The 104,972-nt window shown below is 32.6% G+C and carries 110 protein-coding genes, 1 tRNA gene, 2 pseudogenes and 1 riboswitch (1 of these 114 only partly in view); of the genes and pseudogenes, 74 read left to right on the forward strand and 39 right to left on the reverse strand.

Going from position 1 to position 104,972, the window contains the following annotated elements; all coding sequences use genetic code 11:
* The 13 genes from ACJDUG_RS03055 to ACJDUG_RS03115 all read left to right on the forward strand — a co-directional run.
* Positions 1-378 carry the 3' portion of a site-2 protease family protein gene (locus ACJDUG_RS03055; protein ID WP_406768408.1) on the forward strand. Its footprint begins 261 nt before the window's first position, so only the last 378 of its 639 coding nucleotides appear in the window; its start codon lies off the left edge, out of view; its stop codon occupies positions 376-378.
* A 466-nt stretch (positions 379-844) separates the two neighbouring features.
* Positions 845-1,489 carry a sensor histidine kinase gene (locus ACJDUG_RS03060; protein ID WP_406768409.1) on the forward strand — a complete coding sequence of 215 codons (645 nt, stop codon included), beginning with the start codon at positions 845-847 and terminating at the stop codon, positions 1,487-1,489.
* Positions 1,490-1,513: 24 nt separating this feature from the next.
* Complete coding sequence (locus ACJDUG_RS03065; protein ID WP_406768410.1) at positions 1,514-2,131, forward strand: response regulator; 618 nt, start codon at positions 1,514-1,516, stop codon at positions 2,129-2,131.
* 124 nt (positions 2,132-2,255) lie between these two features.
* Complete coding sequence (locus ACJDUG_RS03070; protein WP_406768411.1) at positions 2,256-3,191, forward strand: ABC transporter ATP-binding protein; 936 nt, start codon at positions 2,256-2,258, stop codon at positions 3,189-3,191.
* Between the two features lie 3 nt (positions 3,192-3,194).
* Positions 3,195-4,325 (forward strand): ABC transporter permease, encoded by a 1,131-nt coding sequence (locus ACJDUG_RS03075; protein ID WP_406768412.1) that lies wholly within the window; start codon positions 3,195-3,197, stop codon positions 4,323-4,325.
* Positions 4,322-5,467, forward strand: coding sequence for an ABC transporter permease (locus tag ACJDUG_RS03080; protein ID WP_406768413.1), 1,146 nt, complete (start codon positions 4,322-4,324; stop codon positions 5,465-5,467). Before ACJDUG_RS03075 ends, ACJDUG_RS03080 begins: the two co-directional genes overlap by 4 nt.
* Before the next feature lie 130 nt (positions 5,468-5,597).
* Positions 5,598-6,233 (forward strand): tRNA (guanosine(46)-N7)-methyltransferase TrmB, encoded by a 636-nt coding sequence (trmB, locus tag ACJDUG_RS03085; RefSeq protein WP_406768414.1) that lies wholly within the window; start codon positions 5,598-5,600, stop codon positions 6,231-6,233.
* A gap of 192 nt (positions 6,234-6,425) precedes the next feature.
* Entirely contained in the window at positions 6,426-7,358 is a 933-nt protein-coding gene (locus tag ACJDUG_RS03090) for an ABC transporter ATP-binding protein (RefSeq protein WP_406768415.1), read from the forward strand.
* A gap of 10 nt (positions 7,359-7,368) precedes the next feature.
* Complete coding sequence (locus ACJDUG_RS03095) at positions 7,369-8,526, forward strand: ABC transporter permease (RefSeq protein WP_406768416.1); 1,158 nt, start codon at positions 7,369-7,371, stop codon at positions 8,524-8,526.
* Between the two features lie 155 nt (positions 8,527-8,681).
* The gene (locus ACJDUG_RS03100; protein ID WP_406768417.1) at positions 8,682-9,788 is read left to right on the forward strand and encodes an ABC transporter permease; all 1,107 of its coding nucleotides are present in this window, start codon (positions 8,682-8,684) and stop codon (positions 9,786-9,788) included.
* A 74-nt stretch (positions 9,789-9,862) separates the two neighbouring features.
* Complete coding sequence (locus tag ACJDUG_RS03105; protein WP_406768418.1) at positions 9,863-10,945, forward strand: sensor histidine kinase; 1,083 nt, start codon at positions 9,863-9,865, stop codon at positions 10,943-10,945.
* On the forward strand, positions 10,942-11,565 hold the full coding sequence (locus tag ACJDUG_RS03110; RefSeq protein ID WP_406768419.1) for a response regulator: 624 nt from the start codon (positions 10,942-10,944) through the stop codon (positions 11,563-11,565). Before ACJDUG_RS03105 ends, ACJDUG_RS03110 begins: the two co-directional genes overlap by 4 nt.
* A 168-nt stretch (positions 11,566-11,733) precedes the next feature.
* Positions 11,734-12,846 (forward strand): TolB family protein, encoded by a 1,113-nt coding sequence (locus ACJDUG_RS03115; protein ID WP_406768420.1) that lies wholly within the window; start codon positions 11,734-11,736, stop codon positions 12,844-12,846.
* Between the two features lie 106 nt (positions 12,847-12,952).
* On the opposite strand, the gene ACJDUG_RS03120 is transcribed toward ACJDUG_RS03115, so the two are convergent.
* Positions 12,953-13,837 carry a DUF2156 domain-containing protein gene (locus ACJDUG_RS03120; protein WP_406768421.1) on the reverse strand — a complete coding sequence of 295 codons (885 nt, stop codon included), beginning with the start codon at positions 13,835-13,837 and terminating at the stop codon, positions 12,953-12,955.
* A 431-nt stretch (positions 13,838-14,268) separates the two neighbouring features.
* Here ACJDUG_RS03120 and ACJDUG_RS03125 point away from each other — a divergent pair, with 431 nt between their 5' ends.
* From ACJDUG_RS03125 to ymfI, 5 genes are all read left to right on the forward strand, one after another.
* A complete protein-coding gene (locus ACJDUG_RS03125) occupies positions 14,269-14,556 on the forward strand; it encodes a putative quinol monooxygenase (protein WP_406768422.1) in 288 nt (95 codons plus the stop codon).
* 53 nt (positions 14,557-14,609) lie between these two features.
* Positions 14,610-15,200 (forward strand): alpha-ribazole phosphatase, encoded by a 591-nt coding sequence (gene cobC / locus ACJDUG_RS03130; RefSeq protein ID WP_406768423.1) that lies wholly within the window; start codon positions 14,610-14,612, stop codon positions 15,198-15,200.
* A 43-nt stretch (positions 15,201-15,243) separates the two neighbouring features.
* The gene (gene cobS / locus ACJDUG_RS03135) at positions 15,244-15,978 is read left to right on the forward strand and encodes an adenosylcobinamide-GDP ribazoletransferase (RefSeq protein WP_406768688.1); all 735 of its coding nucleotides are present in this window, start codon (positions 15,244-15,246) and stop codon (positions 15,976-15,978) included.
* A gap of 64 nt (positions 15,979-16,042) precedes the next feature.
* Entirely contained in the window at positions 16,043-16,780 is a 738-nt protein-coding gene (locus ACJDUG_RS03140) for an AIR synthase related protein (RefSeq protein WP_406768424.1), read from the forward strand.
* A complete protein-coding gene (gene ymfI, locus ACJDUG_RS03145; protein WP_406768425.1) occupies positions 16,781-17,518 on the forward strand; it encodes an elongation factor P 5-aminopentanone reductase in 738 nt (245 codons plus the stop codon).
* Positions 17,519-17,585: 67 nt separating this feature from the next.
* On the opposite strand, the gene ACJDUG_RS03150 is transcribed toward ymfI, so the two are convergent.
* The gene (locus ACJDUG_RS03150) at positions 17,586-19,157 is read right to left on the reverse strand and encodes a serine/threonine-protein kinase (protein WP_406768426.1); all 1,572 of its coding nucleotides are present in this window, start codon (positions 19,155-19,157) and stop codon (positions 17,586-17,588) included.
* 185 nt (positions 19,158-19,342) lie between these two features.
* Between ACJDUG_RS03150 and ACJDUG_RS03155 the strand changes: the two genes are divergently transcribed.
* On the forward strand, positions 19,343-20,002 hold the full coding sequence (locus ACJDUG_RS03155; protein ID WP_406768427.1) for an RsiV family protein: 660 nt from the start codon (positions 19,343-19,345) through the stop codon (positions 20,000-20,002).
* Between the two features lie 18 nt (positions 20,003-20,020).
* Here ACJDUG_RS03155 and ACJDUG_RS03160 read toward each other — a convergent pair whose 3' ends face one another.
* Positions 20,021-21,715, reverse strand: coding sequence for a M3 family oligoendopeptidase (locus ACJDUG_RS03160; RefSeq protein WP_406768428.1), 1,695 nt, complete (start codon positions 21,713-21,715; stop codon positions 20,021-20,023).
* 141 nt (positions 21,716-21,856) lie between these two features.
* Here ACJDUG_RS03160 and ACJDUG_RS03165 point away from each other — a divergent pair, with 141 nt between their 5' ends.
* Complete coding sequence (locus ACJDUG_RS03165) at positions 21,857-22,354, forward strand: TspO/MBR family protein (RefSeq protein WP_406768429.1); 498 nt, start codon at positions 21,857-21,859, stop codon at positions 22,352-22,354.
* A gap of 51 nt (positions 22,355-22,405) precedes the next feature.
* Here the strand turns inward: ACJDUG_RS03165 and ACJDUG_RS03170 are convergent, their stop codons facing one another.
* Together ACJDUG_RS03170 and ACJDUG_RS03175 are read right to left on the reverse strand one after the other, a co-directional pair.
* Positions 22,406-22,678 (reverse strand): spore coat protein, encoded by a 273-nt coding sequence (locus tag ACJDUG_RS03170; RefSeq protein WP_406768430.1) that lies wholly within the window; start codon positions 22,676-22,678, stop codon positions 22,406-22,408.
* 74 nt (positions 22,679-22,752) lie between these two features.
* The gene (locus ACJDUG_RS03175) at positions 22,753-22,977 is read right to left on the reverse strand and encodes a hypothetical protein (RefSeq protein WP_406768431.1); all 225 of its coding nucleotides are present in this window, start codon (positions 22,975-22,977) and stop codon (positions 22,753-22,755) included.
* Between the two features lie 329 nt (positions 22,978-23,306).
* Between ACJDUG_RS03175 and ACJDUG_RS03180 the strand changes: the two genes are divergently transcribed.
* Complete coding sequence (locus ACJDUG_RS03180; protein WP_406768432.1) at positions 23,307-23,582, forward strand: hypothetical protein; 276 nt, start codon at positions 23,307-23,309, stop codon at positions 23,580-23,582.
* A gap of 54 nt (positions 23,583-23,636) precedes the next feature.
* Here the strand turns inward: ACJDUG_RS03180 and ACJDUG_RS03185 are convergent, their stop codons facing one another.
* The 3 genes from ACJDUG_RS03185 to sigI form a co-directional block, all read right to left on the reverse strand.
* Positions 23,637-24,050: a bacteriohemerythrin gene (locus tag ACJDUG_RS03185; protein ID WP_406768433.1), complete on the reverse strand. Its 414-nt coding sequence runs from the start codon at positions 24,048-24,050 to the stop codon at positions 23,637-23,639.
* A gap of 200 nt (positions 24,051-24,250) precedes the next feature.
* A complete protein-coding gene (locus ACJDUG_RS03190) occupies positions 24,251-25,081 on the reverse strand; it encodes an anti-sigma factor domain-containing protein (protein WP_406768434.1) in 831 nt (276 codons plus the stop codon).
* Positions 25,074-25,757 (reverse strand): RNA polymerase sigma-I factor, encoded by a 684-nt coding sequence (gene sigI / locus ACJDUG_RS03195; protein ID WP_406768435.1) that lies wholly within the window; start codon positions 25,755-25,757, stop codon positions 25,074-25,076. The genes ACJDUG_RS03190 and sigI overlap by 8 nt, the downstream gene beginning before the upstream one ends.
* Before the next feature lie 576 nt (positions 25,758-26,333).
* Between sigI and ACJDUG_RS03200 the strand changes: the two genes are divergently transcribed.
* The 3 genes from ACJDUG_RS03200 (at position 26,334) to ACJDUG_RS03210 (ending at position 28,549) form a co-directional block, all read left to right on the forward strand.
* Positions 26,334-26,876 carry a nucleoside-triphosphatase gene (locus ACJDUG_RS03200; protein WP_406768436.1) on the forward strand — a complete coding sequence of 181 codons (543 nt, stop codon included), beginning with the start codon at positions 26,334-26,336 and terminating at the stop codon, positions 26,874-26,876.
* Positions 26,877-26,905: 29 nt separating this feature from the next.
* The gene (locus tag ACJDUG_RS03205; RefSeq protein WP_406768437.1) at positions 26,906-28,186 is read left to right on the forward strand and encodes a D-serine ammonia-lyase; all 1,281 of its coding nucleotides are present in this window, start codon (positions 26,906-26,908) and stop codon (positions 28,184-28,186) included.
* 84 nt (positions 28,187-28,270) lie between these two features.
* Positions 28,271-28,549: a late competence development ComFB family protein gene (locus ACJDUG_RS03210; protein WP_406768438.1), complete on the forward strand. Its 279-nt coding sequence runs from the start codon at positions 28,271-28,273 to the stop codon at positions 28,547-28,549.
* Positions 28,550-28,687: 138 nt separating this feature from the next.
* Here ACJDUG_RS03210 and ACJDUG_RS03215 read toward each other — a convergent pair whose 3' ends face one another.
* The gene (locus ACJDUG_RS03215) at positions 28,688-29,227 is read right to left on the reverse strand and encodes an amidase domain-containing protein (RefSeq protein WP_406768439.1); all 540 of its coding nucleotides are present in this window, start codon (positions 29,225-29,227) and stop codon (positions 28,688-28,690) included.
* Positions 29,228-29,443: 216 nt separating this feature from the next.
* Between ACJDUG_RS03215 and hcp the strand changes: the two genes are divergently transcribed.
* The 4 genes from hcp (at position 29,444) to ACJDUG_RS03235 (ending at position 33,790) form a co-directional block, all read left to right on the forward strand.
* Positions 29,444-31,093, forward strand: coding sequence for a hydroxylamine reductase (gene hcp / locus ACJDUG_RS03220; protein WP_406768440.1), 1,650 nt, complete (start codon positions 29,444-29,446; stop codon positions 31,091-31,093).
* Between the two features lie 226 nt (positions 31,094-31,319).
* On the forward strand, positions 31,320-31,781 hold the full coding sequence (locus tag ACJDUG_RS03225; RefSeq protein ID WP_406768441.1) for a DUF2680 domain-containing protein: 462 nt from the start codon (positions 31,320-31,322) through the stop codon (positions 31,779-31,781).
* A 353-nt stretch (positions 31,782-32,134) separates the two neighbouring features.
* A tRNA-Glu gene (locus ACJDUG_RS03230) sits at positions 32,135-32,209 on the forward strand.
* A gap of 231 nt (positions 32,210-32,440) precedes the next feature.
* On the forward strand, positions 32,441-33,790 hold the full coding sequence (locus tag ACJDUG_RS03235; RefSeq protein ID WP_406768442.1) for an APC family permease: 1,350 nt from the start codon (positions 32,441-32,443) through the stop codon (positions 33,788-33,790).
* Positions 33,791-33,852: 62 nt separating this feature from the next.
* Here the strand turns inward: ACJDUG_RS03235 and ACJDUG_RS03240 are convergent, their stop codons facing one another.
* The 5 genes and pseudogenes from ACJDUG_RS03240 to ACJDUG_RS03260 all read right to left on the reverse strand — a co-directional run bounded on the left by ACJDUG_RS03240 (position 33,853) and on the right by ACJDUG_RS03260 (position 37,345).
* Positions 33,853-35,445 carry an ABC-F family ATP-binding cassette domain-containing protein gene (locus ACJDUG_RS03240; RefSeq protein ID WP_406768443.1) on the reverse strand — a complete coding sequence of 531 codons (1,593 nt, stop codon included), beginning with the start codon at positions 35,443-35,445 and terminating at the stop codon, positions 33,853-33,855.
* A 303-nt stretch (positions 35,446-35,748) separates the two neighbouring features.
* Positions 35,749-36,153 (reverse strand): annotated as a pseudogene (locus tag ACJDUG_RS03245) (manganese catalase family protein); the annotation flags it as partial.
* A gap of 91 nt (positions 36,154-36,244) precedes the next feature.
* Positions 36,245-36,481, reverse strand: coding sequence for a hypothetical protein (locus ACJDUG_RS03250; protein WP_406768444.1), 237 nt, complete (start codon positions 36,479-36,481; stop codon positions 36,245-36,247).
* Between the two features lie 148 nt (positions 36,482-36,629).
* The gene (locus ACJDUG_RS03255) at positions 36,630-36,890 is read right to left on the reverse strand and encodes a hypothetical protein (protein ID WP_406768445.1); all 261 of its coding nucleotides are present in this window, start codon (positions 36,888-36,890) and stop codon (positions 36,630-36,632) included.
* An 83-nt stretch (positions 36,891-36,973) separates the two neighbouring features.
* On the reverse strand, positions 36,974-37,345 hold the full coding sequence (locus tag ACJDUG_RS03260; RefSeq protein WP_406768446.1) for a hypothetical protein: 372 nt from the start codon (positions 37,343-37,345) through the stop codon (positions 36,974-36,976).
* 210 nt (positions 37,346-37,555) lie between these two features.
* On the opposite strand from ACJDUG_RS03260, the gene ACJDUG_RS03265 reads away from it, so the two are divergent.
* A complete protein-coding gene (locus ACJDUG_RS03265; RefSeq protein WP_406768447.1) occupies positions 37,556-38,584 on the forward strand; it encodes a DNA methyltransferase in 1,029 nt (342 codons plus the stop codon).
* Between the two features lie 111 nt (positions 38,585-38,695).
* Entirely contained in the window at positions 38,696-39,061 is a 366-nt protein-coding gene (locus tag ACJDUG_RS03270) for a hypothetical protein (protein ID WP_406768448.1), read from the forward strand.
* Between the two features lie 345 nt (positions 39,062-39,406).
* Here ACJDUG_RS03270 and ACJDUG_RS03275 read toward each other — a convergent pair whose 3' ends face one another.
* The 6 genes from ACJDUG_RS03275 to ACJDUG_RS03300 all read right to left on the reverse strand — a co-directional run bounded on the left by ACJDUG_RS03275 (position 39,407) and on the right by ACJDUG_RS03300 (position 49,197).
* Positions 39,407-39,790, reverse strand: coding sequence for a hypothetical protein (locus ACJDUG_RS03275; RefSeq protein WP_406768449.1), 384 nt, complete (start codon positions 39,788-39,790; stop codon positions 39,407-39,409).
* Positions 39,791-39,976: 186 nt separating this feature from the next.
* Positions 39,977-40,423, reverse strand: coding sequence for a helix-turn-helix domain-containing protein (locus ACJDUG_RS03280; protein WP_406768450.1), 447 nt, complete (start codon positions 40,421-40,423; stop codon positions 39,977-39,979).
* 1,212 nt (positions 40,424-41,635) lie between these two features.
* Positions 41,636-44,296, reverse strand: a complete 2,661-nt coding sequence (locus tag ACJDUG_RS03285; protein WP_406768451.1) for a TnsA endonuclease N-terminal domain-containing protein — start codon at positions 44,294-44,296, stop codon at positions 41,636-41,638.
* The gene (locus ACJDUG_RS03290) at positions 44,296-46,029 is read right to left on the reverse strand and encodes a site-specific DNA-methyltransferase (protein ID WP_406768452.1); all 1,734 of its coding nucleotides are present in this window, start codon (positions 46,027-46,029) and stop codon (positions 44,296-44,298) included. Before ACJDUG_RS03290 ends, ACJDUG_RS03285 begins: the two co-directional genes overlap by 1 nt.
* Before the next feature lie 24 nt (positions 46,030-46,053).
* Positions 46,054-48,918, reverse strand: coding sequence for an ATP-dependent DNA helicase (locus ACJDUG_RS03295; protein ID WP_406768453.1), 2,865 nt, complete (start codon positions 48,916-48,918; stop codon positions 46,054-46,056).
* A 75-nt stretch (positions 48,919-48,993) separates the two neighbouring features.
* A complete protein-coding gene (locus tag ACJDUG_RS03300) occupies positions 48,994-49,197 on the reverse strand; it encodes a helix-turn-helix domain-containing protein (protein ID WP_406768454.1) in 204 nt (67 codons plus the stop codon).
* 525 nt (positions 49,198-49,722) lie between these two features.
* On the opposite strand from ACJDUG_RS03300, the gene ACJDUG_RS03305 reads away from it, so the two are divergent.
* The 3 genes from ACJDUG_RS03305 (at position 49,723) to ACJDUG_RS03315 (ending at position 52,650) form a co-directional block, all read left to right on the forward strand.
* Positions 49,723-50,391: a recombinase family protein gene (locus tag ACJDUG_RS03305; RefSeq protein WP_406768455.1), complete on the forward strand. Its 669-nt coding sequence runs from the start codon at positions 49,723-49,725 to the stop codon at positions 50,389-50,391.
* Complete coding sequence (locus ACJDUG_RS03310; RefSeq protein ID WP_406768456.1) at positions 50,388-50,876, forward strand: hypothetical protein; 489 nt, start codon at positions 50,388-50,390, stop codon at positions 50,874-50,876. The genes ACJDUG_RS03305 and ACJDUG_RS03310 overlap by 4 nt, the downstream gene beginning before the upstream one ends.
* A 154-nt stretch (positions 50,877-51,030) precedes the next feature.
* The gene (locus tag ACJDUG_RS03315; protein WP_406768457.1) at positions 51,031-52,650 is read left to right on the forward strand and encodes a recombinase family protein; all 1,620 of its coding nucleotides are present in this window, start codon (positions 51,031-51,033) and stop codon (positions 52,648-52,650) included.
* 37 nt (positions 52,651-52,687) lie between these two features.
* On the opposite strand, the pseudogene ACJDUG_RS03320 reads toward ACJDUG_RS03315, so the two are convergent.
* From ACJDUG_RS03320 to ACJDUG_RS03335, 4 genes and pseudogenes are all read right to left on the reverse strand, one after another.
* Positions 52,688-52,894 (reverse strand): annotated as a pseudogene (locus ACJDUG_RS03320) (manganese catalase family protein); the annotation flags it as partial.
* A 15-nt stretch (positions 52,895-52,909) separates the two neighbouring features.
* Positions 52,910-53,176, reverse strand: coding sequence for a spore coat protein CotJB (locus ACJDUG_RS03325; protein ID WP_406768458.1), 267 nt, complete (start codon positions 53,174-53,176; stop codon positions 52,910-52,912).
* A gap of 13 nt (positions 53,177-53,189) precedes the next feature.
* Complete coding sequence (locus ACJDUG_RS03330; RefSeq protein WP_406768459.1) at positions 53,190-53,441, reverse strand: spore coat associated protein CotJA; 252 nt, start codon at positions 53,439-53,441, stop codon at positions 53,190-53,192.
* Between the two features lie 145 nt (positions 53,442-53,586).
* Positions 53,587-53,991: a hypothetical protein gene (locus ACJDUG_RS03335; RefSeq protein WP_406768460.1), complete on the reverse strand. Its 405-nt coding sequence runs from the start codon at positions 53,989-53,991 to the stop codon at positions 53,587-53,589.
* 227 nt (positions 53,992-54,218) lie between these two features.
* Positions 54,219-54,302, forward strand: a riboswitch (cyclic di-GMP riboswitch).
* A gap of 71 nt (positions 54,303-54,373) precedes the next feature.
* Between ACJDUG_RS03335 and ACJDUG_RS03340 the strand changes: the two genes are divergently transcribed.
* From ACJDUG_RS03340 to ACJDUG_RS03350, 3 genes are read left to right on the forward strand one after another with little or no spacing between them, the layout of a single operon-like run.
* Entirely contained in the window at positions 54,374-54,748 is a 375-nt protein-coding gene (locus ACJDUG_RS03340) for a response regulator (RefSeq protein WP_406768461.1), read from the forward strand.
* Positions 54,738-55,373, forward strand: coding sequence for a chemotaxis protein CheC (locus ACJDUG_RS03345; RefSeq protein WP_406768462.1), 636 nt, complete (start codon positions 54,738-54,740; stop codon positions 55,371-55,373). The genes ACJDUG_RS03340 and ACJDUG_RS03345 overlap by 11 nt, the downstream gene beginning before the upstream one ends.
* Positions 55,366-56,295, forward strand: a complete 930-nt coding sequence (locus ACJDUG_RS03350; RefSeq protein WP_406768463.1) for a diguanylate cyclase domain-containing protein — start codon at positions 55,366-55,368, stop codon at positions 56,293-56,295. Before ACJDUG_RS03345 ends, ACJDUG_RS03350 begins: the two co-directional genes overlap by 8 nt.
* Before the next feature lie 92 nt (positions 56,296-56,387).
* On the opposite strand, the gene ACJDUG_RS03355 is transcribed toward ACJDUG_RS03350, so the two are convergent.
* Complete coding sequence (locus ACJDUG_RS03355; protein WP_406768464.1) at positions 56,388-57,572, reverse strand: DEAD/DEAH box helicase; 1,185 nt, start codon at positions 57,570-57,572, stop codon at positions 56,388-56,390.
* Positions 57,573-57,770: 198 nt separating this feature from the next.
* Between ACJDUG_RS03355 and ACJDUG_RS03360 the strand changes: the two genes are divergently transcribed.
* The 3 genes from ACJDUG_RS03360 (at position 57,771) to ACJDUG_RS03370 (ending at position 59,764) form a co-directional block, all read left to right on the forward strand.
* Positions 57,771-58,076, forward strand: a complete 306-nt coding sequence (locus ACJDUG_RS03360) for a hypothetical protein (RefSeq protein WP_406768465.1) — start codon at positions 57,771-57,773, stop codon at positions 58,074-58,076.
* Positions 58,077-58,177: 101 nt separating this feature from the next.
* A complete protein-coding gene (locus tag ACJDUG_RS03365) occupies positions 58,178-58,951 on the forward strand; it encodes a hypothetical protein (RefSeq protein WP_406768466.1) in 774 nt (257 codons plus the stop codon).
* A gap of 243 nt (positions 58,952-59,194) precedes the next feature.
* Complete coding sequence (locus tag ACJDUG_RS03370) at positions 59,195-59,764, forward strand: hypothetical protein (RefSeq protein WP_406768467.1); 570 nt, start codon at positions 59,195-59,197, stop codon at positions 59,762-59,764.
* Positions 59,765-59,836: 72 nt separating this feature from the next.
* On the opposite strand, the gene ACJDUG_RS03375 is transcribed toward ACJDUG_RS03370, so the two are convergent.
* The 3 genes from ACJDUG_RS03375 to ACJDUG_RS03385 form a co-directional block, all read right to left on the reverse strand.
* Positions 59,837-60,493: a DUF3298 and DUF4163 domain-containing protein gene (locus ACJDUG_RS03375; protein ID WP_406768468.1), complete on the reverse strand. Its 657-nt coding sequence runs from the start codon at positions 60,491-60,493 to the stop codon at positions 59,837-59,839.
* A 135-nt stretch (positions 60,494-60,628) separates the two neighbouring features.
* Positions 60,629-61,144, reverse strand: a complete 516-nt coding sequence (locus ACJDUG_RS03380) for a DnaA N-terminal domain-containing protein (protein ID WP_406768469.1) — start codon at positions 61,142-61,144, stop codon at positions 60,629-60,631.
* Between the two features lie 330 nt (positions 61,145-61,474).
* The gene (locus ACJDUG_RS03385; protein WP_406768470.1) at positions 61,475-62,083 is read right to left on the reverse strand and encodes an NUDIX hydrolase; all 609 of its coding nucleotides are present in this window, start codon (positions 62,081-62,083) and stop codon (positions 61,475-61,477) included.
* A 710-nt stretch (positions 62,084-62,793) separates the two neighbouring features.
* Between ACJDUG_RS03385 and ACJDUG_RS03390 the strand changes: the two genes are divergently transcribed.
* The 18 genes from ACJDUG_RS03390 to ACJDUG_RS03475 all read left to right on the forward strand — a co-directional run bounded on the left by ACJDUG_RS03390 (position 62,794) and on the right by ACJDUG_RS03475 (position 79,039).
* Positions 62,794-63,150: an NADH-quinone oxidoreductase subunit A gene (locus ACJDUG_RS03390; RefSeq protein WP_406768471.1), complete on the forward strand. Its 357-nt coding sequence runs from the start codon at positions 62,794-62,796 to the stop codon at positions 63,148-63,150.
* An 89-nt stretch (positions 63,151-63,239) separates the two neighbouring features.
* Positions 63,240-63,713, forward strand: a complete 474-nt coding sequence (locus tag ACJDUG_RS03395) for an NADH-quinone oxidoreductase subunit B (protein ID WP_406768689.1) — start codon at positions 63,240-63,242, stop codon at positions 63,711-63,713.
* Positions 63,706-64,149, forward strand: coding sequence for an NADH-quinone oxidoreductase subunit C (locus ACJDUG_RS03400; protein ID WP_406768472.1), 444 nt, complete (start codon positions 63,706-63,708; stop codon positions 64,147-64,149). Before ACJDUG_RS03395 ends, ACJDUG_RS03400 begins: the two co-directional genes overlap by 8 nt.
* Positions 64,150-64,216: 67 nt before the next feature.
* Positions 64,217-65,332: an NADH-quinone oxidoreductase subunit D gene (locus ACJDUG_RS03405; protein ID WP_406768473.1), complete on the forward strand. Its 1,116-nt coding sequence runs from the start codon at positions 64,217-64,219 to the stop codon at positions 65,330-65,332.
* 38 nt (positions 65,333-65,370) lie between these two features.
* Positions 65,371-66,414 carry an NADH-quinone oxidoreductase subunit NuoH gene (gene nuoH, locus ACJDUG_RS03410; RefSeq protein ID WP_406768474.1) on the forward strand — a complete coding sequence of 348 codons (1,044 nt, stop codon included), beginning with the start codon at positions 65,371-65,373 and terminating at the stop codon, positions 66,412-66,414.
* Positions 66,415-66,431: 17 nt separating this feature from the next.
* Positions 66,432-66,881, forward strand: coding sequence for a 4Fe-4S binding protein (locus tag ACJDUG_RS03415; protein WP_406768475.1), 450 nt, complete (start codon positions 66,432-66,434; stop codon positions 66,879-66,881).
* Positions 66,882-66,883: 2 nt separating this feature from the next.
* On the forward strand, positions 66,884-67,384 hold the full coding sequence (locus ACJDUG_RS03420; protein WP_406768476.1) for an NADH-quinone oxidoreductase subunit J family protein: 501 nt from the start codon (positions 66,884-66,886) through the stop codon (positions 67,382-67,384).
* Positions 67,381-67,689 carry an NADH-quinone oxidoreductase subunit NuoK gene (gene nuoK / locus ACJDUG_RS03425; RefSeq protein ID WP_406763943.1) on the forward strand — a complete coding sequence of 103 codons (309 nt, stop codon included), beginning with the start codon at positions 67,381-67,383 and terminating at the stop codon, positions 67,687-67,689. Before ACJDUG_RS03420 ends, nuoK begins: the two co-directional genes overlap by 4 nt.
* A 25-nt stretch (positions 67,690-67,714) precedes the next feature.
* Complete coding sequence (gene nuoL, locus ACJDUG_RS03430; RefSeq protein WP_406768477.1) at positions 67,715-69,601, forward strand: NADH-quinone oxidoreductase subunit L; 1,887 nt, start codon at positions 67,715-67,717, stop codon at positions 69,599-69,601.
* Positions 69,601-71,097: a complex I subunit 4 family protein gene (locus tag ACJDUG_RS03435; RefSeq protein WP_406768478.1), complete on the forward strand. Its 1,497-nt coding sequence runs from the start codon at positions 69,601-69,603 to the stop codon at positions 71,095-71,097. Before nuoL ends, ACJDUG_RS03435 begins: the two co-directional genes overlap by 1 nt.
* Positions 71,097-72,524, forward strand: coding sequence for an NADH-quinone oxidoreductase subunit N (locus ACJDUG_RS03440; protein ID WP_406768479.1), 1,428 nt, complete (start codon positions 71,097-71,099; stop codon positions 72,522-72,524). The genes ACJDUG_RS03435 and ACJDUG_RS03440 overlap by 1 nt, the downstream gene beginning before the upstream one ends.
* A gap of 208 nt (positions 72,525-72,732) precedes the next feature.
* Complete coding sequence (locus ACJDUG_RS03445; RefSeq protein ID WP_406768480.1) at positions 72,733-72,900, forward strand: hypothetical protein; 168 nt, start codon at positions 72,733-72,735, stop codon at positions 72,898-72,900.
* Positions 72,901-73,168: 268 nt separating this feature from the next.
* Positions 73,169-74,443: a beta-N-acetylhexosaminidase gene (gene nagZ / locus ACJDUG_RS03450; RefSeq protein WP_406768481.1), complete on the forward strand. Its 1,275-nt coding sequence runs from the start codon at positions 73,169-73,171 to the stop codon at positions 74,441-74,443.
* A 117-nt stretch (positions 74,444-74,560) separates the two neighbouring features.
* Positions 74,561-74,920 carry a VOC family protein gene (locus ACJDUG_RS03455; RefSeq protein ID WP_406768482.1) on the forward strand — a complete coding sequence of 120 codons (360 nt, stop codon included), beginning with the start codon at positions 74,561-74,563 and terminating at the stop codon, positions 74,918-74,920.
* Between the two features lie 140 nt (positions 74,921-75,060).
* Entirely contained in the window at positions 75,061-76,239 is a 1,179-nt protein-coding gene (locus ACJDUG_RS03460; protein WP_406768483.1) for an MFS transporter, read from the forward strand.
* 402 nt (positions 76,240-76,641) lie between these two features.
* Positions 76,642-77,124, forward strand: a complete 483-nt coding sequence (locus ACJDUG_RS03465) for a DUF2975 domain-containing protein (RefSeq protein ID WP_406768484.1) — start codon at positions 76,642-76,644, stop codon at positions 77,122-77,124.
* Between the two features lie 130 nt (positions 77,125-77,254).
* On the forward strand, positions 77,255-77,458 hold the full coding sequence (locus ACJDUG_RS03470) for a helix-turn-helix domain-containing protein (RefSeq protein WP_406768485.1): 204 nt from the start codon (positions 77,255-77,257) through the stop codon (positions 77,456-77,458).
* Between the two features lie 93 nt (positions 77,459-77,551).
* Positions 77,552-79,039 (forward strand): DUF4153 domain-containing protein, encoded by a 1,488-nt coding sequence (locus ACJDUG_RS03475; protein WP_406768486.1) that lies wholly within the window; start codon positions 77,552-77,554, stop codon positions 79,037-79,039.
* 28 nt (positions 79,040-79,067) lie between these two features.
* Here ACJDUG_RS03475 and ACJDUG_RS03480 read toward each other — a convergent pair whose 3' ends face one another.
* The 8 genes from ACJDUG_RS03480 to ACJDUG_RS03515 all read right to left on the reverse strand — a co-directional run bounded on the left by ACJDUG_RS03480 (position 79,068) and on the right by ACJDUG_RS03515 (position 88,808).
* Complete coding sequence (locus ACJDUG_RS03480) at positions 79,068-80,162, reverse strand: ABC transporter permease subunit (RefSeq protein ID WP_406768487.1); 1,095 nt, start codon at positions 80,160-80,162, stop codon at positions 79,068-79,070.
* Between the two features lie 4 nt (positions 80,163-80,166).
* Positions 80,167-81,201, reverse strand: a complete 1,035-nt coding sequence (locus ACJDUG_RS03485) for an ABC transporter permease subunit (protein ID WP_406768488.1) — start codon at positions 81,199-81,201, stop codon at positions 80,167-80,169.
* Positions 81,198-82,820: a sugar ABC transporter ATP-binding protein gene (locus ACJDUG_RS03490; RefSeq protein WP_406768489.1), complete on the reverse strand. Its 1,623-nt coding sequence runs from the start codon at positions 82,818-82,820 to the stop codon at positions 81,198-81,200. Before ACJDUG_RS03490 ends, ACJDUG_RS03485 begins: the two co-directional genes overlap by 4 nt.
* An 83-nt stretch (positions 82,821-82,903) precedes the next feature.
* Positions 82,904-84,118, reverse strand: coding sequence for a DUF3798 domain-containing protein (locus ACJDUG_RS03495; protein WP_406768490.1), 1,215 nt, complete (start codon positions 84,116-84,118; stop codon positions 82,904-82,906).
* 394 nt (positions 84,119-84,512) lie between these two features.
* Positions 84,513-85,163, reverse strand: a complete 651-nt coding sequence (locus ACJDUG_RS03500; protein ID WP_406768491.1) for a response regulator — start codon at positions 85,161-85,163, stop codon at positions 84,513-84,515.
* A 26-nt stretch (positions 85,164-85,189) separates the two neighbouring features.
* Entirely contained in the window at positions 85,190-86,554 is a 1,365-nt protein-coding gene (locus ACJDUG_RS03505; RefSeq protein WP_406768492.1) for a sensor histidine kinase, read from the reverse strand.
* Positions 86,555-86,588: 34 nt separating this feature from the next.
* Complete coding sequence (locus tag ACJDUG_RS03510; RefSeq protein WP_406768493.1) at positions 86,589-87,188, reverse strand: DUF6305 family protein; 600 nt, start codon at positions 87,186-87,188, stop codon at positions 86,589-86,591.
* Positions 87,189-87,206: 18 nt separating this feature from the next.
* Positions 87,207-88,808, reverse strand: a complete 1,602-nt coding sequence (locus ACJDUG_RS03515) for an ABC transporter substrate-binding protein (RefSeq protein ID WP_406768494.1) — start codon at positions 88,806-88,808, stop codon at positions 87,207-87,209.
* Positions 88,809-89,049: 241 nt separating this feature from the next.
* Here ACJDUG_RS03515 and ACJDUG_RS03520 point away from each other — a divergent pair, with 241 nt between their 5' ends.
* From ACJDUG_RS03520 to ACJDUG_RS03545, 6 genes are all read left to right on the forward strand, one after another.
* A complete protein-coding gene (locus ACJDUG_RS03520) occupies positions 89,050-90,021 on the forward strand; it encodes a 2-hydroxyacid dehydrogenase (protein WP_406768495.1) in 972 nt (323 codons plus the stop codon).
* Positions 90,022-90,048: 27 nt separating this feature from the next.
* Positions 90,049-90,843 carry an EFR1 family ferrodoxin gene (locus tag ACJDUG_RS03525; RefSeq protein ID WP_406768496.1) on the forward strand — a complete coding sequence of 265 codons (795 nt, stop codon included), beginning with the start codon at positions 90,049-90,051 and terminating at the stop codon, positions 90,841-90,843.
* Between the two features lie 31 nt (positions 90,844-90,874).
* A complete protein-coding gene (locus tag ACJDUG_RS03530) occupies positions 90,875-91,564 on the forward strand; it encodes a FadR/GntR family transcriptional regulator (RefSeq protein WP_406768497.1) in 690 nt (229 codons plus the stop codon).
* 348 nt (positions 91,565-91,912) lie between these two features.
* A complete protein-coding gene (locus ACJDUG_RS03535) occupies positions 91,913-92,701 on the forward strand; it encodes an electron transfer flavoprotein subunit beta/FixA family protein (protein ID WP_406768498.1) in 789 nt (262 codons plus the stop codon).
* Positions 92,702-92,746: 45 nt separating this feature from the next.
* Entirely contained in the window at positions 92,747-93,946 is a 1,200-nt protein-coding gene (locus ACJDUG_RS03540) for an FAD-binding protein (protein WP_406768499.1), read from the forward strand.
* A gap of 84 nt (positions 93,947-94,030) precedes the next feature.
* Positions 94,031-95,431: an FAD-binding oxidoreductase gene (locus tag ACJDUG_RS03545; RefSeq protein ID WP_406768500.1), complete on the forward strand. Its 1,401-nt coding sequence runs from the start codon at positions 94,031-94,033 to the stop codon at positions 95,429-95,431.
* A gap of 92 nt (positions 95,432-95,523) precedes the next feature.
* Here the strand turns inward: ACJDUG_RS03545 and ACJDUG_RS03550 are convergent, their stop codons facing one another.
* The 3 genes from ACJDUG_RS03550 to ACJDUG_RS03560 form a co-directional block, all read right to left on the reverse strand.
* The gene (locus ACJDUG_RS03550; protein ID WP_406768501.1) at positions 95,524-95,940 is read right to left on the reverse strand and encodes a hypothetical protein; all 417 of its coding nucleotides are present in this window, start codon (positions 95,938-95,940) and stop codon (positions 95,524-95,526) included.
* A gap of 219 nt (positions 95,941-96,159) precedes the next feature.
* Complete coding sequence (locus tag ACJDUG_RS03555) at positions 96,160-96,300, reverse strand: hypothetical protein (protein ID WP_406768502.1); 141 nt, start codon at positions 96,298-96,300, stop codon at positions 96,160-96,162.
* A gap of 206 nt (positions 96,301-96,506) precedes the next feature.
* Positions 96,507-96,824, reverse strand: a complete 318-nt coding sequence (locus ACJDUG_RS03560) for a hypothetical protein (protein ID WP_406768503.1) — start codon at positions 96,822-96,824, stop codon at positions 96,507-96,509.
* 242 nt (positions 96,825-97,066) lie between these two features.
* Between ACJDUG_RS03560 and ACJDUG_RS03565 the strand changes: the two genes are divergently transcribed.
* The 11 genes from ACJDUG_RS03565 to ACJDUG_RS03615 all read left to right on the forward strand — a co-directional run bounded on the left by ACJDUG_RS03565 (position 97,067) and on the right by ACJDUG_RS03615 (position 104,600).
* Entirely contained in the window at positions 97,067-97,603 is a 537-nt protein-coding gene (locus ACJDUG_RS03565) for a DUF1697 domain-containing protein (protein ID WP_406768504.1), read from the forward strand.
* A 15-nt stretch (positions 97,604-97,618) separates the two neighbouring features.
* Positions 97,619-98,083, forward strand: coding sequence for a peptide-methionine (R)-S-oxide reductase MsrB (gene msrB, locus ACJDUG_RS03570; RefSeq protein ID WP_406768505.1), 465 nt, complete (start codon positions 97,619-97,621; stop codon positions 98,081-98,083).
* A gap of 134 nt (positions 98,084-98,217) precedes the next feature.
* Positions 98,218-98,538, forward strand: a complete 321-nt coding sequence (locus ACJDUG_RS03575) for a hypothetical protein (RefSeq protein WP_406768506.1) — start codon at positions 98,218-98,220, stop codon at positions 98,536-98,538.
* A 144-nt stretch (positions 98,539-98,682) separates the two neighbouring features.
* Positions 98,683-99,243: a nitroreductase family protein gene (locus ACJDUG_RS03580; RefSeq protein WP_406768507.1), complete on the forward strand. Its 561-nt coding sequence runs from the start codon at positions 98,683-98,685 to the stop codon at positions 99,241-99,243.
* Positions 99,244-99,445: 202 nt separating this feature from the next.
* Entirely contained in the window at positions 99,446-100,087 is a 642-nt protein-coding gene (locus tag ACJDUG_RS03585) for a uracil-DNA glycosylase (protein ID WP_406768508.1), read from the forward strand.
* 57 nt (positions 100,088-100,144) lie between these two features.
* On the forward strand, positions 100,145-100,987 hold the full coding sequence (gene nudC, locus ACJDUG_RS03590; protein WP_406768509.1) for an NAD(+) diphosphatase: 843 nt from the start codon (positions 100,145-100,147) through the stop codon (positions 100,985-100,987).
* A 298-nt stretch (positions 100,988-101,285) separates the two neighbouring features.
* Positions 101,286-101,978, forward strand: coding sequence for a GNAT family N-acetyltransferase (locus ACJDUG_RS03595; protein WP_406768510.1), 693 nt, complete (start codon positions 101,286-101,288; stop codon positions 101,976-101,978).
* A 22-nt stretch (positions 101,979-102,000) separates the two neighbouring features.
* Positions 102,001-102,321, forward strand: coding sequence for a hypothetical protein (locus ACJDUG_RS03600; RefSeq protein ID WP_406768511.1), 321 nt, complete (start codon positions 102,001-102,003; stop codon positions 102,319-102,321).
* 23 nt (positions 102,322-102,344) lie between these two features.
* Positions 102,345-103,148 carry a DUF92 domain-containing protein gene (locus ACJDUG_RS03605; protein ID WP_406768512.1) on the forward strand — a complete coding sequence of 268 codons (804 nt, stop codon included), beginning with the start codon at positions 102,345-102,347 and terminating at the stop codon, positions 103,146-103,148.
* A gap of 264 nt (positions 103,149-103,412) precedes the next feature.
* Positions 103,413-103,553 (forward strand): hypothetical protein, encoded by a 141-nt coding sequence (locus tag ACJDUG_RS03610; protein WP_406768513.1) that lies wholly within the window; start codon positions 103,413-103,415, stop codon positions 103,551-103,553.
* 246 nt (positions 103,554-103,799) lie between these two features.
* Complete coding sequence (locus ACJDUG_RS03615; protein ID WP_406768514.1) at positions 103,800-104,600, forward strand: GNAT family N-acetyltransferase; 801 nt, start codon at positions 103,800-103,802, stop codon at positions 104,598-104,600.
* Positions 104,601-104,972 lie beyond the last annotated feature (372 nt).

Below are 104,972 nucleotides of genomic sequence, written 5' to 3' on the forward strand. Positions count from 1 at the left end.
GTTTCTATAGCTGGACCATTAGCAAATTTGGTAATAGCTTTTCTATCGGCCTTAGTTTTAGCCCTTTATGTTAAATTTCTGAGTGGTATAAATTTAAATTCAAATTTAGATACAATAATCTACTATATATTATCTTTATCTGTAGAAATGAACTGTATGCTGTTTGTATTGAATTTAATACCAATTCCTGGTTTTGATGGTTTCCATATATTAAGAGACCTATTTCCAAAGTTATTCTATAATATATCAGATAGAATATATCAATACCAGTTTATTATAATGATAGTTTTCCTTGTAAGCCCATTATCCTATTACATTATTCATTTACCAGCAGAGTTTATTGATACTTTAATAATTAATATTGTAAGCAGGATTTAACATGGAAACTTGGATTATTTTAAGCAAGTTATTTATAATAATATATATTTTATTAAAGACCGTTTTAATGGCGAATGCTATCAATTCATCCTTTATACTATTATTCTTATGTTATATCTGTATAACCATGTTTATGTATATCATTAAAAATAGGCCATTAAAGATTTTATTGGCCTTTTGTTCATTAATATTATTATTTATAAGTTTTAAATTTATAAACAATTTATTTATTTTGCTAATGCCTTTAGGACTTTATGAAGTTTTCTCTTTATATTATGAGAACTTTATGATTATTGCACACATATTAAGTATTACTCAGATTTTTTTCCTAAAGGAAAATTTCATACCAGAATATATTTTAATATTACTGTTAAGCTGCCTTATTAATTTACTTTCTAATAAAAGCTATAAAAAAATAAATGATCTATTAAAGACGGGAAATGAACTTAGGGAAAAGAATTATAATTTGAAAAATAATTTAAGTAAAAATTTAGATTATAAGAATCAGATAAAATATATGTCTCAGTTAGAAGAAAGAAATAAAATTGCCCAGGAAATACATGATAAAATAGGGCACACTATTGCTGGAAGTTTGATGCAATTGGAGGCAGCCAAAGTTTTACTTCAAAGGGATAAATACGAAGCAGAACATATGCTGCAAAATTCTATAGACACCTTAAGGGCTGGAATGGATAATATAAGGGTTACCTTAAGAAATGTTAAGCCTCCTAAAGAGCAGCTTGGAATAAATAAAATCAAGCTTATTTTAGATGAATTTATGCTTTCTAGTAATATTATAGGATTACTATATCTTAAAGGGGAATTAGAGATAGTTACAAACCTGCAGTGGAAGATTCTGCAGGAGAATATAATAGAAGCTTTAACAAATATAATAAAGCATTCTAATGCTACTAAGGTAAGTGTAAGTATAGAAGTATTAAATAAATATATTAAGTGTGAAGTTAAAGACAATGGAATAGGTGCAAATAAGCTTATTAAGGGTATTGGAATAATTGGCTTTGAAGAAAGGACAGAAGGTGCTGGCGGTAAAGTTATTATAGATGGATCAGCTGGATTTTCTGTTATTTTTTTATTACCAGTTAAAATTTAAATCCTATTGAAAGGTGTGATTATTTTGGCCATAAGACTTCTAATTGCCGATGATGATTCGCTCATAAGAGAAAGTTTAAAAATTATTCTTAGCATGGATGAAGCCTTTGAGGTGGCAGCTTGTGTAGAAAACGGTCAAAAGGCAGTGGAATACTGCTTAAAAGATAATATAGATATAGCCTTGTTAGATGTACGAATGCCTATTATGAATGGAGTACAAGCAGTAAAAGAGATATCCTTAAAAACTAAGACAAAAACAATAATATTAACAACTTTTGACGATGATGAATTCATTTTTCAAGCAGTAAAAAACGGAGCAAAGGGGTATCTTCTTAAAAATAATTCTCCCGATAGAATAAGAGAAGCAATAAATATGGTTTATGCAGGAAATTCTGTAATACAAGATATTGCCTTAGAAAAACTTAAAGAAGGATTAAATGTAAAGAAGAGAAAATTTGATGAAAGCTTATTTTCAGAAAGAGAACTGCAAATAATGAAACTAATTTCAAAGGGCTTTTCTAATAAGGAAATATCAAAGAGTCTCTTTATTTCTGAAGGGACAGTTAAAAACTATATAACTTCCATTCTAGATAAAACAGGACTTTCCCATAGAACACAAATTGCTATTTACTATATGGGATAATGGCATCCATATGACACATTACTTATATGACTTTTGTCATAGCTAATAGTGACTTCCTACACTTACTAGGAGGTCTTTTTTTATATATTATAATATTATAGTTTATTTAATGAGGTGGTTTGTGGTGAAGATTTTACAAATAGAAGGCTTAGTTAAAATGTTTGGGGATGTAGCTGCAGTTGATAAGGTAAATTTAAGTATTGAAGAAGGTGAAATATTTGGACTTCTAGGACCTAACGGTGCAGGTAAAAGCACAATTATTAATATTATAGCTGGACTTCTAAATATGAATTCTGGAAGTATTGAAGTCTTGGGTCAACACATTAGTAAGCATGGTATTGATATTAAAAGAAATTTGGGGGTAGTACCTCAGGATATAGCAATTTACGAAGATCTTTCGGCCTTTGAGAATGTGAAGTTTTTTGCAAGTCTTTATGGCCTTAAAGGTAAGGAATTAAGGGAAAGAGCTGAGGAGGCACTGGACTTTGTAGGGTTAAAGGACAAATTAAAGAGCCTGCCTAACGAGTTCTCTGGTGGTATGAAACGAAGACTAAATATAGCTTGTGCCATCGCCCATAGACCAAAGCTCATAATTATGGATGAACCTACAGTGGGAATAGATCCTCAGTCAAGGAATCATATTCTGCAGTCAGTTAAAAGGCTGAACGAGATGGGCTGTACAATAATATATACATCACACTATATGGAGGAAGTTGAAGAAATCTGCACTATGGTAGCTATAATGGACCATGGTAAGGTAATAGCAGAAGGAACGAAGGAAGAATTAAAGTCAATAATTACAGATTCTAATACAGTTGCAATTACTGTAAGTGATGCTTCTAGAGTAAGAGAGGAAAAGCTTAAAGAAATACAAGGAGTAAAAACAGTAGAAATAGAGGAGAATACAATTAAAATAAACAGTGAAAAAGAATTAAATAATCTAGATAAACTTATATTATATTTCACTTCAAATAAGATTAACATTAAAAATATCGAAAGTAAGGTTCCAGATCTTGAAACGGTATTTCTAACCTTAACTGGCAGAAAGTTGAGGGATTAGGCTATGAATATAATAAAAATAATAATAAAAGATATAAAACACAACTTAAGAAATAGAGGAGCTATGATACTGATGGTGCTGTTCCCTATTGTATTAATGAGTATTTTAGGCTTAGCTCTTTCTGGAGTTTTTGAAGGAGAAAAAATTAATTTCAATACAAAAGTAATATATTCTAGTACGGGAATTGGAAATCTAGAAAAGGCTTTTGAAGGTTTTGAAAGTAGTCTAAAGAATATGGGTGTGCAATTTTTGAAAATAAATAATGAAGAAGATGGAATTAAAAGTGTTAAAGATGCTGCTTATAATGCATATATAAAAATCGATGAAAAGGAAAATAAGCTAACTCTTTACAAAAATAATAGATTTGACTTTTCAGCCGGACTTATAGAAAGCTCTTTAAGTTCCTTTGTAGATAGATATAATTTATATTATGAAATCTCAAAGGTGAATCCAGCAGCCTTAAATGAGATAGTAAGCAGCAAAACAAATTCAGAACTTGTAAAAACAGTTGGCTTAGAAAAGAATAGAGCACCTAGAGCAAAAGATTATTACGCAGTTACTATGTTAACTCTTATAATATTATACAGCTCCATGACAGCTTCCTATGGGATTATAAAGGAAAGAGTAAGAAAAACTTATAACAGGGTGCTTATTAGCCCAATAAAAAGATATGAGTTTTTTATTGGAAAATTATTTGGAAGCGTTATTTTAACAATATTCCAAATGATTGTCGTAGTTTTATTCAGTAAATATGTTTTAAATGCATATTTAGGGGAGAACATGCTAATATTCGGATTAATTATATTATCCGAGATAATTATGGCTGTTAGCTTAGGACAAGGGATTGCCTTTTTAGTGAAAAATGAAACTGCAGCAAACGGGCTTTTAAACGCCATAATCCCTATTATTGTGCTGCTTGGCGGAGGTTATTTTCCTCTTGAACAGTTTGGCAGCAATATACTAACAACTATTGCACAAATTTCGCCTTTGAAATGGATTAATGACGCTCTATTCAATGTAATATATAGTAATGACTATAGTAAAGTACTACTAGCCATACTTATTAATTTAATGGTAGCAGTAGTTTTCCTAATGGCGGCTTCAATAAAATATAGAGAGGAGAAAGTGTCTTGAGAAATTCAATATTAGTAGCTTTAAATACCTTAAAGATGATATTTAGAAAAAAAAGCAACCTAATAGTCATTTTAATAATACCTATAGCTAGTGTCATGATTTCCTTAGCACTTTACTCTAATGCAGGATCGGGCAATATTAGATTAGGAATAAGTGACGAAGAAAATTCAGTATTATCTAAAGATTTAATAAAATCGCTAAAAGGGAACGATAAATACAGAATTACAAATATAAGTAGCAGCAATATTAATAGTTCAGTGTCAGATGGAAAGGTGGATTGTGTTTTAGTAATTCCTAGAGATTTCAGCAAAAGTATTTATAACAAAAGTTTTAAGGAAATTCAACTGATCACTTTAAAGGGAGAAGATACTACTGTCTGGATAAAAAATAGCCTGGAAGTATATATTCAAAACCTTCTTGATATTAGTACGGCTTCAAAAGGTAATATTGAAACCTTTAATAAAATTTACAACCAATATAAAGATAATGGCATAGTTATAGAAAAAACGGCGGTTAAGGACCAGTTTCGTAGTAAGGCAGTTACCTTACAGAGTTTAGGATTTTTAGTGATGTTTATGATGCTTGGTGCAACCACAACTTCTAATTTAATTTTAAAGGAAAAAAGAAATAGAACCTATTATAGAATACTTTCCTCTCCAGTTAATTCTAAAAACTATTTAATTGGGAATATGCTTGCTAATTTATTGATTATGGCAATACAGGCTTCAGTGGTTGTATTATTTACAATTAAAATATTTAGGGTGGAGACCTATGTACCTTCTTTAGAGCTTATTTTAATTTTACTATGTTTTGGACTGGTAGCTATTGGTCTTGGAATTTTAATTGTCGCCTTTACTGAAGATACTTCTCAAGCAGGTGGACTGTCCACACTAATAATCACACCAACCTGCATGCTAGGAGGATGTTTCTGGGATACTAATTTGATGCCCACAGCAGTTCAAAAGGTTTCCAGCTTTATGCCTCAAAAATGGGCTCTTTCAGCAATAACTAAGCTTCAAGCTGGAAATAGTTTCAGTGATGTATTGATTAATATAGTGATTTTACTAGCCTTTGCCTGTACCTTTCTCTTAATTGGAATTTACAAATTAAGAATTAATAAAGAAATAAAAACTTTTATTTAGAGTAAGCTTAAAGGAAGGATAGAATCCTTCCTTATTTTTTTAAAATAAATAGCTTTAATGCTAAATATTATATATAATAAATATGAAAAAACTTAAAATGTTGAAATAACCTAAATAAATTGGAGGATCTATGAGACTAAGGAAAAAATGGTGGGCAAGGCCTGAACTTGAAAGCAGCGAGTATTTTATAACAAAGCCAATGGAATACTGCGGCTCTTGGAAGCATGTTTTTGGAAACAATAATGAAATACATTTAGAATTAGGTTGTGGAATGGGAAGCTTTATAAGCCAAAAGGCAAAACATAATCCAGGTATCAATTATGTAGCTATAGATTTAAAGGATGAGGTACTAATAAATACATTAAAAAAAGTATTAGATGCTGAGGTCACTAATGTAAGAATTATTCCTCTAAATATTCAGCTAATAGAAGGAGTATTTTCAAAGGACGAGATTTCAAAAATATATATTAATTTTTGCAACCCATGGCCTAAGGATAGGCATAAGAAGCGAAGATTAACCCATACAAGATTTCTTACGGAATATAAGAAATTTCTAAAGCCGAACTCCGAAATATGGTTTAAAACAGATGATACAGAGCTTTTTGAAGAATCTATAGAATACTTTAAGGAATGCGGCTTTGACATTAAATATTTAACCTATGACCTTCATAACAGTGATTTTACTGAAAATATAGTAACAGAATACGAAGAAAAGTTTAGTTCAAAGGGTATGAAGACTATGTTTTTAATTGGAAAACTACTGTAACCTCTTAAAACTCTATTGAAAATGTAAATATGTTTTGAAAAGAAATATCCACATTAGAACCAGATATTAGGTTTTAGCGTGGATATTTTCACATAATGACAAATGTCATGTTAAAAAGTAATTTATATCACTATTTTTATATACCAAATTTAAGTATTATAAATACAGAAAAAGATTTGGAGGTAAAAAGTAATGATAGTTGAAATAAAAAATCTTATTAAAAGATATAAGGACTTTATAGCAGTGGATAATTTAAATTTATCAATAAAGGAAGGGGAAATATTTGGTCTTCTTGGGCCAAACGGAGCAGGAAAGACCACAACTATAAATACAATTCTTGGACTTAGTAAAAAAGACAGCGGGGAAGTGAAAATCTTTGGTAAAAGCATGGACAAGGATGAGGAGGAAATCAAGAGAAATGTGGGAATAGTACCTCAGAATATTGCTGTTTTCAATGATCTCACTGCCTATGAGAATGTGGAGTTTTTCGGAAGGCTTTACGGTTTAAGAGGAAGCCTTCTAAAAGAAAGAATAGATGAGGCTCTGGAATTTACAGGCCTTCCTGATAGAAAGAAAGATTACCCTGGAAAATACTCTGGTGGCATGCAGAGAAGATTAAATATAGCCTGTGCTATTGTTCATAAGCCTAAGCTTATAATAATGGATGAACCTACTGTAGGAATAGATCCACAGTCTAGAGATCACATACTGAACTCAGTAAGAAAGCTTAATAAAGACGGTTCTACTGTGATTTATACCTCGCACTACATGGAGGAAATAGAAGAACTCTGTACTGATATTACAATAATGGATCATGGGAAAGTAATAGCAAAGGGATCAAAGGAAGATTTAAAATCCTTGGTAGCTTTGGAGGAGAAGTTAACATTTACACTATCAAATATTAACTATACCATGGTTGATCAAATTAAGAAGATATCAGGCGTTGAAGATTGCATAGTTGAAGATAGAAATCTTACAGTAATATCAAAAAAACATTGTAGAAATCTAAGCAGAATCATAGATTCAATAAATAGTTCAAACAGTGAAATATTAGGAATAGATGTTGAGAAGCCAAGTCTTGAAGGAGTATTCCTTGCTCTAACAGGAAGAAAGCTAAGGGATTAGGGGGAAGATAATGAATATTTTGTATATAGCCTTAAGCACTATTAAACGGAACTTCAGAGACAAAAGATCGATGTTTAGATCAATTTTGATGCCGATCCTGATGATTATGGTCCTTGGAACAGCGCTTAACAGTGCCTTTGAGGGACAAAAGCTAGATAAATTTGATGTTTGCTATCTTAATCAGGACAGCGGAAGTCTGGGCAAGGAGTTTAGCAGGTTTCTTAATTATGATGATATAAAAAGTATATTAAACATAAGAGAAGTAGCAACAGTTGAGGAAGGCCAAAAGTTAATTGAGAATAGGAAGGCTGTCTCTTTAATAGTGGTACCAAAGGGTTATTCAGACAAGTTAATGTTAGGAGAAAATGCATCAATTAAAATTTATAATACAAAGTATACGGATTTTAAAAATGAAATTGTCCAAAATATTGTGGACGCATACAATTCAGCTGGAAATGCAATGTTGGCAGCAGCAAAGCTTAGTCCAAAGGAATTAAGTTATACTCGTTACAGTACAGTTAATGAAATTATTATTTCAATAGAAGGAAAGGCTCCAAGAGCTATAGATTACTATGGAGTTGCAATGCTTGTTTTAGCTATAATGAGCTCAGCTGCATTTGCTGCTGATATGGTTTCAGAGGACTACTTTGAAGATGTAGGAGTAAGAATCAAGGCAGCTCCTGTAAAGCCTTTTGAGAGATTAATAGGAAAAATTATAGGTTGTGTAGTTGACATATTCATTAAAGGCACAATAATCATAGCCTTCAGTAAGCTTGTATATCACGTATACTGGGGAAGCAACTACGGAATGATAGCTTTAATCTTAATAAGTGCAGCTTTATTTGCCACTATATTTGGAATGTTTATAACTATGGCCGTTGGAAGCGGAAACAGAGCAGCTGGTATTTTAAATTTAGTAAATAATATTTTCACCTTTGTAGCCGGTGGATACGCTTTAATTGTTACAACTGATGTTCAGGAGTCTGCAATGATGCATCTTTCACCAAACTTTTATCCTATGACTGCACTACTAAATGTAATATACTCCAATAACTATAAAGTTAATGTACATTTTTTTAATACTTCTGGTTATATATCAATGCTTTGGGTACTTTCAGCACTGATGTGCATGGGCTTCATCGCTCTTGAAAGGAGGTTAAAGTCCTAAATGGACTTTAACGGGCAGTTTACGAGTGGGAACGAGTAAGTTCAAACTGCCCAGTGGGCGAAGCCAAAGTCCTAAATGGACTTTAACGGGCAGTTTACGAGTAGAATGAGTAAGCTTAAACTGCCCAGTGTTTCGTATGAAAGGAGAAAGGTAAAGTGACAATTTTTGCTTCTAATTTAAAAAGGATATTCAAGAAAAAAGTAAATAGACTAATCATATTCCTTGCACCAATATTATTTATTATTTTAGCCTTTAATTTAATCACTCCTGGCAAGATAAATATAGCAGTAGTAGATAAGGATAATACTGAGTTTTCTAATGCTTTCATAAAAGGATTAAAGGAAAAAGGTAATGTAGGAGTCATACCAGAGGCTGACATTAAAACAGGCATAATCAATAAAACTATTGATTATGGGATTATCATAGACAAAGGCTTTACAGACAGCATAATAAAGGGTGAGGATGTTAAAATTGAAACCTTGAGGGCGGAAGGTGCAAATGTCACTTCTGTTGTAAAACTATATGTGGAAAACTATATTAATGCAGCTAAGAATATTTCTAAAAATGCTAAGGGAGATAAAAATGAGTTCTATTCTTCTCTTAAGGACTATGAAAAGGGAGCTTTTAAAAGCGAGAATATTATTTTTGGAAGTGCATTAGGAGATGGGAAGAAAGAAAGGTCAGCATTAGGAATGCTAGGTTATATGATGCTTCTAATTGCAACTTTTTCAACAAATATGATCCTTGAGGATAAGAAAAATAACACCTATACTCGCATGTTTGCTTCTCCTCTTAAAAATTGGAGCTACATGCTTCAAAATATATTAAGTATACTGCTTGTAGTGTTAATACAGGTATATATAGCCTTTAAATTTATGACAGCGGTATTTAAAGCACAGCTTGGAGCCTCAGAATTAAATATGTTCCTTATATTTACAATATATGCCGTTAGCTGTGTAGCTCTAAGCCTTGCAATAGTTAGTATATCTAAAAATATTAAGCAGGCTTCAGTTTTAGGACTTTTAATAAATACTCTAGTAGGAATGCTGGGAGGTTTCTTTTGGCCAAAGGAGTATATGCCAAATACCATGATTACTATAGGAAAGTTTACTCCGTCATATTGGCTTACAGACGGCGTAGATAAGCTTCTGACTTCACCTTCTATTGCTTCTGCCGCCCAGGACATAGGAATAATATTATTATTTACAATAGCATTTTTTATGGCATCTTCTTGGAAAAAGGTATATATTGAAAATATTTAATGAAAATGTATGTGAGGGCCTGTATAATTATGTTATACAGGTTATTTTTTAATTTGGTTAAAAGGGTGCGGCATATGGGATATTTAATTAGAATGTTAATTTTCATGGTTATTATAGGAAAGTATGTAATTCAAGGCAATATTTCTACAGTTGAGGTTGCTGTTCTTCTCATAATAGCCTCTCTAAATATATTTAAGCATAAGTCAAAAGTTACATGGATAGGGTTAATAATAGAGGGACTGCTTGCAGTCTTTGGATGCAGCTACAGCAATAACTTTTCATTAATCTATGCCATCATTGCATACGATGCAGGCAGTAAAAATATGAAACCACTTGTAATTCCTGCTGCTGTGCTGGGAATGTACTTTTCAGGTTTAAATAATGTTATGGAGGTCTTAGCCTTAATTGCTACAGCCTTCATGTTCGGAATTTTTAACTTCAGGTTTAACGTAAAATTGAGTTCCTTTAAGGAAACTTATGATAATGAAAGAAGATATAGATATGAACTTGAAGATACTAAGCAGAGACTTTTGAATTCAGCTAAGGAGACAGCTTATATTGCAGAGGTAAGGGAAAGAAACAGAATTGCCAGGGAAATTCATGATACAGTAGGGCACAGCCTAGCAGGTATTTTAATTCAGCTTCAGGCAGCACAAAAGCTAAAACACAGGGATGAAGAAAAGTCTGATAAGCTATTAGTGAATTCAATTGAAAGGCTGTCGGAAACTTTAAACGTGATGAGAAACACAGTACATAATATAAAACCAGGCAATACTCTGGGTCTTGAATATATAAAAAGTATTATTAATAACTTCAATTATTGTCCTGTGGATTTCAAATATTCAGGGAACTTTAACAATCTTCCTGCAAATGTACTTGAAACTATAAGTTCAGACATAAAAGAGACGCTTACAAATGCGTATAAGTATTCTAAGGCAACAGCCATAGAAGTAAAAATTGATATAAACGATAGCCTTGTTAGAGTTTATGTTAAAGATAATGGAGAGGGTTGCAAAAACTTTAGGGAGGGCTTTGGGCTCCTTGGAATAAGAGAGAGAATAAAAAATTTAGGGGGAACAGTTTCCTTCAGTGGTGAAAATGGTTTTGTTATAGTTTATGTAATTCCACTAGGAAAAGAGAGGATGAGTATTAATTGAAAATAGTAATAGTGGATGATGACGGCCTTATTAGAGACAGTTTAAAGCTTATTTTAAGCTTGGAAGACGACATAGAGGTAATTGGTACAGCGAAAAATGGAATGGAGGCCTTTGAGCTTTGCAAGGCAGATAAACCTCACATTGTACTCATGGATATAAGAATGCCCATTATGGATGGTGTACTTGGTACTAAACTTATAAAAGAAAACTTTCAGGATGTTAAAGTTGTGCTTTTAACTACCTTTAAGGATGATGAATATATACGAGAAGCTGTAATGAATGGAGCTGAAGGCTATATTTTGAAAAATCAGTCCTCCGACAGTATTATTGAATGCCTGAAAACAGTGTATAAAGGCAATACAGTCTTTGAAAAGGATGTAGTTAACGTAATTACAGGCATGATTAAAGAAGAAAAAAGAAAAAGACCTTCTGATTTTAATTTAACCGAAAGAGAGTTTGAAATTCTGGCATTAATAGCTGAAGGACTGTCCAATAAGGAAATGGCAGAAAGGTTGTTTTTAGGTGAGGGAACTGTAAGAAACTATATTACTAATGTTCTGGAGAAATTGGAGCTTAGAGATAGAACTCAATTGGCTATTTTTTATTTAAAAAATTTTTAATAAAACATAAAATAAATCTTTAAATTCAAAACTCTAGCACTATTTTTAAATACTTCAGATATATGGTTAAATATAGTAACTTATTGTATATTATGTACGTATTAAAATGTACTTATGAGTTAAAAAAATTTTCTTTAATGTTAAAATGTTTTAAAAGAGGGGATTAGATTGAAAGGAAATGCAATTTTTATAGCTGCTATCTTTATGTTTATACTTGGAGGCTGCGGCAAGAGTCAATTAAGTCCAACAACCAGCAGTAGTAAAGGTGAGCTATCAAAGGATGTTTACTATACTACTAGTGGATATTCAGCTGAACTAAGTGATAACTATCTGGTAGTGCAGGAAAAAGGTCTTAGAATAATAGACTTAAACACTAAAAAAATTATAAAAGAAATTGAAATACCGAATAATTATGTGTTAGGTTATGACATAGACGGCACAAAGGTTGTATGGTCTGCTTTTAATAACAAATCAGAAATTGGAAAAGATCCCTATTATGATGAAACTGCTAATTCCAATATATTTTTATATGACATAAGTACGGGAAGCACAAGGCAAATAACAACAAATGCTTCAGGACAGATTATGCCTAAGGTATGGGGTGATTATATAGTTTGGCAGGATAATAGAAATGATAGTGTTAAAGATATGAATCCTGAATGGGATATATATTTATACACCATATCCTCTAGAGAAGAAAAATTAATATCGACAACACCTGGAATACACACTAATCCAAGTATAAATGATAATAAAGTTGTGTGGGAAGACGGAAGAAACTTTAAGGGTAAGAAAGAACTGAGATGGGGGGGGAATGTACCTGAAAATAATACGGATATTTATATGTATGATATAAAAACAGGTAAAGAAGAAGCTATAGCCACAGGAGCCCTTCAGGAATGTAATCCCACAATATATGGGAATTATATCGCCTGGGAAGATAGAAACACAAATGGCTTTGCAGCAGAAATATACCTCTATGACTTAAATAAAAAAGAGAAAATTAGAGTTACCAAGGATAAATTTAACCAGTCACAGCCTAAGCTCTTTGATAAGTATCTGGTTTGGACAGATGAAAGAAACGGAACTTCTACTAATGATGTTTATGTAAACGGCAAGGAACCTAATTCAGATATATTCCTATATGACATTGAAGCAAGAAAAGAATATCTGATGACGGGAAAAGAACCGCAGATAATGCCTGCAATATCCGAGAACTATTTAGCCTATATAACATCTAGGCAGGTTAATGCTGAAGTACAAGTAATAAAATACAGATGATCTTTTTACAACATAAATTATATTTTATAATCTAAAACAAAGGGTATGCCAAAATGTAGATGCATACCCTTTGTTTTAGATATAAATTTATTTAATCATTATTATATTAATTTACAATATACTTAGGTTCTAATTTAATAGGTTGATAAGATAGCTTTGCCTTTCTTAAACCTTCCTTGCCTAAGTCTTGCTCTCTATTTATAAAGGGAACCTCAGAAAAGTAATTTTCAATAAAGGTTTTATTTATATATGTATATAATCCATTGATTTCAGCATCAGCCTTTTCTATATGAATAATGGCCATATTCTCATTTATTTTTTCGCCTATAGTAAAAGCAGAAAGCTCATCAGCCACATAAACAGCCATACCGATAAAATCAAGCTTATTTCTATTTATTAAAAATTCCTTAATAGCATTGAGTTCAAATTTCAAATAACCCTTACAATCATTTAATTTACACCACTTACAGGCTGCATTAATACAATCTTCGATGTTGTTTCCATTTATTTCTTCAGCGCGGAAGCTATTGTTTTTAATAAAATTATTATAGTGATTTTTTTTGCCATGCAGCTTTTTACCGGAAAGAGAAATTAACTTTGAGCTTTCATATATATAATCAAAGTTAGCTCTGTCCTCTTCAATTGTAAACTTATCACCATATATTTCCTTAAGGTCTTCTATAAAGGGAGCTTCAGCATCTCTAAATAAATATTTTAAATTTAAACATGTCTTTTCATTTTCTAATGTATCAACAATATCCCTTAAATTCTCTTTTGTATACCCAATTGGCTGCATAAAGTGATAGTCACAATAGAAATCTTTCTTTTTAATAATTAGTGTATCCTTATAAGTAGCATATTGAATATCTAAACCATCTCTCCAAATAAATAAATTTGTAAAGGAATATTCGCAGGTTAAAAAGTTATATGGCTTTAAATATTTATCAAAAATTTCTTTGTCCTCAAGAGTTAGAGGCTTAAAATCTAGCATATTAATCCTCCTTGCCAGGCTAATTCTACACGTAACAATTATTAATTGTTACGATGCTTATTATGCTTGTTCTATACACAGCAAAATTAATTATTAATTAAATTGCATGCATCATTACTATAAATAATAATTATGTATTCATATTAATTATAAAATATATTAAAAAAGTTTACAAATTTTATATATGGATAATTTATTAACAATTATATTATTATCTATTACTATATAAGTTATTATTTATTATTGGATTAAGACTTAAATAAAAACTGTGTACTGTTGACAACACAATTAAGATATAATAAGTTTAAATTAATAATAATTTTACAGATATATTTTACTGTTAGTTATTTATTACTAGAGGAAGAATGGGCTGCAAAGTATCTACCATTCCTCATTGATAATTTATTATTAAAGACAAGGAGCAAAAAAATATGATAAAGGTAGTAGCAAGAAAATTAGTTAATGAAGGTAAAATCGAAGAGGTTAAAGCCTTATATGAGCAATTAGTAGAGGCATCCAGAAAAGAGGAAGGCTGCATAAAATATGAGTTATATCAAGACGAAAGTGATCCTAGGGTGCTAGCTGTAATAGAAGAATGGGAAAGTAAGGATGCCTTAAATAAGCATAAGAAGTCAGAGCATTATACAACATTAGTTCCTATGATAGGTAAACTTACAGCAAATAAACCAGATATGAATATATATAATAAAATCATCTAGAAGCTAGTGTTAGCAACGCAAAAAACAATTTTATAAATAATTTAGGAGCAAAAATGAATATCTATCTTTTAAGACATGGAGAAACTGAGGAAAATAAAAATAGATTTTATTATGGGAAATTAGACGTTAGCTTAAATGAGAAGGGAAGAACGCAAGCTCTTAAAGCTAGGGAATTTTTAGAAGAGGTAAATTTTGATAAGGTATATACAAGTGAAAGATTAAGAACAAAAGAGACTGCAAGCATAGCTTTCCGTGAAGGCTTAAATAATTTTATTGCTGATAAAAGAATAAATGAAATGGATTTTGGTGAGTTTGAGGGGAAAGACTATAAAGAAATTCAAGAACTTTATCCTAAGGAATATGAAAACTGGAGCAGTGACTGGAAGAAATTTTCTCCTCCAGGAGGAGAGAGCTATTTAGAGGTTTATAATAGGGTAAAGGAATTCATGGAGGAGCTTTTAAGGGTGCAATGTGAAAATGTTTTAGTAGTAACTCATGGAGGAATAATTAGAACAATTTTATGTTTTGTACTTGGAGAAAGCTTGGATAACTTTTGGAAATTCAGCTCCAAGAATTGCGATATAAGTTTAATAAAGTATGAGTATGGAAATATTTTCATAGACAGTATTACCCATATTAAGTAAGGGGTTGGAGATTTTGGTTAAGTATTTTAATAATTTTTTGCTAATGCTTCAGTTTTTAACAAGAATTCCTATAAATATAATTTTAGAGTGTAAACAAGATAATTTTAAGAAGGCAGCCTTTTATCTGCCTATAATTGGATTAATAGTCGGTGGTATTGAATGGGCAGCCTATTACATATTAAATATTTTTCTGCCAGCAAATATAAATGCAGTATTAGTTTTTATTATGTCTGTGCTGATTACAGGTGCTCTTCACATAGATGGACTAGGTGATACCTGCGATGGCTTTTATGCCTTTAAGGGCAAGGACAGGATAATTGAAATAATGAAAGACAGCAGGATAGGAAGCTATGCTTGTATTGCTATAGTTGTGGATATATTATTAAAAGTATCCTCACTAACTTATATAATTGAAAATAAGTTAGGATTTATTATTATTTTAGCTCCTGTAATTGGGAGGCTTTCTATAGTTTTTATTTCTCTAATAGGAAAGCCTGCTAAAAGTACTGGCTCTGGTAATTTATTTATTGGCAATATGAGTAGAACAATTGTAATCTTTGCTGCTTTACTTTCTTTTGCAATTAGTATAATACTTATTGGTGTTGCTAATTCTGCAATCATTTTTTTAATTTCTTTGATAGTCACTATTTTAATAAATAAGTATAGCGAAAGTAAAATTAATGGTATTACTGGAGATCTTCTAGGTGCCAACAATGAATTAGTAGAAATCTTTGTACTTATTACATATATAGCTTTAAATGTATTAAGCAATAGATAATATAATGTTATATTATTAATATAACCGACTTAAATTTTATAATTACTTAACTGGAGAATAACAAATGAAACTAAGAAGAGTTCGAGACTTAAGTTTAGTTGATTTAGATAATAAAACAACCTTGGTAATTGCCTGTGACAGCAGTGGAGGCATTGGCATGAAGGAAGGAGATGCTTTAAAGGTTCCACCTTTATTCGTTGGAAAATTTGCAGCAAGAGTACCTCTACTAGAAGTTTTAAGTACAGGAGCTGAGGTTATAGTTATTACTAACAATGTATGCAATGAGATGGAACCTACAGGTAAAGAAATGATAAAGGGTATTAGTGAAGAACTAGCTGAAGCTGGTATTAATGATACCGTACTTACTGGAAGTACAGAGGAAAATTTTAAAACTATTTCTACTGCAGTGGGTGTTACAGTAATGGGAGTAGTGCCTAATAATCTAATAAGGGTAAATACAGCTGCGGCGGGTTACGTTATAAGCATAGGGCTTCCTAAAGTAGGAGATGAAATTAATTACCTTAAGGATGATGAAATTATTACATATTTACACTTAAAAACCCTGCTTAGTTTAAATTATGTATATGAAATTATCCCAGTTGGTTCAAAAGGAATTGCTTATGAATGTGAGCAAATGGCTTTATATAACAATCTTAAATTTAATTTTGAAAAAAATCTTAATGTAAATATACAAAAATCCAGCGGACCTGCAACATGCGTAATAGCAGCTGTGAAGGCAGATTCTATTGGTGAAATTAATAAAATTGTACCAAATGTAAATATTATAGGAAGGCTGATGTAAATGCTTAAGAGTAAGGTAGCTCTCATAACAGGTGGCTCAAGAGGTATTGGAAGGAGCATAGCTATAGAACTAGTTAAAGCTGGTGCTGCTGTAGTTATAAGCTATAGCAAGAACGAAGCAGAAGCTGAGGAAACTTTAAAACTAATAAAAGAAATTGGAGGCTTTGGAAAGAGTGTTAAAGGAGATGTAAGTATATATAAGGATGCAGCTTATATGATTGATTTTACCATTAAGAGTTTTGGGAGTATTGATATACTGGTAAATAACGCAGGAATTTCTCATGTAGGTTTATTTATGGATATGCAGGAAAGTGAGTGGAATAAGCTTTTTGATGTGGATTTAAAAGGAGTTATAAATTGCTCTCATTATGCACTGCAGCACATGGTAAGACAAGAAAGGGGAAATATAATTAACATTTCTTCAATATGGGGTAGTTCTGGTGCCTCCTGCGAAGCAATATATTCTGCAGCTAAAGGTGCCGTTAATAGCTTCACTAAGGCACTAGCAAAGGAAATGGCTCCTTCTAAAATCAGGGTGAATGCCATTGCACCAGGGGTAATAAATACTGAAATGAATAATTGGCTTACAACAGAAGAAAAAAAAGACTTAACACGTGAAATTCCTATGCAGCGCTTTGGAAGTCCGGAGGATATTGGAAAACTGGCAGTATTTTTAGCAAGTGATGACGCCAATTACATAACTGGCCAAATTATCACTGTAGATGGCGGTTTTATATAATAATTGATTTTAAAACGAAGAAAATTTAATCCACAGCAATATAATTATACATTGCTGTGGATTTTGTTTATTTTACATCTATAAACAAACTCACCTCTTCATCAGTGCCATAATTTATGGAGGTTTTAAAGCAATAGCTGCTGCCTTCAAAATCGAAATCATTAAAATAAAGTTTTATATTCTGGCTGATATTTTGTGAAACTAATATGTTTCCTGTATCATTTATTGATGGATAAAAGGCTATATTATTTCCATTTTGTAAAGATGCATTACTTAAATTCATGCTAATATCTTCACTTGTTTTATTGCTTATACTAATATCCAATATAGAAGTACTGTTTAGTAACTCTATGCTGTTTAAAGTAATATTTACTTTAGAATTATCAATGGAAGCCTTGGGATATAAGGTAAAAAGTAGGTGAAAGTTCTCAATATTAGGTTTAGACTTATCCTTATTTTTACCTTTACCTTTTTCATTACCATTATTGCCTTCGTTATTATCATTATTATTATTACTTTTAATATCATTCAGAGTAGTCGGACTATTTTTGTATAGAATTCCTCTGGTTATAATATCTTTATTTTCTTCTGATTTAGTATTTTTTGTTCCATTATTAGATTTATCCATGTTGAGTGCATTAGCAGCATTATCTAGTGACGAGTTTTTAGAATTCCGGCTATTTAATAAAAAATAGGAGGTACTTAAAGCTATAATTAAAAGTAAAATTCCAGCAAAGAGTATGGGGAACTTCTTACTATACTTAGGCTTAATTAATTTAGTTTCTAAAAGGGTTTTGTCTTTTAAATTGGTATGTGAAATATATTTAGTTTTTATGTAATCTTCCTTTAAAAGCATTTTCTTAAACTCAGCCATGCACTTAAAGCGATTTTCAGGTATTGCAGCAGTAGACATATCTATAAGCTGTATTAGCATTTCATCATTGATTTCAGCCTTCTTATAAAGAACCTTAACATCTTCAGAAGACTCAAAGGTCTTTCCTGTAGCTAAGTAATAAAGGGTAGCTCCCAAGGAAAAAATATCGGTTTGAATATTTGACTGGACGTTATATAACTGTTCTGGGGCCATGTAGCCCTTAGAACCTAACAGTAATGTATCCTTATCTTTATTCTCTTTGTAAGTTCTAGCAATTCCAAAGTCAACAAGTATAACCTTACCATCCTTTTTAAGCATTATGTTTGATGGCTTCAAATCTCTATAAATTATAGGAGGAGTAAAGCTGTGAAGATACTCTAAAATATCACATAGCTGCAGTGCAATGGATTTAATAGTTTCTGATGTTAATAAACCTTTTTCTTCAACTAAAGCCATTAGATTCTTTCCGTCTATATAGTCTTCAACCATGTATAAATTATCATTTTCATAGAATATGTCAATTATTCTTGGAATTCCAGGATGATTCAAGTTTTTTAAAAGGTTAGGCTCTGCTAAAAAGTCTATTTTATCCTTCCATTCATTTAGAACTTCCTTTATAGCCCATAGATTACCTAAACGATTATTTTTGCAAAGATATACTATGCTCATACCTCCTTTTCCTAGAATATCTATAATTTCATATTTTCCATCCAGGATATAACCTGCATTTAGCATTGTAGTCACCTCAATTAATACATTGTTCACATAAAAGTGTATAGATAAAAAGAAATTTTATCTACAGGAAATTTATAGTATAAAAAGTTACAACTTATTCCACATTTGAATAATATAAATAATAAGGACTGGAATATAAATTTATATAGGGAATATTTTATTGTAGATGAAAATATAGAAATATTATAACATATTAAGAAAGGAGTTGGACTGTATTGGGACAAAGAAGAAAACCTGCGGTGATTTCAGATGTAAAAGTAGATAGCCCTGGTCTAAATCTCACATATCCTAAAGTAAGTGAATTAAAGCATAAAAGTGCTGAAGCCGGAATTAATAGATATATAAAGAAGGAAGTTCATAGGATTCTAAAGGAAAATGGCTATGGAAGTGATGAAAATAAAAAATTTACTGGAGGATATTTAGTTAAACTTAATAAAAGAGGAACCTTATGTATTATTATGGAGATATTTATTCATATAAAAGGTGAATCAAGGGGTACAACTATTAGAAGACCTATTAATGTAAGTCTTAAGGATTCTAGAGTATATCATATAGATGATTTGTTTTCTAGAAGAATTAAGAAATATAAATATATAGGGATAATCAATGAATTCATTAAACAGCATATCAAAATGAAAAATTTAAGTCTTACGAAAGAATTTGATGGAATAAAATCAGATCAAGACTACTATTTAACTGAGGATTCACTTGTAATATTCTTTCAAATGGGTGAATATACAGGGCTTGAACTTGGATTTCCAGAATTTACTATTGAATTCTCCACTATATTAGACATTGCAAATAATAAAGGGCCTATTGGAAGATTGTTAAGGGATAATGATGATAGTATAAACGAAGAAACAGCAGACGAATAGTTGTCTGCTGTTTGAAATTTAAAGCCTTGCATCATCAATATTATTTAGAAACGCTTCTATATTACCAATAACTGAAGAAACACACCCATTATCAAAAGGAGAAACTAAATTAGCAAGTTTAACCAGCTCCAAAAATGAAGCACTACCACCAGCTTTACATAGCCTTAAATAATCAGACCAAGCCTTTTCTCTATTTTCAGTGGCTTTATTAAAAAATTGGAAAGCGCAAATTTGAGCTAAGGTATAATCTATATAGTAAAAGGGTGCTTCGAAAATATGTCCCTGCTGATGCCACCATCCGCCTTTTTCTAGGTACTCATTTGTTTCATAATCTCTATAAGGTAAATATTTCTTTTCAATGTTTCTCCAGGCTTCTTTTCTTTCCATAGGAGAAGCATCAGGGTTTTCATAAATAAAATGCTGGAATTCGTCTACGGTAACACCATAGGGTATAAATAACAGAGCTTCAGATAGATGAAAATATTTATACTTATCTACCTCTTCCTTAAAGAATAAATTCATCCACGGATAGGTGAAAAATTCCATACTCATAGAATGAATTTCACAGGCTTCATAGGTAGGGAAGTTATATTCTGGAGTTTCATAATTTCTGCTGCTGTAAACTTGGAAGGCGTGACCAGCCTCATGAGTTAAAACATCCACATCACCAGAGGTTCCATTAAAGTTTGAAAAAATAAAGGGAGCCTTGTATTTGCTTATATAGGTGCAGTAGCCGCCTCCAGCCTTACCTCTTTTACTTATGAGGTCCATTAAATTATTTTCTACCATGAAATCAAAGAATTCCTTTGTTTCAGGTGAAAGCTCACTATACATTTCCTTACCTGAGTTTAATATGAATTCAGGATTACCATGAGGCTTAGCATTTCCACTATTAAAGGAGAATTTTTCATCATAATATTTTAAAGAATCGAGGTTAAGTCTTAATTTTTGTCTTTCTCTAAGCTTAGTAGCTGCAGGAACTATATAATCTTTAACCTGTTTTCTAAAGTTAGAAACCATTTCAGCATTATAATCTGCTCGAAGCATTCGGGCATAGCCAAGCTCAATAAAATTCTTAAAGCCAAGCTTCTTAGCTATTTTATGTCTAACCTTTACAAGCTTATCATATATGTTATCAAATTTTTCTTCATTTTCCTTCATGAAGCTGTATTTAGCTTCATTAGCCTTTTTTCTCATATCCCTATCTGTGGACTGCATAAATGGAGTTAATTGAGAAAGGTTCCTCTCCTCGCCTTCAAACATAATTTTTGCAGAGGCTATAAGCTTTGTATATTCGCTGGAAAGCTTATTTTCAATTTGTAAATCTTCTATTATTTCAGGAGAAAATGTTTTTAGTGTCAACTCAGCAATTGTAAACAGCTGTTTTCCCCATTTGTTTTCAAGCTCTTTTCTATATTTAGAATTAATAAGAGCTCTATAAAAATCTGTTGTTAGACCTTGATAAATTGGCATGGTTTCATCAAAAAAATCTTGCTCTGCATCATAAAATTTATCAGTTGTATCAATAGTGTGCCTTATACTTGCGATTTGAGCCATTGAATCAAAGTCACTTCTAAGTTTTGTTATTTTCTCCATAATGGAGTCTTGCTCTTGAAAGCTGTCAGCATTATTAAATGTCTTAAGAAGTGTTTTAAAGTTCACTTCAATTTTTTTTATATCTGGACGAGTGTATTGATAATCATTAAATTTCACTTTAAGCACCTGCCTTTAAAAATAAATTATATTACAATTATATGTTTCTTAGGATAATTTTACAATATAACCTTAGCTTAAGCATAATTTTTAATTTAGCATCCTATATTAAAATAGAGTAAATTAAAGGTGGGAGAAAGTTTGGGATTTTTTAAAGTTAAAAACAAAAGGAGTTTATTAAGTCTTATTATATTAATATTAATATCAGAAGCTGCTTTAGTATTAAGTGCCTATTTAGCAATATTCAAAATTAATACCTACAATAATTTAGTAAAGCCTATATTTGCACCGCATCCGTGGGTATATGCAGTCACATTACCTTTTGTTTATCTTGTTATGGCTTTTGCAGCCTATAGAATATGGATGCTTAGAAAGCAGAAAAAATATATAGGAAGAGCTATAAGGTTATTTTTTATTCAATTATTTTTAAACTTCATTTGGCTAATTATATTCCTGAGATTTAGGTTGGTGGGACTTGCTTTTCTAGAGCTTATGCTAGTAATTATTTTTGTAATGCTTACAACCTTTGAATTTTTCAAGCTAGACAAATTAGCAGGTTTAGTTATGATACCATTTATTTCTTGGCTCTTTTATGCAGGGGTTATAAATTTTTCCTTTTGGATGCTGAATAATATGTAGGGAAAAGTTTAAATTAAAAGCAGGAGTTAAATAAAAACTCCTGCTACAGAATTATGTTAATTCATTAGCCATTGTAGTAACATCAGTTTTAAGTTTCTGAACATCCGCATCTGGAGCATCCTTAGTTGTATACCATCCTTTTTGTTTCATTGCATCAAAAACCCTATACTGTGTATCTTGGGCATTTTTAAAATTATTTACCAAGGTATTTCTAAGATTTTCACAAGAAGACTCTGTTATACCAGTGCTATAAGCACTGATAACCTGCTTCTCAGTTGTTAGTAAGTCATGCATTAAATCTTTTTCTGTAAGTTTATTATTCATGATTCTACCTCCATTACATTCTTATTATAGCTTAACAATTTATGTACCTTGCTAAGTTTATTTTAGAAACTTGATTATTGATGTGAATCTAAATATGTTTTTAAACTGTCAAAGTTTTGTTTATGAATTCGGCTTGCTTGATTACATAAACTCTTAAGGGATTGATCTGTACACATTTCAGCATATTCATTACATTTTTTAGTAAGTAGAGCTTCATAACCGATTTGATCTTGTATTACCTTTAAGTTGTTGCTTTCAATTTGCTTATTTTGAGTATTAGTTGTTGCAGTATTAGTCATTAATATTTCCTCCTTTATTTGTCTTTAGGCAAGATCCTGCCAACAATATTATTATTTGCATTTAAAACTTAAATATGTAGAAAAGTTAATAAAAATAAGTAGATTAAACCAGTATGAGTAATGCAATATATTGAATAATGTTGAACAGTTAATATAGGGTATAATATACTCTCTTAAGCAGTCATGAAAACTTAATATCTTGTTTAGAATTATTTAATACTTGTCTAATGTATAATATGTTATAATAATTTCATAAATTATATTTATCGCAAGCATCATTTCTATATACTAAATAGTTACAGCAAATATCTATAGGAGAGTGTAGTTAAATGTTTTTTATAAATAGTGGTAAATCTATCTTTATAATACTAGCATTGGCTATCTTGATTTTTTTGATTTTTATTAATTTCCTGCCATATATTTTACTCATTAGTGGTATAACATGGATTATAAGCTATGTTTACAAGAAGTTTAAAAATAGAAGTCTAAGTAGAGATCCTAATATTGAAGTAAAAAAGGGCAGGTTTGAATCAAGTAAGAAAGAGGATTTTAAGGACTTTAATAAGGCCAATATTATAGATGTGGACTATACTGAAGTTAAATAATTAAAAAGGAACACACTGGCTTGATTCCAGTATGTTCCTTTTATGTTGACGCTGTTATACAATGCCATTTTCATTGAAATAGGATTTATATGCCATATCTGACTTTAAGATATGACTAACGATCCAATCTAGTATAAAAGAAAGTATATTTGTCATCACAAGTTTTTGCTCATTTTCTAGATCTATTTTTTCTAGTTTTAAAATTTCATTAATAAAATTTTCATGTTCTTCTTTATGACTGTCTAAGCCTGTATAGTCAAGTTTTTTCATAAGCTTTTCTTCATAATCAAAGTGATAAAGTGTATAGTTTTTTAACTCAACAAAAGTATTCATTATTTCATCATAATGATCATATCCGTCATTTACCGCTAAAATAGAAGAAATTTTATCAGCTAAATAAAAAAGTTGTTTGTGCTGATTATCAATTTCAGCTACACTTACACTAAACTTATCATTCCATTTTATCATGAAACCACCCCCGATTTATTACATAATTATACCATATAAGAATAATCATACAACATAATAAATCGAAAAAGTAAAAATTTTTGTATATTATGACATATTTTAAAGTCATTTTATAATGATTTTGCTGTAGATGGTATTAACTTAATTGCGAGAAAAAAGCACAACTATTTCGTTATGCTTTTTTTAATGTTTTAATCTATTTATTTTTGGTCATTATTATTTCCGTTATACTTATTGTCATCTTGATTATTTTTGTTACTTGCATTAGAGTTGGAAACTTCTTTTGAATCTATATTTTTATTCTTATTTTTATTTTTATTATTATTATTATTATTATTATTATTATTGTTATTTTGTTTGTTGGAATCAGGGATTTTATTATTACCATTACCATTTGTGTTATTATTTTCAGTGTCCTTAAATTTTGATTTCTTCTGATCTGAATTAGAGGAATTATTCTTTATCTTATTATTATTGCTTTTTGTAATGTTAAGTTTTAAGTTGTCTGACTTTGCTTTTTCTTCAAATTGTGAAATATTAAAATCATTTATAGACCTACTGCTGTTAATGTCTATATTGACTGTATTGGCAGTATTGCTTTTATCTCCATTAATAAAGTTATCTTTTTTTGCTTGAAGAACTATAGAATTAAGTCCGTCATTTAAGGATTTATTTTGTACATTAAGTTCCAAAAGTACTTTTTTACCATCCTCATTTAAGGGAGTTGTTTTAATTATTCTATTCCATCTATTCAGGTCTAATTTAATTGATGGATTTATATCTACCACTACTGAAGCTACCGGAGTATAATAGGCATAAGCTGTGCTGCTGCACAAAAAAATAAATGTAAGTGTAGCTGCGGTTATTGCATATTTATAGAAGGGGATATCCCTTGCTATCTGGCCAGTATAAACTTCCCCAACTTTTGGAGGGGGTTCACTAATTTTAAGCTTTATAAATTCTCCTGAGCTTGTCATAACGCAAGCATGATTTTTATTAAGCTGCATTACGATACCTGTACTGTTACTCATTTCTATAACCTACCTTTATATTTAAATAGGACTTTATGTAAGGGTAATCATTACTTGAGAGTATTAGAATAAGTATTAAAATATATCTTCTCCACTTCTCAATAAGTTTTCTGTTACTGCCTGTAAGAATTATTATTTCTTTAACGGGCAGAAGCTTCTTACTTTTAATATATCCTAAAATATTCTGCTCATTGACGCATTTAAAAGCTATATTAAGTAAAGAATCTCTCGTATCTTTATGTGATGGAGAAGATTTTATTAATGAACTGAAATCAAGCTTATATTCAGCTAGTTCCTTAGAGAATAAGGCTATTTCTTCTGATCTTCTCATATTCTCAGCATCTATATTATATTGAGTCATAGAATTTTTATTATCTATAAAATCTTTAGTCTCATCATCTTCGTCAAAAACAACATAGGGAACTTTGCTTGCTTTTCTAAAGTAATCTATTAATGCATTTTTAATTAGTACCTTGGCATAACTGTAAAAGTTCCCCTTATTTTCATCATAAGTATTACAGGCGTTGTTAAAGGCTATAAGAGAGATAGAGAGTTCGTCATCATTTTCAAAATACAGCTTTCTCTTACATATATTGTAGGTAGTATTATATATGAAAGCTTTACTCTGGGCTATAAATTCATCTCTGTTATTCTGAGATAGCTGCACTAATTCCATTAAATCACCTCTCTCTAATACATATACGTATATTAGTTTATATTTAATAGGGTATCACATAAATTGCTGTTTGAAAATTGTTAATAATTTAGTGTAAAAGATAATGAAATTAATAAAGAAGGATGAAATTACAGAAGATTTAGTTTTCAAAATTTTTGAAAATATTTCTTGACACCTTTTGAAATTTATAATAATATATATATGTAAGCTGTTATTAAGCTTAAAATTGGTGTTTATTTATTAAATGAATGTGAATTTGAATGTGCAAAACCAAGAGCCCATCTGGAAACAGATGGGCTTTTAGTACTCTTTAAATCGTATATTTACATATAGAAACTTCAGCATGAAAGTTAATATATGCATAAGAAAAGACAGAATCTCAAGTATTTTTTTCCTTTCTTTTTTTGCTAACAATATTTAAATTTCACTTATTTATATAATACTTTTAAAAATAGTAAAAATATGGTACAATATGAGTACTGCCATTGTGTAACTATTAAAATAAAGAAAATATAGAATATTCCGCAATATGTTTTTTGTAGAAAAATTATTATGAATTTGAGGGAAGTAAATAAAATGAGAAATATTTTAATAATTGAGGAAGGAAGACAAGCTTCTGGGGAAAAACTTCTTGATGAAATAAAAAAGATAATTAAATGCCCTATAGGTGGCTATGATATTCATATTAAAAGGGATGCAGAAAATAATAAAATTAGAGAATTCAATTTAGTATCCTTATACAGTAACGAAAAAGGGAATATTTTTTTCAAAACGGATGATGCAGCTGGTACAGATAAGTTCAATATTGAAATTTTTAATACTAAGGGAGTGGAGTTTTTACAAGAAAGTTTAAATAACGGAGAAGTATTGATTTTTAATGAAATCGGTTACTTGGAATCAAAGGCGGAAAAGTTTACAAGAGAAGTAATTAAGGCATTAAACAGTGAAAAAGTGGTTATTGCACTACTTAAAAAAGTTAATTGTGATTATATCAATTATATAGCTGCCAGGAAGGATGTAAGCATTTTTAGCGTTTCAGAGGATAATAAAATTTACGCAAAGGAAGGCATAATTAAATTATTAAAAGAATGGAAAATACCAATTTCACATAATGATTAACATTTAATAAAAATGAGGTGCTGCTAAAATTGTTGGAAAATGATAAAGCTGTTTTAAAGGAAATAATTAAATTAAAACCAGTGCTTTGGGAAAATTGTAAATTAATAAAGGCTGATGAAGCACTTAAAAATATTGATGTAAGCGTAAAAGAGATATATGAGGCAGATGCAAGGCTAATTAGATTTGCTGCTTTAATAAGAAGATTTTTTCCTGAAACTGAAGATGGAATAATTGAGTCACCGCTTTTAAAGATTGAAGATATGAAAGAGAGTTCAGAGAAATATTATATTACTAATATTAATGGTAAATTATATTTAAAATGTGACAGCCATTTAAAGGTTGCTGGCTCAGTAAAAGCTAGAGGAGGAATATACGAGGTTTTAAAATATGCAGAAACACTTTGCCTAACAAATAGAATGATAACAAAAGAGAGCGATTATTCTATAATGGCAGAAAAAAGCTTTAAAGATTTTTTTTCTAAATATACAATTGCTGTAGGATCTACAGGTAATCTTGGTTTAAGCATTGGTATTATGTCAAGAGCCTTAGGTTTTAACACCATAATTCATATGTCAAAGGATGCTAAGGAATGGAAGAAAAATCTGCTGAGAGAAAAAGGTGCTTTAGTTATAGAATATGAAGAGGATTATTCTAAGGCCGTGGAGGAAGGACGAAAACAGTGCAGCAAGGATCCTAATGCTTACTTCATAGATGACGAAAATTCAAAGGATTTATTTTACGGCTATACAACAGCTGCCTTAAGACTTAAGAAGCAGCTAGATGAGCAGAGCATAATTGTAGATAATAAGCACCAATTATATGTTTATCTTCCCTGTGGGGTAGGTGGTGCTCCGGGAGGAATAACTTACGGTCTAAAAGCATTTTATGGAGACAATGTTCACTGTTATTTTGTGGAGCCTACCCATTCGCCATGTATGTTATTAGGCTTAATTACTGAAAACTTCAGCAAGCTCCACGTAAGGGATTTTGGAATTGACAATATTACTGATGCTGATGGACTTGCAGTAGGGTCACCTTCAGAGCTTATTTCAAATATCGTTAAAGAAATAATTGATGGAGAATATACTATTGAAGATGATGAACTTTATAGACTTCTCGCCTTACTTAAGGATAGTGAGGGAATAAAAATTGAACCATCTGCTGCAGCAGGACTTTTAGGACCTTTGCTAGTAAAAGTTAAAGATACCTCCACCCATATAGCCTGGGCAACAGGTGGGTTATTTTTGCCGGATGATATATATCTTAAATTTTATAATAAAGGTAAAAGACTCCTTAATAAAAGAGCCTAGTATTTCTTAACAATAAAATACTTTTATGTCTTATATAAATATATTATAATTAATTTAAAACTTAGGATAAGTGGGGGGAATTTTATGTATCATTTAAAAAACTATATGGAGATTTTAGTAGATGAAATACTACCAGGGATGTTAGTAAATGAGGAAGGAATATGCAAATGTGACAGATGCATACTTGACATAAAAGCTATAGCATTAAATAGACTTACTCCAAAATATATAGTAAGTGAGATTGGGGAAATATACAGAAGATATGATGATATAAGTAAGCAATTAGAAATTGATGTAATAGAAGCTATTATGAGATCTATTGAACTTGTAAAGAAATTCCCAAGGCATGATCAAATGGTGTAGAAAAAGTTTAATAAAGCATCATTTAAAGAAAATATTTTTAGACATTTTTTGGATTCAAATAAAGAAGGGCCGTCTTTTAATACATCTCAAAGGCTATTTTAGTTTAATATTTGGGATGCACTTAAAAGAGGCTCTTTTTTAGACGCTGATTTTCAAATAATGATATTGTTTTACGGGCCAGGAAGTCCTGTAGGGTATGTTTAATGCTTCAAAGGAATGATGAGAGACTAGGGGCATTCCTTCAGAAAAACCTGTAACAATTGTAGAATGAAAGATCATTCCTTTATTATCTTCAAAAAAAATCACATCTCCAAGTTCAAGCTGTGAGGGACTTTGTACTTCTAATCCCTTAGGACCGGCATAATTATTAGCCTTGCCGATTTTTAAATACCAGTAGAGAGAATGGGCTACAGCCCATGAAACTGACCAAGTATGGTCTTTTGTATTTGTACTTCCATTTTTATTGTACCACCAAGAGTGATTTGGCATGTAAGTCATAGGTGCACCGCCAGCTCTAAGACATTGGGAGATAAAATTAGCACAATCCCCGCTTGTATCATTAATAAGGGGAAAATATCTATAATTTGGATTAGGACTTAATGCATAGGTTAGTGCATAATTAACGGCATTTTCTCTTGAATAATTATTTTGTCTAAATTGATTGTATGAATTTACCACTTAATCACCTTATAAATATTTATATTATTTAGTTTATGTAATAAATGTAAATTTGAACTCTAAAATTTAGTAAAATATTAAAAGCTGTAATATATGTTACAGCTTTTAATAATAAACTTTGATAATATATTACCTGTAATCAGAAACAGCAAGCTAGATGCTTAGTTAAAAAAATAAGTAAAAATATATTATTGATATTATATGGAGGTTTTATTTATGAGTATGTTTTGTTATCAATGTCAAGAAACCGCTGGTGGGAAAGGATGTACCCTAAGGGGTGTTTGTGGTAAGACTTCAGATTTAGCAAATCTTCAAGACTTACTAATCTATGTTTTAAAGGGTATTTCAGTAGCTAACGTAAAAGCAAGAGAGCTAGTAGTTAACACTAAAGAAACTGATAAATTTGTATTTAATGGTTTATTTATGACTATTACTAATGCTAATTGGGATAAAGCTAGATTTTATGAAGAAATAAAGGCGGGCATTAAATTAAGAGACGAAATCAAATCTGCTGTAGCAAATGCAGGTGGAATTATAGAGAGTAATTATGAAGGATTAACATGGACGGGCAGCTCTGAAGCTGAGTTAGATGCAAAGGCAGAATCTGGAGATGTAAGTATTCTTCAAACAAAGGATGAAGATATAAGATCCTTAAGAGAGTTATTAACTTATGGAATAAAAGGAATGGCTGCATATGTAGAACATGCATTTAACTTAGGCTATACTGATGATACAGTTTTTGAATTCATGCAAAAGGGCTTAGCAGCTGCAACTGATGATAAATTAGGTGTTAATGAGTATGTTTCACTAGTTTTAGAGTGTGGTAAATATGGTGTTGATGCCATGGCTTTACTTGATAAAGCAAACACAACTGCCTATGGTAATCCTGAAATTACAAAGGTTAATATTGGAGTTAGAAACAATCCAGCAATACTTATAAGTGGACATGATCTAAGAGATATGGAGCAATTGTTAGCCCAAACAGAAGGAACAGGAGTAGATGTATATACTCATTCTGAAATGCTTCCAGCTAACTACTATCCTGCTTTTAAGAAATACTCACATTTTGTAGGTAACTATGGAAATGCATGGTGGTTACAGGATAAAGAATTTGAAAGCTTTAATGGAGTAATACTTATGACTACTAACTGCATAGTTCCTCCAAAGGCTTCTTATAAAGATAGAATGTTTACAACTGGTGCTACAGGGATAACTGGCGTTAAGCACATAGATAAAAAAGCAGATGGTACAAAAGATTTCTCAGAGCTAATTGCACTTGCAAAAACACTAAAAGCTCCAACAGAAATAGAAAAGGGAGAAATTGTTGGTGGGTTTGCACATGCTCAAGTTCTTGCACTTGCTGACCAAGTTGTAGAGGCAGTTAAAACTGGTGCTATTAAGAGATTCTTTGTAATGGCTGGCTGTGATGGAAGAATGAAGAGTAGAGACTACTATACTGAGTTTGCTGAGAAACTTCCAAAGGATACAGTAATACTAACAGCTGGTTGTGCTAAATATAGATATAATAAGCTAAATCTAGGAGATATTAATGGAATTCCTAGAGTATTAGATGCAGGACAATGCAACGATTCTTATTCTCTTGCAGTAATAGCATTAAAATTAAAAGAAGTTTTTGGTCTAGATAACGTTAACGAGCTGCCAATTTCATATAACATTGCTTGGTATGAGCAAAAAGCAGTAATTGTATTACTTGCCCTATTATACCTAGGAGTAAAGAATATACATTTAGGACCAACACTACCTGGCTTCTTATCATCAAATGTAACAAAGGTACTTGTAGAGAACTTTGGAATTGGTGGAGTATCAAATGTTGATGATGATATGAAAATGTTCATGGGTGCATAATTCAAATTAATATATTATAGTTTAATATAAGAATAATTGAAACTACTAATTTAAACTTAAGAGGCTAAAGGAACTATTAATCCCTTCAGCCTCTTAAGTTTTTTGCTAGTAATTTATCACAAAATATTTATTTTGCAAATGATGATTTAATTAAATTTTAATAATTAAATTTAAAAATATGCACATAATAAAACGGTAAATTATTCTAACCTTAGGAGGTATTTTTATGAAGTTAAAAAAAATAGCAGCACTATCTATTATTTTATCTTTAAGCTCAAATGCTGCTGTACATGCTGAAGCTTTATTACCCTTTGGAAATAAGGCAAATACATCAGAAAAAAATGTAGAAGATGGGCATAAGCATCATATGGGCAAGGTCCATTCTGGTATATTTGAAGCAGCTAAACAAATGGGTATAAGTGAAAATGATCTAAAAGAGGCAAAAAAGAATGGAAAAAATTTCTTTGAGCTTGCAAAGAAAAAGGGATACTCAGAGAAAGAAGCGAGAGATTTTATTATTAAAACAAAAAGGGAAATGGTTCTAAAAGCTGTTTCAGAAGGTAAAATAACAAAGGAAAGAGGAGATGAAATTATTAAGAAAAGCGAAGATAAAATCTCAAAGTGGGATGGAACCTTTAAATCACATAAAGAGCAAAAGGAACCTAAAATACAAAAAAGTACAGCTTAAATCTTAATTAGTTTATAATAAATAAGGCTATAAAAAAGCTTCCCAGTAAATAAATATTCACTGGGAAGCTTTCCTTCAAATTTATTTAATTTTAGGGTTAGGGAGATAACTTTGGGGGGATGTTAAGTATCTTCTTGAGATTATTATTACATAGAAATATTTCATTGTCAATAATAAAATATATCAGTTAATATTAATTATTGCATAGTTTACAATTTGTTAATACTTAACATTACGTGTAATAGACTTGAAATCTGTATAGAAAATTAAAATTAGTACTGAAAAATGTATAAACATTTTTTATTAGACATAATTTTAAAAAAGTGTTATTATATTTAAGGTAATAAAATTATGGCTCCTTGGTCAAGCGGTTAAGACACCACCCTCTCAAGGTGGTATCAGGGGTTCGATTCCCCTAGGAGTCACCAAGTCAAAAACACCAACGTTTTTAATGAATTAAATGTTGGTGTTTTTATTTATTCCCACACTTTTCTCACATCATATTATTTTTATCTAATTCTCAAAATAGATAGTTACAGATAATGCCTATCTAGTATAATGTATACATTGACTTGAACTACGTTTACATGTAAAATCATATCCTATATATAACTTTTATAAAACATTGGGGCACAAATTAAAAAAAGGATGGGTTAAACATGCAATCAGAAAAATCAGTAAGTAATGGATCAAAAGTCCCTAAACAATTAAAGAAAGAAATTGGACTATTAGAAGCCATTACAGTAGTAATTGGAGTAGTAATAGGATCGGGTATATTTTTTAAGGCATCCTCAGTGTATAAAAGTGCTGGGACACCAACATTAGGAATTTTAGCTTGGGTTTTAGGTGGAATAATTACTATGGCTTCTGCATTAACTGTAGCAGAAATAGCAACTGCAATACCAGAGACTGGTGGAATGTTTGCTTACTTAAAAGAATTATACGGAGAAAAGAGTGCTTTCTTATTTGGATGGATGCAGACATTAATATACGTGCCAGGAGTTGCAGCTGCATTGTCAATAGTATTTGTAACGCAGGCAACCTATTTTATTCCTTCAATGACTAATCTACAGCAAAAGATTTTAGCAATATTCATGTTGTTTTTCATTATGATAATAAATGTAATTTCTACAAAATTGGGTAGTAAAGTTCAGTTATTTTCCACTTTAGGAAAACTAATTCCGATTTTTGTAATAATAGTTTTCGGATTATTAAAAGGAACAGCAAGCAGCTTGCCAACCGCTTCACATGCTGCTGCATCAGTAGGGGCAGCTGGATTTGGAGCAGCAATTCTTGGAACACTATGGGCATATGATGGTTGGGCTGGGGTAGGTAACATAGCAGGTGAACTTAAAAATCCTAAAAAGGATTTGCCAAAATCTATAATTTTAGGTCTATTTGTGACTATAATCGTTTATATTTTAATAAATATTGCAATAGTAAAAGTTATGCCAATTAGTGCGGTTATTGCTTCTACGAAACCTGCTTCAGATGCAGCAATAATTTTATTTGGTAAAGGTGGAGCCGCATTAGTTGCAGCAGGTATTATGGTTTCTATCTTCGGTGCTTTAAATGGTTACTTAATGACAGGAGTTAGAATACCATTTGCTATGGCACAAGACAAGCTATTTCCTTTTCATAAGTTCTTTGGAAAAGTAAATGATAAATTTCAAACTCCATTAAATTCATTTATTTTTGAAATAATTTTAGCTTGTTTTTATGTTTTAAGCGGATCCTTTGATACACTGACTAATCTTGCAGTATTTGTTATGTGGATATTCTTTGTAATGACAGTTGCAGGAATCTTTATTCTAAGAAGTAAGCATAAAGACATTGACAGACCTTATAAAGTTCCTCTATACCCTGTAGTTCCATTAGTAGGAATAGTAGGAGGTATTTATATATTAATAAGTACTTTAATTACTGATACTAGTTCCTCGCTTTATGGTATAGTTATTACTTTAATAGGTTTACCTGTTTACTTTTATGTAAAGAAGAAAATAAAATAGCAAATAAAAGAGGTGCCTCTCTGTAGACAGGATATAATTTATCTATAGAGAGGCACTTATTATTATTGCTGAGATTTAAATTCTAAGTATTCATCATAATTCATTTTTTTATCGATAGTACCTTCGCTTGTAATTTCTATAATTCTATTTGCTATAGTTTGTACAAATTGGTGGTCATGAGAGGCAAATAAAATAACACTTTTATAATCTATAAGCCCATTATTTACTGCAGTTATTGATTCTAAGTCAAGGTGATTTGTTGGTTGATCTAAAATTAGTGCATTAGCACTTGAAAGCATCATTCTAGAAAGCATGCATCTAACTCTTTCTCCTCCAGATAGTACTTTGGCTTCCTTTAAGGCCTCATCTCCAGAGAAAAGCATTCTTCCTAGAAAACCTCTTAAATAGCTTTCAGATTTTTCTTCTGAGAACTGCCTCATCCAGTCAACAAGATTTAAAGCTACTTCATTAAAGAATTCATTATTATCTTTAGGAAAATAAGCTTTTGTTATTGTAATTCCCCATTTATAACTACCACTGTCTGGTTCCATTTCTCCAGCTAGTATTTTAAATAGTGTAGTTGTTGCAATTTCGTTTTCAGAAGCAAAGGCTATTTTATCTCCTTTAGCAATGGTAAAGCTTACGTTGTTTAATAGCTTTTCTCCATCTATAGTTTTACATAAACCATCTACAGTAAGAATATCATTTCCTACTTCTCTTTCAGGTTTAAATCCTACAAAGGGATATCTTCTGCTGGAAGGCTCAATATCGTCAATAGAAATTTTATCAAGGAGCTTCTTACGTGAAGTTGCCTGTTTAGACTTAGATGCATTTGCACTAAAACGTGCAATAAATTCTTGGAGATCCTTAATCTTTTCCTCTTTCTTCTTATTTTGATCCTTAGCCAGTTGAAGAGCTAATTGGCTGGACTCATACCAAAAGTCGTAGTTTCCAACATACAGCTTAATTTTACCAAAGTCCACATCTGCCATGTGAGTACAAACCTTATTTAAAAAGTGTCTATCATGGGATACCACAATTACCGTACCCTCAAAGTTTATTAGAAATTCTTCAAGCCAATTAATAGATTTTATATCAAGGTGATTAGTAGGCTCATCTAGAATTAAGACTCCTGGATTACCAAAGAGAGCCTGTGCCAGTAGGACCTTAATCTTTTCAGAGCCGCCTAAATCAGACATTTTCTTATTGTGAAGATCCATACTTATACCTAGACCTTGAAGTAGGGTTGCAGCTTCAGCTTCAGCTTCCCAGCCGTTAAGCTCTGCAAATTCTCCTTCAAGCTCAGAAGCCTTAATTCCATCTTCATCTGAGAAATCAGCCTTAGAATATAATGCTTCTTTTTCCTCCATTATCTCATAAAGTCTTGCATTTCCCATGATTACAGTTTGAAGCACTTCGTATTGATCATACTCAAAATGATCCTGCTTTAAAACAGACATTCTAACACCTTTATCTATACTTATCTCACCTGAATTAGGTTCTATTTCACCAGATAAAATTTTTAGAAATGTACTTTTACCAGCTCCATTTGCTCCAATCACACCATAGCAATTTCCTGGAGTGAATTTTATATTTACATCTTCAAATAGTTTTTTATCGCCATATCTTAATCCGACTTTAGTTACTGTTATCAATCTATTTCCCTCCTGTATTTTTATATTGCATTAAACAATTTTTTGTTTAGCCTCCTGTATTCTTGATACTGGGTAACCTGTACTCCGTTACCGTAAAAATCCATTTAGGACTTTTACCTATAGAAAAGTACTATTAATGCATACTCCTTGTATTCTTTTGTATACACAAAGTGAAATTATAACATAAATTTGTTAAGTTTTCATTATCTTTATGCAATTTTAGATAAAGTTATTAAATGGTAATGTGAAAAAGCTAAAAAATAAAAGAACCATCGAGAAACTCAACAGCTCTTTAAAAAAAATTTATTTCATAAAATCAGGCTTCGGCATTACAAATAGATGAGGTTCATCAAGACGATCTTGCACCGTTCTTAAAGCTTCACCAAATCTTTGAAAATGAACAATTTCTCTTTCGCGTAAAAACTTTAGAGGCTCTATTACATCAGGATCATCAGCTAGGTTAATTAAGTATTCATAGGTTGCTCTAGCCTTTTGTTCAGCAGCTAAATCTTCTGTTAAATCAACAATAGGATCACCTTTAGACTGTATATAGGCTGCTGTCCAGGCAGCACCGCTTGCTCCTGCTGGGAAAATGCCTCTGCCATGATCTACATAGTAAGGAGCAGCTCCCGATTTTTCTATTTCTTCTAAAGTTGCATTTCTCATTAATTGATGAACCATGGCTCCAACCATTTCAAGGTGTGCAAGTTCGTTAGCCCCACTAGGTTATCAGTAATAAGCAAATATAATGCCTGTATCCTTTAAAATCAATGGATACAGGCATTTCAGTTATCTATGTTTAATCCTGTGCTGTTAGCTGATGCTGTGCTCTGCCAGCTATGCGTGCAAGTATTGCATCTACTTCATCAGATGTACGATTGTAGCAAAAGTCATCACATATCTCAATGCTTGTGTTTCCTAGCTTAAACTCTTGTACTACATTGTTTTCTTTCCTCTCAATGTTATTGCTATCAACCATACATACACCCCCTACAGTAGTGTATGATTGTGTTCCTTGTATTGTTCTTGATTTCATCACTAATTCCCCCATAAATTCAATTTATGGGCTATATTTAGCAAGGCCTAGAAATGCGGCAAATAAAACACAATAATTTTTACTGCTATATCATCGGCCTAAGAGCAAATAAAAGACCAAGGTAAACTTAATCACCTTGGTCTTACACTTATTTACTTTTATTTCTTCTACTTCTTAGCTTGTCACAGCGTGCCGATAGCATACTGTATTCTTCTTCTAGCTTGTCTAGGTGCTTATAAGCACTTTTATCAAGCTCTACACCGCTTTTTTGTAGTTTGTAGTAAACATCGCAGCCACTACCTGCGTACATTAATGCTTGCTCGTAAGGGCAATGGTTGCAATCAGCACCATCAACACACTCAATACCACCTTTAAGCTCTAAAGCTCTTAACCATGTATACATTTTCATAATTTTTACCTCCAAATAATTTAATATAATAATATTTAAAATTACTATCTATTATCGGCCTATATAATAGGTAGTGATTTATTTTACTCATAAAACATCTCAGCATACTTTTCTGGGCTCACATATTCTTCGTACCTCGCCTCTGCATCTGCAAATGCTTGCCTAGCTACAAACATTTCAGCCTCAATCATAAGGTCATGTATAAAATCATTGTAACCCTTGCACTTATAGCAGGTAATAGCAAGCATATTACGGAGTTTCTCCAGCTTCTCCCTAAGTTCCCATGCTTCTACGTCTGCGTATGCAATCCAAGCCATATAGCCGTACGCAAACTTCTTTGCCTTCTCGTGTTGCTCTCTCATTTTAACCAGAGCCAAATGTAACTCCAATGTTGCACCACGCAACCCCTTACAAATAACCCCTTCTGCTGTGCATCTCTTTACCATCTTGTTCATAATTTTTTCCTCCATATATTTTTATTTAATCGCTACTGTTGCGATTTACTATCTATTTATGAGAGGTCTGATTTTGCAAAAGTGCCTATTTTATCGACTTTTTAACCTCATTTCGGCCTAAATTTACTCTATAAATCTCGCCGTCCATTGAAACCATCGGCCTATACGGGTTATAATTAAACCTAACAATACCAAGGAGTACGAACATCTATGAAAAAGCACTTAACACAAAGCAGTAAACATGAGCAAATAAAACTACACTTAAAAACACATTGGCAAGCCAGTAATCGTAGCGTTGCCCGTGCTTTAGGGTGCAGTCACAGCACAGTAGCCTCAGTTAGAGCAGAAATGGTCGAGAGTGGACGATTTAGCCACTTGTACACCGATGGTAAAGATGCCGAAAAATGGAAAAATCATCCATATTTGATAGAAAACAAAGGCCTACTTGAAACTTTAAATCCTCGTAACCTTAGAGCTATTAAGCGTATTGAAGTTTTGAATTACATGATGGAACACCCGCAAATAAAATCACCTTGCGTTGCACAGGCTAAGCTTGCTAAGGAGGCTATTATAAGGCGTAAAAACGCCTCTGTGACCATCACAGAGGACGATGTGACCATTAGGGTGGCTGATGTTACAAAACTCTCTGAGCTTGATTATGTGCCTAATAACGGCGTGGATTTAGTGCTATGTGACCCGCCTTGGGATAGCACCTCAGCTGAGGTCTGTGTAGGGATTGCAGATGCTGCGGCTGCTAAGCTCCGAAAAGGAGGCAGTTTGCTTGTGCTTACGGGTAGCAGTCACCTAGACGAGGTTATAACGGCCCTCTCTGCTAATAAAACAATTCGTTACCATTGGCTACTTGTATGCCCACTCCCACAAGGTGCTCCAGCCTCTACAAGCTGGCTAAAGGTGCAGAGTAAGGTGCGAATAGTGCTGTGGTATGTTAAAGGCAAGTACGATGGAGAAACCTATTCGGATTACATAGACCGGCCTACACTAGGTAACCACGCAAGTAAAGAGTTTCACGAGTGGGGAGCACCTGAGGAACTGATTTCTGAGCTTATTACACGATATAGTAACCCCGGAGATACTGTGGCGGACTTCACAGTCGGAGGAGGTTCAACGGCCTATTGTGCAGCAACACTTGGAAGAAGATTTTACGGGAGCGACATAAATAAAGAAGCCGTCAGCACCACAAATAAAAGGGTGAGACAGCTCTTTGGATATACACGATAATTCAAATAAAAGGAGATATAAATTATATACAAATATCATCGCTATTGTACAAATTGCAACAGATACTATACATATAAGCATAAATGTGATACACCTGTGTTTATTTATATTATGAGAGATACAAGGCGTATAGTAGATAGATTACAGTATTTAGGATTTAAGGTATTAAGTACAAATATAATACCCGATATAGACTTTAATAATAGTAATTCAGACTTTCGCAGAACCCGCATCGAAATACACTTTAAGCTATCCTATTCTGACTGTTTTCTTTCGGAGCTACCAGATGGATGGTGCTGGGAAGTCAATTCAAGTGCACCTTCTTCGCTTGTTTATACAGTCGAAGTTAAGTGTAATGAAATAGATGTTAAGCTTAGACATCAACTAATCATACAATCCATTAAATCGCTTGAGGAGTACCTAAACTCAAGAAATGAAGAAGGAATTAGAACTGCAATGTTGCTGATGTATGACTAAACATAATTACCGATAAAACCTTACTGCCACAAGGAAAAACCGCCACTAGCATATCAGACGAAAGGCCTCATATACAACATAAAAGTGGAGCTGAACCACCTGTTCCAACGGAGGGAACGGCTCAGCTCCACCATCTTCATAACATACCTGTTAGACCCTGCACAAAGTTGAATTTCTATACTACTATATGCAAGGCCTCCAAGCTATTCTAATTAAATGAAATATTTATAGTAAGTATAAATATTTAAGGTATATCGGCCCAAATAGAACAATGTAAAATGAGCTACTAACACCTAATCCATAAGTGTTAGTAGCTCACATAAATGTACTTGGGCCTCCAAATTGTTAGAAGAAAGACGGTCTTGCTGCGATGATTTGCTTTGTTTCTAGGTCAACTACAAGCGTTCTGCCCGGAAAATAGCCACTTGCCATCTGAGCAACTTCGGCTGGACTTTTTAGGCTAATAAAACACTCCACTCGCTTAACACCTGTAAACTCGTCATCCTGTACTGGGCACTCAATAACTGCATATAATCGGCTGTTGGTGTAATCTTCCCACGATTCAACAAGTGCACCCACGCAAACCTTACCAGCTCCGTGCTTAGTTGCTAATTTAGTATAATAACGTATTTTACGTGCTATTTCTTCCTCAGATGTTTCGGGTCTTAATAATGGTATACAATCACAATCAACGCTATTTAAGCCTTTTAAGCTATCGTCCATAATCATAACGCCTCCTTTTGTTTATGGCTAAAACATTAGCGCATCTATACTTTAAATGTCAATTACTATTACCAATAAAAACTAGCTAACCCTCGCAAATAAAGGTGCTTCAGCTTGTTGAGAGTTTGAAAAACTTGTACATCGGCCTTATGATTTTACGAATATAACCCTGTCTGCTTATAGTGTGACAGCCTATTCTGCGTCCTCATCAGCATATACATCTAAAAGAGCTGAAAGAGATGAAAACCCGCTTGGGTACAGTCCTGTTCCCGGCTCATCGGTTATTCTTACTGGTGGTGTTGGAGCTTTTACTTCACTCGCTTTCTTAGCTTTCTCAGCTTCAATCATTTCACCTAACTTCTCACACTGCTCTGTAAGTTCATTCTGTCGGGCTTCTTCGTCGTCCTCAAACCCGCACTCATCAGCTGGCGGACCTTCATAAACTGGTTCAGGAACTTGCGTTTTGTGTGTGCTTCTGCTCTGTGATAGTAGGTAGTATTCAAGGTCTATCTCCCTAATCCTCCTTAGATTACCCACCTGTATAAATGGCAAACTTCCATCTCGACATCTCCTAATTACGGTCATCTGACTCACTTTCAGAATGTCAGCGACCTCTTTCACTTTAAGTAAACCGTCCATAAATACCACTCCTCCTGTTATAAATGTTATGTTATGTATGTTATAACATTTATAACAGAACGGCCTACTATTGATTTAAAGGCAAAAATAAGAACATCCTCTAGGTGTGATGGTGTTCAAGGAGTGAAATATTAAAAAGGAGTAGTTCGTAAATAAAATTCCCTGAGTATCTATAATCTGTATTATATAATCTAAACCTCCCAGAATAGCCTGCATTTAATTTTTAAGGTAGTCCTAGAGTATTTGCATGCCCTTATAAATTGAGCGCGCTGCGGGTCGTTTTAGAGAGTTTAAAATATGGTGCGAATAAAGACCAGCCTATTTAGTATGTTCAGCATCTTGATATATGTCGTATGTATCTACAATATCATTATTCACGGAGCATATCACCAATGCAGGAAGTTCATTGTCAGGTGTATAACAGCTATATCGTCTGTCACTGGAGTGTAGAGTGTATCCGATATTCAGAAGACCATTCTCACAATAATTCTTTGCAGTAGATACTATCTTGTCTTTAAGTACATTGTTTATACTTTTATTACTATTTTTAGTGAACTTTATACTCAATGATATAACCTCCTAAAATTAGTCCGATAAAATACGCCAATCCCTGAGCTGTCTATACTTACCACTTATAAGTGCGTAGTTACACCTATTGTCATTTTATATACTATAATTAGATAGGCTTGTTGTATTTTAGAAGACTTGCGTAAAAAACTCATCAATTTCAAAGGTTACTGCTGGATTACACGCCACGAACCACAAGCCTGTCGGAGTTAGTGGGGTAGGAAATATAGGAGCAAAGGCCCCATAAATAAAAACCACCTGCTGTGTAGCAGGTGGCTGTATATGGTCAAAATGTTATGCTCCCGACTGTATTATCGTGTATCATAATAGAGCTGTTTCCGAGCGGGTTTCAGTCATACTTACTCAGTGTAGTCTATCCATCATTCGCTTATTGCAGGAAGTGATTTTACTTACGAAGCCTGTAAATACTGGGCTTGAGGCTTATTGACGAATGACCTACCAAAGACACATCGGCCTAATGCTACCAAATAAAATACTTGCAACACAGCCATTCCAGCCACATTCTCAAACTCTTTTACCCTTACTTGTACTAACATACCTAACCCACACAAAGCTGAACTCTAAAAGGAAACTACAAAGGCCTAATTGTGACCTTAGCCCAACAGTAAATATACTCAAGTTAAATCATATATCTACAAGAGTTCTTTGGTAACTATCTTCAGTAGGTACTTCTAAAATCCTAGTCTTCATTATTGCACTTCCAGCGTACATCTTATATGTGACTCCGCTATGTGTTGCTATCAGAGTAGCAGCCTCTGCTTTTGCCTTTACTACCTCATCATCAATCTTGTCGTCACCTTTTACCTCAATAAGTTGGTATGAACCATCTGACATCTCTGCAAAGAAATCAGGATAGTAATGCCTTATTCTTCGTGATTCCGGGTCATAATACTGTATAGAAAGGTCCCCTTGGTTACTTGTAAACATACCAGTAAAGTATATTTTTTTAACCATGCTACTGGTTATATACTGCAAGAAACATTCTTTTTCTGGTTTTGAATCGAAGCAATACGTGTCTGCGTGAAAGCTCTTTTCAACTTCAGCAGGTCGAAACTGAGTGTCTTGTTTAGTTGTTACCAGTTCTGGTTTTGCTGAAAATTCATAGTAACCAGCCGCTTTAGGCTCTCTAAGTAACACAAGGTCTCGGTCCTCAGTTCTAATTTCACTTGTAACTTCAAATAGAGCGTGGAATATCTTTGGTACGATAATGTCATCTAGAAGTTCATTATACTTGTTTAAACATTCTAGGATGTATTCCTCGCCGTCTATTGAGTCTCTTAATATTCTTGCTGCGAGTAAGCAAGATATGTTAAGGTAGCGAGCAATCTCGCCAGCAAGAGTAAAGGAACTATACTTTATCTGTTCTTTTAACTGGTCGATATTGGTTTCCTTAACACTCATTTCGTGTGAAATGCTATCCTTTTCATACATTATAGAGGCGTACTTAGAGAAATCAACATTATTTAACTCGAAGTTAATAGGGGAAGTATAATTCTTCTCTAGAAGTCCATACTCACGCCATATACGTTTTAGCTTAATAACACGTTCTGGAGGTACAACTCTTACCTTATAGCGTTCAGACTTCTCAGAAGGAGCCTTAGATAAGTCTTTAATCTCCATATTGAAGTTCTTGTTAAGTTCAGCGTCAAGAATATCGTAGTTGTCTTTTGATAAGAACACGGTAGCGGTAAGTTGTTCAGTTGTAATTTTCCGTAAGCATCGCATTGTTGCTTGTAGAACAAAGATTTTAGACTGTGGACTACGGAACATAGCAACACCAAATAAAGAACGACAATTCCAACCTTCTCGTCCTTTACCTACAAGGATAATGATTTGTTTCTTACTACCTTCAGTACCGACTATATCAAGATTGTTAAAATCTCTAATGTCATCATCTTTAGTTACCTTTGCATCACCTACATTAACTAATATCTTTGACGAAGAGATACCCAAGTCGGCAAGGATTTTTTCAACAACAGGTCTAACTTCGTTATTGGCCTCATCAATTGTAGTAGCAAATATTGCGAGTTTTGCCAATAAACCCTCATAGGATTTCTCACCGTAGGTCTTCAAAAACATAGTGATAGATGCTCGTAGGAACTCCTCACTCTTTACGTTCTCAAACGCTTTTAAATCAGCATCTTTAAGAAATCCATTCACAATGGACTCTTTTAACCCATAAGCATATACAACCTCTGGAAGAAGTTGCTTATTTACATATGGCGTTCCAGTATAGTTATAACAAGCAACAATAGAAGTGCTGTTTGCAAGCATATTTATTGTATCTCTTAAACTTGTTTTCTTAGCGCTGGTAGCACGTATCTGTTTTTCAAGGTCGGCACCAAAAAGGTGATGAGCTTCGTCCACATATACTCCAAGTTGTTTAAGACGACAAAGCTTTTTGAATCGCTGATTATCCATTAAAGAGGAATCATCATTTACATCATCATCGTCCACATTACCATAGACAGATGACAGAAGCGAACCGCTTTGGAAGAGAATGTTAGCTGGTTTCTCCTCCTTGCGTTTCTTCTTTACAATAATCTTCTGTGTATTTGAGATAACTATGTTAAAGTCTGAGTCGTCTAAAGTATGCAGTGTTGTACCACTCTCTTCTAAGAAGTGAAATTTTATGTTAGCGTCAAGCACCTTTGCATACTCTGGAGGAACTACCTTTGTTTTATCAAAAGTAATTATCTCTCTTAAAGACTGCAGAACTGTTTTATCTGGTGCAAAGACAAGAGCATTGTGGCAGAACCGCTTGTCTTTCGGGTATTTGTTAGCAAGCAAGAACTCATAGAATATACAGGTAGCCATTAGGATGGTTTTACCAAGTCCCATAGTTAAAGCATAAATATAGTTCGGATATTCTTCTTTATATTTCTTCATTTGCTTAAATAGTATATCAGTCTGCTTTTCAGCTGCTTCAGGTAGGTATATACTTTTGCCTTCAGCACTCACTCTATAATCAAATAACGTTACTTGACCATTTTTACTTATTGAATAGTAAGACGCATCTGAAAACCTATCTCGGTGATTGCGCCAGTCATCAAACATTTCATAAACCTTTGCATTGCCCATAAATTCTTTAATAAACACATACATTTCAAGAGCTTCAAACTGTGGCAAACGCAGGAACGCATCAGGATTCTCTTCTCTATCGTTATAAGCTAGAAACTTTTTTGTTAAATCATTATAACGAGAACGAATCTTCTTACGGTTATTCTGATAAAAAAACAATAATTGTTCATAGAAAGCAAAGTTTTCAGTAGTTTCAGTTGGCATTATCGCACCTCCACTTCCAGAGACTCAGATAGTAGGTCAGTTATTTTGACTTTAATTGTTCCAACTCCGTCAGGAATGTCATAAAATCCTTTCACCACTTCATTTTTATCCGGAACATCCGTTACTGTTGGTTGCATAACAGCCCCATCGTAATTCCAATCAATCATTATTGACTCAACAAGTTGTTTCCAATCCTCTACATATTCCTTCTGTAAAGAAAGCTTCTGCATTAAGTTCAGAGGATAAAAAGCTCGGACCACAAGTTTGTTACCTTCGATTGCAATGTCTGCTTCGGCTTCACGCTTCAACTGTAAATCAGCCTTGTCACGGAGTATATCAACGATTTGAATATCAAGTATATACTCAGAAAGTTCTTGTTCAAGTGAAGCTTTTAAATCAGCTTCGTGTCCCATACAGACAATCGTAATCCTCTCTACGGGTTGGTTCGGATTCTCCTCTTTTTTCTTTTCGTAAACCTTATAAGGTAAATTAGCTTTTAGTTCTTCTAAATCAGCCTTTGTAGCTATACGATTAACTGGCATAATCTTTACCATTCTGCCGTCAAGTTCACCATCCCATACATTACTCTGTGAGAATGGCTGAATTTCCAAAGCTTCAATAAGTAAGTCCCGTGCTTCTATTGGGTTGCGGAAGAAGTCATAGTTGTTTACGTTGTAAACTTCAAAGCCTGTGTATTTTATTTCATCACTTGCTTCAATTTCTGAAGCAACAGAAAGCAGACGTTTGGTAGTAGTTTGAATAGCTCCAAGGTTGATGTCCGCACCAATAAAACGACGTCCCAATTTCATCGCAACAGCTTGTGTCGTGCCACTGCCCATAAAACAATCGAACACAAGGTCACCGGGGTTGCTTGCAGCTCTAATAATCCGTTCAAGAAGCTTTTCAGGTTTCTGGGTAGGATACCCTAAATATTCACGACTTGCAGTTTTAGTCGTTGAACTTTGGCCTATTTCCCAAACGTCGTCAGCCTTTTTCTCAGTAAACATCTCATAAATCAGTTTCCCAGATTCGTCTCTGGCAGACACAAGTTTACCAAGTTCGCTTGACCAGATGCGTTTGTCACGTTTAGTAGGTTTGTCAAGCGGTATCATTATCGTGTTTGAAACATTGCTTCTGCCCTTTGAATACCATAAAATATTATTATGATTCGTAGCGAAACCTCTAACATTACCCTGAAAGTTGTCTGAATAATGCCAAATTATCTCATTATTAAAGTTCTCCTGCCCAAAAAGTGAATCTGCAATACATCGCAAGTAAGCCACCTTATGCCAGTCGCAATGTATGAATAGAGAGCCACCTTCTGAAAGCAATTCTCTCATCACAATCAGTCGTTCGTACATGAACTGAAGGTATTCGTCGTTCGTCCAGATGTCACCATATTGTTTTTCTTCAAATGAGGAACTATCACCGACAATGTTCTGCCCTCGGAGAGCAATTTTCTTCTTGTAGTTTGCTTTAGAGTCAAATGGTGGGTCTATGTAGATAAGGTCAACTTGACCCCTAAACTCCCTTAATAGATGGCTCATTACTTGTAGGTTATCGCCCCAAAATATCTTATTTATCCAACCGTCTTGCTCCTCACCATAGCGTTCCCTAAGTTGAGCAGGGAAATACTGTGTCGAACGATAAGGGCGCTTTCCAGTCCAACGTAACTCAGGGAATCCTTTAATTGTCGGACGTTCGTTAAATTCAAAAGTGATTTGTTCATTCATTGTTGTCTTTCCTCCAAACTTATTTTATTTTCCACAATAAAACCTAAAGTCACATTCATTACAGGTCTTTAAGGAAGCCGCTTTTTGCTTATATTCTTTACGTAAAATCTTGTGAACTGTATCATCAAACGCTGCAATAGTAGCATCGACAGATGATTTCTGATAAGGATAAGTAATAGTCGGAACTCCTGTTTCTTCACCAGTATAGTAAAGATGCATTTTACTTACCTTTTGTCCCGTACGCTTCTCAACAAGGTGTGCATATACTTGTAATTGTCTACGGTAGTGTTCCAGCCTTTCTACGTCTTTAATCATATCTGGCTTCTTCTCAGACTTAAAATCTACAAGTTCAACCGTATCACCTTCACCTTTTATAAGGTCGATGGTACCCTCAATTATGTAGTCTGGCTTTACAAGACTAACATTTACCTCGGCTTCTTTTATTGTGTTCCAATGTGTAGCTTGTCGTTCAGCATAACGTAAGACTTGCTTGAGTGCCGCATTTCTCTGAGGTTCAGCAAGATATGTGCGTTCACTCTTAGTTAGCGAAGTATAGTTTGAATCGAACCATACAGTTATATTATCAGGTGTTATTAGATGTTCTTCACTACGAAGAGCTGCACGATGTACATCTTCAATCGTTTGGTGTACAAGCATACCGAATAACATAGCACTTACACGCACAGGTGCGAATCCTAACTCTTTGAATAGCTTGTATTGTATTGAACACGTTTCGTATACAGAAATATGTGATGTAAATGAAAATGCATCCTTGAGGTTAACATCTTTAACTACTTTAAAATTAAACTCGGATAAATCAAACTCTTGGCTATCTATGTTAGGTAAGTCGCCATATATCTCGCTAAAGTACATACTCGGAGTACGCTTATCCTCATTACAGGTGAGAATTAGCAAATCTTGCGCACGTGAAAATGCTGTATAGTAGAGTCTCCAAAAGTCAAAGAACTTTGTATCGTCGTGAGGCTCAAATGCAGGCCGCTTAAAATACTTTTCCTCAACAGTTTTTAACAAATCTTTATAAGATTTCCTAGGTATATTGCTTAGAGAGTCAACGAATACAATGGGAAACTCCATCCCCTTTGACTGGTGTATTGTCATAAACGAAACACAACCGCTTGGAGCGTACTCAGCATCATCCTCATACTCTGATATACCGCCATCGAATAATAGCTTCAAATAAAGGTTGAAAAACCACTCTGTGTTATTGTTTATGTGCTTCTCACTTAAAACGTCTATGCGGTGCAGGTACTCAAACTTGCCTACAACCTGCGTAAATAATGCGATATTGCGCGCTGGCCGCACATCAACAACACCAGCCGTCATATCAGTATCAATAATCTCCGAAAATGGTGCAAACTCGAACATCTGATAAATCAACCCTGAATAAGAGTAATCAGTTGTTCCTTTAAGGTTAGTGTGTATCTTCCCTCGGTGTCGTATCCAATTACGAAAATCCGCAGACTCAGGCCTAACTAGGTATTCATTTGCCCCTACAATACAGCTTCGGAAGTAATTATAGTGTTCTGGGCGAATAAAATCATACTTCCCTTGTTCCAACCCCTGTACATAGGTAGGAAACATTAGCATAAGACAGCCTATTAACAGTTTAATCTCTTCACGCTGAAAGAACATATCAGAACGTGGAGAGTAAACCTGTATGCCATTCTTCTCTAAGAAGTTAGCAAGCCCCACAACACGCTCGTGCTTTACTGAGTTAAATAGAAATGCGAGTTGGTTGTAATCAGCCAGCTTTCCTGAGTGTTTTAATTCGGTTATAAACCCTAAAATCTTTTCATACCACTCTTCTACATCTTCCACGCTCGATAACTTAACTACTGCAGGACTTTTTAAGTTAGACTTAACGTGAGGTTTAATTGTTTTATCAAAGCGAAATCCTCTCCAACGAAAGCGGAAACGAGCACCATCAGTAGTTGACATCCAAGTGTTGTAGAAGTCAACTATGTCGCTATTTGAACGGTAATTCACATCAAGAGGTATAACTTTGCAGACACCTTTGGCAAACTTCGAAGGGAACTCAAGGATATTACGGATGGTTGCACCTCTAAAGCGATACAGCCCTTGGTCATCATCGCCAACAACGCAGATGTTCTGATAATGATTACCAAGAAGAAATACTATTTGTTCTTGAATAAAGTTTGTATCCTGATACTCATCAACCATTATGTATCTGATTTTACTTTGCATATCCGATAAAACGGACGGATTGTTTATTAGCAACCAATAGGCTTCAACCTGAATAGCAGAGAAGTCCAAAAGATTGTTTTCAACTAATACCGATTTATATGTTTCTAAAATACTCCCGAGAGCTGAAATTTGTTTGTCTGGGTCTGCTTTTAAATCAGAAGGCTCTATCATCTCCTCAGATAGGTTGTTGACTAAGCCACATATCTCGCCTGCGTTGCGCCAAGCGCCTCCATTTGATAGTACCAAGTCTATACCATCAATGCTGTTGAACCGTTTAATGTTCTGGAATACAGTATAGCTCTGGTCAAAAGCGTCCAGCGTACGATAATTCTTTTTAAGTCGAGTATACTCAAGGTTTTCCTTTATAATCCGCAAGCAAAGTGAATGGAATGTTCCTATATACATTTCATTTATGTTTACTTGGATTCCTCTAGCATCAAGCTCATTTGTAATTCTTGTTATGAGTTCCTTTGCTGCTTTTTCCGTAAAAGTAGCCATCATAATATGTTCAGGCATAACTCCTCGTTCCTGAATCAAATAAATAGCACGCTGAACTAAGGTATAGGTTTTACCTGTTCCCGGACCAGCGGTTATAAGCACAGGTCCATCTGAAGTTTCAATGGCTAACCGTTGATTCTCGTTGGCATTACCAAAGTTAAACATTACTTAATACCCCCTTAGGATTTACCTAATAATAAACTTGCTCTATTGTAGTTTTAATACTTATTGACAGCACACCTATTGCATCATTTCCATAATATCACTAATGTCGCACTCCAAAGCTACACATATCTTTTGTAGAGTTTCTGTGCTAACGTGTTGATTCTTACCAAGTTTAGTTATAGATGCCGAGCTTATTTTTGATAACTTCTGTAAGTCTTTCTTTTTCATATCTCGGTCTATAAGTAACTTCCATAGTTTCTTATAGCTAATCTCAGACATTTTTCTCACCTCTGCTTAAATAAGGACATTATACCACTTCAATCTACTTATTGCATATAAAATCTTTACAATAACAAGAATATTCTTTCGTATATTTGAGCAGTTAATAACTTTCTGGCCGCATTTTTTATTGTTTTAGTATGCTTGGTGTAGATATACTCCCTCAGGCACTATAAAAGTTTCTAAAAGGAGACTTAGCATCCAGTTCCCGTGCCCTTTATAATCAGATAAGGCAAACGTCCTAATAGGGCATACTGTAAACCAACTACGCAAACTCTGTAAAATAAATCCAAAAGTAGTTTGTTTAGACTTATTTTTGGTTTTTTAAACCAAAGTTTGTTAAAGTCTATTGACTATAGCTGATAGATAGTGCACTGTAGGATGTGTACAAATAATCAGTTGATTTCACGGACACTTATTAGACATAGTTTCTCACCGATAAAACTACTAGAAAACACACCTAAACCTGTCCGTTTACAAGTAATAGATTCCGTGGACAATTCTATTCAATGAACTGGAGGTATTATGATGATAGCAGCCTATACAAGAATATCGACCAATAAAGAGACTCAAAAGCACGACCGTCAAGAATTAGCAATTTCAGAGTATGCCAAGAAGAACGGCTTTGAAATCCAAATGTGGTGCAAGGATACCATCACAGGTAAGACAAGAGCCGAAAGCAGACCTAACTACCAATATCTAAAGTCTCTGCTCTCCGAAGGCAGTATACTTTTACTTTCAGACCTAGACCGTCTGGGGCGTGATGCAACAGACACCATTATCGAGATAAAAGACCTACAACAGCGTGGAGTACGCATAGTTGCACTAGATATACCTTATATGTCCGACTGGGACCGCATGAATGACGACAGTATTTCACGTATGATTATAGATATAGTCGTGACTTTAAAGGCTCATATGTCTCAACAGGAACGTGAAAAGACAGTTTCCAGAATAAATCAAGGACTCGCTGTTTGTCGTCAAAATGGCATAAAACTCGGACGGCCGATAAAACAGGATTTACCTGCTGACTTCGTTAAGAAGTATGAAGCTTTCTTAGCTGGTGCTTATGGTAAGCTAAGCATTGTAGGCTTTTCAAAAATGATAGGCCTAAGCCGTAGCACAGTGTATAAATACATTAACATATATAATAGTAGTAAAAAATATAACGAGAACCGAGGTGCTACCTTATGATGTATTGCCTCACCTGCGGTCTAAAACGACCCAATAATTTTAAGTCTAATGTATGTCCTAAGTGCAAATCCTACCTAAAATATGTGGAAGCTCCTGCTAAAAGTACAGTAATCAAATTTTATAGGGCAGGCCTAGCTGTAAGTTATGCAACAGCTGAGGTGTACAGCTATGCTAATTGTGCTATACACACTACAAATATCAATATTGGACTAGCTAAACCTTACCAAGCTAGTGTATTCAGACAGCTACCAAACGGAGTTGGTTATGTTTTACCTAGCTCATCTAAGTATGAAGACCACATATCCTTAGAGCACCTACTAGCACCCATAAGGACTTACGGTATGCTACGCTATGAAGTTCCGTACCTTGACCATACTGAGGCTAAGACTATACTAAAAAAGAAACTGAAAGAACTGGATGCTTGGGTTGATGAAGCCCTAGAGGACGGCTGGATTAGTATATGTAATTTGGCAGGCCTACTTTAAAGTAGCAAATAGTCGGCCTACTGCTAATAAAACCTCAATTTGCTTATATTCATAGGTAAAATTAGCATAGGCTTTTATATAACCTGTGTGCTATAATGTTGCTGTACCTATAGTGATGATGATACGACTTAATAGTTTGTGAGGTGTCTAGGATATGAAAGAACGATACTGTATGTACTTGCGAAAGTCCAGAAAGGACGATGACCCAAGTCGAAAAGGTGAAAGCATTGATGAAACACTTGCTAGACATTATAAAAGTTTAGAAGAAACTGCACAGAGGTTACATCTGAATGTAGAAATGGTATATAAAGAGGTTGTTTCGGGTGACAGCATTGATGCTCGACCTGTAATGCAACAACTATTACAGGAAGTCCAAAACAAGCAGTGGACTGGAGTTTTAGTAGTCGAAATTGAAAGATTGGCTAGGGGTGAAACCATTGACCAAGGTATAATTGCCAGAGCATTTAAGTATAGCAAGACGCTAATCGTAACTCCTAAAAAGACTTTTGACCCCACCAATCCCTTCGATGCTAAATTCTTTGAGATTAACTTATTATTCAGTCGCTTTGAGTACGAAGCTATTACAGGTCGTATGCAAGAGGGTCGTTTAAGAGCCGTTAAAGATGGCTGGTATGTTGCAAATAGGCCTCCTTATGGTTATGAGCGAATAAAACACGCTGGCGACAAAGGGTTTACTTTAAAACCTATACCGAAACAGGCTGAAGTCGTTAAGATGATATATGAACTATATACAACAGGTGAGTTACAAGCAGACGGCACATCAAAGCGACTTGGTGTTAGTCTTATTGTGCATAGACTTAATCAACTTAAAACCCCCACGATTAAGTCTGATAGGTGGGTGCCTGCAACCGTCAGGGATATATTAATTAACCCTGTCTACATAGGTAAAGTACGCTGGAATTGGAGACCTGCCGATAAAGCCTTTAATGAAGTTGGAAACTTAACAGTTAAAAGGCCTAGAGCCACGAATGATACTTGGACAATAGCAGATGGGCGACACGAAGCTATCATAGACCCAGAAGTGTTTGAGCTAGCACAACAGTTTATGAAACAAAACCCAGCAAGACCTGTCGGTGAGAGAAACACGGTAAAGAACCCTTTGTCAGGACTGGTTATTTGTAGTATGTGCAAAAGACGAATGACACGACGGCCTTATGGTAAAACAGGTTATCCTGACACACTTATGTGCCAAACACCTAAGTGCCCATGTGTTTCTTCACATCTTAACATTGTGGAAACGAAGTTACTTGAGGCTTTGGAAGACTGGCTTGCAGAATACAAGCTACAATGGAACATTGGTAATAAGCCTAAAAAGACTAAGAACTCTATGCTTGATAAGTTTAACAAATCCCTAAAAGACCTTAACACAGAGATGGATAAACTGGCTAAGCAACAATCAAGTCTTGATGACCTCTTAGAGCAAGGTGTGTACACAGTTGATAAATATAAACAAAGGACACAAGAGCTGGAAAAGCGAATAAAACAGGTACAAGACGACCGTAAAGTCATAGAGGAACTAATAAAAACCGAAGAAACACGTGAAGTGAATCGCACCTTGATAATACCTACCGTGGAACGAGTGATTGAAACATATCATGCACTTCCAACAGCACAGGCCAGGAACGACCTGTTGAAAGAAGTATTAGAGAAAGTTGAGTACACTAAAACTAAAGGCGGCAGATGGCATAACTCACCTGACGACTTTAAGCTTAGGTTGTTTCCTAAGCTACCACGCTCAAGCTACGATAAATAAAGGGCTTGAGCGACTTTTTAAAGTTACACTGATAACCTAGTTGGTCTAATTCTTCAGTACCAATATCATTACAGGTAGCAATAGCCTGAGGGGTAATCATTGAATACCTCTGACTTAAGTATCTAAGTGATGCACCTAATTCCCCATCGGGTCCGCCGTATTGGGTAATTATTATCTTTGCCATTTCTGGATTTGGATTCTTAATCTTTACTGGAAATTCAAGCAATTTTTCGTATGTCCACATATATTATTCCCTCCCTTATAGCCTAAAGTTAGCTTCATATTCCCATGGCCAGGGTTCTTTTATCCATTGCCAAGGATATGGGCTGTATGAATCATGCTCACCAATCATTCCAAAGCTTCTTTCATACTCCTGCTTAAGCATTAAACTTTCTTTTACATAGCCATTGTACTTTATAAGAGCTTCACGGTCAGATGGATGTGTGTTTAGATATAAAGCGAGGTCTTCTAGCATGAAATTTACAGCGGTTATTTGTTTTAAAAGCTGAAATCTATCCATTTTCATATAGTTACCTCCTTTATATATTACCAAACGGTCTAGTATTCTTATCTTTTCCTTCATAAGGACTATAAAGCTCTGGAAAAACAGTTCCTTTGGTAAGAGCCTCTAGGGGGGATAAGATTGTGCATAATTTCTGGTAAGGAACATAAGCAGCAGCTAGTCGTACATTTCTAATAACTGTTTCCTGTGGAATACAGTTATTTTTAGGGTTAAAGTTCATCTCCTGCATTTGGTACATATTAAAATCCGGCTTTTCATCATGAGCCATGTTTATTTTCCTCCTTAAAAGTTGCTCACATAATATCAGTATATGTTTATAAATAAGCTTTGCCACAAGTGGGATATAAATTTAGTATAATTACATGTATAGCTTCAATGATTATTTATAATTTTATGGGAAAATTGATGAGGCTCTATAACAGACTAAATGGTAACTGGACTTCTTTTAATCTTTCCTTAGCAATTATAAATCTTAATAGAGTACCTACTAAAGAAAATGTAAAGCTTGCTATTATAATTATATTTGGTGTTACAGATACTTTTGAAGAACCGGTTAGTATTTCCTTCTCCACTTGATTTTTCCTAATTATAGCAGCTATTAAAAATATTAAGTATGAACAAATAGATAATAAGTTTGAATCAATTACAATCTCGGCTGCTTTAATGGTAGTACTTTGTGATTGGGCTAATAAACCCATCTGTTTTTCTTCTAAAGCCTGTTTACCTGTTATACCAGATTCAATACCTAGTAAGCTTGATGCTATAAAAATTAATTGGGCTATATTTTCAGAGTTTATCAATTCAAATTCAGTAGGCATATTTTCACCCCCTTTATATATAATATTAAAAGTACATAGAGATGTTAATTCACTATTATTACAGCGTTAATGTTTTATTATAAATCTTTTCAATTCATATAAATACCTATCTACAATTTTAAAAAATATTAGTGATTAATTAAATGCTAATGCTTAAGTTTGAAATTGTTATTGAAATAATTTATATTATGTGGTAGTATCTAAGAGTTATAATTTACAACAAATTTAGATATAAGGGGAACTATGATTTACATATTTCACTTGGGCATCTTATATGTATTGAGTTTATGATGCAACCCACCCTATATTCATATTTTTTATGAATATAGGGTTTTATTTATATTAAATTATTTCATTACGAAGCTTAGGAGGCATATAAAAAATGAATATTTTAATTGTTGATGATTCCACCTTTTCTCAAAAAATATTAGGTAATTTAATTGCAAAATATTTGGAAGAGGCTAAAATTTATTTTGCTATAAATGGACAAGAAGGATTTGAGAAATACAAAAATATTAAACCTGAATATACTTTTGTAGATTTGTTAATGCCTGAACTAAATGGCCAAGAATTAATTAAGTTATTAAATGAATATGATTCTAATGCAAAAATCATAGTTGTTTCTGCAGATGTTCAAAAAAGCATAAAGGAAGAAATGAACGCATATGGAATAATTAAATTTATAAACAAGCCTATCACTGAAGATATAGCAAAATCTATATGTGAGATAATAAGGAATGATAAAAATGAAGAGTAAGATAGAAAGAGAAGATATATTAAGGGAGCTCTTTAATATAAGTGTTGGTAAATCAGCAAGTATACTTTCTGAAATTATTAGCAAAAAAATATTTTTAAATGTGCCAATTTTAAAAATTATAGATATAAATGAAGAAGCAGTGACAATAAACAATTATCTTCCGGAAGTAATGAAGGGAACTATTATGGTATCCTCCATTGCATTTAAAGATGAACTAAGAGGAAAGGCAAGGCTAATATTTCCTGCAGATAAAATAAGAACATTTATTAATTTGTGTTTAGAAGAAGTTAATGAATATGAAATAAATGATATGAATTTTACAGACACAGATTATGACATCATTAAAGAAATAGGAAATATAATATTAAATTCAGTAATGGGTGAATTAGGAAATTATCTAAAAATGAAACTAAGCTATACATTGCCTGAAGTAAAAGTTTTCGAAAAAGTTGATTTTGAAAAAAATATAAAAAATGATGAATATACACATATGCTAATGTTATATATTACCTTTAAAATAGACTATAAAGAAGTGTCAGGAGCTATAATAATTAATCTAACTTTAAGTTCATTAAGTGAATTATTGAATAGAGTGGAATTGGTAGAAGATGGCTTCAATGATTAGTATTTTATATGAAATTTTAGAAAATATAAATGAAGGTATATTAATATTAGATTCTGATTTGAAAATTTTACATTGGAATAATCATATGATATTTTTAACTAATTTAAGTTGTGAAGATACAATAAATAAGAATGTATATGAAGTTATTCCTAGCCTAAATAAAGGTTATTTTAAAAATGCAATTGATAGCGTATTAACTGATGGAAGAAAGATGTTCTTTTCGGCAGCCATGCATAAAGATTTATTGGACTTAGATAAAAATTTAAATTTAAAGATAAGCAGGATTGAAAAGAATAATTTAAATTTTATACTTATGGAATTTATTGATGTAACTAATCAATTTTTGCGTATTCAGCAGCTAAAAAATTATGTTAATGAGTTATATGTTTTAAATAAAGAATTAATAGAAAAAGAAAAAACTATTAATAAGCTAGCTTATTATGATGGGTTAACAGGCTTAGCAAATAGAATGCTTTTTTATAAACTTGCAAGCAAACTTTGCATAAATGCTATAAGAAGTGACAGCCTTTTAGGCCTTATGTTTATTGATGTTGATAATTTTAAAGAAATTAATGATAAATATGGTCATAAAATAGGAGACGATGCACTGGTGTATTTAGCCGAAATTTTGAAAGAATCTACTAGGGAAGGAGACGTAGTTGCTAGATTTGGAGGGGATGAATTTTTAATATTACTTCCATCAATAAAGGATCGGCATGATTGCGAAGCTGTAGCGTCAAGAATTACAAATAAGAGGAAAGTTTTACTATGCGGCTCTGATGAAATAGAATTAGCATTAAGCATAGGGATAAGCCTTATGCCAAGTGATGGTAAAGATATAGATGAACTAGTATCAAAAGCAGATAGCGCAATGTATAAAGTTAAAAGAAATAAAGGAAATGGATACTATTTGTTTGAATAGAGTTTGTAAATCTGATGTATTAATAACTTATATATTAGTAATTAAATGGACTGAATCCGTTATTTATCGGACTCAGTCCTTTTGATTTACTTCTAATAATTTTTTATTCTTAAAGTCTTCTTTTTACTAATTACTTTATTGGTAAGAGTAGTTATAAGGCTTCCAAGGTGCATTTCCTTTGAAGCAACACTTATATTAAATTCCTTTTCGTACTTTTTAATTAGACTCAATTCCTTTTGAGTTACTATAGAAATAGCTTTACCAGATTTAGTAGCTCTACCGGTTCTGCCTACTCTGTGAAGATAATCTTTTGAATGCTCAGGTAAATCTAAATTGATAATATGAGTAACTTCTTTTATGTCTAGACCTCTTGCTGCTAGGTCTGAGGCTACCAATATTTGCAGCTTTCCATTTCTAAAGTCCTCCATTGCCCTTTGACGTTCCTCTTTAGTAGCTTTGCCATGTATTCCATAGACTTTAAAGTGATGATACCTAAGCTTTAAAGTGGTTATTTCTGTCTCTTCACTTTTATTTATAAAAACAATAGCTTTGTTAGGCTTTTCAGCTGCAATTATTTTTCTAAGTACTTCCATTTTGTCTCTTTGCTCTGCTAAAACATACATGTGTTCTATATTTGAATTAATATTATTATTTATACGAATAACTTCAGACTCTTTCATGAGATTTTGGGCTGTGACTATAACACTAGCATCTATAGTAGCTGAAAACAACATAAGTTGCCTGTCTCTAAGTGTTGTTTTAATAATATCCTTTACTGTTTCCAAGTTTTTCTCATTAAGAAGCCTATCAGCTTCATCAATAACTATAGTTTTAATAGTATGGGCACTAATTTTTTTCGCTTTTATAAGTTCAAGAATTCTTACTGTGGAGCCTACAATAATGTGAGGCTTTTCTCTAAGCTTTTCTGCTTGTCTTTTTATATTTACATCTCCAATTATAGGTAAGGAAGTAATAGGTATATTTGAATCCTCAGCTAAGGTTTTAATTACCTTATCTATTTGCATAACAAGTTCATGTGTAGGTGCTAGAATAATTGTATGCATCTCTCTTTTTTCGGGTTCTATCCTTTGAAATATTGGAAGTAAGTAAGCTAAGGTTTTACCACTTCCTGTTTGTGATTGACCGATAATATCTTTATTCTTAAGTGCTATTGGAATTACCTTTTCCTGAATTTCTGTAGGTGTAAATATATTTTCTTTTTTCAATCCATTTATTAAATTTGAATTAAGACCTAAATCATCAAATGGTATTAACATAGTTGATCTCCTTTATAATAATCAAAATCAAAGTATTACTAATTTTATACTTTGAAAGTTATTTTGTCAAAATCTTAAAAAATTATTTTTCCCCCCTTAAAACAAAATCCAAGGTTCGTATATAACTTTGAATGTGGACATAGGAGGTATAGCAATTAATAATTGTTATGTACATATTAGGAATACAGGAGGGAAAATATGAGACGCAAGCTTGCGGTAATGCTTTTAGTATCAACTATTTTGCTATCAGGTTGTTCTGGTATAGGATTAAAATCTAAAAATGAACAAGGAAACAATGCTTCAGGAACTCAAAGCACTCAAACAGATGAGAGAGTACAGGTTCAAACAAATTTTAACTCAATTAAGCCCGGTACTGTTCCAAAACTTTCAGGAGTTCAAAATGCACAAGTAAATGTTAAAGTAGACTCCACCTTGAAAGATTTAGATAGTGCATTAAAATCAATTCAAGATGCTAAAGATATCGATTATAATTCAGTAAATTAAAAGGAGGTTAAAGCCCTAAATGGGCTTTAACGAATAGTTTTACGAGCGGGAGCGAGTGAGCTTAATTGCTCAGTGTTTCCGACTAAAGGGAGGAAATAGCAATGAATAAAAAGAAAATACTTTCACTAGTTTTATCAATACTTGTAGTTTTACCGGCTACTGCATATGCAAAGGGTAATAATGATTCAAAGGGTAATACAGGAAAAGGGCAGCAGGTGGTTCAAAGTTCTAAAGATAAGAACAATGATAAAGAGGATAAGGATCAAGAAAAAGATAATGAAAATAAAAATGCAGTAAATGGTCAAGAACATAAACAAGAAGCTATGCAAAATAAAGCTGATAAGAAACAGCAAATTGAGCAGTTTAAAACTGCCATGAGAGCAAAGCATGCTCAAATGGCTGATTTAAGAACGAAAACTAAAGCAGTTAGAAGTCAAGTTGAACAAAAGAGAGAACAGCTTGAAACAATTATAGAAGATATAGAAAAAGGGAATAAGACACTTTCACCAGATATGCTAAAGTCTCTTCTTGACACAGCTCAAAATCTTAAACTTGATGTTAAAGAAGTTAAAGCTACTGCAGAAATAAATAATGAAGTAGCTGACACTCAATCAAAGGTTAGCGGTAAAGATTTTAATAATGCTTTAGCATCAATGGATAAAGTTATTTCAAAACTTCAAAAAAGATTAGATGCTTTAAAGCAATTAAATAATGATTTAGATGCAGCACTTGCTATAGCAAATCAAGCAGTAGCACCTGCGCCTGCATCATCAACAAACTCAACTAGCACAGCAGGAGCAACATCAACAAGTACAACTGATTCTAATACAACAGCACCAACAACTTCAACAAATACAACTACAACTTCAAACTAAATTATAAAGTTAGAAAATTAAAAGCATAGGTTCGCTGAAATTATAATATTAAAGTAGACATGAAGAAAAGCATGTCTACTTTTTTAATGTTATGATTTACAGTTAAAAGATTTCTTTTACAAATATCTGCGATAAAAGTCTATAGAAAACTATTGTATAATATAATTTACTATTTAGTGGATACAATAAAGCTAACTGATGTGAATTGGTGATTAAAGGTTGGTATATAAGGAGGAAAATGAAGTGCTTAAAATAAAAAATTCCACTTCAGATATTGAAATAGATGAGGAAGTTGCCATTATTAAAGTTATAGTAAATGACACAAAGGATATCTTTGAAAAGCTTGGATACAGATCATTAGAAGATAGAGTCCTAAATGAAGGCTTTGAAACCTATATTATAAGTTCTATAAAAAATTATCCACTGAAAAGCAAGGTAAGTCTAAAAATTAGCTTTATGAAGGAGGATGATTATATAGATATTTCTTCAATTAAAAAAGTTATACATACGCATTTTAAATATAAGGCAGAAGAAAAGAATTTAAGTCTTAAAGAACAATTTAGACAGTGGTTGACAAATATGACAATAGGACTTTTGTTTCTCATACTATGCATAATATTAGTAGAAGTTTTAGAGAGATTTTCAGATACCAATCTTGTTAAGATAATTAAAGAAAGTTTGCTTATTATTGGATGGGTGGCGTTATGGGATCCTATTACATTTATATTGTTTGGATGGAGAACTGAAAAAAGAAGTATATCCTATTATGAAAAATTAAGCCAAATAGATATCTATAATGAAAAGGTAAAATGAGGGATGCTGCATATAGAATTTTAAGCATCCCTTTAAATCTATTGTGGACTAATCTTCAAGCATTAAATATATTTAATGTAAAAGATTTTTGATTGGGCTCAAAGGACCTAAGATATTTATTATTTCATTATAGGGTATTTTAATTTCAAAGTTTCCATAATAGTAAGGTGTGAATTCGTATATTTTGTAATAAAGTACAAGTGAGTCAGGGGTTAGATAGAACTGTTGATCATCTGTAATTCCATTATAAGGAGCAATTAGTGGAACCCCCATAGCTTTTACTTTTTTTACAGCTATTTCACTTAAAATCCTTGTATAATATACCTTTGAATTAAAAAGATCAGAAAAACCATAGGTTTCTCCTGTTTCTAAGTTAGCAGTTATAGAACCATAGTAGGTCATTCCATGAGCTGCATGGTTTTCATAAATATATAATTCAAAAAGCATGCTTATGAGTCCCTTTTCGTTTAAAGGGACCTTATAGTCGCTTACAACATCTGTTAGATCCTTTTTTTTCTTAACTATTGCGTGATCCGTAAATAATAAGCCTTCAAGTGAAACAATTAAATCATTTATAGCATCTTCTGCAACTTTATTTTCCAGTTCTTCAATTAATGGATATTTTAATTTAAACTCTGATGGGGAAAGTATTTGCTCACCAAGACCTGCTGAAATATTTTTATCATTAACATCCATGTCCATACTTTCAGGATAACTAAAGTATATCATGATATAATCCTTTCTTTAATTGCTATAAATCATAATATGATTGAAACTTTATAACTGTGAAATGAAAATAGGGTAATTTCAAAGCAGAAGGAAAACAAAAGGCGGTACAGAATTTATACTGTACCGCCTAAATATCTACCAGGATAAGCTTAAGATGTAATTGTTGTCAGATGTTAAAAGTTCGGCTTTAAAACCTCTATTTAATAGAAATTCCTTAATTCTAAAATATAAATCTTCTATGAATGTAGAATCCTTCAAAAATTCCATGGTTACTTTTGTATCTCCATTTTTACTTGCAGCTTCAATAAAATCATAGATGTCTCTTACATATGAATTTACAATTTCAGAAATTTCAGCATCAGAGCTGCTTAATAACAATGGATAACAAATACTTGGCTTAAATTCGCCCTCAGCTAGAGTTTTGATAATCAACTTATTGAAGTTAAAGCAATCTCTGTATAATTCTTCAACATTATCAACATATCTTTCAATAAAGGTTTCCTTAATATATTGATTAGGCACTGAAATAACAATATTTTCATTCTCTAATTCAGCAGTTTCAATAAAAGAAAGCCATGCTGTATAGATAACTTCATTATATTCTTGCTTTAATACTTCACTTATCTGATTATTTATTTTTGAAATACTCATTTCAAGCCCCCTTAATTACCAAATTTAGATTTTAATAATATTTCTTATATACAAAACGAAAAATGAAATGTCAAATAATTCATCCTTCATAATATATATTATATGTGTAAAAATTATATTGGTCAATGGGTAAAATGAATTATGGACGATACTAAAATGTAAATTTTATATTACCAAACTATTAAATAATAAATTTATTTTTAAAGTAGCCACAATTCAGAAACAAATTAATTTCCAAATATGACTTAATTAATAAATTTTGAAATAAGTCATTTTGCAACTTGCAAAACAAGGTTTTTCTTATTATATATATACTCAATATTTAAGGAATTATAATATATCAAATAGATTTTCACCTAATTTTACAAAGCTTTGAAGAGTTAGTAATGCTTTAATATCCATTTTTACACTACTTTCTAATAGGGATTTTGCATCTTCCTTATTGATTAATAAAGCTTCAATATCTTCATCATCTTCGAGATACTTATTTGAAATAGCCCCTTCACAGCTGCAATATACCATAGCTACTGATTCATCTGTCATTCCGGCAGAAACATAAACCTTACTGCTAGTTATTTCGTGGTTTATTTGAATTAAGGATAAGCCAGTTTCTTCTTTTAATTCTCTTCTCACAGCAGTTTCAAGGGTTTCGTTTTTATCTAAAAGACCGGCAGGAAGTTCATAAACATAATCATTTAAGGGAACTCTAAATTGTTTTATTATAACAAGACATTTACTTTCCTTATGTAAGGCTGCAATAATAACAGCATCAATACTTTCATCCTTACCATTAAAATATTGAGCTTTTAAAGTTTCAAAGTCTTTTCTAGAAGCTACCATCCAATGCTTTAAAGTACCTTTTCTATTTTCATACTCTGCATCATACACGCTCAAAAATTTTGTTGCAGCAAGAGGAATAAGTTTTTTTATTCTATTCATAATAACCTCCATCATTTATTATTATTACCATTAACTTTTTTAATATTTATAAGATTTTTATATTTACTGAAGATAGTAAAAGTTATTAAGGTTTATACAAGAATAACGCTGAGGAAACCTTTGCTATAATTATACTAATTTTAATTACTATTAATCAAATTAATATAATTTATTAAAAAAGCTGTATCACTATTATTATACAGAGTGTACCTATTTAGGTTCATTTTAAAAAAATAAAGTAGCTTTTTTTAAACAAATTATTGAAATCCTATAAAAACTTAGTGAAAAAATATATTTAATATGTACTATTAATGAGAAAAATTACAATAAAATGACCATAAAAATTGTTTTTTGTTGAATTTTTCACAAATGGGGTAAATTCTTATGATTTTAACAGGTTGATAATGTATATCATTCATTTTCATTGATTTTAGATGTTTGTTCCATTGATAATGAATAAAAACAGTAATATAAAAAGCTCAAAATAATGACTTGTAAATTTTAAATTTGATATTAATTACTAGCTTTTTTACTTAAAATTGAAGCACATTGTTAAACTAATATTTAATTATCCATATATTGAAATAAGATATTAAAAGAATTAAAATTAATAATGTGTTAATAAATATTATCATATTGAAACTGTATCATTTTTTTCCTTCAAAACTTTGATACAGATAAAAATATTATTTATGAAAGGGGAGCATAAAATGAATCAAGATTTTGGCACCTTAGGTATATTTTTATTAGGCGGAATTGCATTCGGCTTTATAGTTATTATAACCAATTGGTTTGTAAGACCAAAAAGGCCAAATTCGGAAAAGGAAAAAACTTACGAATGTGGACTTGATACACTTGGACCTACTTGGGTACAATTCAAAATAAGTTATTTTCTATACGCACTAATATTTGTAATATTTGATGTGGAAACAGTTTTCCTTTACCCATGGGCAGTTGCATTTAAATCAGTAGGATTTTTCGCTTTTGCTGAAATGTGTATATTTGTCGCAATTCTTGTAGTAGGCCTGTGGTATGCATGGAAGAAAGGAGCCTTAGAATGGAAGTAAATAATAAAGAGACAGCGCTAGATAGAGAAGCAGAGTTTGATAAAGAGATAGAAGAGCTTATAGCAGATAACGCAGACGCTAAATATTTTATGGCTAATAATATAGCTTTTACAACCGTAGAAAAAGCCATCAATTTTTGCCGATCAAATTCTTTGTGGCCAGTTTCCTTTGGACTTGCATGCTGTGCTATTGAGATGATGGCATCTGGTGATGCTAGATATGATATATCAAGATTTGGATACGAGGTTTTCCGTCCATCGCCTCGCCAAGCAGATGTTATGATAGTTGCAGGAACTGTAACAGATAAGATGGCTCCGCTTTTAAAGCGTCTATACGAGCAAATGCCAGAACCAAAGTATGTTATAGCTATGGGAAGCTGTGCAATTTCAGGGGGACCTTTTGCTGATTCATATTCCGTAGTACGTGGAGTAGACGAGTTAGTACCTGTAGATGTGTTTATCCCAGGCTGCCCTCCAAGACCAGAAGCTTTAATTGATGGATTCTTAAAACTTAAAGAAAAGTTAAATAAGCCAGAGATTGTGAAGGTGAAGAGAAATGGTTGATATTAATAATCTACTGGAAGAATTAAATAAGCATTTTAATGGACAATTAGTACTTTCAGAAAATGGACAGGCAATTTATGTAACTAGAGAAAATATAGTTGATGTCCTTAAATTGTTAAAGGAAGAATTGGGATTTGGAAGACTTGCAGATATTACCTCAGCAGATTATGAAGACCGGTTTGAAGTAATATACCACCTATTAAATGTAAAGGCAGAACTTCTAGCTGTAAAGGTAAAACTTCAAAAAGATGATATGGAAATTCCAACCATAACACCTGTATGGAAAGCTGCTGATCCTCAAGAAAGAGAAATTTATGATCTTATGGGAATAACTTTTAAAGGTCATGAAAATCTTACAAGAATTTTGTGTGTAGATGATTTTGTAGGACATCCGCTTCAAAAGAGCTTTAAACTTGATAAAGTCAACAGATTTTAATAAATGAAAAAAGCTGAACAATTAATATTTGTTCAGTGCAAAAAAGGAATGCTAGGAGGAGTTTCAAATGTCTTTATTAGAAGAAAATTTTGAGACACAGGAATATCAAATAAATTTAGGACCACAGCATCCTAGTACTCATGGAGTATTTAGGGCGCTTCTCACTTTAAATGGTGAATACATTGTTAAATGTGAAAATCACATAGGATACCTACACAGAGGTATGGAAAAATTGGCAGAAGACAGAACTTATGCTCAATTTGCAGCTCTTACACCTAGAATAGACTATTTAGCAGGTGCACTAAACAATTGGGGCTATGTAATGGCTGCTGAAAAGCTAATAGGAATAGAGGTACCAGAAAGAGCAGAATATCTTAGAGTTATAGTAGGTGAACTGCAAAGAGTTGCAAGCCATCTTATTATGATTTCTAGTACTCTTATAGATTTAAATGCTACTACAGGCTGGATGTATGGTTTTACTGCAAGAGAATATACCTTAGATCTACTAGAAATGATTACTGGTTCAAGAATGACTCCTAACTATTGCGTGATTGGCGGTGTTATGGATGATCTTCCAGAAGGATTCATAGAAGCCTTTGAGAAAAACCTGCCTTTAATTGAGGAAAGAATAAAGGATATTGATGGTCTAATTACAGGAAATGAGATTTTCCAAGGCAGAACAAAAGGTATTGGTGTCATTACTAAAGAAATGATTGAAAGGTACTGCATAACTGGACCAAATGTAAGATGTGCAGGAATACCTTATGACCTTAGGAAAGTAGCTCCTTATAGTGTCTACGATAAATTTGATTTTGAGGTTCCAGTGCTTCAAAATGGAGACAGCTTTGATAGGTACTATATGCGTATTCTTGAAATACGTGAAAGTATTAAGATAATAAAGCAGGCTCTTTACAATTTACCAGAAGGACCTATTATGGCAAAGGTGCCAAGAATTATAAAACCTCCAATAGGAGAGACATATTGTCAAATAGAAAGTTCAAAGGGTATACTTGGATTTTATTTAGTTAGCGATGGAAGTACTAAACCTTATAGATGTCATGTACATTCCCCTTCTTTTGTTAACATCGGTGTTTTCCCAGAAATTGCAGTTGGGCAGACACTTCAGGATTTTGTTGCTACCTTGGCATCCTTTGACATATGCCTGGCTGAAATTGACCGGTAAAATTTTTAAAATTTGGCTTTTGAGAAGGAGAATTTTAAATGAATGTATTGAATGATATTTTTATAAGTGGTGCGAAACTAATACAGAATATTTTAAACGCCATAGGTATTCACGGATTTTTCTCATCTTTAATTATGGATGTAGTTTATTTTGTAGCAGTTGCAGCTGTAGTTACCTTTAATATCATTATGATATTATGGGTAGATAGACGTGGTGCCAGCTTTTTTCAAGAAAGAGTTGGTCCTAATAGAGTAGGTCCCTTTGGACTATTGCAGTCAATGATTGATGCTGTAAAGCTAATAGGTAAGGAATCCATTATTCCAGAAGCTGTAGATAAAACCGTTTACAAAGTGGCTCCAATTATTATTTTTACAGTAACTATAATGCTTTATGCTGTATTACCTTACGGAAAAGGAATGTCAGCAGTTAATATTAATGTTGGTATTCTTTATTTTACTGCAATTTCATCCACCTCAACTGTTGCTATCCTTATGGCTGGCTGGGGTTCAAATAATAAATACTCACTTCTTGGTGGAATGAGGACAGTTGCTCAGATTATAAGCTATGAAATACCGCTTTGCTTTTCAATGATTGGTATAGTTATGATAACAGGAACCCTCAATTTAAATGATATTGTAGCTTCACAAAATGGTCTTTGGAATATAATAAGACAACCTGTAGCCTTTATATTATTTCTTATCTCAGCACTTGCAGAACTTAATAAATCCCCGTTTGATATGATGGAAGCAGAACAGGAAATTGTAGCTGGTTATCATACTGAATACACTGGAATGCGTTTTGCATTATTTTTCATGGCTGAATATGCAAATTTATTTGTAATGGCAGGTCTCGGAGTTACTTTATTCTTAGGCGGCTGGCAGGGACCAATATTACCATCTTGGCTTTGGTTTATGCTTAAATCCTATTTTATGATTTTCATCTTCTTGTGGCTTAGATGGACACTTCCAAGAGCAAGAATAGAAAAAATGATGCAATTTAACTGGAAGGTTTTGATTCCAATTTCTATAGCTAATCTTTTTGTTACAGGTGTAGGAATAAAACTTTTTCAATTAATTAGATAGTTTGGAGGTGTGATTACATGTATGGTTTCGGATTGTTAAAGGGACTTAAAATAACAATGAAAAAATTCTTTCAAAAGAAGGTAACTCAGCAGTATCCAGATGTTCAGCCTGACTTACCCGTACGTTCTCATGGTTCCTTTAAATTTGATTTTGATAAATGTATATCTTGTAACATGTGTGCAGATGCCTGCCCAAATAGTGTTATAAGAGTTGATTTTACTAAAGATGAGAAGGGTAAAAGAGTCCTTCAAAAATATAACATGAGTCTTGGATATTGCTTGTTTTGTGGACTTTGTGTAAAGGCTTGTCCAAAGGATGCTATAAACTTTTCTACTGACTTTCATATGACCTGCTTTGATAAGGTTGATACCAGCTATTATTGGAGTAAACCCGAAGAACAAGGTGCTAGGGAAGAAATTGCAGTAGACTCTCCTGCAGAAACTGCAGAGAAAGGTTTGGAGGTGTAGGCATGGTTGCTTCAATAATATTTTATATTGTAGCTGCATTAATAATTTTTACAGCACTAAATATGGTACTTTCTAAAAACTTAGTACACAGTGCTTTATTTATGGCTGCTACCTTCATGTTAATAGCCGTGATTTATGTGCTTTTAAATGCTGATTACTTAGCTGTAGTACAAGTTATGATATACGTTGGTGCTATTTCTATACTTTTAGTATTTGGTGTTATGCTCACAAAAAGAACATATATGGATGATAGCAGTCGACTGAATAGATATAGTAAATATGCAGCTGTAGTAGCAGTTCTAATATTTGCTGTATTTGTAAGAACAATTATGGTTACAAGTTTCGTTCCAAGCGGAGGTAAAGCAGCAGAATCTACAATTGCTGCAATCTCAACACTTCTATTAAATGATTATTCAATTGCCTTTGAAGTTTCAGGTTTTCTGCTTTTAGCAGCCACCATAGGGGCAATAGTAATAGGGAAAGGAGTGAAGGAAACCAAATGATAACTTTGTATCATTACTTAATTTTAGCTGCAGCACTTTTCTCTATCGGACTTTATGGAGCTGTTTCTAAGAAGAACGCTATTGGAGTATTTATGGGTATTGAATTAATGCTTAATTCAGTTAATATTAATTTAGTAGCCTTTAATCACTTTTTAAAACCAGAGGTACTTGCTGGACATACCTTTGCAATTTTTATAATAGCTGTAGCAGCTTGCGAAGTTGCAGTAGGACTTGCAATTATCTTATCCCTATATCGCCACAGAAAAACAACGACTGTTGATGATATTGATTTATTAAAATGGTAGATTACTATAAGGAAGGTGAATATTAATGGCTCTTAATGCGTTGCTTTTAACACTTTTACCGCTTATATCCTTTGTAGTAATTGTGTTCATTACTAAAAAGCAAAAAATGGTCAGTGCTATGATAGCATTAGCGGCGATAGCAGCTTCTGCATTACTATCAATTAACATATTTATTAATGTGCTTAAAGATAAAACCCCAAAGGAGTTTTCTGTGGATTGGCTTAACATTCCTTCCATTGGATCTTTTAAGGGACTCCATATACAGATGGGTATTCTAATTGACCCACTTTCAGCTTTAATGCTTGTTATTGTAACTTTTATAGCTACATTAGTAATACTTTATTCATTAGGATATATGAAAGGTGATACAAGTTTTTCTAGATATTTTGCATATATCTCACTTTTCGTATTTTCAATGCTGGTTTTAGTAATAGCAAATAACTATTTCCAGATGTTCGTTGGCTGGGAATTAGTTGGGCTTTGCTCCTATCTATTAATTGGGTTCTGGTTCCACAAACCATCAGCAGCAGATGCCAGTAAAAAGGCTTTTATAACAAATAGATGGGCAGATTTTGGATTTATGATGGGTATCATTTTGTTATTTGTTACCTTTGGTACCTTTAACTTTGGAGAATTAGCAACATTAATACCTGGTGCTAAAGGAGCAGGAATAGCAATTATAGCGGCACTTGTATTTATTGGACCTGTTGGTAAATCTGCTCAATTCCCATTACATGTATGGCTTCCTGATGCAATGGAAGGCCCAACCCCAGTAAGTGCTCTTATCCACGCAGCAACAATGGTTGCAGCAGGAGTTTATTTAATAGCTAGAGGCTACATTTTATTTGAAAGCGTTCCTCAAGTTTTAACAGCTATGGCTTATATAGGTGGTTTCACTGCAATTTTTGCAGCTTCTATTGCTCTTGTGCAAAAGGATATTAAAAGAATACTTGCTTTTTCTACCTTAAGCCAGCTTGGTTACATGGTTATGGCAATGGGAGTAGGTAGTCTTTCAGCTAGTATGTTCCACTTAACAACTCATGCATTTTTTAAGGCATTATTATTCTTAGGTTCAGGTAGCGTAATTCACGCTATAGAGGAACAGGATATTTTTAAAATGGGAAATCTTAAAGAAAAAATGCCTATTACAACATGGACTTTTGTTATCGGTTCACTTGCCCTAGCTGGTATATTCCCACTGGCAGGTTTTTGGAGCAAGGATGAAATTTTAAGTGCAGCTTTAAGCAGTGGGCATACTGGTCTTTATGTTATAGGAACTATAGTTGCCTTTATGACTGCCTTCTACATGTTTAGATTAATATTTATAGCATTCTTCGGTAAGAAACGTTCTGATATACATGCTCACGAATCAAGCTGGGTTATGACACTTCCACTTGTAATACTTGCTGTTTTATCAGTAGTTTCAGGTTTTACTAATTCTAGCTGGTTCTATAACAGCTTTGGACAAAGCTTTAGTACACTAATATTCTTTAAGGAAGCAGAAGTACCTCATGTAAACATGGCAGTAGCAGGAATATCAACTATAGCAGCATTAGCTGGCATACTGACAGCTTACCTCATTTATATTAAAAATGCTGTAAATACAGAAAAGTTAGCAGAAAAATATCATGGCCTATATAATCTTCTTTATAATAAGTTTTATATTGATGAAATATACGGCTGGGTATTTAACAGCATAATGTTAGCTGGTGGAAAGATATTTGACTGGATAGACCATAAGGTTATAGATGGAATCTTCGATGGGTTTGCAAGACTTTTGGGATATACAGGAAAGAAGACCCGTGTTATGCAGACTGGATATTTACAAAGCTATGCTTTAGTAATATTTACAGCAGTGGTTATAATAGTAATAGTTATGTCCACTCCTTTATTAGGAGGTGTGTTTAAATAATGGGATTTCATATATTATTTCTAATATTTTTAGCGCCTATTATCGGTGCAATCCTCTTATTATTTGTACCAGAAAAAAATGATAAATACGTTAAGGTAATAGCAGCTATAGCTGCCTCTATAGCACTTATTTTGTCACTAGTTGCTTATTTTAATTATGATAAGGCAGCAGGCGGGATGCAGTTTGTTGAGAGTTATTCCTGGGTTAAAAGCTATGGGATAAACTTTATACTTGGTGTTGACGGCTTGAGCATGCCAATGGTGCTATTAACTTCAATAATATTATTTAGTGGAGTATTTGTATCCTGGAAGCTTGAGAAAAGAGTTAAGGAATTCTTCTTCTATATGCTTGTGCTTGTTGGCGGAGTTTTTGGTGTATTTATGACAGGGGACCTATTCTTGATGTTCTTATTTATGGAAATGGCAGTAATTCCAAAGTTTATTCTTATAAATGTTTGGGGAAGTAAGAACAAAGAATATTCAGCTATGAAATATACACTATATTTACTTGGCGGAAGTGCAGTTGCATTAATAGGTGTAGTTGCAGTTTATGCTTATGCAGGAAGCCAAACCGGAACATATACAATGGATTTAGCAGCTCTTTCAGCTGTAAAATATGATGTTAATTTTCAAAAGGCTATTTTCTTTATGTTAATGCTTGGGTTTGGAGTACTAGTTCCTATGTTCCCTCTACACAGATGGACACCAGATGGACACTCGGCTGCTCCAACAGCAATCAGTATGCTTCTTGCCGGTGTTATTATGAAGCTTGGAGGCTATGCATTAATACGTATTGGGCTTAACTTCTTCTCACAAGGTGCACATTTTTGGGCTCCGGTAATAGCAGTACTTGCTACAATAAATGCTGTTTACATTGCATTTGTTGCTATGGTTCAAAAGGATATAAAATATATGATTGCTAACTCATCAGTAAGCCATATGGGATATGTGCTTATCGGTATTGCTTCATATAATGCAGCATCACTTAACGGTGCAGCAGCTCAGATGTTTGCACATGGTATCATGGCAGCACTATTCTTTACATTAATAGGTAATTTATATGAAAAATCACATACTAGGATGATAGCTGATTTTGGAGGGCTTGCTCATCAAATGCCAATACTAGCATCAGCTTTCATGGTTACTGGACTTGCATCACTAGGTCTTCCAGGCACCTTCAACTTCATTGCTGAATTTTCAGTTTTCGTAGGTGCTATACAGGTTTACCCAGTGCTAGCTGTTATATCAATATTTGCTATAGTAATAACTGCTATATATGTATTAAGAGTTATCCAGCAGGTATTCTTTGGTCCACGTAATGCTAAATGGGATCATTTAGAGGATGCAAAAGGTGTAGAGTTAATTCCAATTGTCCTATTAGGAAGTATTTTAATAATACTTGGATGTTTCCCAAGTCTTATAATGGACATGTTTAACAGCGGAATAGTTCCAATAGCTCAGAAGTTTATTTCTTTAAGTATAGGGGGGCTGTTCTAATGAATTATAATGCGATTACGCTTGAAATTCTCGTAGCTATACTTGGCATAGTGCTTCTTGCTCTAAGTCTTATATTACCTAAAGGCAAGAAAAATGTTATAGGATATATTTCTGCAGCAGCACTTCTAGCGATTTTAGCTGTAAGCTTTATTTATAAGCCTTCAGAAGGTATAAGCTTTATAAAAGGCATTTATGTAAGCGACAGTATTTCAACTTATTTTAAACAGATATTTATAATTGCTGCAGCATTAGTTACCCTAATGTCTGTTACCTATGTAAAGAACCTAACAGATAGCAAAAGTGAATTCTTTGTATTACTTATATTTGCTCTATTAGGTATGATGGTAATGGCATCAGCTAATGATTTTATTACACTTTATATTGGTCTTGAGCTTATGTCTATTTCCTTTATAGTATTAACTGCTTTTGATAAGAAGAGTATTAAATCAACTGAAGCAGGTATAAAATATGTACTTCTAAATGCAATGTCCTCTGCCGTTTTATTATATGGTATGAGTTTAATTTATGGAATAAGTTCTTCTCCAGTATTTACAGATATAATTGCCTTTATGAAAACAGGATCTGCTCAGCCAATAGTTGTTGTTGGAGGTGTCCTTTTAATTGCCGGCTTTGGATTTAAAATATCTGCTGTTCCATTTCACATGTGGTCACCAGATATATATGAAGGAGCACCAACTCCAATTACAGCATTTTTAGCTGCAGGTTCAAAAATAGCTGCTTTTTCAGTTATGATAAAGCTGTTCATGCAGATAATGCAGTATTCCTATAACACAATGGTTGTTTTAATAATTGTATTGGCAGCATTATCCATATTAATAGGTAATATAATAGCAATTCCACAGACAAACTTAAAAAGAATGTTAGCATATTCAAGCATAGCTCATGCTGGATATATTCTAGTGGGTTTAGTGTCCTACACTAAGGGTGGAATAAGCGCTATGCTTTATTATTTACTACTTTATGTCTTTGCCAATATTGGTGCCTTTGCATCAATTACGGCCTTTACAAATCAAACTGGCAAAGAAGACATTAAGGATTTCAGTGGTATGTGGAAGCGTTCACCGTTTCTATCTTCCATACTTCTAATTTGTTTGTTGTGCTTAGCAGGTATACCACCAACTGCAGGTTTTATTGGAAAATTCTTCTTGTTCTCAGAGGCTATAAAGCAAGGTTATCTATGGCTTGCCTTATTTGCAATGTTAATGAGCGTAGTTTCAATGTATTATTATAGTATTGTAATAAGAGTTATGCTTATGAATGATGCAGAAGATCCTACTCCAATAAAGATTCATAGTTCATTAAAGGTTGTAATGGTAGTTTGTATAATTATGATATTAGTAATGGGATTATTCCCTGGAACAATCTCAGATTGGACAACTACAGTTGCTAATACTTTTATAAGGTAATTTAATTAGATATAATAATAATTATAATGGCAGTCACATAACTTAGGAGTTATTTGGCTGCTGTTTTTTCATTTTCCTTGACATTGAACATATGTTCGTATATAATCAAAATATAGAATATTTCAATTAACAATACATAAATAATGTAATGCAGCTTGAATAGATTGAATATATATTATTATTAACTTAAGGAAAAGGAGAGTATATTATGAGAAACAATAATTTAAAAGGTATAGCAATGAACACAAGGGATCTAAAGGATATAGTTAATTTCTTCAGCAGTAAGGGGATATCACCAACAGTAAAAGAATTATGCGGCAATAAGCTTGCTTGTTTAGTTTTGCAGCAGTATTACAGTAGGAACCTAGCATCTTAACAGCTGTATAAATATATATAATTAAAAATCAGCCTTAATTAATGAATGAACTGTAGAAATGTAAATAGGTTTTAGTGTGAAATCTTAGGGTTTTACACTTTTTTTATTTTTATTAGTAATATAATAATAATGAAAGAGGTAGAATTGAGTTTTAAAGAGAGTATTACATGTTTTAATATTAAAAGAGCTTAAGGACATAATAAGTATTTTCAGATACTAGTATTATCGAAATAATTATGACTATAATCTTATTAAGGAAGGTGATTAAATGAAATTTAAAAGAATTATTGCCATAGCTATTTGTTTTGCCTTTTTTATATGTTCAGGCTGCAATAAAATAAATAAACCAATACAAAATAACAATCCGGATAGTAATAAAGGTTCTTCAATTAATAATCCGTCGAATACACCACAAAGTAATGAGGATGAGAGCAATAATACTTTAGATAGTATTGAAGAACAAATAAGTAAAATGAGCTTATTAGAAAAAGTAGGTCAATTAGTTATAGCTGGAATTGATGGATATACAAATGATGAACATTCCAGCGAACTTATTGAAAAGTATAAGGTGGGAGGCTTTATACTATTGGGGCAGAATATTAAGGACGCTAATCAAGCACTAGCTTTGATAAATTCATTAAAATCCTCTAATTCAAAGAATAAAATACCTTTATTCTTAGGAATAGATGAAGAGGGCGGCAGAATAACTAGAATGCCGGCCGAATTTTCTAAATTACCAACAAATAAAGCTATAGGGCAGAAAAACAATGGTGATCTTTCATATAATATTGGCGGAATATTGGGGGAGGAACTGACGGCCTTTGGACTAAATTTGGATTTTGCACCTGTTTTAGATATTAATAGTAATCCCCAAAACCCAATAATAGGAGATAGATCCTTTGGTTCAAAAGCTGATCTTGTCAGCACCCTTGGAATATCTACCATGAAGGGTATACAAGCTAAAAATATTGCATCAGCGGTAAAACATTTTCCAGGTCATGGAGATACCTCAGTTGATTCTCATATAGGGCTTCCAGTTGTAAATAATGATTTAAATAGACTAAAAAGCTTTGAGCTTCTACCTTTTTCTAGTGCTGTAAAAAATGGAGCAGATATGGTAATGGTTGCTCATATATTGCTTCCTAAAATAGATAAAGAAAATCCAGCTTCTTTTTCAAAAACTATAATTACAGACGTCTTAAGAGATTATTTAAATTATGATGGTGTTGTAATTACGGATGATATGACCATGGGTGCAATTGTGAAAAATTATAATATAGGAGAGGCTGCAGTAAAATCTTTATTAGCTGGTACCGATATTATTCTAGTTTGTCATGATTTTGATAAAGAAACTGAGGTATTAAATGCTATTACAAAAGCTGTAGAAAACAAGGTTATTTCAGAAAAAAGTATTGATGAAAAGCTTACTAGAGTATTAAAATTAAAAAAGAAATATAATATTAATAGCAATGAAGTAAGTTCAGTTGATGTTAATGGGATAAATAAAAATATTAATGCATTATTAAAAGCTAATTTTAAATAAAAGACTTATATATAATAAAAGTGTTTAATAATAAACATTCTTTACTTCAAGTTATCAGAGATTATATGCTATAATAGTGTAATAAGAATTAAATATTTGAAGGAAGGAAAAACAGTTATGAAATTTTGCTGGAGTACATTAACGGTTAAAAATTTAGTTGAATCTTTAAAGTTTTACAATGAAATTGTAGGGCTTAAAGTAAATAAAAGATTCAATGCTGGTCCTGGAGTAGAAATTGCATTTTTAGGCGATGGAGAAACTAAGGTTGAATTAATATGTAATAATCAAGAAGTAAGTTATGGTAATAGTATTTCTCTTGGCTTTGAAGTAAATTCAGTTGATGAAATGATTTCTTTTGTAAAAGAAAAAGGAATAAATATTGAAAGTGGGCCATTTCAGCCTAATCCTCATACTAAATTCTTTTTTGTATTAGATCCAAATGGGCTTAAAATTCAGTTTGTACAAAATATTTTATAAATTATAATAAACCTTAAAACTGAGCAGCTTTTTAAGCTGCTTCATTTTTTAGCTTACTTATAGAAAGCTATTGATTTAATAACAACTATTAGGGGAGTTTTGCATTATTAAGCTTTTCACCAAAACGAAAGAGGGAAAAAATGAATTCTAAAATTAGCAATGAAAAGAGTTTTATTTTATCAAAAACATTAGTATTAATTATGGCAGCTGCTGGAGGAATTGTTGTAGCAAATTTATATTATGCCCAGCCGCTGCTTTCTGAGATAGCAAGAACCTTTAAGGTTTCTGAAGGAAGTATTGGAATTGTTGCTATGCTTACTCAAATGGGTTATGCTACAGGTATGTTTTTTATTTTACCTTTAGGAGATATAAAAGACCGAAGAGGACTAATTGTATTAATGCTGTATTTAGCTTCTGGTGCTTTGCTGCTTATGTCATTTTCTTTTAATATTCCTGTTCTTTTATTTGCAGCCTTTGCAGTAGGCTTTACTTCAGTGGTCCCTCAATTAATTGTTCCTCTAGCTGCACAGCTTGCTAATCCAAGAGACAGGGGTAAAATAATCGGAACAGTAATGAGTGGATTATTGATAGGAATATTACTTTCTCGTACTTTTAGTGGAATTGTGGGACAAGCCTTTGGCTGGAGAGTAGTATACATAATAGGAACTATATTAATGATACTTTTAGCAACAATGCTTAAGGTGTCATTACCAATTGCAAAACCTACCTCAAATATTAAATATACTAGTTTACTTAGGTCTCTATGGGGTATCTTAAAGGAAGAGAGTGTGCTAAGAGAAGCGTCTATAAATGGAGCTATGATGTTTGCAACCTTTAGTGCCTTCTGGACTTCCCTTATTTTTCTATTAGAAAGCCCTGTTTATAAACTAGGCCCTCAAGCAGCAGGGCTATTTGGATTAGTAGGGGTAGGCGGTGCCTTAACTGCTCCATTAGTTGGAAGATTAGCTGATAAGAAAAGTCCAAGATTTACAGTGGGAATAGCAATTGTAATATCAACTTTAGCCTATGTATGTTTTTGGGTTCTAGGCTTTAAAATATGGGGACTAGTCATTGGAGTAATCTTCTTAGACCTTGGAACTCAATCAGGACTAGTTTCAAATCAATCTAGAACTCAAGCCTTAAATGCAGAGAAAAGAAATAGAATAAACACAATTTTCATGGTTTCATATTTTTTGGGAGGTTCCCTAGGTTCTATATTAGGAGCATACAACTGGGCTCATTACGGATGGACTGGAGTTTGTATTACTGGATTTGTATTTCAATTGATTGCAATAATAGCACATGTAACTAGAAGATAATAGCATTATTTTAATAATATGGGAAGCAAAGATAATGATTTTTATGCTGTAAGGGCCAGTGATAAACAAGGTTTTGAACTAATTAAGTATGAATTAGATAGTAAAGATATAATTAATTAACTAATTTATATATTTCTCAAAAATAGTACTTGGAATGATAAATATTTGAAAGAAACCATTGCCTAATTTATAAATAACATAAGTTAATTATAAATTAGGCCTTTTTATTTCTTAAAATACTAAAAATTATTGTCAATTTGGCAGCCCTCATTCATATTAAAGCTAATAGAAAGATTTTCAATAATTAATTATCGAAAAACAATAAATAATTATTGAAAAACCTAATGTATTGTAGTATGATAAAGATACAAAATGCTGGAAGAGTAAAAAGGAGTATGGAAAGTGAAAGAAAATAAATATGAATCTATGGGAAAATCCTTAATAGTAACCTTAAATTTACTTATTACATTTGGAGTTTTAGCCTTATTAGAAGTAATAATTAGCACCTCCACAAAAACCTTAAATACTAAGGTAATAGTCAATTGCTTCTTGTTTTTTATTGGCACAGCCTCTTTGCTATTTATTCTATTAAGCCTAAGAATGATCTTAAAAGCTGTAATAAAGGAAGGCCCATTTAATATGTGCAATGTAAGAAACTTAAAAAATATAGCTGTGAGCTGTTTTATTATAACAGTATGTTATTTAGTGAACTTTTTCTATAATAATCAGATTAGCAGCTTTGCTTTAATAAATATAGATGCAAAAGGGATACATACTGATACAGAATTTTTGATTTTTTTCTTTGCTGGTTTTTTTATTCTCATCCTTTCGCAAATCTATAAACAGGCAGTAGAGGTTAAAGAGGAAAATGATTTTACAATATAAAGATAGGATAATAAATAATGCTGAAAGAATGTAGTATCCTAGGCAATTAAATTGTTTAGTACATGAAATGAATATAGGGGCACAACAATTAATATTTGTTGTGTGCGGAAAAGGAATGCAGGAGGGAAACATGGCAATAGTTGTAAACCTAGATGTAATGATGGCAAAGAGAAAAATTTCCTTAAATGAACTAGCAGACAAGGTAGGAATCACTAATGCTAACCTTTCAATTTTAAAAACTGGAAAAGCAAAAGCTATAAGGTTTTCAACATTAGAAGCAATATGCAGAGAGCTTAATTGTCAGCCTGGAGATATATTAGAATTTAAGGAATAAGAACTTAATAATTGTTGTGTAAAAAAAGGAATACAAGGAGCACAACAATTAATAATTGTTGTGTGCAAAAAAGGAATACAAGGAGGTATAGTAATGACAGAAGAAGAAAAAAGTATGGAAGTTTATGCAAAAGAAGGATTGTATTATATTATATTTTCTCTAATACTAGGAATAGTATTTGATAGACTTTTTTACAGCAGCGGCATTGGCATATCACATTTTATTTTTCTTGCCTTATGTATTAGTTTTTTTATTTGGTCAGTAAGAAAGAATATAAAAATCGAGAAAAACCTAGGTTGGTTTCTGCTTATTCCAATTTCTTTACTTTCCTTTAGTTATACCTTTTATACAAATGTGGCTTTTATGCTGTTAAATTTAGTAATAATTCCATTTCTTATGGTGGCAAGTTCTATATTAATACAAAACCCGAAATTAAAGTGGGATAAATTTAGCTTTGTTTTTTATATGATTAAAAAGGGATTTATAAATGTATTAGGAAGTTTAGGCAGCCCCTTCGTTATTATAAGAAAACTTATAATTAGAAAAGAAAAATCACAGGATAAAGCTATCAGAAGTCAAATATTAATAGGACTTGTAATATCTGTGCCGCTTCTTATAATAATTTTAGGACTATTAAATAATGCTGATATGGTCTTTAGCTATTATTTAAATAATATAACAACTATATTTGATAATATTAATTTAAATAATGTACTACCTCATTTGATTTTAATTATTATAATAGCCTTTTATCTATTTGGCTATATGTGGGGCTTTAAAAAAGAAGATAAGGATTATGAGAAGATTATAAACTTAGAGAAAATTGGTGTAGAGGCTTTAATAATAATTACTGTATTAGTAGTACTTAACATGTTATATTTGTTATTTACAATAATTCAATTCTCCTATTTATATGGGGGAGGAAATATGGCTCTTCCAGCAGGCTTTACCTATGCTGAATATGCAAGAAGAGGCTTTTTTGAATTAGCTGCCGTAACCTTTATTAACTTTATAATAGTGCTTTGCTGCTTAAAATACATGAAAAGAGAAAATAGGAAGCTTGTAACAGGAGGTAACAGCTTATTTTCCTTGCTAATATTATTTACTTTAAATATGCTTTACTCAGCAAATTTTAAATTAAGCCTATATGAAAGCAGCTATGGCTATACCTATTTAAGAGTATTCGTTCATCTATTCATGCTGCTGCTTTTTATACTTTCAATCATTTTATTAATTGGTATTTGGTATAGAAAGCTTTCTATTGTAAAGTCCATTATAATAACAACAATCACTATGTATACAGTAATAAATTATATAAATATAGATGCCTTTATAGCTAAAAAAAATATAGAAAGATACAATAATACAGGAAAAGTTGATATTTCCTATTTAACTTCACTTTCCTATGAAGCCGTACCTTATCTTATACAATTAAGAAATGCAGAGGATCCAAATATTAGAACTGCTATAGACAAGAAATTAGACAATATGAAAGCTGAAATCTTGAGGCAAAAGCATCTAAATGAATTTAACATTAGCAGAAGTAGAGCTGAAAAGCTTCTAAATGCCATCCAAAAATAAAAGGTACCACCAAGAGGTGGTACCTTATTTAACGATTTCCTGCCCTAAGATAGGCTCTATCCATTTCCTTATCCTTCTGGCGTTTCCAGGCGTGAAGTACCAAGGCTAAGGTAACAACTCCATAAGAAACGAACATTCTAAAATATTCACCTATCATAGCTTGACCAGTCAGGTTTTTACCTGCCATAGGCATAACTACGAACATTAAATGGAATAAAGCTGTACCAATAATTGCATTTGGAATAGTAGCTTTACTTACTGTTGCACCACCTACAAGTAAGGCTGCTGCTGCAAACAAGGCTGCTTGATCTGCACCGTTATAGGTATTTAGGGTACCTATATTTTGAAGATAAATAATTTGACCAAAACCTGCAATTACTGTAGAAATAATTATTGAATGTATACGGGTTTTATCTACTTTTATACCTGCAGTTTCTGATACTGACATGTCCTGTCCTACAGCTCTCATTTCCTGACCAAGCTTTGTTTTTCTAAACCATATTGTAAATAGACATATTAAAACAACAATCAAGTAGGTTCCAATTGGAACACTAACTCCTCCAATTTTTATTAACAAAAGTTTATCAAAGCCGCCTGCAACATCTAAATTAATTGCATTTCTAATGCCGTAGCCTCTAGATAAAAGCAAGGTTTTACTGTTTATAGGTATTAATGGGCCGCATAAAAAGAGCAGGACAAATTGATATATACCAGCAATAAAAAAGCCAAGCATCATAGAAGTTATCATTTCACGGCCTTTTGCACGATTTAAAACTGCACCTCCAAAGTAGCCAAGAACTATAGAAATTGGGATACTTATTACCATAGCTAGAATTAATCCTGGAGCTCCTTTAACAGCCCAATCAGTTACAAAAACAAGACCAATCTGACCTGCCATAGCACCTAGAATCATTCCAAAGTTGATTCCCATACCAGCCATTACAGGAAGCAGTAGGGATAGTACTAGAAAAGAATCTCTAGAAAGACGTGATACTATCTCTCTAACTAGATATATTCCACTAAATTGTGAAATTGGTATAGCGACTCCACTTATTAGTAAGAATAAAAGTGGAACAGCGCTGCTTGTCAAAAACTTTTTCATAGATTGCTTATCAAATTTCATGTTTCTACCTCGCTTTCCTAGTAAGAGCATACACAATCAAAGCATATGTTACTATAACCCTTAAAGTTTCTGAAATGTCAATACTGATTGCGCTGTTAATAACTGAAGGAGTCATAGTAAGTATTCCTTGAAACAATATAGTTCCTATAACAACATTAGCAATTGATGCTTTATTAGCAGAAGCACCACCAAGCAGAACGGCTGCTACAGAGGGGAATGCAAAAGACAAAGGTGCATTGTACATTTGTATAAAGCCAAAACTCTGCTGATAGATAATCATACCTATAGCTCCAAGTACAGTTGAAAGAATAACAGATATTGCTCTCATATTATTTACATTTATTCCTGAGGCTCTTGCAAATTCAGGATTAGAACCAACAGCAGTTATAGCAGTTCCTACTTTAGTTCTAAAGAATCCCCAAACAATTAAACTCATAAAAATAAAGAATAAAATCATACCAGTTGGAATTATAAAATTATCATTTACCTTTATTGCTAAGAAGTTGCTTATTTGATGGAACCAATAATCTTGAATACTTATAGTGACACGAAGACCTTCTCCTTTAAAACCCTGTACACTTGCAGGATTTCTAAAAGGAAGTACAGTCCACATAATATTCATGAAGAATACAAAGGAGTAACCTACGTATGTGGCAATAATCATTTCGTCACCCTTAACTCTATTTAATAGCATAGCATAACCATAGCCAAGTATTACTGCAATAACCATTGCAATGCCAAAGGCAGCTAATATCCCAATGAAGCCTGTAAGATGAAATTCTAGGCTCATAACTGCACCACAAAGTCCAGCAACTAAACCTACAGGTATTCCGAAGTTAAGACCACAGCCAGACTGTATCATAGGTACCATAGCTAAAACCATAACAGCATTCATACCAAAACGGACAATAACATCGTTAAGAGACATATCTGTCCTTACACCGAAGAAAGGTCCTGCAATAAATAGTGATACTAAAAATAAAAATATTATAATACGAGGCCATCCAAAATTTTTTATAAAGCCTTTAACGCTGCTCATTGCTTTTCCTCCTCTTTGCTTACATGAGTTAGACCTGACATTAAAAGTCCAAAATCTGCTGCTTCAGCAGTAGGGGAAAGAATGCCAGATACTTTACCTTCGCTTACAATTGCTATTCTATTACAAATAGACCTTAGTTCTTCTAGCTCAGAGGATACCATTACAATAGTAGTATTATTTTCTGCATTATATTTTCTTAATGAATCAAGTACAAGTTCTTTTGCACCAACATCTATGCCTCTGGTAGGCTCAGATACAAACAACAAAGTAGGCTCTAATGCAAATGCTTTTGCAAGGCAAACCTTTTGCTGATTACCTCCTGATAGCTGTCTGGTTTTCTGTTTAACGCTTGTACACTTTATCTCCAAAGCCGAAATATATTTTTGAGCACATTCTCTCATAGCTTTATCGTCACGCCATTTTATAAAGCCGCCTAAGAATTTTTTTAGAAACTTATCTTGAACCTGCATAGCATTAAAAGCTATATTCCAATCAATAGGCTCATCTAATAAAAGACCAACACCTCTACGGTCTTCTGAAACAAAGGCTAAGCCGCTTTTAAGGGCATAATAGGTGGAGTTAAGAGGCAGCTTTTCACCATTAAATATAACCTCACCATCTGAAGGAATAAGGCCTAATATGCCATTTGGCACGCCAAGCTTTCCTTGTCCCGCAAGGCCGCCTATACCAAAAATTTCACCTCTTTTAACACTGAAGGAAACATCTTTTACAGTCTCTCCTGGCATATCTACCCAAAGATGTTTTACTTCTAAGATGATATCTTTATTATCATCAGTTACATCAACAAATTTTGCATCTTCAGCTTTCTTATCATCAACATCTCTTCCTACCATCCACTCCGCAATTTGTCTTACGTTTACACCAGAGGATGGCTTTTCGACTACAACAACTCCATCACGCAAAACTACGACGGTATCACAGGCTGAGGTTATTTCATGAAGCCTGTGGGAAATGAAAATAATAGAAACACCTAGGTCAGCAAGCTTTCTAATGGATTTTAAAAGTATTTCAGCTTCTGATTCAGCTAATACAGCAGTTGGTTCATCCAAAATAAGAAGTTTAACCTTTTGCCTGTCTATTTCCCTTGCTATTTCAATAAATTGCTTATGTCCAACAGGCATTTCAGAAACAAGAGTATCAGGATCAAGCTGAACCCCCAGGGTTTCTATAGCCTTTTCAGCACTCTTTCTCATGGCTCGCCTATCAAGAGTTTCTAACCTCTTGCCTAGTATTTTTGAGATTATATTTGATTTAGTTTTTTCCATATTTAATAATATATTTTCAGTTGTGGTAAAGCCAGGTATTAAGGAAAATTCCTGGTGTACCATTCCAATTCCAGCTTTTAATGCATCAATAGGACTTTTAAAGCTTAGTTTTTCTCCATCTAAATAGATGTTACCTTCATAGCCTCCAGTTTCTGCAATTACGGACATTCCAAAAAGAATTTTCATAAGTGTTGATTTACCAGCACCATTTTCTCCTACCAGACCAAGGATTTTACCTTTTTCTAAGGTAAAATTTATATCTTTTAAAACCTTATTACCTTCAAATTGTTTACTTACACCTTCAACTTTTAATAATATATTTTTATTTGACAATTAATTCACCTCTTAATCTAAGCAAAATTGAAATGAAGTTATAAGAAACGGCCTTTTATGGCCGCTCCTTATGTGATTAAAGATTATTTTATATTATTATATTTTTCAGGAATAGTTTCTTTTGTCTGTCCAAGATAACCTTGACCAAAAACATAGGTGTCTTGGTATACCATAATATGATTCTTTTTCTCGGTGCCAGTTGCAACATCAACATAAGCTGAACCGTTCCATTTTGCACCAGGAGTATACTTTTCAAAACAAGCCATTAAATCATTAAAGGAATCTTTTTTAGCTGTCCCTTCTATAACTCTCTTACCAAACTCAGCAAGAGCAACTGTAGTTGTATAGTTAAAGGAATAAGCCCAGGTTCCCATTCTCTTAGCTCCGCCTTTAGCTATAACTGTATCTTCAACCTTTTTAAGTATTGCAGGCCAATTTCCAGCTTCAGCCTTAAGGTCTATACCAAAAGCACCAGGGTAACCCATAATAGGTGATGGAAGATCTGGTTCTACAAATATTGCGCCTAGTGCAGCAACCTGCTTTAATAGAGGCTCAGTTTGAGCATCATTAGTGCAGAAGAATGCTGTATCTTTGCCATATTTTTGTACCCAAGATGGCATTTTTTCAAGAATAAACTGCTGAGCTCCTGGTATTCCAACGTCGCTCATTGGGTCTGGAGCTGTTTCGAAATAGAAGTTAAGTCCCAAATCCTTACAAGCCTGTTCCATAATAGCTCTTCTTCTAGATAAAAGTTCAATACTCATATGCCTTGGAAAGGAAATGTGAACAAAGTTCTTTGCTCCCATTTTCTTAGCTGCTAGAATCATTAAGTAACCACGTTTTACGTTATCAGCATCTACAACTAAATCAGAAGCTGCCTCAATCATGTTCGTATCTTCCTGTGGAATACCAGCTAAAAGAAGTATATCTGGTCTTAATTCTCTGATTTTCTTAAAAGCTGCAACTGTACCAGGCACTGATTGATTAACTACTATAGCTTTCATATCTGGGTCATCTGCAAGTCCTACTATTTGAGCAATGGTTGTTTCCTGTTCCTGCATGAAATTATCAGGATAGGTTACGTGTTTAACTATTCCCCCATTAGCTACGTCGCCATATTCCTTAATAAAGGCTTCAGCCCCTCTTAGCTCGTCCTCAGACTGAGCTACAGTTCCTGTAACTATTCCGATGTGGAATTTCTTGTCTGCTGGTTTCCCATTTGTGTCAGCTGCTTTTCCACAACCAACTAAGCTAAACACCATAATAGCTGAAAGAATTAATGATAGTGTCTTTTTCAAATTTTTCCCCTCCTAAAGATTTTATATTATAAATTTCAAAGTAATTCTGCTATTTGGACTTCACAAAATCTGTAGGTACATTGGATTTTGTTTATATAAATAGCGATTTACTAATGAATTTATTTAGTTGAAAGGCTAGACTTTTCTATACTAACAAAGAAATTATTATATTATATTTAATTACACTAAAATTATTCGAGAAAATGTAAGAGATTCCTATTTTTATCACATATTTCTCTGTAAATTAGTCGGAAAAATAAAAAAACTCCCAATATTAGAATAATTGCACTTGATTAAATACAGTTATTCTAAGTTAAGAGCTAATTAATAAAAGCTATTAAGTTTGATACAATATAGGTTCCTTAAAAGCAATCGTAGAGATTATAGAAGATAATTAAGTTTTGCTTGTGGAAAGAAGATATTTGTTTTTAGGCCTTCCTATTTGCCCGTAAATAGGGAGAATTTCTATAGTTTTATTTTCTACTAAATATTGAATATATCTATGTACTGTTTGATAAGCGAGATGCAAAGCCGCAGCAATTTCTTCTATGGTAAGACCTTCACTTTGTTCCTTTAAATAATCGCATATAATATTTAAGGTAGCAGGGCCAATGCCCTTCTCAATAAAAATAATGGCCTTATCTTCAATATATTTTTTCTGCATTTCATTTATTTTCAAATTGATTTTTATTCTAGAAATTAAATCTGGGGACTTAATGGGTTTAATGGCAAAATCTGTGGCGCCAACAGCCATGAACTTTTCAGCAATTTCTTGTCTTTCATCAACTGTAAGTACTAAAATTGAAATTGCACTATCAAATTGACGAATTTTCTTAACTGTTGTTAAGCCATCCCAATCTGGCATATGGTAATCAACTATGGCTAAGTTTATTCCCTCATTTTTGCATAGATTATAGCCATTAGAGCCGCTGCTTGCAATAATTGGTTCATAACCTCCATGTAGACATATTTCTTTTATGGTATATTGAATATCAGGTTCATCATCAATAATAACAATTTTCTTTTTCACAGGTATTTTATTCACTTACATCATCTCCAAGTCTTATTTATTCAATTAATGCCTTTAAATGCAGGAAGATATATAGTAACAGAAGTTCCCTCATCTACAGCACTGATAATGTTAATTGTACCTTCATTATCTTCTATAACCTGTTTTACAAAGGAAAGTCCAAGTCCGGAGGTATTATTTGTAGAAAAGCCAATATCCCATATTCTTGGTAAATCAGTTCCCTTTATACCTATACCATTATCAGATACAAAGATGCATAGCCCATTATCAAAGGGTTTTACCTGAAACACAATATATTTAAAAGGTTTTTTACAAGGGGTAACAATGGCATTTTCTAAAATATTAATAACTGCTCTAGCTACCCTTATTTTATTTACATATATAACAGGAAGCTCCTCATTAATGTCTATATCAATTTTAATACTCTCATCTTCAAGGGGTAGCTGGGCTCTTATATAGCTTATTAAATCTGATGAATTTATCTTTTGTCTTGAAGTATCATAAAGAAAACTTGAAATCATCTCGTTCATTTTACTTACAGAGCCTTCAATTCTTTTGCTGTATTCCATAAGTTTTGCTGTATCCTTTGAAATTGCAAGCAGGGAATTTAAGCCTTGAATTGTAACGAGAGGAGTTTTCAAATCGTGAACTAAGGATTTTATTTCCTTTTCTATTCTATTCTCAATTATTTTTGCCTTCATAGCTTGTATTTCTTTTTCATTTTCATAATTTAATTTTATAATTTTTAAATTATTCAAATAACTCCTAAATAATGCAGAAGTAATGAAAGCAAAGAATATAAAAGGAATAAAAAAGGCAAAGCCAGTGAAATTTAAAACCGATGAAGAATGAAGATAAAGGCCAGTAAGCTTTATGCTGCTGGAAATGTCACTTTCGCCAATAAAATAATTTGAAAATAAGGGCATAATGTTTATCCACTGAAAGGCAAAAAATACTTGTACAGAGACAATAGAAATATGGAGGAAGCTGTTTTTTTCATAAAAAAATTTGGCAAATATAAATAAGCTTAAAATTAAAGGAAGTATAGTTGAAACTATTTCCCAGGACATATTAAAAATAAAAGAATTTAGCCACTTTAAAATAACAAATAAAATAAAGGTAACTATATACAAAGTGGTGTTACTAAATCGAAATCTAAAGGGTGTATAAAAAACAACAAGCAGACAGCCTAAAATTAAAGCTGTATTCTCCAGTGTAGATAAAATACTAATATAAGCACTAGCAAGCACTAATAAACCACTGTTGCCAGCATTGATTGCCGTTCTTATATTATAGATAATATTAAACCAATATAACTTTGAAAAGAAAGGAAAAAAGAACCCGAAACAAATAAATATAATAATTCCTATAATAATAACATTATGATATTTAATATTTTTGTTCATAAAAAACCTCTTTGTAAACCCTTTAAATTTGAATTTATCTATAAGCTGAGGCAAAAGGCTCTGATAGATTATTAACTCCGTTTGTAAGAGTTAAAGGAATTGAACTTTTTTTGGCTAAAAGCGAAAGGAAGCCGTCATAATCAGCATCTTTTGTTCCAATTAAATAATTACTTTCAGGAACGATAAGTTTTAAGAGTTCATCACTTTTAGTATCGCGATGTTCCTTTCCTCCAATATATATTGATATTACAGTAAGCTTTTTTTCTGAAGCTTTTTTTAACAGATTAGTGACGCGGTTTTTTTCATTTTCATAGCTTATGCCGCTGAGTTTTTCTCCTAGAGAACTGTAGCCTACTACAAATACAATTGAATCTATTCCATCTAAATCTGAAGCCTTTGCTTGGGGCATAAAGTAGCTGTGTATCATAAGTTTATTAGAAATATCATTGAGTATATATGAATCTGTACTTTGTCCAGCACTGGTTATTAGAGCATATTCTTTAGCAATAGGCATTGGAAGACTAGGGAGTAAAAGAACATTTACTTCGCTTCTTTTATAGAAGTTTAATTTGTAAAAAACTAGAACTGCTAACATTGCAGCCAGTATTATCCATGTAAAAGCTTTTAATTTCATTTTTAATATCCTCGACTATTATGGTTTTATATCCACATTTTCTAGAGATTCTACTCCAGTTATGTAGGGTGAATAACCTATTACTGATCTATTAGCTGCTAGTATTGGCATAGTATGTGCTAGTGGAATTGCCGGCATATCAATATTTACAGCTTCTAAAAGTTTTCTGTATAAATACTCTCTAAAGGCTAGATCTGTAGTTTCCCTAGCTTGATTTAAAAGCATGTCAATATCCTTATTTTTATAGAAGGAATAGTTACTGGCCATACCTGGCTTAGCGTTATCTGAGGATAATAGAGTATAGAGAAAATTATCAGGATCAATATTATCTCCAGTCCAACCAATTAAAGCTAATTCATGTTCACCATTTTTTATTTTGTTTAAATATTCATCCCAATTAAAGGTTTTTATTGTAACTTCAATATTTACCTTATGAAAACTAGCCTTAAGAAAATCTGCCACCTCAAGAGGTTTAGGAAAATAGTTTCTAGAAGTATTCATTACCCATAGAGTAGTTTTAAAGCCATTTGGAAATCCTGCTTCTTTTAGAAGCTCCTTAGACTTTTCTATATTATATTCACTTGGTGCTATACTTTCATTAAAGCCCCAAAGTACAGGAGGAATAAGTGTTTTTGCGGGTTTTGCTATATTATTAAATGCTGTCTTGATTAATTCATCTTTATTTATTGCGTAGCTCATAGCACTTCTTATAAGTCTATTATCAAAGGGAGCTTTTTCGTTATTTATAGCTAAATAGCCTACATTAAAGCAGGGCCTAAAATACAAATTAAGCTTAGGGTCATTTTGGATTACTGAAGTGTCATCAGGTCCTAGATTATCAGCAATAAGTATCTTTCCTTCCTTTAATTTTTCTAATCTGTCATTACTTGAAGGAATCACTACAAATTCCACCTCATCCACCTTAGCTGGGTTATTCCAGTAATTATTATTGCGGGAAAGAATTATATTTTCATTTGGCGTCCAGCTCTTAAAAGTAAAGGGTCCAGTACCAATAGGATGCTTGTACACTTCCATACCGTAGTTTTTGATAGCTTCAGGACTTTCAATAGCAAAAACAGGCATTGCAAGTGTACTTAAAAAGGGTGCAAAGGGTTTACTAAGCTTTATTTCTACTGAATATTCAGATACTGCCTTAACACTTTTTATAAAGCCAGGAAAGCCTCCGAATACATAATTCCAATAGCTGAACTCACCATCGTGATAGGGATTGCTGGTGTTCATCCATCTCTGAAAGTTAAATACCACAGCAGCTGCATCAAATTTAGTGTTATCATGAAATTTAATACCTTGCCTTAGGTTAAATATCCAACTCAGGCCATCCTCACTGGACTTCCAATTTGCTGCTAAGCTTGGTATTATTTCTTTGCCGTCCTTTTCGTATTTGACTAAGGTTTCAAAAATATTAACAGTAACTTTTATGGAATCCATATCTGTTGTATTTGCAGGGTCTAAGCTTAAGGAATCGCTGGCACGGCCTATAGTGAGTCTTTTAACTTTATGCTTCTGTATATCATTAGCCTTGATGATATACACTACTAAAGAAGTGAAAAAAATTATTAAAATAAAAAGTGCGAGAAATAACTTATAATGATTTTTCACTTTTTCTCTCCCCCATTTAATCTATAACTTTAATTTTAGCTTAAAGTGAGACACAAATCAAACAATTTAGAAAAATGAATGATGATGTCGTATATAAATCATAGAAATTTTTTTAAATTTATTAATTGTTTTATAAGAAGATAAAATATTAAAATATGTAAGAAATTCACTATAGTAGACTAAAAATTTTTTTAAATATATAATTATTATAATAAAAGTACATTGAAAGGTCGGTAGAATTATGAACAAACCAAAAGTATTTATTGCAGAAGAAATTCCAGAAGAAACAGAAAAATATATTGCAAAATATTGCGATTATGAAATATGGAATAATGAAGAAAGAATTCCAAGAGAAATATTATTACAAAAACTTGCAGACAAAGATGGAGTAATGCTTACAGGTAATAAAGTCGATGAAGAGCTTTTAAGCTATGCCCCAAATCTAAAGGTCGTAAGTAATATTACAGTTGGCTATAATAATTTTGATATAGAGGCAATGAAAAAGAGAAGAGTTATAGGAACAAATACCCCTTATGTCTTAGATGATACTGTTGCTGATTTAATATTAGGACTTATGTTATCAGCTTCTCGTAAAATTGCAGAACTAGATAGATATGTTAAAGATAATAAATGGCTTAGCAGCGATGGCAAAAATCTATTTGGATTAGATGTGCATCATGCAGTACTAGGTATTATTGGAATGGGAAGAATAGGTGAGGCTGTTGCAAGAAGAGCTAAACTTGGCTTTGACATGGAAGTTATGTACTATAATAGAAGTAGAAAATTAAAAACTGAAGAGGAACTAGGAGTACAGTATACTGGCTTAAATTCACTTCTTGAAAAATCTGATTTTATAGTTTTAATGACGCCTCTTACAGAAGATACATTTCATTTAATAGATACGGAAGAGTTTAATAAAATGAAAAGTACAGCCATATTTATAAATGCTTCAAGGGGACAGACAGTAAATGAAAAGGCGTTAATAGAGGCTTTAGAAAGCAAGAAAATTTATGCAGCAGGCTTAGACGTATATGATAGCGAACCAATTAATGGTGATAATAAGCTGCTTAAAATGCCCAATGTAGTTACTCTTCCGCATATTGGATCAGCAACAGAAAAGACACGAATTGATATGAGTAATTTAGCTGCAGAAAACTTAGTTAAAGGAGCTCTAGGTGAAATCCCAAAAAATATAGTTCCAGAATTTAAATAGAATCTTGAAGTTACAGGGGGAAATAATATGATATTTTATTTTACTGGTACAGGAAACTCTTTACAAGCTGCTAAGAATATTGCTAAGTATAATGATGAAAAGTTAATACCTATTGCAAAAATAATGAATAATAAAGACTCTTTTTTAGATTATAATTTAACTGAGGGAGAAAGTATTGGTTTTGTTTTTCCTATATATTCTTGGGGACCACCTAAAATGGTTTTAGACTTTATTAAAAGGCTAAAGTTAATTAATTATAAGGGCAATTATATTTACACGGTTGTAACCTGTGGTGCAAATATTGGGAACACAATGAAAGTTATAAAATCTGCCTTAAGGAAAAAGAATCTAGCCCTAGATAGCGGCTTTTCAATTGTAATGCCGAATAATTATGTTATTATTGGCGATGTAGAGAATAAAAATGCACAAGAGAAAAAGCTGGCAGAAGCAGAAGAAACTTTGAAAAACATTAATGAAATTATCATGAAAAAAACAAAGGGAGTATTTAAGGTAAATAAAGGATTTGTGCCATTTATTTTAACAGGAGTTATAAATCCTTTGTTTAACAAAGGGGCAGTCGATACTAAAAAGTTTTATGTTAATGATACCTGCACAGGCTGTGGCATTTGCGAAGAAGTATGTAATTGTAATACTATTATAGTTAATAAAAAACCTAATTGGGGTAGTGAATGCAGTCAATGTTTAGCCTGTCTGCACCTTTGCCCGGTTAATGCTATTCAATATGGAAAAGGTACAGTGAAGAAAGGAAGATATAAAAATCCTAATATAGCTGTTAATGAATTAATTAAGTTTAAGAAATAAATATTTTTTTACAGAAAATTAAGGAGAAATTATGTTTACGCCCATTAAAAGCACAAAGGTATATGAACATGTAGTTCAGCAGATAAAACAGATGATTATAGATGGAACTTTAAAAAAGGGAGATAAGCTTCCAACTGAAAGAGAACTTTCTGAGCAGCTTCAGGTAAGCAGGGCTTCCATAAGAGAGGCAATAAAGTCACTAGAGGTTATTGGACTTCTTGAAGCCAAGCAAGGGGCAGGTAATTACATAAAGGAAAGCTTTGATCAGGTTTTATTTGAACCAATGTCTATGATATTTATGCTAGAAAGCAGGAACCCTAATGAAATTGTTGAACTAAGGGAGGCAATGGAACTTGAAGCGGCTGCCTTAGCTGCTAAAAATATTGATAAATCAGAGCTTGAAGAAATAAGGCTTTTAGTAGATAAAATTAAAAATTGTGAGGATGAAGAAATTACTGCAGCTTATGATAAAAGCTTTCATTATGCCATAGCCAAAGCCTCAAAAAATGTTCTAATCATGAGTGTTCTTAATGTTATTTCTAGTTTAATAGATGAAGTTATAATTGGTTCAAGAAAAAAGATCCTGTCAGTTCAAGCTAATAAGGAAAGATTAAATAATCAGCATGAATTGATTTATAGTGCTTTGAAGAATAAAAATGCAGTTGAAGCTTATGAGGCAATGAAGGGACATTTTGAATTAATTAAGAACTATTATATTTAAGAATAAAAAAGAATTAAAAAGAAAATCTCTTTGGGGTTTTCTTTTTTTATTATGCATTTGACAAGAAAATAACAAAATTGTTTTGTAAAGGATATAATTTATAAAGTATTTTTAAACAAATTAATGAAAGTGATAATTAAAAGGCTCTACAGGAAGATTGAAAAAATATATAGATGTTAATAAAATAACTATTATAGAAATATTCAAATAATAATGTTAGTATAAAATTAATAATTGGTAATACCATCATACCATAAATATATACTAATAATACTCTGAAGTATCTTTAACATATAAAATTATCTTAATTACTATGACTTTACTTAAATAATGGAAGGAAGGATAGCATTGAACATTATAGCTTGTATTAAACAGGTGCCTGGCACCACAAAGGTGGAAGTAGATCCAGTTACTGGGGTATTAAAAAGAGATGGAATAGAGTCTAAAATGAATCCCTATGATCTATATGCTCTTGAAACTGCAGTAAGACTTAAGGAACAGGTAGGGGGAATAGTTAAGGTAATAAGCATGGGGCCTCCTCAAGCTAAGGAAATAATTAAGGAAGCTTATACAATGGGTGCAGACGAAGGTATGCTTATTTCTGACAGAAAATTTGCAGGTGCTGATGTTCTAGCTACCTCCTATACCTTATCACAAGGAATAAGAAAGCTTGGTGATTATGAGGTTATTATCTGCGGCAAGCAAACAACTGATGGAGATACAGCACAGGTTGGTCCTGAAATTGCTGAGTATTTAGGTATTCCTCATATAGCTAATGTGAGGAAAATAGAAGAATTAAATGAAAGTTCAATGTTAGTTGAAATGGACATGGGAGATACCATTGAAGTTTCTGAGATAAAGTTTCCATGCCTAATAACTGTTGATAAAGGAATATTTGAGCCAAGACTTCCTTCTTATAAAAAGAAGCTCTCTACTAAAGATAGAGTAATATCTGTAACTAGTTTTAAGGATTTAGAAGATCAGGATGAAAATAAATACGGACTTAGTGGTTCACCAACTCAGGTGGAAAGAATCTTTCCGCCGAAAGTTAATAAAGACCGTGAAATTTGGACAGGGAATGCAGAGGAAATAAGTAATAAAATTATAAATAAGCTTAAGGCTTTAAAGCTAGTATAGGTGCATAAAATAATGCAGCATTGAGGAATGTAGGAGGTAAGTCGGATGGGAAGGTTAGTTGTTAATCAAGATAAAATTATAAATGAAGAAGAACTTATTAATATATGCCCCTTTGGAGCAATAGAAAAAAATGAACAGGGTATTTCAATAAGTGCAGGCTGCAAAATGTGTAAGCTCTGCGTTAAAAATGGACCTACTGGTGCTGTAGAATTTATTGAAGAGAAAGTAAAAGAAATAGACAAAAATATGTGGAAGGGTATCGCAGTATTTGTTGAGCATTTAGAAGGGGACATTCATCCTGTTACCTTAGAGCTAATAGGGAAGGCTAGGGAGTTGGCGGCAAAGATCAATCAGAAGGTATATTGTATTTTTATGGGCTATGATGTAACAGAAAAGGCAAATGAGCTTCTTTATTATGGAGTAGATGAAGTAGCAGTCTATGATTATAGTGAACTTAAGCATTTTACCATAGAGCCTTATACTGCAGTATTTGAGGACTTTGTAAATAAGTATAAACCAGCAGCAATATTGGTAGGAGCAACCACTGTAGGGCGCTCTTTAGCCCCAAGACTAGCTGCTAGATTTAGAACTGGTCTAACTGCAGACTGTACAGTGCTGGATATGAAGGAAAATACTGACCTAGTACAAATAAGACCAGCTTTTGGCGGAAATATAATGGCACAAATAGCTACTCCAAACAGCAGACCACAGCTTGCTACAGTTAGGTACAAGGTTATGTCTGCACCGGAACGAACCTTAAAGGCAGCAGGAAGAACAACTATTTGCAGTTTAGATAAAGAAAAACTAACTTCAAATATTAATGTGCTAAAGGTAATACCAAAGGTTAAAGAAAGTGGTATATCAGAAGCAGAAATAATTGTAGCGGTTGGAAGAGGCGTGAAGTCAGAAAAGGACCTTGAAATGATTAAAGAACTTGTAGAGGTTTTAGGAGCAGAGCTAGCAGCAACAAGACCTTTAATTGAGAATGGATGGGTAGATGCTAAAAGGCAGGTTGGACTAAGTGGAAGAACTGTTAGACCAAAGCTTATAATAACCTTGGGAGTGTCTGGAGCCGTTCAATTTACAGCAGGTATGAACAATTCGGAATATATATTTGCTATTAACAAAGATGAAAAGGCTCCAATATTTAAGACAGCTCATTATGGAATAGTTGGAGATATTTACGAAATTGTACCTAAATTAATTGAGAAAATTAAGCAGGGAAAGGAGCTAAACAATAATTAATTGTTTAGTGCAGAATAAGGAATACAAGGGGCGTAGGGATTAATAATCCATACGTGCAGAATTAGGAATACAAGGGGGTCCACAATGCAGTATAAGAATGTTAATTTAGCAGATATAGAATACATTACGACTTTAATTAATGATAAAGAAAGAATATTTGTAGGAGAAGAAATAAATGAAGATTACAGCCATGATGAATTAGGTGCAGTTAAAAATATGCCGGAAATAGTAGTTAAGGTTTTAAAAACAGAAGAAGTTTCAAAAATAATGAAGTATGCCTATGAAAAAAATATACCAGTAACTCCAAGAGGTTCAGGTACTGGCCTTGTAGGAGCCGCAGTACCAATTTTTGGAGGAATTGTTATAGATTTAAGTGCTATGAATAATATACTTGAATTAGATGAAGAAAACTTAACTTTAACTGTGGAGCCAGGAGTTCTGCTTATGGAAATATTAAAATTTGTTCAAGAGCATGACTTATTCTATCCTCCAGATCCAGGCGAAAAAACAGCTACTATTGGCGGAAACATTAATACCAATGCTGGTGGTATGAGAGCAGTAAAATACGGAGTTACAAGGGATTATGTAAGGGGACTTGAGGTTGTTCTTCCTAACGGAGAAATCTTAGAGTTTGGAGGTAAGGTAGTTAAAAACAGCTCTGGCTATAGCATAAAGGATCTTATAATAGGTTCTGAAGGAACTTTAGGAATAGTTACAAAGGCCATACTAAGATTATTACCCCTTCCCAAAAAGGCTGTGAGCTTGCTAATTCCATTTCCTAGCCTGGAATCTGCTATTGAAACAGTACCTAAAATAATAAAATCGAAATCTATACCAACAGCTATTGAATTTATGCAAAGATCAGCCATAGTTGCTGCAGAAGAATTTTTGGGTAAAAAGTTTCCTGATAACAGCTCTGATGCATACTTGCTTCTAACCTTTGACGGTAATAGTAAGGAAGAAATTGAAGGAAATTATGAAAATGTAGCAAATATTTGTATAGAAGCAGGAGCGATTGATGTATTTATATCAGACACAGAAGAGAGACAGGAGTCCATCTGGTCTGCTAGAGGAGCATTTCTTGAGGCAATAAAAGCATCCACTACAGAAATGGATGAGGTGGATGTAGTAGTTCCGAGAAACAAAGTAGCAGAATTCATCAAGTTTACTCATGAGCTGGAAAAGAAATTTAATATAAGAATAAGAAGCTTTGGGCATGCAGGCGACGGAAATCTGCACATATATATTTTAAGAGATGCTTTAGATGAAAAAACTTGGAAACACAAGCTTTCAGAGGTTATGGAATGTATGTATAAAAGAGGAAGGGAGCTAAATGGACAAGTATCTGGAGAGCACGGTATTGGTTTTGCAAAGAGACCATATTTAAAAGAATCGTTAGCACCAGAATTAATTACTGTAATGAGGGGAATTAAGATGGCCTTTGATCCTAATAACATACTTAATCCAGGAAAGATTTGCAACTAATAATTTTATTAGAATAAAATGGCGGACATAAAAGCAAAAGTTTTATTTAAAGGGCGTAGCTTTTGCTTTTTCATCTAAGCTTTATATTGCTTTTATTGTGCAAGCAATGAACCAGTAATGGTAGCATTAGCCACTGCACCAGGTGTTTGAGGAGCAGGTATTCCTTGGGCCCTTAAAGAAGCTTCAATAAGAAGTGCTGAATAGGATAGAATTCCTGCAAAAAGAGCAGCAGATGAACTTATGAGTTTCAGGTTATTAGCGTAGGTAGTAACGCCAGGGGCAATCTGCTGTTCATTAGCTTCTTGAATTGCTGCTATTTTAATTAAATAGTTTGAAGCAAGACCTATTGTAGCAGCTATAATATAAATACTATCTCTTTCCGATGTAACTCTATTTAAATTGTTAATTATTGAAGAAATCAATATTAATTCACTAGCTAATGCTGCTGTATCTTTTGATCTAGCAGTTGTAGCCGGATTAGATCTTGGGTTTGCTGCATTTGTCTCCATTAGGCACCCGCCTTTAAGATTATTATCTATTATATTATTATATTTTGTATTTAATATATTGGCTACAATAATAGAGATATCTATAAACTAAATAAGCACTAGAGCAATTTCTTCTAAAAAGCTCTAGTACCTATATTTTTTTAGTTATAAATTCTAGCATCTTTGGATCTCCTTAAAAAAGTATTGTACATTGGACTAATCCCTGCCTTCTATTTGTAGTTAGAACAATCCTTTAGTAACACTTATTACACAAAAATCGCTAATTTTTCCTTCAGAATCAATACATATCATCGGCTTTCCATTGTAGTTTGATATAATTTTTTTTGCTATATTTTCTATCTTAACTTTATTTGATTTCATAAAATCAACTCCTTTTTTTGATATTATGAAGTTTTGTTATTACTATAATATAATATAATTTAAATATTGTCAATATTACTTATTAAATAATAATTAATATTGACAGAATGTTAAAATATTAATTTTATTAGATATGAAATTACAATAATTTCATATCTCTGCAATTATTTAATCAAAAAAAGAAGGAGCCGAAACTCCATCTTTATCTATAAGGCAATGGCTCTATGCTCATTACTAATTCTAAATGAATGAATAAATTTGTGTACATTGCATCTGCATTCCATATCCTTAGGGTCTATACAGCACTTCATTTTAATTAAAAGCTCTACTGCTTCATCTTTAGTCAAATCGATTCTTCTAAAAGGTTTACCGCCTACCTTTGTACTAATATTCTCGTAAAAATAATATTTATTACATTTCTCACAAAAGGTAATATAAGATCGTTTTGGATCTCCAATAGAATTTGTATTTACTATACCAGTAACAAATTTGTCTTCAGAACCACAAGCAGAGCATTTATACATACAACTTCCCCCTTTATTTAATGTAGATGATTGTTACAAAAATAACAATGTGCTATACTAATAAATGAATAATACAGCATAAAGGTTATTTATTTATAATATATGCTATACATATAAAAAAATCAAGTAAATATTCAGAAAATTTAAAAAATAAATCTAATATTTACTTCAAAAATTTAGGTGGTTTAATTAACTCTAAAAGAGTAATATAATGAGATAAAAATAGTAAAGGTGGTTTTTACTTGAAGTATATTGCTTTTCTTAGAGGAATAAATGTTAGCGGCAGAAATAGCATAAAAATGGCAGCTTTAAAAGCTATGTTTGAATCTCTTTGCTTTAATAAGGTAGAAACTTATATCCAAAGCGGCAATGTAATTTTTGAATTTAAGGCTTGTGATACCGTGAGTTTAGAAGTAAAAATTAAAGAAGAGATAAGTAAAATCTTTGGATTTCATGTGGAGACAATGGTACGTACGATAGAAGAGCTAATAAATATAATAAGCAATAATCCATTAGCTGAGGAAGTTAACATTGAAATTGATAAGCTCCACGTAACTTTATTGATGAATGAACCAGAGGAAGCTATAATAGATTCTTTAGTTCTAAAGAAAGAAGAAAATGAAAAGTACATAATACGAGGAAAAGAGATTTATTTATATTGTCCCAATGGTTATGGAAATACTAAATTAAATAATACTATCTTAGAGAAAAAGTTAAAGGTTGCGGCTACAACAAGAAATTGGAAGACAATGAATAAGCTGCTGGAAATGATGAAATAGAAAAGGAGTGTCCATATGATAAAAAAATATAATAAGCCAAGCAAAGAAGAGCTAAAAGAAAAGCTAAATGTGCTGCAGTACAAGGTTACACAGGAAAATGCAACAGAAATTCCCTTTAGAAATAGCTATGACAATCATTTTGAAAAAGGAATATATGTAGATATTGTTTCTGGAGAACCGCTGTTTTCATCAACGGTTAAATATAATTCTGGCTGTGGCTGGCCAGCATTTACTAAACCAATAAGCAGAGAGTTTATAAAGGAAAAAGCTGATTTTAGCCATGATATGCATAGAATTGAAGTTAGAAGTAATAGTGCTGACTCTCATCTAGGCCATGTTTTTAATGATGGGCCTATAGCAGAAGGTGGATTGAGGTATTGTATCAATTCTGCAGCTTTAAGGTTTATTCCTTTGGATAAAATGAAGGAAGAAGGATATGAGGAATATATTCCATTAGTTGAAAATAAAAAACAGATTTAAGTGAAAGGATTTAAGTATATTATAGTATTATATGTATAGACTACGATATTTTTATAATTTAAAATTAATTTACTTCTGTATAGGACCATATAAGTTATATAAACATATACTGATATATTAGAGGTGATGTTTATATGAGCAAATTAAGGGTTATGTTTTTTAAGAAAGGCTATGCAGAGCCATTATATACTGTAAAGGACATATCTGAGAGAAGTGTGAAGGAACAAAAAGAACTTCCTCCTGTAGAACGTGGCTTTGAGGACTTGGATACTGCGGCTGATGCGGTAATTATAGACATGTATATGAATTCAGATAAATTAGAGCTTAAGGATGGACTTTATAAAATAAACAGCAGAAGGTTTAAAGCAACTGAACCTAGAGCCTTATGGATAGAGGTGGAACTGCTGGAAACATGGGAAAGAAAATCTGTAAGACAAAGAAAAGGAAAAGAGTAACATAAATCTAAAAGGTTTTAGCTATTGCTAAAGTCTTTAATTCATTTATATATAAATTTTATAGAGAAAAATGATACTATATTAATTATAAAATAGTGATAATATAATAATATTAAAAGTATTAGCCTTATGGAGGTAAGAAAATTGAACGAAACATTACAAATTATAAGAAACAGAAGAAGCATAAGAGCTTTTAAAAATGAACAAATTAAAGAGGAAGAGCTTAAAGAAATTATAGATGCTGCAATATACGCACCAAGCGCATCTAATAAGCAGCCCTGGCATTTTACGGTGGTTCAAAACAAGGAACTTCTTGATTTATTAAATAATAGCTTCAAGGAGCTAGCAAAAAAATCAGACAATGATTATATTAAAAGAGTTGGTGACAATGAGAACTTTAATGTGTTTTACAATGCACCAACTGTAATACTAGTCTCTGGTGATGAAAATAACCATTATGCAGCTGTTGACTGTGCAGCAGCTGTAGAAAATATGCTTTTAGCAGCTGAAGCACAAGGGATTGGTGGCTGTTGGATTGGATTTATAGCTTATGTGTTTAATAGTGAAAGAGGTAGGGAATTTTCTAAGAAAGTAGGAATTCCGGAGGGGTATAAGCAAATTCATGCCCTAGCCCTTGGCTATAAAAAAATTATTAGAACTATTGCACCTGCTAGAAAGGAAAACTCAGTAAATTACATTAGGTAAATGATAGGTTACTGCCATAATAATTAAATATAAGAAGATTTGTATTAATTCAAACCTAGCAGATATAAATTTATCTGCTAGGTTTTCCTTTTACTATGAATAATAGATTCACTTATCCTTAGGCAAATAGTTACAAAGCTATATACTCATTAATGTGATATAATATTATTTAGCAATTTAACAATACAAAGGAATTGATTTTATGAAAAATAAATTAAAGGATTTTGTTGAAGAACTGGCTATGACAGAAGTAACTAAAAATGTTTATAACCAGTATTCCTATAAAATTGAAGAAAACAAGATAAGAAGAAAAAATCTTCAAGTATACTTTGAGTATATGCATAAACAAAAACCAGAAGTTTTACTTGTTGGTGAGGCTCCGGGTTATAGAGGCTGCAGGTTAACAGGAGTTCCATTTACAAGTGAATACCTTCTTATGAATAATATGAAGGGAATGAAGGTTTTTGGAAGAGAGGCAGGATACAGATTGGCCTCAAATAATGAGAAGCTCCTTAAAGAAGCTACTTCCACAATAATATGGGATACTATAATAAAATATGATATAAAGTCCTTAGGGTGGAATGCCTTCCCCTTTCATCCACATAAGGAAGGTAACTTTGAAAGCAATAGAACTCCACTAAAAGCTGAACTTACAATAGGAGAAAAGCCACTTCTAAAAATGATTGAGATTTTTAATATAAAAAGGATAGTAGCTGTAGGCACGAAGGCTGAACAGACACTTGCAAAACTAAATATTAACTGTATAAAGGTAAGACATCCAGCTCAGGGTGGTAAAAATGAATTTGTAGAGGGATTAAGAAGAATAAAAGGTATGGAACAATAATTATATAAAACTAAATGAAATACTAAAAGAAAAAATATTTAAGGAGCAGATATCGTAATGAATAGAGAAATTCTTTATAAAAATTATATACCAGCACTTGAAGCTGAATACGAGATTAAAGGTGGCTGTTTTTGGTTTATATTCTCTTTGGATAAGCTTTTAGTTGAAAGAAATGATAATAGAATTAATATTCCTTTTGCAAAAAGCCTGGAGGAATTAAATATCATACCAATTAGAAAACAATATCTAGGTACTTTTAAAGGGCGCCCTTGTTATTCAGTAGAAGTATCGCATAATACAGCTGAGTTTGAAGGCATGTCTTTAATAGGTCTTCGTGAATTATTTGGACTCGTAGAAGAGGACATGTTTCTACTAGCAGGTAAAGCACTTCAAATAGTTAATTGGGATAAATCTCATCAATTCTGCGGGTGCTGCGGAACTGAAACCTATACTTTGGAAGGTGAAAGAGCTAAGAAATGTCCTAAGTGCGGTCATTTATGCTATCCAGTAATTTGTCCTGCAGTAATAACTGCAGTTATCAAGGATAACAAAATTCTTATGGCTCATAATCGTAATTTCAAGGGCAATATGTATAGCCTTATTGCAGGTTTTGTTGAAGCTGGAGAAACACTTGAGGAATGTGTTGCTAGAGAAATAAAAGAGGAAATTGGACTAAAGATTAAGAATATAAAGTACCTTGGAAGCCAACCTTGGCCTTTTCCTAATTCCTTGATGCTTGGTTTTACAGCACAATATGAAAGTGGAGAAATCACTGTAGACGGTATAGAAATAGACGATGCAAAGTGGTGTGATGTAAATACTCTTCCAAATCTCCCTTCAGAAATCAGTATTGCTAGAAAAATTATTGATTGGTATATAGATAGATTCAAAGAACAGTAAATTAGGGTTAAACATTATCGCGAAGTTTACAATATCCATTTTCCATATTTTGAGATTAACAGTAATAGACTCATCTTCTATGTAGTTTAAAGGTTAAAGACTTATTAGAATATATTTTAAAAATTAGCAGCTAAAAGAGCCATGGATTATAATTAAGTAGTCCATGTCTTTATTAATTTAAGAATATTAAAATTATGATTATCACTGTGCCATGTGAAAAATGAATGGAGCTCTGATATAATATGATAAAGAGTTTATGTTAACCGTTCTGGTTTTTAAAGAAAGGTCTTGATTTTTTATGAAAGATAAAGCAATTGCATATTTAATGAAAAATCCATTGTTACATATAGGAATGCTTGAGCCAATACGTAGAGGTACTGTAGACATATTGTATGCTGAAACCGATGGTGTACTTATAAAAGAACAAAAAAGCAAAGCTTATATGATATCTGTAAACAATTTTGAAAAAGGGAGAGAATTAATAAATTGTATAGAAAAATGTAACCTCATCCTTGCACACCAAAATTTTATGGTAAATTATATATTAAACAAATTCGGACTAACTAAAAAGCTTGAATGTATTCAAGCAGTATATATGGATAAATATAAGCTTAATGTAAAAGAAGAATTAGAAATAAGACAGTTAGAACAGGATCAGAGGGAAGTAATATTAGAACACTATGATAAATTATCTAATAATGAAATTGATGAAATTTTAAAAAATGGTAATTTGTTTGGAGGTTATTGGAATGAAATCCTTATAGGCTTTATCGGAAATCATTTGGAAGGGAGTATGGGACTTTTAGAAGTATTTCCTACGTACAGGCGTTTAGGCTACGGTACTTTGCTTGAAAGCTATTTAGTAAACCAAATGCTTGATAAAGATCTCATACCATTTGCACAGATTGAAATAGACAATGATAAGTCAAAAGCCTTACATAATAAACTTGGATTTACAATATCCCAGGATAGCGTGTATTGGGTATTTTAGTATAGCAAAAGGTGGGTTAATAATGAAAGACGAAAAAACAAAGGAATTATCTAAAGCACACCAAAGCCTTATTATGGTCTTAGATATTGTAGGCAAAGGAGACTTTGAAAAGAAAAAAGACACATATGTTATTAAATTTAAGGGTTTAGAAGATTATGCTATACATGTTAACGAAGAAGCTATAGAACTTAGAGTAGTGACAAGGAAATGGATTAAAGGAAGCTATGAGCCTATAATGTCTAGTGAAATATATAGGTCAGTAAATCATGAGGAACTAACTAATTTATCATATGAAGATAAGATTAAAAAAATTGAAAGTATTATAAAAGAGAAGGGAATTTAACCTTACTAATAGAGAGGCGCATTATGATAAGTATTTTAATAGGATTTATCTTCAGTGGACTTATAAGTTTAACTGCGCTAATAAAAAAAGCTTTAAGCATTAGTGGCGCATTTGCTGCAACTATACTTGGAACTGCAATTTTTTACTTTGGAGGAATTTATCTTTCAGCAATAATGGTTGGCTTCTTTGCTTCTTCAAGTATACTCACGCTGTTTAAAAAGCATAGAAAAACTATTACCTATGATATACATGAAAAGTCTGGTGGAAGAGATTACGCTCAGGTTTTAGCAAATGGAGGAATAGGCTTAATCTTTGCGGGCTTGTGGTTTGTAACTAATAGGCCTGTATATCTCATTGCGTATATTGTTAGCTTTGCAGCAGCTAATGCAGATACCTGGGCTTCAGAAATAGGTATTCTAAGTAATGCCAAGCCTATATCCATATTGAATTTTAAAAAGGTAGATAAGGGTGTTTCTGGAGCTATATCTATTCTTGGTACTTTAAGTGCATTACTGGGTTCAAGCTTCATTGCAGTAATTTTTTTTATTGGCTATGTACTTAAGTATGGGTTTAAAACTCAAGCTATAGTATTTTCAATCATTGTCGTTATATTAGGATTTGCAGGATGTATTTTAGATAGCTTACTTGGTGCTACACTTCAAGCTAAATATCGTTGTGAAATTTGCGGGAAAATAACTGAGAAAAAAGTTCATCATGAAAGAAGCACGAAGCTAGTAGCAGGATTGAGATTTATAAATAATGATGCAGTAAATTTTATAAGCATTTTGTGTGCAGCTCTAATAGTGTTATTTATTTTTGTAATATAAAATAATTTTGTTTTAAAATAATGATTAAGAGCGGTAATCGCTCTTTTTATTTTTTTGAAGGAATTAATAGCCTTATTATAAAGATATTTATAGAAGTAATGAAATAGATAATATTCAATTGGCTATTGATTAGAAGGAGTAAAGTTAGGATATAGGATAGTGAAGTTTTAATTATGATTAATTGGAATTTTTCCTATATGGCTTAGACTATATATGTTATAATTGGTGTAATACGGAAGATTAGAGATTTATAGGGGTGATGAAATGGGTTCAGTATTAATGCTGTATTTGGTGTGCGGATTTATATTCTTTTTTATACTTTATAATATAATAATGAGTGCTGTTAAAGAGGGAACACTAAATGCATTAATTGAATACGAAAAATTAAAAAAAGAGGATAATTAGTTAAAAAATAATTTTCTAAAATGATGAGCATTGATAAAATAGGATGAATTCGGTTCATCTAGAGTAATATTAACCGACATGAACGTCGTAAATATCTATATATTTAAAGTATAAAACGACAGGGTCGTTTATTTGATAGTTATCTGAAAAGCTATGTTTACTAAAATAAATCAACGTAATGTAGAAAGTTTCTTTGGTTAGATTGGTATTTAAATTTGAAACAAAGGTTTTTGAAGGAGAAATAATATGATAAGGAAATTAGATGAAAGTGATAACAATAATCTTATGAAATTAATCATGGACGAGCCTGAATATAACCTTTATATAATTGGTGATGTGGAGAACTTCGGATATTGTCAGGATTTTCTTGAATTATTTGGTGAATTTGATGAATGTGGTATGATATCTGCTGTTTTAGTCCGATATTTTGGTATTTTTAATTTGTACGCAAAAGACAGATTTGATGTGAATGGATTTATAAATATAATGAAAAATTATAAAAAATTAGGAATGTTAGTTGGGAAAACCCAGATAATTTCAAGATTTGAAGACACATCAATTGGGTTTAATAAATACGAACTCCACCATTTTGCTGTGTTGAAAGAGTTAAAACTAGAATTTGAAATAGATAAAAAAGTAATTGTAAAAAAAGCGAATATTGGAGACGTCGGAAGAATAGCGGATTTAAAAAATATGATTGGTGAGTTTTCCAGAGGAAGTAATAATTTCAAAGAGATTCTTCTAAATGACTTTAAAGCTGGAACTGCTCATGGATATTATGTTGAAGTTGACGGTAATATGATATCATATGCCCAAACATCTGCCGAAAATAGTAAATCTGCAATGGTAGTCAGTGTTATGACTGATAAGAAATACAGAAAAAAAGGATTGGCATCTGCATGTTTAAAAGTGCTGTGTGATGATTTAGTTAAGCAGGGAAAAACACTTTGTTTATTTTATAAAAACCCTGAAGCAGGTGCAATATATAGGAAGTTGGGATTTGAGGAAATAGGCTTGTGGAGTATGTATATGAAAACGGAAAAATAAATAGTCACGTTCTGTTGAGTGTAATTTAATATGCATACTTTTTATATAATTACTTTAAGTAATTGAATATCCTCGCATGATGAAAATGCTTAACATAGCTCATCAGATAACAATATGTTGCCGTCCGCCTTGGCAGGTGGATTTTTTAATATAGATATGTGTAAATTTATGGTTTATAATCTATATATAGGTTATAAGTAGGTGTCTAGCCAAGGCACATTCCTTCACCGGTGCAAGCACCCCAAGGGGGGTATTCCTCTGGGGTCCGGTTCAGGAACGTCGGCAACATGAAACGTTATCTGAAAAGCTATGTTTACTAAAATAAATCAACGTAATGTAGAAAGTTTCTTTGGTTAGATTGGTATTTAAATT

It is taken from the genome of Candidatus Clostridium stratigraminis, from assembly GCF_045310675.1.
In the GTDB taxonomy this organism is placed as follows: domain Bacteria; phylum Bacillota; class Clostridia; order Clostridiales; family Clostridiaceae; genus Clostridium_AT; species Clostridium_AT stratigraminis.

Bases quoted from the DNA above. Each gene is read 5' to 3' on its own strand.
- ACJDUG_RS03540 (WP_406768499.1), top strand. From the start codon at position 92,747: ATGGGAAGGTTAGTTGTTAATCAAGATAAAATTATAAATGAAGAAGAA.
- ACJDUG_RS03255 (WP_406768445.1), bottom strand. From the start codon at position 36,890: ATGAAAATGTATACATGGTTAAGAGCTTTAGAGCTTAAAGGTGGTATT.
- ACJDUG_RS03610 (WP_406768513.1), top strand. From the start codon at position 103,413: ATGGGTTCAGTATTAATGCTGTATTTGGTGTGCGGATTTATATTCTTT.
- ACJDUG_RS03455 (WP_406768482.1), top strand. From the start codon at position 74,561: ATGAAATTTTGCTGGAGTACATTAACGGTTAAAAATTTAGTTGAATCT.
- nuoK (WP_406763943.1), top strand. From the start codon at position 67,381: ATGATAACTTTGTATCATTACTTAATTTTAGCTGCAGCACTTTTCTCT.
- ACJDUG_RS03280 (WP_406768450.1), bottom strand. From the start codon at position 40,423: ATGGACGGTTTACTTAAAGTGAAAGAGGTCGCTGACATTCTGAAAGTG.
- ACJDUG_RS03405 (WP_406768473.1), top strand. From the start codon at position 64,217: ATGTCTTTATTAGAAGAAAATTTTGAGACACAGGAATATCAAATAAAT.
- ACJDUG_RS03275 (WP_406768449.1), bottom strand. From the start codon at position 39,790: ATGATTATGGACGATAGCTTAAAAGGCTTAAATAGCGTTGATTGTGAT.
- ACJDUG_RS03385 (WP_406768470.1), bottom strand. From the start codon at position 62,083: ATGAATAGAATAAAAAAACTTATTCCTCTTGCTGCAACAAAATTTTTG.
- ACJDUG_RS03075 (WP_406768412.1), top strand. From the start codon at position 3,195: ATGAATATAATAAAAATAATAATAAAAGATATAAAACACAACTTAAGA.
- ACJDUG_RS03555 (WP_406768502.1), bottom strand. From the start codon at position 96,300: ATGAAATCAAATAAAGTTAAGATAGAAAATATAGCAAAAAAAATTATA.
- ACJDUG_RS03120 (WP_406768421.1), bottom strand. From the start codon at position 13,837: ATGCTAGATTTTAAGCCTCTAACTCTTGAGGACAAAGAAATTTTTGAT.
- ACJDUG_RS03360 (WP_406768465.1), top strand. From the start codon at position 57,771: ATGAGACGCAAGCTTGCGGTAATGCTTTTAGTATCAACTATTTTGCTA.
- ACJDUG_RS03560 (WP_406768503.1), bottom strand. From the start codon at position 96,824: ATGTATAAATGCTCTGCTTGTGGTTCTGAAGACAAATTTGTTACTGGT.
- ACJDUG_RS03105 (WP_406768418.1), top strand. From the start codon at position 9,863: ATGGGATATTTAATTAGAATGTTAATTTTCATGGTTATTATAGGAAAG.
- ACJDUG_RS03190 (WP_406768434.1), bottom strand. From the start codon at position 25,081: ATGAGTAACAGTACAGGTATCGTAATGCAGCTTAATAAAAATCATGCT.
- ACJDUG_RS03585 (WP_406768508.1), top strand. From the start codon at position 99,446: ATGAAAAATAAATTAAAGGATTTTGTTGAAGAACTGGCTATGACAGAA.
- ACJDUG_RS03545 (WP_406768500.1), top strand. From the start codon at position 94,031: ATGCAGTATAAGAATGTTAATTTAGCAGATATAGAATACATTACGACT.
- ACJDUG_RS03330 (WP_406768459.1), bottom strand. From the start codon at position 53,441: ATGGCTCATGATGAAAAGCCGGATTTTAATATGTACCAAATGCAGGAG.
- ACJDUG_RS03265 (WP_406768447.1), top strand. From the start codon at position 37,556: ATGAAAAAGCACTTAACACAAAGCAGTAAACATGAGCAAATAAAACTA.
- ACJDUG_RS03440 (WP_406768479.1), top strand. From the start codon at position 71,097: ATGAATTATAATGCGATTACGCTTGAAATTCTCGTAGCTATACTTGGC.
- ACJDUG_RS03365 (WP_406768466.1), top strand. From the start codon at position 58,178: ATGAATAAAAAGAAAATACTTTCACTAGTTTTATCAATACTTGTAGTT.
- ACJDUG_RS03600 (WP_406768511.1), top strand. From the start codon at position 102,001: ATGAAAGACGAAAAAACAAAGGAATTATCTAAAGCACACCAAAGCCTT.
- ACJDUG_RS03400 (WP_406768472.1), top strand. From the start codon at position 63,706: ATGGTTGATATTAATAATCTACTGGAAGAATTAAATAAGCATTTTAAT.
- ACJDUG_RS03225 (WP_406768441.1), top strand. From the start codon at position 31,320: ATGAAGTTAAAAAAAATAGCAGCACTATCTATTATTTTATCTTTAAGC.
- ACJDUG_RS03300 (WP_406768454.1), bottom strand. From the start codon at position 49,197: ATGTCTGAGATTAGCTATAAGAAACTATGGAAGTTACTTATAGACCGA.
- ACJDUG_RS03595 (WP_406768510.1), top strand. From the start codon at position 101,286: ATGAAAGATAAAGCAATTGCATATTTAATGAAAAATCCATTGTTACAT.
- ACJDUG_RS03475 (WP_406768486.1), top strand. From the start codon at position 77,552: ATGACAGAAGAAGAAAAAAGTATGGAAGTTTATGCAAAAGAAGGATTG.
- ACJDUG_RS03285 (WP_406768451.1), bottom strand. From the start codon at position 44,296: ATGCCAACTGAAACTACTGAAAACTTTGCTTTCTATGAACAATTATTG.
- ACJDUG_RS03505 (WP_406768492.1), bottom strand. From the start codon at position 86,554: ATGAACAAAAATATTAAATATCATAATGTTATTATTATAGGAATTATT.
- ACJDUG_RS03345 (WP_406768462.1), top strand. From the start codon at position 54,738: ATGAAGAGTAAGATAGAAAGAGAAGATATATTAAGGGAGCTCTTTAAT.
- ACJDUG_RS03380 (WP_406768469.1), bottom strand. From the start codon at position 61,144: ATGAGTATTTCAAAAATAAATAATCAGATAAGTGAAGTATTAAAGCAA.
- ACJDUG_RS03180 (WP_406768432.1), top strand. From the start codon at position 23,307: ATGTTTTTTATAAATAGTGGTAAATCTATCTTTATAATACTAGCATTG.
- ACJDUG_RS03250 (WP_406768444.1), bottom strand. From the start codon at position 36,481: ATGAAATCAAGAACAATACAAGGAACACAATCATACACTACTGTAGGG.
- ACJDUG_RS03270 (WP_406768448.1), top strand. From the start codon at position 38,696: ATGAGAGATACAAGGCGTATAGTAGATAGATTACAGTATTTAGGATTT.
- ymfI (WP_406768425.1), top strand. From the start codon at position 16,781: ATGCTTAAGAGTAAGGTAGCTCTCATAACAGGTGGCTCAAGAGGTATT.
- ACJDUG_RS03125 (WP_406768422.1), top strand. From the start codon at position 14,269: ATGATAAAGGTAGTAGCAAGAAAATTAGTTAATGAAGGTAAAATCGAA.
- ACJDUG_RS03295 (WP_406768453.1), bottom strand. From the start codon at position 48,918: ATGTTTAACTTTGGTAATGCCAACGAGAATCAACGGTTAGCCATTGAA.
- ACJDUG_RS03355 (WP_406768464.1), bottom strand. From the start codon at position 57,572: ATGTTAATACCATTTGATGATTTAGGTCTTAATTCAAATTTAATAAAT.
- ACJDUG_RS03520 (WP_406768495.1), top strand. From the start codon at position 89,050: ATGAACAAACCAAAAGTATTTATTGCAGAAGAAATTCCAGAAGAAACA.
- ACJDUG_RS03510 (WP_406768493.1), bottom strand. From the start codon at position 87,188: ATGAAATTAAAAGCTTTTACATGGATAATACTGGCTGCAATGTTAGCA.
- ACJDUG_RS03530 (WP_406768497.1), top strand. From the start codon at position 90,875: ATGTTTACGCCCATTAAAAGCACAAAGGTATATGAACATGTAGTTCAG.
- ACJDUG_RS03185 (WP_406768433.1), bottom strand. From the start codon at position 24,050: ATGATAAAATGGAATGATAAGTTTAGTGTAAGTGTAGCTGAAATTGAT.
- ACJDUG_RS03140 (WP_406768424.1), top strand. From the start codon at position 16,043: ATGAAACTAAGAAGAGTTCGAGACTTAAGTTTAGTTGATTTAGATAAT.
- nagZ (WP_406768481.1), top strand. From the start codon at position 73,169: ATGAAATTTAAAAGAATTATTGCCATAGCTATTTGTTTTGCCTTTTTT.
- ACJDUG_RS03435 (WP_406768478.1), top strand. From the start codon at position 69,601: ATGGGATTTCATATATTATTTCTAATATTTTTAGCGCCTATTATCGGT.
- ACJDUG_RS03090 (WP_406768415.1), top strand. From the start codon at position 6,426: ATGATAGTTGAAATAAAAAATCTTATTAAAAGATATAAGGACTTTATA.
- ACJDUG_RS03415 (WP_406768475.1), top strand. From the start codon at position 66,432: ATGTATGGTTTCGGATTGTTAAAGGGACTTAAAATAACAATGAAAAAA.
- msrB (WP_406768505.1), top strand. From the start codon at position 97,619: ATGATAAAAAAATATAATAAGCCAAGCAAAGAAGAGCTAAAAGAAAAG.
- cobS (WP_406768688.1), top strand. From the start codon at position 15,244: ATGCTTCAGTTTTTAACAAGAATTCCTATAAATATAATTTTAGAGTGT.
- ACJDUG_RS03550 (WP_406768501.1), bottom strand. From the start codon at position 95,940: ATGGAGACAAATGCAGCAAACCCAAGATCTAATCCGGCTACAACTGCT.
- nuoL (WP_406768477.1), top strand. From the start codon at position 67,715: ATGGCTCTTAATGCGTTGCTTTTAACACTTTTACCGCTTATATCCTTT.
- ACJDUG_RS03390 (WP_406768471.1), top strand. From the start codon at position 62,794: ATGAATCAAGATTTTGGCACCTTAGGTATATTTTTATTAGGCGGAATT.
- ACJDUG_RS03310 (WP_406768456.1), top strand. From the start codon at position 50,388: ATGATGTATTGCCTCACCTGCGGTCTAAAACGACCCAATAATTTTAAG.
- ACJDUG_RS03480 (WP_406768487.1), bottom strand. From the start codon at position 80,162: ATGAAATTTGATAAGCAATCTATGAAAAAGTTTTTGACAAGCAGCGCT.
- ACJDUG_RS03525 (WP_406768496.1), top strand. From the start codon at position 90,049: ATGATATTTTATTTTACTGGTACAGGAAACTCTTTACAAGCTGCTAAG.
- ACJDUG_RS03470 (WP_406768485.1), top strand. From the start codon at position 77,255: ATGGCAATAGTTGTAAACCTAGATGTAATGATGGCAAAGAGAAAAATT.
- ACJDUG_RS03170 (WP_406768430.1), bottom strand. From the start codon at position 22,678: ATGAATAATAAACTTACAGAAAAAGATTTAATGCATGACTTACTAACA.
- ACJDUG_RS03340 (WP_406768461.1), top strand. From the start codon at position 54,374: ATGAATATTTTAATTGTTGATGATTCCACCTTTTCTCAAAAAATATTA.
- ACJDUG_RS03575 (WP_406768506.1), top strand. From the start codon at position 98,218: ATGAGCAAATTAAGGGTTATGTTTTTTAAGAAAGGCTATGCAGAGCCA.
- trmB (WP_406768414.1), top strand. From the start codon at position 5,598: ATGAGACTAAGGAAAAAATGGTGGGCAAGGCCTGAACTTGAAAGCAGC.
- nuoH (WP_406768474.1), top strand. From the start codon at position 65,371: ATGAATGTATTGAATGATATTTTTATAAGTGGTGCGAAACTAATACAG.
- ACJDUG_RS03350 (WP_406768463.1), top strand. From the start codon at position 55,366: ATGATTAGTATTTTATATGAAATTTTAGAAAATATAAATGAAGGTATA.
- sigI (WP_406768435.1), bottom strand. From the start codon at position 25,757: ATGGAATTAGTGCAGCTATCTCAGAATAACAGAGATGAATTTATAGCC.
- ACJDUG_RS03395 (WP_406768689.1), top strand. From the start codon at position 63,240: ATGGCTAATAATATAGCTTTTACAACCGTAGAAAAAGCCATCAATTTT.
- ACJDUG_RS03290 (WP_406768452.1), bottom strand. From the start codon at position 46,029: ATGAATGAACAAATCACTTTTGAATTTAACGAACGTCCGACAATTAAA.
- ACJDUG_RS03605 (WP_406768512.1), top strand. From the start codon at position 102,345: ATGATAAGTATTTTAATAGGATTTATCTTCAGTGGACTTATAAGTTTA.
- ACJDUG_RS03420 (WP_406768476.1), top strand. From the start codon at position 66,884: ATGGTTGCTTCAATAATATTTTATATTGTAGCTGCATTAATAATTTTT.
- ACJDUG_RS03445 (WP_406768480.1), top strand. From the start codon at position 72,733: ATGAGAAACAATAATTTAAAAGGTATAGCAATGAACACAAGGGATCTA.
- nudC (WP_406768509.1), top strand. From the start codon at position 100,145: ATGAATAGAGAAATTCTTTATAAAAATTATATACCAGCACTTGAAGCT.
- ACJDUG_RS03460 (WP_406768483.1), top strand. From the start codon at position 75,061: ATGAATTCTAAAATTAGCAATGAAAAGAGTTTTATTTTATCAAAAACA.
- hcp (WP_406768440.1), top strand. From the start codon at position 29,444: ATGAGTATGTTTTGTTATCAATGTCAAGAAACCGCTGGTGGGAAAGGA.
- ACJDUG_RS03615 (WP_406768514.1), top strand. From the start codon at position 103,800: ATGATAAGGAAATTAGATGAAAGTGATAACAATAATCTTATGAAATTA.
- ACJDUG_RS03325 (WP_406768458.1), bottom strand. From the start codon at position 53,176: ATGAAAATGGATAGATTTCAGCTTTTAAAACAAATAACCGCTGTAAAT.
- ACJDUG_RS03335 (WP_406768460.1), bottom strand. From the start codon at position 53,991: ATGCCTACTGAATTTGAATTGATAAACTCTGAAAATATAGCCCAATTA.
- ACJDUG_RS03375 (WP_406768468.1), bottom strand. From the start codon at position 60,493: ATGATATACTTTAGTTATCCTGAAAGTATGGACATGGATGTTAATGAT.
- ACJDUG_RS03200 (WP_406768436.1), top strand. From the start codon at position 26,334: ATGAGAAATATTTTAATAATTGAGGAAGGAAGACAAGCTTCTGGGGAA.
- ACJDUG_RS03235 (WP_406768442.1), top strand. From the start codon at position 32,441: ATGCAATCAGAAAAATCAGTAAGTAATGGATCAAAAGTCCCTAAACAA.
- ACJDUG_RS03305 (WP_406768455.1), top strand. From the start codon at position 49,723: ATGATGATAGCAGCCTATACAAGAATATCGACCAATAAAGAGACTCAA.
- ACJDUG_RS03485 (WP_406768488.1), bottom strand. From the start codon at position 81,201: ATGAGCAGCGTTAAAGGCTTTATAAAAAATTTTGGATGGCCTCGTATT.
- ACJDUG_RS03175 (WP_406768431.1), bottom strand. From the start codon at position 22,977: ATGACTAATACTGCAACAACTAATACTCAAAATAAGCAAATTGAAAGC.
- ACJDUG_RS03315 (WP_406768457.1), top strand. From the start codon at position 51,031: ATGAAAGAACGATACTGTATGTACTTGCGAAAGTCCAGAAAGGACGAT.
- ACJDUG_RS03210 (WP_406768438.1), top strand. From the start codon at position 28,271: ATGTATCATTTAAAAAACTATATGGAGATTTTAGTAGATGAAATACTA.
- ACJDUG_RS03095 (WP_406768416.1), top strand. From the start codon at position 7,369: ATGAATATTTTGTATATAGCCTTAAGCACTATTAAACGGAACTTCAGA.
- cobC (WP_406768423.1), top strand. From the start codon at position 14,610: ATGAATATCTATCTTTTAAGACATGGAGAAACTGAGGAAAATAAAAAT.
- ACJDUG_RS03260 (WP_406768446.1), bottom strand. From the start codon at position 37,345: ATGAACAAGATGGTAAAGAGATGCACAGCAGAAGGGGTTATTTGTAAG.